Source organism: Pseudomonas sp. NPDC089407 (genome assembly GCF_044900445.1).
Classification (GTDB): domain Bacteria; phylum Pseudomonadota; class Gammaproteobacteria; order Pseudomonadales; family Pseudomonadaceae; genus Aquipseudomonas.
Genome location: NZ_JBJDNB010000004.1, coordinates 170,653 through 268,435, shown reverse-complemented (window position 1 = coordinate 268,435; position 97,783 = coordinate 170,653). Strand labels below are relative to the sequence as shown.

The following is a 97,783-nucleotide window of genomic DNA, read 5'->3' as shown; positions in this document are numbered from 1 at the left end:
GCGAGGTTACTGATCATCTCGCCCAGGGATGCGTTCTTGCCCCCCACATGCTCTACATCATGGACGCCGAGCTTATCGAGGGAAACTACGTACTCAACCACGTTTGAATCTCCAGTAGACATTGCAGACACGCTCATCGCTCAGACAGCGCAGCACGGTGTTCGTGATTCTGGGTGCCAGAGGCATGAGTCCTTCTCTGGTGGATCAGGCCAAGGCAGATGATCATCACGGCCAGGAGCCCGGTCGCTGTGATCTCCGAGCGATAGGCGGGAATGAAGAACATGCCGATCAGTGCCCCACTGATGAACAGAATCACTGCCCAGGTCAGCCACGGGAACAGCCACATGCGAAACGCCGGCGTCTTGCCCGCGGCAATCAGCTTCTTGCGCAGGCACAGCTGCGAGATGGCGATGACCAGGTAGACAAGCAGGGCAACAGCACCGGAGGTGGAAAGCAGGAACTTGAAGACGTTTTCGGGAGCGAAGTAATTGACAAAGGTTGCCGCAATGCCGATCACCGTCGAGCCTACCACCGCTGCAAGCGGCACATTCGCCTTAGTGGTGTACTTGTACAACCGTGGTGCATCACCGCGTTTGGCCAGCGAATAGAGCATGCGCGAGGCGGTATATACCTGCGAGTTCATGCAACTGGCGACCGCCAGCAGTACGACGATATCGATCAGCAGATTAGCGTTGGGGATATTCATGATCTCCAGCGCCCGCTGGAACGAGCCAACCTCTGGGAGGCGAGGGTCGTCCCAAGGCACCACGGACAAAATCATCAGAATCGACAGCAGGTAGAAGACGCAGATGCGCCATACCACCGAATTGGTGGCGCGGGTGATTTGGCGGGCCGGGTTCTTGGATTCCGCTGCCGCGATAGTGACCACTTCGGCGCCGATGAAGCTGAACATAGTCGTCAGCATGGCGCCGATGACTGCTGATAATCCGTTCGGTGCGAAGCCACCGTGCTCGGCCATCAGCTGTCCGATGCCGCTGACCTCACGATTGGGTAGCAACCCCATGAGTGCGGCTGCGCACAGGGCAATGAAGGAGATGATCGCGACAATCTTGATCAGGCCAAACCAGAACTCGAACTCACCGTAACGGGCAACACTGAAGAAGTTGGAGCACGTCAGCAACACGATCACGGCCATGGCAGTGATCCAGGTGTCGATGGCCGGCACCCACGTATGAACGATGTTCGCTGCAGCAATGGCTTCCAATGGAATGGCCAGTACCCAGAACCACCAATACAGCCAGCCGATGCTGAAGCCGGCCCAAGGGCCGATCGCCCGGTCGGCATAGGTTGAAAACGAACCGGTATCCGGGGACGCGACGGCCATCTCGCCCAGCATTCGCATGACCAGCACGACAAGCGCGCCAGTAAAGATGTAGGCCAGGATAACGGCCGGACCGGCCTTGGCAATGGCATGCCCTGAGAAGACGAACAGGCCTGCACCGATGACGCCGGCAATCGACAGCATGGTGACATGGCGCTGCTTAAGGCCGGGAGCGAGTGATGTATTTGACATGGATAGACTCATTATTTGTTCTTGGAGCGTTCTAATCCGTACAACAGGCAAGGCCCCAACGCACTGAGTGACGTCGTGCGGTGGGGGCAAGCGCTAGCGCACGCTTGCCTTCTGGAACGGGCACTGTGGTGTCAGTGCCAACGTGTCTGGGGCATGGCCGAGCAGCTCGCAGAGCGCGTCGACGATAATTTGGTGATCCTGCCGATCAGGCAGGCCGGAAACCGTTACCGAGCCGATGACACCTGTGCCGCGAACGATGATTGGGAAGCCGCCACCGACGCTTGCGTACTCGGCTGGTGAAAGGAAATAGCGCTCGCTAATGTCCAGGCCTTCCAGGGCCAGCTGGTAACGAATTCGATAAGAACTGCGCAGGAAGCGCTGGACGGTGTTGTTCTTGCGGGCCACCCAGGCGAGGTTGTCAGATGTGATGCCGGCCCTGGCGGCGAAGAACAGGGGCCGATCGAAGCGCCTCACATCAATCACTAGCGGCCACGACTCGGCAGTTGCCTGCTGGTACAGAAGGCTGCCCAGTTGCCAAGCCGTTTCCTCGTTGAAACGTGGGAATTGGAGGGTTTCTTCCTGGCGAATCAAAAGTGCCAGTTCATCGTTCAGGCTCATGGTCGACCTCCATTCAGCGGTCCGCTGCTCGCGCGGACCCTACAGATCACAAAAGCTTGGGGTGAAAGCATTGTTGAGTTAAATCCATTTATTCTCACGCAATGTTGCGAACTCGCTCACCAATAATCAGGCGAAGCGCTGAATGTTCCAGCATCCGCCATTTCTAGCCTTCATGCAGTATTTGCCGGTTACGTCGCCAGCGCTGGAGGTAGTTGACAGCTTCCAGCATAGTTTTTATTGTGAATGCAGTCATGCACACAAAATCGCATGCAGCAGCTGCCGTACCTTCCTGCCAAAAAACAATGAATATCAGTGAGGTGTGAAATGGTTCTTCCGGTCCCGTCGTATCTGAAAGGTCTCTTCGTTGGCGCAAGCCTGTGCGGCGCACTGCTGGCTCAGTCCACTGCCCACGCGGCGGAGCCGTCTGTTTGGCAAGATATTCAAAAGGCAGGTGAGTTGCGCTGTGGTGCGGCGGTGGCCGCGCCCTATGTAATGCGCGACGCCAAGACGGGTCAGTACAGCGGCTATTTTGTAGACCTGTGCCGCGATTTTGGCGAGAAGGTGCTGAAGGTGAAGGTGTCCTTCGTCGATACCAACTGGGACAACTTGGTGGCTGGGCTGCAGAGCAACAAGTGGGACCTGGCGATGGCACTGAATCAGACCCCCGAGCGGGCCTTGGCCGTTGCCTTCACGGTTCCTGCAACCGACTATCAGGTGTCGCTCCTGGTCAACAAGAGCAACCCCAAGGTCGCCGAGGTAAAAGAGGACATTTCTGCGCTCGACAAGCCCGAAGTGACCTTCGCTGTAATGTCCGGTACCGCACAGGACAAGGCCATTTCCTCGGTGATTCGCAACGGCAAGATCATGCGCCTGCCTGGCATGGACGAGGCTCGTCTGGCGGTGATGTCCAAGCGCGCCGATGTGCTGGTCGATGCCAGTGACACAAACCATCTTTTCGCGCTGGCGAACCCAGACTGGACACGCGAAATTTTGCCAAAGCCTGCGCTGGCCAAACAGGGTGTCTCCTTCGGCGTGCGTCGGGATATTTCAGCAGCTGACCTCGAAGTGCTGAATATCTACCTGCGCCAGCGTCGGGACACCGGTGAGATTCAACAGCTGGTAGATAAGGCCTCCGTTGAGGCGAATGCAACCAAGTAGTAGAAGCAAGATGGCCGCTCGCCGAAAGTGCGAGCGGCCCATATCGATTTTCAGCAAAGGAAGGTGAGCACCATGAGTGACCTGACACGCCCTCTGGCAGGGCAGACTGTTTTGGTAACCGGAGCATCGGGTGGCATCGGCGCTGCCATCGTCGAGCAGTTGGCTGCCGAAGGAGCTCGGCCGGTGATTCACTTCAGCCGTGATGCGCAGGGCGCTCAGAAGCTACTGGACCGTATCGGCGGCAAGGGCTGGATTGTTCAAGGTGACTTGAGTGATGAGTTCGGTCCCGAGCAACTGTGGCAAGCCGCGCTGGACGTGTGTGGCGGGCGGATTCATGGGTTGGTCAATAATGCAGGGATCCGTACCGAGATACCGCTGGAGGCGGCGTCTGCTGAATGGCGCAAAGCGTGGCGGCGCGAGTTCCAGGTGAATTTCTTCGCCGCAGCGGATCTTTGCCGTGAAGCAGTGGCCCACTACCGGTTGCATGGAGGTGGCCGAATCATCAACATGGCAAGCCGTGCGGCGCAACGTGGCTACGCAGCTGATGCACTGCCATACGGTACTAGCAAGGCGGCCCTGATCAACCTGACAAAATCGTTGGCCCGTAGCGTAGCGGGCGAGGGTGTGGTAGCTGTGGCCATTGCGCCAGGATGGGTGCGTACCGATATGGCGGAGCAGTACATCGCACAATATGGCGAGGCCGCAGCTGTTTCGGATATTCCGGTCGGGCGTATGGCCAGCCCGGTTGAAATTGCCGAGCTTGTCGCGTTTACGCTGCGACCGTCTCAAGCCTCGCTGAACGGCGCTACCCTTGACGTCAACGGTGGCAGCTATATCCGCTGAGCGAACCCGGTGCGTCCTGGGGGCGCACCTTCAAAGCCTCTCAGACGGACCTTTCGCCGGCACCGGGGCCTGAGTTGAGCAAGGTTGCTGATCCAATGCCTGAAGACAAATGCCCTTGCCTCTGTATGTCTTGATCTCGAAAACGGACCTCAGTCTGCACAGCACGCCTCTTAGATAGTGAACCTGCACTTCGATCAACTTGGTCCCCGGATCGAACTCATATCCCCATATCTCTCTGTAGATCGCTTTCCGGCTGACAATTTGGCCGCTGTTCTGAACCAGTAACTGCATCAGGCGATAGGGGGTCGGCTTGAGGGTATGCGATACCCCGTTGCAGTAAATTTCGAATCTTGACGAATCAAGCCGCAGCGCTTCATCCGTACCCGCCAGCGCTGAGCGCTCAAAAACCCGCCGTATGCCGTTCACCACCAAGCCGCCGATATCAATACTGAAAGCAAGAATTTTATAATGCATGCAGTGCTGAGTACAATTGTACGGTTTGGTTAATTTTCGAGCGGGCCGCCGTACAGATCTTCGACGGGTCTTGACGAACGCTCGCCTTCAGGTACCTAGCGGCCTTGCTCGCCACTACCACTTGCGGCGGACTGCCATTCACCGCCGAGTGTCTTGTACAGCGTCACCCGGTTGGTCTGTTCTGTCAGCTTCAGGCTGATCAGCGATTGCTGCGCTGAGTAGAGCGTGCGCTGAGCGTCAAGCACATCCAGGAAGCTGTCCGAGCCTTGCTTGTAGAGCGCCAGCGAAAGCTGGTAAGCGGTGTCGGTGGCTTCGGTAAGGCTGCGCTGGGCATCGAGCCGCTCATTGATGTGGGCGCGGACTGACAGCGCATCGGCCACTTCGCTGAACGCGGTCTGGATCGTCTTCTCGTAGGTCGCCACTTCGATTTCGCTGTTGACCTTGGCTGCATCCAGGCTGGCCCGATTGCTGCCTGCGTTGAAGATCGGCAGGTTGATCGAGGGGGCGAAGCTCCAAGCGCCGCTGCCACCTTTGAACAACCCGGACAGCTCGCTACTGGCGCTGCCGCCGCTGGCGGTAAGGGTAATGCTCGGGAAAAACGCAGCCCGGGCCGCGCCGATATCAGCATCGGCCGCCTTCAGGGTATGTTCAGCGGCCAATACGTCCGGGCGACGCTGCAGCAGGCTTGAGGGCAGGCCCTGCGGTACGCCCACCAGCAGTGTGGTATCGAATGGCTGGTCGCCTGGCAGTAGCGCGTCGCTCAGGCGTTGGCCCACCAGCAGTTCGAGCGCGTTTCGGTCCTGCTCGACCTGGCTGGCATAATTGGCCGCATCGGCCCGAGCGGACTCGACTGTACTGCGCGCTTGCGCCAGGCTCACCCCGGACTCGCCGCCCAGCCCATGGCTCTGCTGCACCAGCGTGTAGGTTTTCTGCTGGCTGGCATAGGTGTCATTGGCCAGCTTCAGCAGTTGCTGGTCGGCGGCCAAGGTCATCCAGGCCGTCGCGACTTCGGCTACCAGGCTGAGCTGCGTGCTGCGGCGCGTTTGCTCCAGCGAAAGGTACTGCTCCAGCGCAGCGTCCTTGAGGTTGCCCAGGCGGCCAAACAGGTCCAGCTCATAGCTGCTGACGCCAAGGCCGACGCTGTACTGGCTGCTGACCGCCGAGCTGCCGTTGGTCACGCTGCGCTGGCGGGTACCGTCGGCAGTTGCCGAAACTGCCGGAAACAGCTCGGCGCGCTGGATACGGTACTGCGCCCGCTGGTACTCGACATTCAAGGCAGCCACGCGCAGGTCGCGGTTGTTGGTCAACGCCAGCGCCACGGTGTCGCGTAGGCGGGCATCGGTGAACAGCGATTTCCAGCTGATATCAGCGCTTGCGGTGGTTGCGCCGGTGGCGGTTGGCCACTGCTCGGCTACCGGTGCTGCCGGGCGCCGATAGTCAGGAGCGAGGTTGACGCAGCCAGTGAGGGCCAGCGCCAGCAAAAGGGGGAACAGACGCATCAAGCTTCTCCTGCAACAGTATCGACAGTGCTGGCGCGTCGGCCGGCCAAGCGCTGTACCAGTACATAGAACAACGGGATGAAGAACAGGCCGAGCACGGTTGCGGCGAGCATGCCACCCAGCACGCCGGTACCGATCGCCTGTCGTCCACCGGCCCCGGCTCCGCTACTCAGCGCCAGCGGCAGCACACCCAGGATGAACGCAAGCGACGTCATCAGTACCGGCCTAAGGCGGATGCGCACCGCTTCCAGGGTGGCAGTGATGAGGTCTTGGCCACGCTCGTATCCTTCTTTGGCGAACTCGACGATCAGGATGGCGTTTTTCGCTGCCAGACCCACCGTGGTCAACAACCCGACCTGGAAGTAGACATCGTTGGCCAGGCCGCGCAGGCCCGTCAGCACCAGCGCGCCAAGGATACCCACCGGCACCACCAGCATCACCGCAAAGGGCACCGACCAGCTTTCGTACAGCGCCGCCAGGCACAAGAACACGAACAGGATCGAAATGGCGTAAAGCAAGGGGGCCTGGTTACCCGCCATGCGCTCCTGGTAAGACTGCCCGGTCCAGGCGTAACCGATACCGTCAGGCAATTGCGCCATGATCTGCTCGACCGCTGACATGGCGTCGCCGGAGCTCACGCCACTGGCCGGCTCACCTACCAGTTCGTAGGAACCAAAGCCATTGAAGCGCTCCAGCAGTGGCGAGGCGGTGCTCCATGAGGTGCTGGTGAATGCCGACAACGGCACCATGGCATCGCTGTCGTTGCGCACGTACCAGGCGCCGATATCCTCTGCCAGCATGCGCTTGTCCGCCTCACCCTGCAGGTAGACTTTTTTCACCCGCCCGGCGTCGACGAAGTCGTTGACGTAGCTGCCGCCCATCACGGTGCTCAGGGTGTCGTTGATATCGCTGGCGGAAACACCCATGGCACCAGCCTTGGGGTCGTCAATGTGAACATTGAGCTGGGGCGTGTCTTCCAGCCCCTGAGCACGCACGTTGGCCAGGCGCGCGTCCTTGGCTGCCAAGGTAATGAACTGATCGCGGGCCTTGAGCAGCTCGGCGTGACCGAGGCCAGCCAAGTCCTGCAACTGCACGTCGAAGCCGGAACTCTGGCCCAGGCCCTGAATGGCCGGCGGGGCGATGACGAAGACATTGGCATCGAGGATCTTCGACAGCGCCATGTTGGCCCGGCGCGCCACCGCTGTGGCGCTGTGCTCGTCGCCCTGGCGTTCGCTCCAGTCCTTGAGCTTGATGAAGCCGCGCCCCGAGTTCTGGGCGTTACCACCGTTACCCAGGCCACGCACCGTCAGGATCGACGCCACCTCCGGTTGTTGCAGCATGTAGTCCTGCACCTGGCGGCTGACGGCCTGCAGGCGTTCGTCGGTGCCGCCCACCGGCAGGGTCATCTGCATCATCAGCATGCCCTGATCTTCCTCGGGCAGGAACGCGGTGGGCAGCTTCTGGAACACCAGCGCCACGCCGCCGAGCAGCAGTACGTACACCAGCAGGCCGCGCAGGGGACGCGCGAGTACCTTGCCGACACCGCGCTGGTAGCGCTGCGAGGTGCGGTCGAAAGTGCGGTTGAACCAGCCGAAGAAGCCACGCTGCGGTGAACCGTGGGCCGTCACCGGCTTGAGCAGGGTGGCACACAGGGCCGGTGTCAGGGTCATCGCCACCAGGACAGACAAGGCCATGGCCGCTACCAGGGTTACCGAAAACTGACGGTAGATAATCCCGGTTGAGCCGCCGAAGAAGGCCATCGGGATGAAGACTGCCGAAAGCACCACGGCAATACCGATCAGCGCGCCGCTGATCTCGCCCATCGACTGGCGGGTCGCCTCACGCGGCGCCAGGCCTTTTTCCGCCATGATGCGCTCGACGTTCTCCACCACCACGATGGCGTCGTCCACCAGCAAGCCGATCGCCAGCACCATGCCGAACATGGTCAACGTGTTGATCGAGTAGCCGAGCATTGCCAACACGCCGAAGGTGCCGAGCAACACCACCGGTACGGCAATGGCGGGGATCAGCGTGGCGCGCAGGTTCTGCATGAACAGGTACATGATCAGCACCACCAGAGCGATGGCTTCGAACAGGGTCTTGACCACCTCCTCGATGGAAATCTTCACGAACGGCGCGGTGTTATAGGCCACCTCGCTGCGCAGTTGCAGCTTGCCAGGGAAGAACTGTTCCAGTTCGGCCAACTTGGCTTGCACCGCTTCAGAAACGTCCAATGCGTTGGCACCGGTGGCCAGGCTCACCGCAAGGCCGCCGGAAGGCCGGCCATTGTGCTCGGCGACCACGTCGTAGCTTTCGCTGCCCAGCTCTACCCGGGCCACGTCGGCCAGGGTAACCACGGCGCCGGCACTGTTGTGTTTGAGCACCAGGTCGCGGAACTGGGCGGCGGTCTGCAGCTTGCTGCGGGCGTTGATGGTGGCGTTGAGCTGCTGGCCGGCGCGGGCGGGCAGGGCGCCCAACTGGCCGGCCGAGGTGTCGACGTTCTGCGCTTCCAGCGCGCTGCTGACATCCGAGGGCATCAGCGCGAATTGCTTGAGTTTGTCCGGGTCGAGCCAGATGCGCATGGCGTAGCTCGAACCGAGTGTGGTCACGTCGCCGACACCGCTGACCCGGCTGATCTGGTCATACAGGGTACTGGAGATGAAGTCACTGATGTCGGTGGCGGTCACATCAGGATTGTCCGACACCAGCGATACGATGATCAGAAAGTCGCTGGCCGAATTGTTGATCTGGATACCCTGCTGCTGCACGGTATCGGGCAGGCGCGCCTTGGCCTGCTCCAGCTTGGTCTGCACCTGCATTTGCGCAGTGTTTACATCCGTGCCGGCCTCGAAGGTCAGGGTGATTTTTGCGCTGCCGGACGAGCTGCTGGTGGAGGACATGTAGGTGAGGCCGTCGAGGCCGGTCATCTGCTGTTCGATGACCTGGGTCACCGAGTCCTCCATGGTTTTGGCCGACGCGCCTGTGTAGGTGGCGTTGAGGCTGATCTGCGGCGGAGCGATGTTGGGGTATTGCGCCAGCGGCAGTTCGAAAATGGCCAGGCCCCCCCCGAGCATGATCAGGATGGCGATGACCCAGGCGAAGATTGGCCGATCGATGAAAAAGCGTGCCATGGACTGGGCCTCAGTTACTGTCGTTGTGGGCGGTCAGGGGGTTGTTCTGCACCTGCACCTGTTGGCCAGCACGCACCTTTTGCAGACCCTCTATGATGACCTTGTCGCCTGCTGCCAGGCCCTGACTGACCCACCAGCGGTTGTCCACCGCGCGGGCCAAGGTCAGCTCACGCTGCTCTACCTTGCCATCGACCACTACCAGGGCGGTGGCGCCACCGCGCTCGTCACGGCTGACCGCCTGCTGCGGTACCAAAATGGCGTCGTTCTGTACGCCTTCCTGCAGCGTTGCCTTGATGTACATGCCCGGCATCAGCAGGCCGTCTGGATTGGGCACCACTGCGCGGAACGTCACACTGCCGGTGCTTTCGTCAACGCTTACGCCATTGAAAGTGAGGGTGCCGGCATGGGCGTAGGTGCTGCCATCTTCGAGTTCCAGGGTCACACGTGCGGCATCCGCCTGCCCGCTGCGTGCCAGCTTGCCTTCGGCCAGTTCGCGCTTGAGGCGCAGCAAGGTGCTGCTCGGCTGGGTGAAATCGACGTAGATCGGATCGAGTTGCTGTACCGTGGTGAGGGCCGTGGTCTGCTCGGCAGTGACCAGTGCGCCAGGGGTGACCGTGGAGGTGGCGGTGCGGCCATCGATTGGCGCGTTGATGCGGGTGTAGTCGAGGTTGATCTGCGCAGTGCGCTGTTCTGCCAGGGCGGACTGCAGGCTGGCACGGGCCTCGAGAAGGGCCGACTGGGCGCTTTCGTTGTCTTCGGCACTGATGGCGTCGAGCTTCACCAGTTGCGCATCACGCTTGGCTTTGAGTTCAGCAGCCCGCAGGGTGGCTCTGGCCGAACTGACGGTGGCCTTGGCCTGGGCCAAGGTGGCCTGGTAGGACTGTGGGTCAATCTGGTACAGCGCCTGGCCGGCCTTGACCGTGTCGCCCTCGTTGAACAAGCGCTGTTGGATGATGCCACCGACCTGGGGGCGGATCTCGGCTACCAGGTGGGCGCTGGCGCGACCGGGCAGGGTGGTGGTCAGGACCTGGGCGGCGGTGGTCACTTCATGCACCGCCACCTCCTGTACGGGAGCAGGAGGCACAGCGGTCTCGGCCTCACCGCATCCCCCCAGGACAAGCAGGCCGGCGCCCAGCAGGAGCGCCCGGGACAAAGGTGAGCGTGTCAAGAACAGGGAGTGGAATAACATATGCATCGCAGGCTCCGAGCCAATTGATTTAGATGGCCCAAGCGTGCGCGGGAATTGTGCAGCAAATGTGCAGAAACGGTGGAGACTGGCCTGCGCGCCTTGCGGCACTGGCGTTGGCACGCTTCAATGGTGGCAATTTCAATTCACTGGCGGAGCCATGAAAGTCAGCCTTTCGCACAAGTTTTTCTTCGCGATGCTCGTGGTCTGCACTTTCGCCGTGTTGGGCATGGTGTTCGCCGCGTACCTGAGCTTGAAGTATGGCTTTCTCGGCTACCTCAACCAGCAAGCCGAGGAGCGCATGGATCGCATCGTGCCGCGGGTCGAGCAGGCTTATGCACGTAATGGCAGCTGGGATTTCATCCGTCGCGACAAGGACCAGTGGTTCGAACTGCTGCGCCCGGATGATACCCAGCCCGACAAGACGTTCGACCCCAGCTTGCTGACGGTCTCCGACCTGACCGGCGCATTCGTGCGCTTTGCCCTGCTCGATGCCCGGCGCCGGCCGATCATCGGCTACAGGGGGCCTAGCAGTGAAATGCTGCTGCGCCCGATCAGGTATCAGGAACAGGTGGTCGGCTGGATGGCCCTTGCGCCGCTGCAGTCGGTAACCAGCGTGGGAGACCGCCGCTTCCAGCTGAACCAGCTGCGCTCCAGCCTGCTGATAGGTCTGGCCTGCCTGTTGGCCACAGGTGTGATCGCCTGGTGGCTTAGCCGTGCCTTGCTGCGCCCGATCCGAGAAGTGGCCAGTGCTACCCATCGCCTTGCTGCAGGTGATTATGAAATCCAGCTGCCGGTGCGTTCGGCAGACGAAGCGGGGCAATTGGCCGGTGACTTCAACCGCATGGCCGCCACGCTGGCGAGCAACGAGCGGCTGCGCCGCGACTTCATGGCCGATATTTCCCACGAGCTGCGCACGCCGCTGGCGGTGATGCGTGCTGAACTTGAAGCCATGGAAGATGGCATTCGCCCGGTCGATGGTAACGGTCTGCGCTCGCTGCAAGGCGAGGTGGGGGCACTGAGCAAGCTGGTCGATGACCTGTTCGAGCTGTCACTGGCTGAAGTAGGTGGACCAACCTATCGACGTGAACGCATTGACTTGTGCGTGCTGTTACTGGTGGTGACCGAGGCCTTCGAGGCCAGTTTTTCGGAGCGCGGCCTGCAACTGCGGCTGGAGTTGCCTGGGCGGCCGCTGTGGGTAATGGGCGACGAAGGGCGCCTGGGCCAGTTGCTGTACAATCTGCTGGAAAATAGCCGTCGCTATACCGATGCAGGTGGCCATACCGTTTTGCGTGCATTCCAGGAAGGTGATCAGGTGCTGGTGCAATGTGAAGATACTGCGCCGGGCGTCGACAGCGCCTCGCTGGCGCGTCTGTTCGAGCGGTTCTATCGGGCCGAGCGCTCGCGCAACCGCGCGAGCGGCGGTACCGGCCTCGGCCTGGCGATCTGCCGCGGCATCGCCGAGGTCCACGGCGGCAAGCTTACGGCCAAAGCCTCGCCACTGGGCGGGCTGCTGCTCGAACTGGCCTTGCCGGTCGCAGGGGAGGATGCATGAGCCAGATTTTGCTGGTGGAAGACGAACCCAAGCTTGCCGCGCTGGTGGGCGACTACCTTCGCGTGGGGAGCTATACGGTGGACCACATAGCCGATGGCCTGCAAGTGATCCCGACGATCCGCCGGGGTCGGTACGACCTGATTCTGCTCGACCTGATGCTGCCCGGCCGCGATGGCTTGGACATCTGCCGCGAGCTGCGTGGCTTCAGCCAGATGCCGCTGATCATGATGACCGCCAGGGTCGACGAGATCGATCGCTTGCTCGGCCTGGAACTGGGCGCTGACGACTACATCTGCAAACCGTTCTCGCCGCGCGAGCTGGTGGCGCGGGTCAAGGCCTTGCTGCGCCGCAGCGGCGCGCAGCCGCCGAGCCTGGGGCTGGAACTCGACGCGCACGCATTCCAGGCGCGCTACAAGGGGGTCTTGCTGGAGCTGACCCCGGTCGAGTTCCGCATGCTCGCGGCCCTGGCGGCGCGTCCCGGGCAAGTGCTGTCGCGCGATCAACTGATGAACCACATTTACCAGGACCACCGGGTGGTCGCCGACCGTACCGTCGACAGCCATGTGAAGAACCTGCGGCGTAAGCTTACCGCCATCACTCCGACGCATGACCCGCTGCGTTCGGTGTACGGGGTTGGCTACAGCCTCGAATTCGAGTAGCTGTCGTTAGCGGCCTATGTTTGCGCCAGCGCCGGCGTTTCATTGCGCGCCGGGCAATGGCCCGGCGACCTGCCTGCCTATCAGAAGCCGTACAGCTTGACCGGGTTCTCGCGCAGTATCAGCTGCCGGGTAATGTCATCCGGCGCCCACTGCAGCAAGACGTCCAGCAGCGCCGCATCATCTGGTTTCTGGTTGGCCGCAAGCGTCGGGTGTGGCCAGTCGCTGCCCCACAGCATCTGTTGCGGATAGCGACCGATTAGCGTGGCGGCGACTACACCGACATCAGCGTAGCCCGGCGCTCCGGTTTTTGAGCGCAGGTAAGGTGCGGACAGCTTCACCCAGGTCCGCCCGGTCTCCATCAGGCGGCTGAGCGAAGCAAAAGCTGCGGACTTCAGGCCGTCGGGCTGGGGGACATGCCCCAGGGCTCGAGAATCATGGCTTCATCACGCGCATGGCGGACGGCCGCTATCAATTGGCGAGTGAGGTGATGCGCTTGAATGCGGTGTATCAGGAAGCACTCGATCTAGAACGACACGTTATGCCACGGTGTGCATCACCTGGCTGAACAGTCGGGCGAGACCGCCTCCTTCTACGTGCGCCACGGCGCCTACCGCATGTGCCAGTATCGGGTGAATTCTTCTCATCGGCTAAGGCTGATCATGCAGCCTGGCGATATGCGCCCGATGGACGAGGCTGCGGGTGCGCAAGCCCTGCGCGCGCCGTATGAGGTAGGCATTGCGCTGCAAGACCCTTTCTATTCCCAAGGGGCCACCGACCCCCACGCCGCCTCCATGGCTTTGCCGATCTATGGCGCTCAAGGCGAGATCATGGGGGCGCTGGTCATCTCCGGGCCCGCCAGTCGCTTGACCGAAGACAGTGCACAAAACCTGAAGCACATGTTCTTCGAAACAGCGCGGGACCTCATGCGCAGCCTTGGCTGCAAGGCGACGGGCTGATGGCGGGCTGGCTAATCGCGGTACCGGGGCATCGCCGGCGCCAGCCAATCGACGTTGGTCGGCGCGCGGTGGGTGCTCAGCATCAAAAGGTGTAACTGACCGACATCATGGCCGTTCGGTCATCACCCAGGGCAACTGCCTGCGCCAGGCCGCCGGCGTAATACTGTTTGTCGAACAGGTTGCGCACGTTCACCGCGGCGTGCCAGTGATCAGTCCCGTAACCCACACCCACGTTGACAACCGCGTAGCCCGGCAAGTAATAGCCGTTGGTATAGCGTTCGCTCACTGCGTTGATGCCGCCGTTTACTTCCCAGCCCCGTGACGTTCCGCTGAAACGGTAGCGGGCAAACGCGTTAGCCGTTTGCCGAGGTACGTTGGCCAGGCGGTCGCCTTCGGTCGATTGAGCCTGGCCCCCATCCTCGGTAATCACCGCCCAGGTGTAGGAGTAGCCTGCGATAAGGCTCAGGCGTTCGGTGAGATCTGCACTGAAGTCGATTTCCGCCCCTTGGGTCTGTTGTTCGCCGATGGCAATGCTGTAACCGTCATTGACTGGATCGCTTTCCAGCACGTTCTGCCTCTTCAAGTCGAACACTGCCACGTTGAGTAGCGCTCTGCCCGGCACAAGATCGAACTTGATTCCCGCCTCCCATTGCTCGCCGGACTCAGGCTCGAATGTATTGCCTTGGTAGTCGGTGCCGGTGTTGGGGTAGAACGAAGTCGAGTAACTGAGGTAGGGCCGCACATCCGGCACAATTTCATACATCAACGCTACCGCCCCGGTGGTCTTGTCGGCAGGGTTCGAGCTGCGGCTGTCGGTCAGGTGGTTCTGGCTGTGGGTATCGGTCAGGTCATGGCGCAGGCCCGCTGTGAGCAGCCAGCGGTCGGTGATCTGGTAGTTGTCACGCACATAGGCACCGAGCATGCGCACCGTGGTGTCGGTCCAGGCCCGTGGCGTATCAGGGCAGACGATGCTCGAACCATATACCGGTTCATAAGCATCGAGCGTCCCGACCTTGCAGGTATAGCTGCGGTTGCTTTCTCGCGAACGCATGTAGTCAACCCCGTAGGTGAGGTCATGCGAGCCGAACGCGCTGTCGAAAGTATGCTGCAGGTTGTTATCGAAGCTGAGGGTATCGCCATCGTAATGCTGCTGTTGCGCGGTACGGCTGAGCGTGCGGTTGTCGGCGGCCATCTTGGCGTTTGAAACCAGTTGGCCATCCAGCCGGAACGCCTGCCAGCGCAGGTTCTGGTTGAACGTCCAGCCGTTGGCGAAGCGGTGCGCCAGGCTGTAGCCGACGCGGTTCATCACCCCGTGATATGGGTCCTGCCCAGGTTCGCCAGTGAACCGGTGGCGGGGGATATCGCCATTGGGGTTGGCATTGATCGAGCCTGACAGCGGCAAGCCTTGCTGGCGAATGTATTGCCGGTCCTGGTGGCTGGCCAGAATCGTGAAGTCGGTGTCCGGGCCCAGATCCAGGCTCAGCGACGGGGCGATGTAGTTGTTCTTGAACCACACATGGTCGGTGGCGTCGTTGGAGTCCGAAAGCAGGCCATTAAGGCGCACCGCGGCCTTGCCACTGTCGTTCAGCAAAGTGCCAACGTCGAATGTGGTCTGACGAAAATCATGGCTGCCATACGACACACCCACGGTGGCGAAGGGTACGCCCTTTGGTTTCTTGCTCACCATGTTCACCACGCCGCCTGGCAACACCAGGCCATACTCCATCGACGCTGGTCCCTTGAGCACTTCGATCTGCTCGAAACCTGCCAACTGCTCGGCGACGCGGTTGGAGGCGCTGGTACGCAGTCCGTCGAGGAACAGCGAATCGGAGGCAACCTGGCCGCGGATGATCAGGTCGTCCCAACCGCGCCTGCCGTACTGCCCCGCAGTGACGCCTGGCATGTTGTTCAAGGCGTCGGCAAGGCTGGTCGCTTGCTGGCTATCGAGCAGCGCGCGGCTGACCACGCTGATGCTGCGCGGCGTTAGCGCCACAGCGCGCTCGGTCTTGCCGACCTGCGCCGGTGCACCGCTGAATGAGTCGCCAGCGGTGATGGCGGCACCTTCGATGGTGCTTGCGGGTAGATCGACGACAACTGGCTGTCGAGGGCTTGTGGTCGGCTCGACGCCCTCGGCATGGGTGAGTGCAGACACCCCGGATAACGCAACGAAGAAAACGGACGGCGCCATGCTGCCTTGGAACGGGGTGCGAGCTTTCATTGGAACCTTATATATCGCCGAGGGGTTGAACGTGCTGAGACGCTGAGCGCGCAGATGTTACTGGGAAAGTAATGCCGCTGCCAATGACATCTATTCGCATTAGATGGCGTGATGGACCGCGCCGTTATCAATCGTTCCGCTGAAGGCAGTTGCGAGGCAATCAAAGCCAGCGGCTGCTCGACTCGGATGGAACCTCTGCCGTCAGTGCACACCAAAAACAGATCGAAGCCTTAGGCGTAGGAGCTGTTACATGCACATTGGAGTGGTTACCTGGACGTTGGGCCTGACTGAGCCATTGGAAGTAATGGCCAAAGTCAGCGAGTTAGGGCTGGACGCCCTGCAGTATGCAGGTGATTTTCGCGATTGCAGCGGCGTAGAGCTCAGGCGGGCGGCCGCCGCCGCGGGCCTGAAGATCCTTGCCATCGACCCTTTCAACGCGGGCCCGGAGGACCCCGGCGCAGCCAGTGAACAGGCCGCAATAGCGTATTACCGCAAGCTGGTTGATTTCGCGGTCGATGCCGGTTGCGTGCCGCTGACGCTGCAAGGCCTGGCGCTGTGGACGCGTGATTGCCCGGATCAGCAAAGCGCATGGCAGCGGTTGCTGGCCTGTTGCAGGGCTGTCGATAGCTATGCGCGCGAAAGAGGCGTACGTACGCTGTATGAGGTTTGCAACCACTACGAACTGCCCCTGGTGAACACCAGCGAAGCATGCCGGGCGCTCATTGGTCAGGTGGGAGGCGATAACCTGCGGATGATCCTCGACAGCTTTCACATGAACATCAACGAGCGTGAACCGCTGGCAACGCTTGAGCGCCATGCGGCGGACACAGCCATTTATCACATCTCCGACTCCGGCCGAGGCGGCATCGGCAGTGGCCATATCGACTTCCGTGCGCAGTGCAATGCACTGCTCGCGGCAGGCTTTGCGGGTGACGTGGCCGTCGAGCTGGTGTTGCCGCAGCGAACCCCGAGCTCACCGCCTGAGACCGCACAAGACCAGCAACGGCTAACTTGCGAAATTATCCGCAGCGTGGTCGCCTGGCGCAGCTACCTGACCCAGGGCGGCAGGGTGTAGGTGGGTTCATTACTGGCCCGCACACGCGCCTGTATCTGCACGACTGAAACGGCCGCATAGTGCAATAGACGGTGCAGATCGTGGGTCAGCAGGTGAGCAGACGTCACAGCAGGGTACGCGAGGCCTGCGCCACTTTGATAAAGCGCTCGAGAACAGACGAGCAACGGTCCCTGCGCCATACCAGTTCCCACTCCTGTCGGATCGTCAAGTCTTCGAGGGGCATGAAGGCGACAGACGCTGGCGCCCGCGTTCGAGCGCCTTCCGGCAATACCGTGCAACCCATGCCTGCCGCAACCAAGGTCAACATAGAAGCAGCATCCACACCATGGACACTGGTCCTTGGAACGAAGCCGGCAGCAAAGAAGCAGTGGATCAGCCGGTCATGCCATGCTGGTGCAGCGCTGCGCTGCAGCCAGACAAAATCCAGCTCCTGCAGGTCCTTGAGGACCACGGGTGCCTTGCCTCTGGGCCATTGCCAATCGGCAGGATAGGCAAGCAGCAAGCGTTCGGAAAACAGCGGAACACCGTCCAGCGACGGGTCTTCCTGGGGGCGGAAGAGCATGAACCCCGCGTCCAGCCGGCCGTCTGCCAGCTGACGCAATTGCAAGTCGGACAGCAGGTGATGAAGCGTGATTCCCACTCCAGGAATCTCCGCGCGATAGGACCTCAGCACTTCTGCGATCATGGGGGCGAGATTTTGCATGACCGGCAGTGCGATCGACAAATGCCCGACCTCGCCACGGCCCGCTCTGCGTGCCCGCTCGCCCGCCGCTTCGACGTCCTCCAGCAACCTGCTTGCGTCGGCCAGCAGCTGTCGGCCCGCATCCGTCAGGCTGACCCCGCGAGTGCTGCGGGTAAACAGCTGCGTGCCCAGTTCCTGTTCCAGCCCTTGGATCTGGCGAGTCAGCGCTGGTTGCGCAATATGCACTTCCTGGGCGGCGATGCTGATGCTCGCATGCTTGGCTACCGCACTGAAATAACGTAGTTGACGTAGATCCACAGCTATACCTTCAGAGCATCGCAGAGATGAATTTTTAGTATTTTACGGCATGACACACGGCTAATTAACATCCTGACAGAGGTGTTGGCAACCTTCGGCCGCCAGCCTCGTGAACGTAATCAGCCGCGGACCTTATATGCATAACAACAATCACGCCCTGGATCTGGATCGCCTTCGTGCCTTCCGTCACGACCTCCATCGACATCCTGAACTCCGTTACCAGGAGCACCGCACTGCTGAAAAAATCGGTCAGTTCCTGACCTCGCTAGGCATAGTTCATGTCACTGGAATTGCCAGCACCGGCATCGTCGCCAGCGTGTATGGCAAAGGCCGCTCAGCGGCCAACCCTGGCCCGGCCATCGGCATACGCGCCGATATGGACGCCTTGCCCCTTCAAGAGTCGAACGCGTTCGACCATGCCAGTGCGGTGCCCGGCTGCATGCATGCCTGCGGCCACGACGGGCATACGACAATGCTGCTCGGCGCCGCAGCGCTGCTGGCGGCCAATCGCGATTTCGATGGCACCGTACATTTGATCTTCCAGCCCGCCGAAGAGGGCGGTGCGGGCGCTCGCGCCATGCTCGACGAACAACTGTTTGAACGCTTCCCTTGCCAGGCAGTATTCGCCCTGCACAACTGGCCTGCTTTGCCTCAAGGGCAGATGGCGGTGCGGGTCGGGCCGATCATGGCGGCAGCCCAGCAGTTCGGGATCATCGTCAAGGGCAAGGGCGGACATGCCGCGCTGCCGCATGAAACGGTCGATCCCTTGGTGGTCGCCTGTTTCATCGTGACCCAGTTACAGACCTTGGTTTCACGCAGGGTCGACCCCTTACAGGCGGCAGTGCTGACCATTGGCCGGGTATAGGCGGGGACCTCGGCCAATATCATTCCCGGCGAAGCGCGCATCCAGGGCACCTGCCGCAGCCTCGACAACCAGGTCCAGCGTACGTTGCTCGAGGGGATCGAGCGCCTGGCCTGCCTGGTGGCCCAGGCGCATGGCGCTACTGCAGAAGTGGTCATCAAGCCAGGCGGGTACCCCGTGACGGACAATCACGCGGACCAGGCCCGGCTGATGGGGCAGGTCATGGCAGAGATGGTCGGCGAGGACCAGGTCGATACCCAAGTGGCGCCGGCAATGACCTCCGAGGACTTCGCATTCATGTTGCAGGAAGTCCCGGGCGCTTACGGCTGGATCGGTAACGGCCACGCAGAGGCGGGCTTGCACCATCCCGAATACGACTTCAACGACGAGAACCTGTCCCTCGGCGCGCGGTTCTGGGACCGCCTTGCTCGCCGCTGGTTTGAGCGCGCCTGACCGAAACACCTGCAAACCCCGCACGCCCTTTTCCGGCCGATGTTCCTCAGGCCTTGGAGAGGTGCGCCCGGCATCTTGAATGCGTGGAGATAATAATGAACAAGAATATCCAGTTGACGTGCTCCGCAACCGCACACGCTGCGGTGGAAAAACCGACGAGGCAGCGCTTCGTTTTGTTGGCGATCCTCTTTCTGGGCATATCGATTGCCTACCTTGACCGGGTCAATGTGGCCGTCATCGCAGCGAACGAGCAGTTCCTGCAAGACCTGGGCATCGCGGGTGACCCGGTCAGTATCGGGTTGATGATGAGCGCGTTTCTTTTCGCCTACGGGCTGGCGAATGTGCTGCTGAGCCCGCTCGGGGATTACCTGGGGCCGCGCAAGGCGATGATCGCAGCCTATCTGATCATCTGTGCAGCGTTGCTGATGGGCGGTTTGGCAGCATCGTTCGGGGTGCTGCTGGCCTCCCGGGTTCTGTTGGGCGTCGGTGAGGGCTTGTACTACCCGATGCAGAACACCCTGGTGAAACACTGGTTCCCCCCGGCCGAGCGCGGCAGGGCGAACACGGTCTGGCTGCTTGGCCAGTCCATAGCCCCTGCACTGGCCATGCCGGTCTTTACCCTCTTTGTCAGCCTGTACGCGTGGCAGTCGACCTTTCATCTTTCCTTTGTGCTGAGCCTGGTGCCATTGGTATTGATCACCTGGCTGACCGCCGACAGGCCGGCGATGCACCGGCGCGTCAATGCCGCCGAACGGACCTACATCGAGCAGGCACTGGCCACTGCCGACCCCACGCTAGGCGAGAGGGGGCCAAGGCTTTCAGCGGGGAGCAGGGGCTTCCTGGTGGATTACCGTTTCTGGCTGCTCATGCTGATCCTGGCCAGTAACTCGATCCTCTCATGGGGGCTGTTGTCATGGTTCCCAACGTACCTCAAGCAAGCGCGCGGGTTTTCCTGGGACTCGATGGGGCTGCTCTCTGCGTTGCCCTTTGTATTCGGCCTTGTTGCAAAGATAGTCGCCGGCGTCTTGATCGATCGCTCAGGCCGAAGTGCAACGGTCATCATGGTCTCGGCGGCGCTTTGCGCCTTGGCGTTGTACCTGGGTGTGCATCTGGACAACCGCTACATGGCCAGTCTGTCCATTGCAATCGGGATAGGCATGTCGTCCATGCAGATCCCGGCGATCTTCACCTTGCTCCAAAGCTTGGTGCAGGCCCAGTCCATTTCATCCGCTGCTGGTGTACTCAATGGTGTTGCAGTCGGCTTCGGTGCCCTGTCGCCCGTATTGATTGGCCTGAGTAGCCATCTGAGTGGCGGGTTCGACGCGGCGTTCTACCTGATGATCGTCATCGTGCTCACGGGCGGTGGGCTGGCGGCGATCCTTGCCAGGCACCGACTTTGAATTCACATGCAGTTCGCTCGCCGACGTGGATGAGCACCTCTACAACAATAACAACAAGGAAAATCAATGATGCGCTTCGCTGTAGCGTCGACGCTGGCCCTGTCATTTGTATGCGCGTCAGTACCGGCAGACGAACCTGGCCCCGGCGGCTTCTTAGCAGACGCCAAGGCCAACCTGAACCTCAGAACATTCGGTTTCCGAAACGATAACCTCGACGGTACCGGTGCCCCTTCCCGGACAGAAGAGTGGGCACAAGGCTTTGTGGTGAAATTCCAGTCTGGTTTCACACCTGGCGGCATCGGATATGGGCTCGACGCTCTGGGTCTGGCAGGCGTGACGCTCGATAGCGGGCAGGGTCGGCATGTTGGCAGCTCGATGATACCGAGCGACGACGGTCGAGCCACGAAGACCTGGGCACGCCTTGCGCCCACGTTCAAGGCGCGCCTGGCCAGCACCGAACTGCGCTATGGTGCGCTTGTACCGCAACTTCCGGTACTGATGGCCAATGACGGTCGGGTGCTGCCGCAAACCTTCGAAGGGCTGCAAATCAGCTCTGAGGCCTTTGACCGACTGTTGCTGACCGGCGGGAGAATTACCCGCGCGGTGGGGCGCGGATCCACTGACCGGACCGGTTTATCTGTGGCAGGCGCTACCCGGCAATCTGACGCCTTCTATTATGGCGGTGCAGATTGGGCGGTGGACGATGCACTCAAGGCGCAGTACTACTTCGCCAGGCTCGATGACTACTATCTGCAGCATTTCTTTGGCGCAATTCATCATCTGCAACTGGGGGAGTCCAGCGAAATGATCACCGATGCCCGCATCTTCAGCACGCGCTCATCGGGTGCCAACAGCACTGCGGCAGGTCGGGCCGGCGGATATGTCGTCGGCGGTTATACCGAGGGCGATACTGGTGAAATCGACAACCGGACCTGGTCGATCAGCAGCGAGTATCGGCATGCGGGGCATGCACTGATGATCGGCTACCAGGTGGTATCCAGCGGCAGCAACTTCGTCCAGCCCAACCAGGGCAGCCTCGAAGGCAAAGGTGCTGGAGGCGCCAGTACCTACCTGCTGACCGACCGTTTCATTCAAGGCTTCAACCGCGCTGGGGAGCGAACGGCATTCGCCCAGTATGGGTTCGACTTTGCTGCAGTCGGGGTTGTTGGGTTGAAGGCCTCGGTGATGTACCTCAAGGGTACGGGTGCGGACACCTTGGGTGGGGGCTCGGCTGCGGAGTGGGAACGCGACCTGGGTGTGGACTATGTGATTCAGGGCGGGCCCTTGAAAGGTGTCGGCTTGGGTTGGCGCAACGCGATATCGCACAGCGAGCTGTCGCGTAATCAGGATCTCAATCGTGCCTTCTTGACCTATACCCTACCATTGCTGTGACCCCGCCGGACCGGCCGGGTGCAAGCTGATTCACAGCCCGGCGCGAATCTGACGTATCGGGGGAACGGCATTCAGGGCCTTTGCGCTCGCGCCTCCAATTGTGCTGCGGACTGAGCCGCGCGTTGCAGCAGGGCAGTGTCCATACCGCGTAACGTTCCGTTCTGTTTCAGGAGGTTGCCACCGACCATCACCGTGCGCACGTTTTCCGGTCGGGCTGAGTACACCAGCAGCGCCGCCGGATCCCCTCCGGCGAAACCTGCCAGGTTGACATCGTCGAGGGCTATGATCTGCAAGTCAGCACGCTTGCCTGGGGTGATCGAGCCGATTTCATCACTGAGGCCCAGTGACTCGGCGCCGCCGTGGGTCGCCAGCCGCAACAGGGCGCGAGGGTCCGGTGCCGCTTCACTGCGCAGTCCACCACTCCAGGTCAGGGCCGCCAGGCGAAGGCTGGCGAACATGTCGGCGCTGCCTGCCAGCGCATTGCCGTCGATGCCCAGCCCTTGCCGAGTCACGGCGCTGAAATGATCCAGGCGGGTCAGGCCATAGCCCACCCGTTGCTCGCTGACAGGGGTCAGGGCCAGGCTACCGTCAGCTCGTTCCAGCGCTTGCAGCTGTTCCGGCGTGGCATCGGTGGCGTGCACCAGGGTAAGGTCGCGATAAAGATAGCCACGTTGGATCAGCGCGTCGAACATGGGCTTTGCTTCACCACTGACATGCACCTGGATCGGCAGCTTCAGGCGTCGAGCGGTATCGTACTCGCGCTGACGCATCGCCCAGTTGTCGGCGTCGTCGCGATTGCGGGGCAGGCGCCACGCCAAGCCCAAATGCACGAGGGCATCGGCATCCTGCCGTTGCGCAAGCGCCTCGAGCTGTTTCAGGTCAATGGAGTGCCGCGTGGTCTTGTCGGGGCCGCCGTAGAACAGCGTGGCGCGGATGCCTGCGTCCTGCAGTGCGCGCAAGCCTGCCTCGCCGTGGGCAGCAGACAGCACGTTGTCGAAAAAATCACCGGTAGTCGTGATGCCGCCGGCGAGCAGCTCCAGCGCGCCCAGGTGCATGGCGGTGTAGGTATCGTCGGCAGTCATCTGCGCCGCCAGGCGCGAGCTGACGGCAAAGAACTGGCCTTGTTGATTCCTGAATTGTCCGCGCATGGTCGTGACGTACAGGTGGTTGTGCGCATCCACGAAACCTGGCAGCACGATCTGGCCTCGGGCATCCACACGGCGTGCATCAGCGGCCTGCAGATCGCGCCCGACCGCCACGATGCGGCCGTCCCTTACCAGCACGTCGCCTTGCTCGATATCGCCCAACGTCGGATCCATCGTCATGACTCGCCCCCCCTGTATCAATATGGCTGACGAGGGCTCTTTCGCGGCTGCCAGGTGCCAAGGTGAGCCGAGCAGCAGCACAAGTGCGACTATCGATGATTTCATGCGTGTCATCCTTTCGTTGAAGTGAACAGCGATCCTTAATACTCCGTGTGCAGTTGCATGGCTGCGCCGAGGGTGCTCCTGGCCCGCGCTACCTGATCCGCCTGAACGGCAGGTGCTGCGTTACCCCAGCTGTTGCGCACATAGGTGAGGACAGCGGCGATATCTTCGTCATTCAATTTCCAGTCGAATGAAGGCATCCCGGCACCGGTCAGGTTGTGCTCGGTCGCCACTGCCTTGCCGCCTTTGAGCACCGTGGCGATCAGGTTCGAACCGCTGGGCGTGCGCACGCCAGGGTTGTCGGCGAAGGCGGTCACCATGCCGTTGATGCCTTCGCCTTTCACGTTATGGCAGGCCATGCAGTTGTACTCGTAGACCCGCGAGCCGCGCTGCATGACCGGGTCGCTGGCGGCCAAGGGCTGCGGTGGCTCGGCACCGGAACCAGGCAGCGACTTGAGATACTCGGCGATGGCGGCCAAGTCCTGATCGGTGAGGTGCTGGGTCGAGAACTCGACCGCTTCCCCCATGGGCCCGGATGCGATCGCCTGGTGGTTCGCCCCCGTTTTCAGGTAAGCCTGGATCTGTTCACTGCTCCAGTTGCCCAGGCCCCGATAAGCATCGTTGGTGATCTCCGGGGCGTAGCTGCCGAGCAGCTCGGCACCCTGCAGGTACTGGCCGGTATCGCCGCCGAGGAGGTTCTTCGGGGTGTGGCAGGCGGCGCAGTGGCCTGCGCCATCGACCAGATAACGGCCACGGTTCCACTGCGCAGATTGTTCAGCCTGCGGTACGAACGGTTTGTTGTCGAAATGCAGCAGGTTCCAACCGAGCAGGCTCAGCCGAATATTGTAGGGGAAGCCGAGTGTGTTGGCTGGGGCTGTCTGCCTGACTGGCTGCAAGGTGCGCATGTACGCCCACAAGTCATGCATGTCGGCATCGCTGATATTGATGTAGGCATTGTAGGGCATGGCTGGGTAGAGCAGTTGCCCGTCCTTGTGCCGGCCATGGCGCACCGCACGGAAGAAGTCACGCTCTGTCCAGTTGCCGATACCGGTGCTGCGCTCGGGGGTGATGTTGGTCGAATAAAGGGTGCCAAATGGGGTTTCCAGGCCATAGCCGCCTGCGTAGGCTTGGCCGCCTGGCACCGTGTGGCAGGCGGCGCAGTCTGCCTGCCGCGCCACGTAGGCGCCTCGGGCTGCGGTAGCGGCGTCAACGGGCGTGGCATCGGCGGCTACCACCCGATCATCGGCGACATTGACCGCGGTCGTGTTGCCATTGACCAGTAAGGCTACGCCCAAGCCTGCCAGCGCCACCACCGACAGCGCTGTCAATATGTTCTTCTTTTTCATCGGGTCATCTCACGCCTGTACCAGCGGGCCGGGGTTTTTCATGTACTGCTCGATGATGGCTTTGGCCGTCCACAACGCCAGCGCGCCAATGGTCACCGTCGGGTTGTAACCACCGTTATTAGGGAACGACGAAGCGCCCAGGACAAACACGTTATGCGCGGCCCAGCATTGCTGGTAGCGGTTCAGGGCGCTGGTGTTAGGGTCGGTGCCCATGACCACGCCGCCGTTGGTGTGGGATGAATCGTTGGCGCGGAATGGGGTGTAATGGTCGGCGGCGAAGTTGTAGGACTCTATGCGCGTGCCACCCACCTCACGGGCGATCCGCTCGCATTGCGTGCGGATGAACTCGCCCGAGCGCTGATCGTTGAGGTTGTAGTCGAAGGTCATGCGCATCAATGGCCGGCCGTAATTGTCCTTGTAGGTCGGGTCAAGGTCGAAATAGCACGCCTCATGCGCATAGCTGGTGCCCTGGCCCTGGATCATCGCCCAGTTCTGGTAGCTATGGCGGAACGCCTGCTTCCAGCCTTTACCCCAGGCCGGGGCGCCCTTGGGCAGCACGCCCGCCATGCCGATGGGCAAGCCACTGTTGGACAACGACTGGATGCCGGCCCCACCGATGAAACCGAGGCCGCTGTGGTCGAAGTTGTCGGCATTGAAGTCGTCGATCTGGATGGCCAGGCACCCGGTGTTCATGAACGGGTTGAGGTGTTCGTTCTCGAACCACAGGTAGGCATAGGAGAGCGTCTGGAAACTGTAGTTGCGGCCAATCACGCCACGACCAGCGCGTGGATCATAAGGTTCGCCGATCCCCGACAGCAGCATCAGCCTGACGTTGTCCAGCTGGTAGGCGGCGACAATCACGATATCGGCCGGTTGTTCGCCGCGCTGGCCGTGCTTGTCGACGAAGCTGACGCCAGTGGCAGTCTTGCCATCTGCAGACTTGTTGATGTGCAGCACTTCGGTTTCGGTCAGCAGTTCGAACGTGGGGTGGCGCATCAGCGCCGGGACCACGCAGGCATTAGGGCTGCTCTTGGACCAGTTGCCACAGCCGAACAGTTGGCAGTAGCCGCAATAGGTGCACGGCCCCATGCGCACACCCAGGGGATTGACGTAGGCTTGGGAGATCGTGCCTGCGGGCACCGGGAAGGGGTGATAACCCATCTCGCGGGTCTTCTGGCTGAAGATGTCGTTCCAGTGGCTGGGCACCAGGGGCGGAGTCGGGAATTCGCGGCTGCGGGAACCCTCGAATGGGTTGCCGCCCGGCATTACCTCGCCCTGAATCACGCCTGCCTTGCCGCTAGTGCCGGCAATGCGCTCGAATCGATCATAGAACGGCTCGAGCTCTTCATAGGTCACGCCCCAGTCCTGAACCTGCAAGCCGGGCACCAACTGCTGCTTGCCATAACGCTCGATCGTCTTGCTGTAGGGTTGGAAGTCGAACGGATTGAAGCGCCACGATGCCGCCGCCCAGTGTGTTCCGGCGCCGCCGACGTTGTTGCCCAGGGTCAGGTTGCTCCATTCACGCACCGGCAGCGCCACCTGGCGGGCATTGTTACGAACGGTATAGGTCTCGAGGCTGGGCGGCTGGAGAATTTCCTTGCGCGTCGCCCAGCGCAGCTCATCGGTATCTACAGACGGTGGGAAATCGCTTGCGGTATCGCGCCAGGCGCCGCGCTCGATGGCGACGACCTTCAGGCCTGCCCTGGCCAGTTCTTCGGCAATGACCGAGCCGGACCAGCCGAGGCCGATGATGACTGCATCTGCTTTGGGTCTTGTTGTTGTCATGGTGCTTCCTTGCGCGCAGCCAGCTGCCGACCGGCATGCGGCTGGCGCGTTAGGGTTGAAAGGGAATTTCAGCTGGCCCGATCGAGCAGGCTTACCGGCTCCAGGTCCAGCGGCTGGCCTTTGCGGTGGATGTACGGGCGATAGTCGTAACGGGCTCCGGGGAAGCCGATCAGGCGCCAGCCAACCATGTCAAGATTGCCGCCGTACATCGGGTCTGCGAGGTAGCCTTCGCGAACGTTCTGCAGCAACAATGCAAAGAACTCGGCACTGATTGCGGCGGGCAAGCGTGAGTCAGCACTTTCCATTGCCTTCAGCAGGGCATCCTGCTGGTCTGCAGGGAGTTCGCTGAACGGTTGGCCGTGTTGCCGTTGGCAATACTGGCCCAAGTACTCCAGGCCCGTGCGGTAGCGCTGCGCTGGCGTCTGTGGGAATTGCGGCCCTTGTTCGGGCGTGCCCTGGCTGTATGGGCCAAGTCGATAAGTACTGGCTGCCTGGCCATAAGGGCCGGAAAGCTGGCGGTCGATGAAGATTACGCAGCCGGCCTGGCTTGCGCTCATGCCCAGCTCGTCTTCCGGGATCAATCGATCGAAAAGGGCTGCAACTTCCCTTGCTTCAGCATCGGTCAGGTAGGTCAGGCCACCGCCCTTGGCGGGCAGGGGCAAGGCATCGGCGCGGGTGCCGGTGGCAGTGTGGGGGGCAGTAGCCAATACACCGGCGCTGGCGCTAGCCATTGCGCCAAGGGCGCTCAGTTGAACGAGTGATATCAGCGCTTCACGTCTGTTCATGTCCATCATCCTCAGGACGCGCGTTCACCAAAGCCCGTGCAGGCACACCGCGCTTGGGTGAGGCATGAATTGTTGTTATGAGCACAGCGCAGAGGGACTCGACGCTGGCGGGCCGAGTCTATTGGCGGCTGCGCAAATCGCGCCACGGCCTTTTTGACGGGTTTCCCTCAAGATTTTCACGCGCTACTCTGGCGCCACTTCAACAATCGATCACGGGTGGGGTGGGGCAAGCATGGCTGCACAAGGCAAGGAACAAGCGCGTACGGCAGTCACCTTGAGTGATGTGGCGCGCCTGGCAGGTGTGGCGCCGATGACCGTTTCGCGCTACCTGAACCAGCCGGACGCCGTACGCGAAGCGACCCGCCTCAAGGTGCGACGGGCCATCGAGCAAACCGGTTATGTGCACAACCGCCTGGCGGGTTCGCTCAAGTCAAGTCGCACGCGCCTGGTCGCCTTGGTGGTGCCTATGGTGACCAACCCGCTGTTTTCCGACACCTTCCAGGCGATCAACGAGCGGTTGGCGAAGGCGGGTTACCAGGTGCTGCTTGGGGTGTCCGGGTACCAGAGCCAGCAAGAGCAGGATCTGCTCGAGGTGATCCTGAGCCGCCGTCCGGACGGCATCATCCTCACCGGTACCATGCATACCACCGCCAGCCGTAACCGCTTGCGTGCAACGGGCGTACCGGTGGTGGAAACCTGGGACCTGTCGGATGAACCCATCGACATGCTGGTCGGCTTCTCCCATGAGCGGGCCGGCCGCGAGGTCGCTCGCACGTTGGCCGGCCAAGGTTATCGGCGTTTTGCCCTGTTTGCGGTGGACGATCCACGCGGGCTGCGCCGGGCCGACAGCTTTGTCGCTACCCTGGCCGAACAGGACATTGGCGATGTGTATCGCCAGACCTGGCAGGGCTTGCCGGCGCTGGAGCAAGGCCGTGTCGGCCTCAGGCAATTGCTGCGTGAGAACCCTGGCGAGCAGGCTCCCTGGATGGTGGTGTGCACTTCCGACACGATTGCCCAAGGCGTCCTGACCGAGGCGGCAGCGCGCGGCCTGCGGGTGCCGGAGCAACTCGCGGTGATGGGTTTCGGAGATATGGCCTTTGCGGCACATACTTTCCCTGCATTGTCCACGGTGCGGATTGACGGCAAGCTGATGGGGGACACGGCTGCAGGTCTGCTGCTGGAGCGGCTGGCTGGCGTGGAGCAAGCGCAAACCACGGTCGATATCGGCTTCAGCCTGGTACACCGTGACAGCACTGCCAATACCGCTGGTGAACGTTAACATCCATCCATTTGGCAAATAATTTTCCCGAGGCTCTTGTCGTTCTTACAGCGATGCGATAGGTTTTTTAGCAGAAATGGTAACGATACCATTTGCTGAAAACGACTCAGGACAAGAACAATGTCGAAGATTACCTGCGTTAGAACCCTGCGCCTGCCCGAACGCCCCAAGCTGGTTTGGCTGGAAATTGAAACCGATGAAGGCCTGACAGGCTTGGGTGAAACCTTCCGTGGTGCCGCCACGGTCGAGGCTGCCGTGCACGAGTTGATCGCCCCCGGCCTGATCGGCCGCGACTCGCGGCAGATCGAAGCGATTTCCCTCGAGCTGACCACCCCTTACATCGGCTACCACAGTGCCAGCGCGGAAATCCGCGCGGCCAGCGCCGTTGACATCGCCCTGTGGGATCTCAAAGGCCAGCGCCATGGTGTACCCATTCATGAAGCGCTCGGCGGTGCCTGCCGCGAGCGCATCCGTGTGTACAACACCTGCGCCGGCTACGAATTCAATACCCAGCAAGGTGCACGACGAGAAATCACCACGGCCGACCGCGCCCAAGGTCCTTACGACGATCAGCTGGCTTTTCATCGTGATGCCGGTGCGTTGGCCATAAGCCTGGTCGAAGAGGGCTATACGGCCATGAAGATCTGGCCGTTCGACCAGTTCGCCCGCCAGGCCGGCGCTAACAGCATCGGCCTGGAGGAGGTGCGCAAAGGCTGCGAGGCGTTGCGCCAGATCCGCGATGCGGTGGGCGACCGCATCGAGATCATGGTCGAGCTGCACAGCTTGTGGGACAGCACAGCAGCCCTGCGTATCTGCCAGGCGCTGGAAGCCTTCGATGTGTACTGGGTCGAAGACCCTCTGTGCAAGATGGACGATGCCCGCGCGCTAGCCGACCTGCGCAACCGCACCCGTGTACCCGTTTGCGCCAGCGAAACGCTGGGAGGGAGTACGGCGTACCGTGATCTGCTCAATGCGGGGAGCCTCGACTATCTGATGCTTGACCTGGTGTGGTGCGGAGGCTTTACCGAAGCGCGCAAGATTGCCGCGCTGGCCCAGGCCTACAACAAGCCGCTAGCCCCCCACGACTGCACCGGGCCGGTTGCTTTGTTCGCGGGGTTGCATCTGGGGTTGCATGCCCCTACCGGGGTGCTGCAGGAAGTGGTCAGAGCGTCGCTGGCCACCTGGTACGGCGACCTGGTAACGCAGTTGCCGCGTATCGAGGCAGGCCATGCCCTGGCGCCGCAAGCGCCCGGCCTGGGTACCGCGCTGCGACCTGAAGTGCGCAAGCGCGCGGATGCCATCGTGCGTGAAACTACCGCCCATTGACCTACCGGCGGCGGCTGCCACTAGCCGCCACGCTGATGGGGTATCGAGAATACAATGAAAAAAATACATTCTCTGCGCCGTTACATCGCCGAGCATCGGCGCCATGAAGTCATCGCTTTACTGTTCGTGATGATGATCATCAACCAGGGCGACCGTGCCACGCTGTCCATCGCCGGCGCGAGCCTGGCTGACGAAATGGGCCTGGGCCACGCCCAAATGGGCTGGCTGTTCTCCGCTTTCGCGTGGGCCTACATGCTGCTGCAACTGCCGGGCGGCCTGGCCATCGATCGCTTTGGCAGCATACGCGTGCTGGGCCTGGCCATTGTTGCCTGGTCGGTGTTCACCGGCTTGATCGGGACGGTGGCCATGATGCCCGTGGGGCTGGCCTTCTTCGCCGTGTTCGCCTTGCGTTTTCTCGTAGGGGCGGCGGAGGCGCCTTGTTTCCCGGCCAACAGCAAGATCGTGTCGATGTGGTTCCCCACGGCGGAGCGGGGCACGGCCACGGCCATCTTCAACTCATCACAGTACTTTGCCGCCGTTGTGTTCACGCCTCTTCTGGCATGGATTTCGACACGGTGGGGGTGGCCGTGGGTGTTCTACGTGATGGGCGCCGCCGGGGTCGCCATGGGTGTGGTGTTCATCCGCCGTATCAAGGCGCCGGTCGAGCATCCGTCCCTTGCACCGGTGGAACTGCAGACGATGCAAGCCGGTGGCGCCAGCCTGCGTGAACATACTGGCAGCCGTGCGCCGCAACAGGGCTGGCGCGACACCTGGACGCGGGCCCGGAGCCTGCTGAGCCAGCGCATGTTCCTGGGTATTTACCTGGCGCAGTTCTGCATCAGCACGTTGACGTTCTTCTTTCTTACCTGGTTCCCGGTGTACTTGGTGCAGCAGCGCGGGCTCTCGCTACTGGATGCCGGCTTGCTGGCGGCAGTGCCAGCTATCTTCGGCTTCATCGGCGGCATCACCGGCGGCATGCTGTCCGACTGGATGCTGCGCAAAGGGCTGTCGCTGACCCTGGCGCGCAAGCTGCCGATCTTTATCGGCATGACCTTGTCGATGAGCATGATCCTTTGCAACTACGTATCAACCGACTTGCTGGTGGTGCTGTTCATGGCCCTGGCGTTCTTCGGCAAAGGCGTGGGGGCGTTGGGCTGGGCGATCATCGCCGACGTTTCGCCCAAGGGCAGCATCGGCATGAACGGGGCGATCTTCAACACCTTTGGCAGCCTGGCGGGCATCGTAACGCCCGTTGTGATCGGCTATATGGTGCAGTCAATGCAGTCGTTCAATGGTGCCTTGGTGTATGTCGCGTTGAATGCCGTTGGCGCGTTTGTCAGCTATCTGTTCGTCGTCGGCCCGCTGCGTCGGCCGGACGATGCCCCGCCCGCATCCGGTAACAGTCAGGACAAGCCTTCGTTGAACACTGTCGGCGCGCATTGATAGCCCGTCGGACCATGATGAAAAGGACAACAACAATGATTACTTCAAGGAGCTTCACCCGTACCCTTCGCACTGCTGGTCTTGCGCTCGGGCTGTCCTGCGTTTCGTTGGCGCAGGCATATGATATTCCTTCCAGCGGCCAACCGTTGATCGAAGTCGCCAAGCTGGACTGGCTCTGCAACGCCGTAGCCTTGACCTCCGATGGCCGCCTGTTCGTCGGTTTGCCGCGCTGGCCGGGCTTCGAGAAAACCCCTTCGATCGCCGAGGTGCTGCCCGACGGCAGCCTCAAACCGTTCCCGGGCGGGCAATGGAATGAGTGGGCACCCGGCAAACCCAGCGCCCAGGCGCTGGTCAAGATCAACACCATTCACATCTTTGACGACGATACGCTTTGGGCTATCGACCAGGGTGAGGATGCCGGGCCCAAGGGCATCAACCCGGGCCAGAAGATTCTCCAGTTCGACACCCGCAGCGGCAAGCTGCTGCGCTGCATCAGCCTGCCTGAAAAGGTGCTGCCGGCCGGCGCCAACCTCAATGACCTGCGCCTGGACCGCGAGCACGCCTACATCACCGACTCGGGGCTTGGCGCGATCATCGTCGTCAACTTGCGCACAGGTGATGCCGTGCGCCGCCTGGCTGGGCACCCTTCGACCCAGATGAACCCCGAGCGGCGGCCGTTTGGCGAGAACGGCCAGCCGCTGCTGCTGGCCGATGGCAGTGACCACCAGGTGCATTCCGACCCCATCGAGTTGAGCCCGGATGGCCAGTGGCTGTACTACCAGCCGCTGAGCGGGCCATTGTGGCGCGTGCCGACCGAGGCGCTGCGCAACACCCGGCTGAGCGAGGCGGCGCTGGCTGAAAAAGTCGAATTCGTCTACGACACCAGCCCGCTGACCGGCACCGCGATGGACAGCGCAGGGAACCTCTACTTCGGCGAGTACGACAAGCCAAGGGTGACAGTGCTGAGCCCGGACGGCAGCTTGCGTGTCGTTGCCCAGGATTCGCGCCTGTGGAACCCCGATGCGATGATCGTCAGCGATCAGCGCCAGCTGTACATTCCGGTGCCACAGAGCGCGCGCATGGCTTCCAACCGCGGCCCCGGTGGCCAGGATGCGCTGGTCAAGCCGTTCATGATCTACAAGGTCCAGTTGCCAGATGATCTCGGTGCCCGCGCGCACGTGCCGGCAGTAGCAGGCAAGCCGATGGCGACTGCCGAGCGCTGATCAACCGAGCCCTGGCGGTTCAACCGCAGGGCCCACCCCAAACCCTTCGCACAATACGCGATTGCCAAGGCGCGCGCAGGTTGCGCTCGCCTGCAGAAAAACCTTTTCGCCAGCCCTGTGCAGTGAGCACAGGTCGTAAACCCAAGGAGATGTCCCCATGAAAACAACAATGACCATGGCTGCTTTGTCCCTCGCTTTCAGTGTTGCTACCACCTCAGCGGTTCATGCCGCGGACGGCACCAGCCCGTCGGTAGTTGCCCAGCAGAACCTGTCAACCGCAGCCGCGTTGCAGTTGGCGCAGAAAGCCACCGACATCGCCCGCAGCCGTGACATGAAAATCTGCATCGCCGTGACCGACGCTGACGGCCACCTGCTGGCATTCACCCGGATGCAGGGTGCTTATGCGGGCTGCGTTGAAGCATCGATCGCCAAGGCCAAATCCGCCGCTCGCTTCGCCATCGATACCATTACTTTCTATGACCTGGCGCGCAAGGAAAACCTGGCCATCGGCACCATTCCCGGCATCCTGCCTGCCGTGGGCGGTGTGGTGATCAAGCACGCCGACAGCGTCGTCGGCAGTGTCGGCATCAGCGGTGCAACCGACCTTACTGAGCAGCAGCTTGCCGTGGATGTTGCCGCGAGCCTGCGCTGATCCACATGGCCTCTTGTTCCGAGCAGGCACCAGGAGGCCAACACCCATCTTCATAGAGGCATCAGTCATGAGCTTGAATTCAAAACTGAGGGCGGTGGCGCGCCTGCCATTGCTCTGTTGTGTCACGGTGCTAGCCATGCCTTGGGCTGCTGCGTCCGAAGGGGCGCTACGCGGTACGCAAACGCTGTCACTGCAAGGCGCCTCGGCGCTGCTCGACAAGGCAGTAGCGGCCGCACACCAGGAAGGTGTGCACCCCTGCATTGCGGTGACAGATGCCAGCGGCTACCTGCTCGCCTTCAAACGCATGGATGGCGCCGCCCCAGGCTGCGTTGAGGCGGCGATCAGAAAAGCCAATTCGGCAGCGATCAACGATGTGGACACCGTCGTGTTCTACGACCTCGCACGCAAGGAAAACCTGCAGCTGGGCAGCATTCCCGGGATCCTCCCCGCCGTGGCGGGCGTAGTGGTACGCCAGCACGGTCAAGCGGTTGCTGCACTGGGTGTTGCCGGCGGCGCCAGTGATGCCCAGGAACAACGCTTCGCCACCGACCTGGTGCGGGCCTTTGAAAAGACGCTGCCTACCGCCATTGCCGACCGAGGCCAGCCATGAACAACCCGTTGCTTACCCTGGATAATGTCGACGGCGCCTATGCGCGCGACTATAACGTCCTCAAACCCTCGCAGGTGCCGAACGCGCTCGGCGTGGCAGGCTTGGCGGCAACGCTGCTCGCTTCGATCTACTGCGGTTGGGTCGATCGTTCCTTGCCTGATTTCGCGGCCTGGTCCAGCACACTGTGGATGTGTGTGGCCTTGTTCAGCGCCGCGGTCATCACACCTCGGGTATTCGTCCCCGGGTTCCTGCTGTCGCTGCTGCCATTCCTGATCGCCTGGCGGGTCGCCGCCATGACCGATGCCCGGGTAATGGTGTGGGTAGCCAGCGTGGCAGCAGTACCCTTGTGTCTGCAGTTCGTGGACTGCGTGGTCAGTGACTTGCGCCGGGACCGCGGCAAAGCGACGGCTTGGCTTGGGACCTTTTTGTGGCAGGCGACGTTGGTGCGCCTGTATTTCGGCCTCAACGAGCTGTGCCACAGTTCAGAGAAAATTTTCGCCGGGCTTGACTGGTTTCATCGGCTGGAGGCCGGCTTCCAAGGCTTCGGCCTCGGTGAAACAGCGGCTGCTTTTGTTGTGCTCGGCGGCCTGATCGAGTTGGCATGCGCCATCAGTGTGGGGCTTGGGCTATTTGCCCGGCTCGGCGCTGCGCTCAGCCTGATTTACTTCCTGGTGGCCACGGTTGGATTCGGCGGCGAATGGAGCCGCGGATATGCCTGGGCCTCTCCTGGAGGAGGCGGCTGGGAGTATGTCATGCTGCTGATGGTCGTTTTCGCAGGCGTGTTGTTTACGGGGGCCGGTAAGTTCTCGCTCGACGGCTGGCTGATGCGTAGCGGATGGATGCCACGGCGCCTGCTGCCACTGGCAGTCAATAGCCAGGGCATCGATCGCTAGATGCTGAGGGAGATCGCCCAGCCCTTTGGCTGACGCGGTCCCTGTGGGAGCGGCCGTGGCCGCGAACACCGGCGCAGCCGGTGCCATGTACCGAGTTGGCTTCTTCGCGGGCACGCCCGCTCCCACAGTGTCCTTGCAAATTCAAACAGTTATATAGAGTCCTATGAGAGTAGGCGAAACACGACTGCCATGGCAGACTGCGCGGTTTTGGTAACGGGATGTTTCGCCATGGACAAGACTGATCGTCGTCAACGCATGGCCGATGTTGCTGAGCGGGCGGGCGTCAGCCTTAGCACCGTCGACCGTGTGCTCAACGAGCGCGGCAGTGTTTCCGATGCCAAGCGGCGCAAGGTCCTGCAAGCTGCTCAGGCGCTTGGGCTGAAACGGCTTCTACCCTCTGCCGTACACGGGCTGTTGCGCTTTGACCTGGTGCTGGTCGACAGCACGACCGATCATTTCAAACGTTTGGCTGCGGCATTTGCCCGACAGGCCCAAATGCACCGGTCCCGCCTGGTGCTGCAACGGCATACCTGGCAGGAGCGAGCTCCCCAGCAACTGCCAGAGCTCATCAATCATCCCAAAGTCCCGCGTCAGGGGCTGATCGTGGTTGCCCAAGACACTCCCCAAGTGCGCGAAGCCTTGCGCGCACAAGTGGCCGCCGGCGTGCCGGTCGTATTGCTGACCACCAGCCTGCCGGAACTTGCCGGCACCCGCTACGTAGGGATCGATAATCACGTCGCTGGCCGGGCTGCCGGCCGTCTCATGAGCCAATGGGTACGGGGTCGCGAGGGCAGGGTGGTGCTATTGACCAACTCGTTGCTTTATCACGCCCACCAGCAACGTGTACAAGGTTTTCTTGAGGTCATGGCCGAACAGGCGCAGCACGTTGAAGTGGTGGGGCCGATCGAATGCTTCGACAATGACGACCTCAATGCCACGAAGATGAACAAGCTTCTGCAGCAAGGTCAGCTCTGCGGGCTTTACAGCACTGGCAGCGGGTCGGCGGGGGTTGGCCGGGCCCTGGCAAGGCAAGCTCAGCGCCCTGTGTGGATTACCCATGAGGCTACCGCCGCGCATGCAGCCATGTTGCGTGAAGGGCTGCTGTCTCTGGTACTCGATCAGGACCCTGAGGGGCAGGCTGAAGCAGCGATTCAGCAGTTGCTTTACGCCAACGGCGACCTCAACGCTCCCCCCCAGGTGCGCCCGCAGTTGCGCATCGTGATCGATGAAACCCTCGAAGAGCCGCACTCGATGAGCGTTTTGACGTAAACACGTCAAAGCCTTGATGGCGTGGCGCATTGACGCACCCTAGAATTGCGCCGCCGTCGTCAGTAGGCCAACCGGAGCATCCGGTTAGCGCCGTGCTTTTTCGTTTCCCCGCCTGATTTTTCATGCCCTGGTGAGCACACGTGTGCCTGCCATGTGATGTCGTGCGCGCGAAAAAACGCAACCTGTCGCACGGTCCCCGTGATTGTCGATAAGGAGAACTCCATGAAACGTAGGGACGCCTTGCGTTCAATGGGCGCGTTGTTTGCCGCTGCCGGCCTTGCCAAAGTCGGTGCAGTGGAACTCAAGTCAGTGCCGCCAGAAACCGGCCTGACCCGCGAGATGCTGCCATCCCCGGTCATGAGCGGTGGCCAGGGCAATGTCTTCAAGGGCCAGGCGCGCGCCACCCTGACGGCCGTGTTCGACCGTCTGATCCCCCACGACGAGCTGGGCGCTTCCGCCAGCGAGGCCGGCTGCGTCGACTACCTCGATGCGCAGATGAACGGGCCTTATGGCGAGTCGAAAGACTTGTACCTGGACCAGCCGCTGCGCGCCGATGAATCACAACTGATGGGCCTGACCATCAGCCTGCGCACCCGCCGCGACTACACACTGGCCGGCCTCGACTTCATTGACCGGCACGCCCGCCAACTGCATGGCCGTGCCTTTGCCGAGCTCGACGGCGAGCAGATGGACGCAATCCTGCGCCAACTGGATGAAGGTCGCCTGGACTGGGAAGGCGCCGGTAGCGGCAGCCGTTTGTTCGAATTCCTGCTGCTCAGCGTGCGCGAAGGCTATTTCGCCGACCCGCTCTACGGCGGCAATCGCGGCATGGTCGGCTGGAAGCTGGTTGGTTTCCCCGGCGCCCGTTACGACTACCGCCAGTACATCGACCGTCGCGGTCAGAACCTGGGCCTGGAGCCCATCAGCCTGATCCCGGTGAGCTGAGGCCAGAGGAAAACAATATGGCAATTACACGTAAAAAAGCTGACGTGGTGATCGTCGGCCTGGGTTGGGCCGGCTCGTTGATGGCCGACGAACTGACCCGCGCCGGGCTGGAAGTGGTCGCCATCGACCGCGGCCCGTGGCTGGACACCTCCACCGACACGCCGCCAGCCGTTGACCCCGACGAACTGCGCTGGACCATCCGCCGCGAACTGCTGTTGCAACCAGGCGACTATACGCTGACGTTCCGTAACCATTCCGGCCAGACAGCCGTGCCAACCCGCGAACTGAAAGCCTTCCAGATGGGCAAGTCGGTGGGCGGCGCAGGCTTCCACTGGGCAGGCATGGCCTGGCGCTTCTCGGAGTGGGACTTCCGCGTGCGTTCGGCGACCATCGAGCGCTACGGCGCCAGCAAGCTCAAAGGCCTGGAGCACGTGCAGGACTGGGGCATTACCTACGCCGACCTCGAGCCGTTCTATGACCGCTTCGAGCGTATCGCCGGCATCTCCGGCGTCGCCGGCAACCTCAACGGCGAGATCCGCCCTGGCGGCAACCCGTTCGAAGCCCCGCGCAGCCGCGAGTTCCCGACCCCGGCGCTGAAAGATTCGCGTTTGATGCAGATGTACCGCGACAGCACCGCGCAGATGGGCCTGCACCCGTTCTATATTCCGGTAGCGCATGTGGGCTCCGCCTACGTGAACCCGCTGGGTGTGAGCATGGCACCGTGCACCTACTGCGGCTATTGCATGTTCCACGGTTGCGGCAACTATTCGAAATCTTCGCCTCAGGCTTGTGTTATCCCGGCGCTGATGCGGCGCAAGAACTTCACCCTGATCACTCAGGGCTATGTGACGAAAATTCACAAGTCCGAAGACGGCAAGACCGCCACCGGCGTCAGTTACTTTGACGAGCAGGGCCGTGAAGTGGTTCAGCCGGCCGATATCGTCTCGCTGTGCTCGTTCACCTACGACAATGCCCGTTTGATGCTGCTCAGCGGCATCGGCCAACAGTACGACCCGGTCAGCCAGACCGGCACCATCGGCCGTGCCTACAACTACCAGACCTGCGCCGGTGCGCACGTATGGTTCGAGGACGAAACCCTCAACCCGTTCATCGGTGCCGGTGGCCTGGGTATCCAGGTGGACGATTACAACGGCGACAACTTCGACCACAGCCAGCTCGATTTCATCGGCGGGGCAGGGTTGCTGACAGTCTCGCGCGAAGGTATGCCGATCGGTCGCGCCGGCCTGCTGCCGCCGGGCAGCCCGCGTTGGGGCAAGGGCTTCAAGCAGACCTACAAGGACAACTACCAGAATTACGGGATTATCTTCGGCCAAGGCACCTCAATGCCTGCCCGTGATGCCTACCTGTCGCTGGACCCGAACTACAAGGACCGTTGGGGCACGCCGTTGCTGCGCATGACCTTTGACTGGAACCAGAACGACCGCAACATGGCCCGCTTCATCGAGCAGCGTGCCGTGGACATTGGCAAGAAGATGGGCGCAAAGCATGTGCACACCTTCAACTCTGCGGCCAAATCCTGGAGCCCGTACGACGAGAACTCCAACCATACGCAGGGCGGCATGATCATGGGCGAAGACCCGCGCACCAGCGCGGTCAACACCTACCTGCAGAGCTGGGACGCGCACAATGTGTTCGTGGTCGGCGCTTCGGCGTTCCCCACCAACGCCGGCTACAACCCCACCAGCACCGTGGGCGCCCTGGCCATCCGCACGGCCCGGGCGATCCATGAGAAGTACCAGCACAACCCCGGTTCCCTGGTGTGAGGCCTGCGATGATCAACAAGAAAAACGCCCTGATCGGCGGCGGCGTGCTGGCCCTGGCCGGCGCCGTGATGCTCGGCCTGGTGATCCAGGCCAATTCTACCGCGCGTTCCGACATGGCCGATGATTCAGTACGCCTGAGCGATTTCCGTTCGCCTGACGCAGCCTTGATCAAGCGCGGCGAGTACGTGATGCGTTCGGCGGACTGCGCGGCCTGCCATACCGCCAAGCACGGTGATTTTGCCGGTGGCTACGTGATCGGTACACCGTTTGGTGACATCCAGTCGTCGAACGTCACGCCTGACCGTGAAACGGGCATCGGCAATTATACCGAGCGCGACTTTTTCAATGCCGTACGCCAGGGGCGGGGCCGGCACGGCATGTTGTTCCCGGCTATGCCGTACACCGACTACACGCGCATGAGCGATGAAGACCTGCATGCCCTGTGGGCATTCTTCAGCACACTTGAACCCAAGGCCCACAAGGTCGACGAGCTGGCGGGCATGAATTTCCCGTTCAACCAGCGCCTGTTGATGGCTGGCTGGAACTGGATGTTCTTCGAGAACAAGCCGTTCGTGCCGGACCCGGCGCAAAGCCCGGAATGGAACCGTGGCCGCTACCTGGTGGACGGTGCAGGCCATTGCGCTGCCTGTCATAGCCCGCGTAACGGGCTGGGCGGGCCCGTGGTCAGCGAAGCGTTGTACGGCGGGCTGGTGGGTACCTGGTTTGCGCCGAACATTACCAATGACCGGCACCTTGGGTTGGGCGACAGCTCGGTGGAGCAGATCGTCGACTACCTGAAAACCGGCAGCGATGGTGTGGCGGTGGCCAGTGGGCCGATGGCCGAAGCCATCGAGAACTCCACGCAGCATTTGACCGATGCTGACTTGCGTGCCATTGCCGTGTACCTGAAGTCGCTGCCTGGCAGCGGGCTGCCGGCACCTCAGGCAATGGCAACCAGTGATGCCCGCATGCAGCGTGGCGGGCAAGGGTACGAAGTGCACTGCTCCGCTTGCCACGGTACTGCGGGTGAGGGTGTGAGCCATATGATTACCGGGTTCGCCGGTAACAAGGCGATCCTGGCCGGCAATACCGATACGCTGACCAGTGTCGTGTTGGGTGGGGCGCGTGCTGTGCATACCCACACCTACGTCACCGGTGCAGGCATGCCGGCGTTCGACTGGAAGCTTAGCGATGGCGAGATTGCCGACATTCTTACCTTCATGCGCAACAGCTGGGGCAACAGTGCAGCGGCGGTGACCGCCGAGGAAGTGGCAAAAATGCGCAAGCAGCTGGATTTGCCCGAGCAGATGCGCGCCAGCGTTCAGTAAACAACCTGTTCCGGCCCATTCGCGGGCACAGCACTGGCCTCAAGGCTGTGGAGGTCTCTGTGGGAGCGGGCTTGCCCGCGAATGGGCCAGAACAGGCAGCACACCAATAACAAAGAGAACATCATGTTTGCTTTCAAATACCGCGCCCTGCTGGTCGCCATGACCTTTGCTCAAACGGCCCACGCAGCCGACCTTTTCGACAGCAATTCCCCTTGGGCCTTGGGCGATTGGAACGGCGTTCGCAGCGACCTGGCAGAGCAGGGCATTGATTTCGAATTCGCCTATGTGGGCGAGATCGGCACCAATCTAGGTGGCGGCTACAACAACGATCGCAGCGCCAGCTACGCCGACCAATACTCGCTTGGCGCGCGCTTCGACCTGCACAAGCTGCTCGGCTGGCACGACGCACGCTTCCAGTTGACCGTCGCCAATCGCAACGGCGACAACATCTCCAACGACCGCGTCGGCGATCCTCGGGTCGGGACTCTCAGTTCGTCCCAGGAGGTCTGGGGACGGGGCTCGCATTGGCGCATGACCCAGCTGTATTACCAGCAGGCCTTCTTCGACCGCCGTCTGGACATCAAGGCGGGCCGCTTCGGCGAGGGCGAGGACTTCAACAGCTTTGACTGCAACTTCCAGAACCTGACGTTCTGCGGCTCGCAGGTCGGTAACTGGGGAGGCATCTGGTACAACTGGCCGATCACCCAGTGGGCCTTGCGTGTCAAGTACCAGCTCGCGCCCGAGCTGTTCGCCCAGATCGGCGTGTACGAGCAGAATCCCTCGAACACCGAGAACGATAACGGCTTCAAGCTCAGCGGCAGCGGCACTGAAGGGGCCGTGGTGCCGGTAGAACTGGTATGGCAGCCGCGCATCGACGGCCTGCCGGGCGAGTACCGCGCCGGTTACTACTACAGCAGCGCCAACGCCAAAGATGTACTGAAGGACGGCAACGGCCAGCCGGCGGTGCTCAGCGGCGCTGCCTACCGCAGTGCATCGAGCAAGCACGGCCTGTGGCTGGGCGCGATGCAGCAGGTCACCCGCGAGGCAGCTGATTCGGCGCGCGGGTTGAGCCTGTTTGCCATGGCAACGATGCATGACAAGAAGACCAGCAAGGTCGACCACTATGTGTCTGTGGGCGCTGTGTACAAGGGGCTGTTCGCTGCGCGGCCCAAAGATGACATAGGTCTGGCGGTGTCCGAAGTGCATGTGAACCCGGCGTACCGGAAGAACGCGGCGCTGACCAACCAGGCCAACGGCGTAACGGATTACGATGACCCTGCTTACCTGCCGGTGCAGGAAACCGAATACAACGCCGAGTTGAATTATGGCGTGCATGTGACCGACTGGCTGACCGTGCGGCCTAACCTGCAGTATGTGCGCCATCCGGGCGGGGTACGGCAGGTCGATGATGCATGGGTAGGTGGGCTGAAGGTCCAGGCAACATTCTGACCGTCATGCTCCGGCTATGCCCTGTGCGTGCTGTCTAGGCGCCAGGGCGCTGTAACTCGACGAACAACCAGTCACGAAAATGTTTGACCGCCTCGGGTTGTCGCTGACGGCGTGGATGCACCAGATAATGCCCGACGATTCGGATCGAGTTGCTCAGCTCCCGCAAAGGGCTCACCAACTGGCCTGTCGCCAACTCGCGGGCAGCCAGCAAGTCGGATTCGATGATCACACCCAGCCCATCCACAGCGGCCGAGATGCTGATCGAGCTGCGGTCGAAAGCCAATGCATAGTTGCGGGGTATGGGCATACCGTTCGCGGTGAACCACTCCCGCCACTGACCCGCCGAGCCGTCGTTCTGGATCAACAGCTGTTTGTACAGGTCCTGGGGGTGGCGGATGTGCTCGGCCAGGGCAGGGCAGCACAAGGGCGTGAGCTGTTCGATATTCAGCGGCGCTATTTCGTGCTGCTGAGCGCCTGGATGGCCATAGACAATGTCGAGATCGAAGTCGTCGTTGTCGAATGTTGCGTAGTTCGTGCTCGCGGAAATATGCAGGTCTATATGCGGATGCTTGTGCATGAAGCCTGCAATCCGGGGTACCAGCCACTGGCTGGCGAATGTAGGCGCCGCATGCACGCGCAACGGCACCGATTTCTCGGCCGTGGCCAGAGTGAACCCGCGGCTCATTTCCTCGAAACCCCGCTGAATATGCTCCAGCAGTAATGCGCCCGCGGCTGTGAGCTCGGTGTGACGCGTATTGCGGATGAACAGCCCGACTCCTGCCGTCGCTTCGAGTTTGCGAATCGCGTGGCTGACCGCGCTCGCGGACAGGTCCAATTCGCGTGCCGCCTCTACAAACGAGCAATTTCTGCCAGCTGCCTCAAACACTCGAATGGCAGGTAACGGTACGCGCTTAAGCCACTTCATAGGTGAATCCTGTTCATTAACCGAGGAATTTAAACCTTTTGTCGCATGCGCATTTTTACACCAAGATCGCGCCACTGCTCAATTCGTTGCAATCAGGAGCATTCGTCCGCCTGACTCATCGATGATTGAAGGTCACCAATGGAGAACAATATGACCGAGTGTTTCAACGAACACCTGGCGCGAATGTCCCAGCATGCCTGGCGCATCCGCCGTTTCGCTTTGCGTATGGGCGAAGTACAGGGGCAAGGGTATGTCGGGCAGGCGCTGGGCTGGGCCGACGTCCTGGCAGTCGCCTACTGCCATGCCATGAACATCCGCCCCGACGAGCCGGAATGGGAAGGGCGTGACCGTTTCCTGCTTTCCCATGGGCATTACGCGATCGCCCTTTACGCAGCGTTACTTGAAGCCCGCATTCTGCCGGAGGAGGAGTTGGAGACCTACGGCTGCGACGACAGCCGCTTGCCGATGTCCGGCATGGCCACCTACACGCCAGGCATGGAAATCTCCGGCGGTTCACTTGGCCAAGGCCTGGCAATTGCCGTCGGCCAAGCGCTGGGTCTGCGGTTGAAGGGCAACCAGGCGTTCGTCTACAACTCGATGTCCGATGGGGAGCTGGACGAAGGTGCGGTGTGGGAAGCAGCGATGTCGGCTGCACACCACAAATTGGGCAACCTGATCAATCTGGTAGACATCAACCGCCAGCAGGCCGACGGTCCATCGCACGACATCCTGCAGTTCGAACCCCTGGTGGACAAGTGGGTAGCCTTCGGTTGGCATGTACAGCGCGTTGACGGCAACGACCTGGCTGCGGTCATTGAGGCCTTCGACATTGCCCGCGCTGTGGCCGATGACAAGCCCCGGGTAATCCTCTTCGATACGTTGATGGGTAAAGGCGTGCCGTTCCTCGAGCAGCGCGACAAGAACCATTTCATTCGCGTCGAACCGCAAGAGTGGCAACAAGCCCTCGCCGACCTGGATCAGATCTACGCGCCAAGGAGCTCCCTGTGACTGCTGCCACGCCCGCCAAACCGAAACTCACGACCTCTTCGATGATGGCTTCCATCGCAGCTGAAGGGCAGCGCACCACCGCGGCGCCGTTCGGTCATGCACTGGTCCGCGAAGCGCAGAAAAACCCGCGCATCGTCGGCTTGACGGCTGACCTCGCCAAGTACACTGACCTGCACATCTTCGCCCAGCGCTATCCGGAGCGCTTCTTCCAGATGGGTATGGCCGAGCAATTGCTGATGGCCGCGGCTGGAGGCATGGCCAAGGAAGGTTTCGTACCGTTCGCCACCACCTATGCGGTATTCGCTACTCGCCGTGCCTACGATTTCATCCACCAGGTGATCGCCGAAGAGCATCTCAACGTCAAGATCTGCGCTGCGCTGCCCGGCCTGACCACCGGCTACGGTCCGAGCCACCAGGCCGCCGAAGACTTGGCAATGATGCGCGCCATCCCGCAGATGATGGTCATCGACCCGTGCGACGCACTGGAGACCGAGCAATGCGTGGCGGCGATCGCCCAGCACCAGGGCCCGGTGTACATGCGGCTGCCGCGCGGCCGCGTGCCGCTGGTGCTCGACGAGTACGACTACCAGTTCGAACTGGGCAAGGCCAAGCTGCTACGCGATGGCAAGGATGTACTGATCATCGGTTCCGGCCTGATGACCATGCGCGCCCTCGAAGTGGCCGAGGCACTGGACAAGCACCGCATCGAAACCGCGGTGCTGCATGTGCCCACCATCAAGCCGCTGGATGTGACGACCATCCTCGAGCAGTGCCGACGCGACGGCCGCCTGGTAGTGATCGCCGAGAATCATAGCCAGATCGGCGGGCTGGGGGAGGCTATCGCCTTGGCGCTGCTGCAGGCTCGGGTGTTCCCTGAAGTGCGTCATGTGGCGCTGCCCGACCAGTTCCTTGATGCCGGTGCATTGCCGACCCTGCATGACCGCTACGGCATTTCCACAGAAGTGATGGTGGCCAATATCCAACGCTGGTTGGGCTGATAGCCCGTCGCGAATCTGGCCGTCCTGACTTGAGCGCCCGCTGCCCGGGCCTGCATGGCGGCCTCAGTTTGGCTCCACCCTGAATCGTCCGAATAATTACAAAGGTACCGACGATGCAAAAAGACCCAGGTCTGTTGCGCCGCAAACGTGTCTGGATTTACGCGTTTCTTTTCACGCTGACCCTGATCAACTATGTTGACCGCGTGTCGCTCTCTGTGGCCTCGAAAGTGCTCAAGGAGGAGTTCGACATTTCTCCGGTAGCCATGGGCTACTTGTTTTCTTCTTTCGTGTGGCTCTACTTCCTCGCCTTGATTCCCATGGGCTACCTGGTTGGGCGCTTCGGTCCCAAGAAGGTCAACGGCTACGGTATCGGCGTATGGTCGGTGGCCACTGCATGTACGGCGCTCTCCACCGGCTTCATCTCACTGCTGAGCTGCCGGCTGATCATGGGCATGGGCGAGGCCACGACCTATCCCGCTGGCGCGCGGGTCATCCGTGAATGGATGCCTCTCAAGGAGCGGGGCCTGGCTACGGCAGTGTTCCACAGCGGGAGCCTGGTCGGCCCGGCCATAGGCGCGGTCGGCTTTGGTTGGCTGATCAGCGCGTTTGGCTGGCGTATCGCTTTCGTGGTGGCCGGCGCGCTTGGCTTCGTCTGGCTGGCGGCATGGTTGAAGTGGTACAGCCATCCGTCCAAGGCGCCGTGGCTCGATGACGCCGAGCGTGAAGAAATTGCCTGTGGCGGCGTGGGGCCGAACCCTGCTGCCGGGCAGCCGATGGCGCTGGGCCTGAAAGGCTTGGCGCGGTCCAGCAGCATGTGGGCGATCGCCCTGTCCCATGGTTGCGCCGTTTACGCCACGTATTTCTTCCTGACCTGGCTGCCGAGCTATCTGCAGGCTGAAAAGGGCCTGACCGTTATGTCCAGCGGCCTGTATACGGCGATCCCGTACCTGGGCGCGGCCATTCTCGCCATCGTGATCGGCCGGTTGAGCGACAAGGCCATGCGTCCTGGCGCGGCCGAGACGGGCCAACGGCGCATGGTCGTCGCGAGCGTGCTGTTGGCCTCTTCGGTGATTTTCCTGGTGCCTGCCATCGAAAGTACCTGGGCCATTCTGTTTGTCATCACCTTGTCGCTGGCCACCTGTGCGTCCGCCATCTCGCTGAACCTGTCGCTGGTGAATGACCTGGTGCGTTCTGAAGACGACGTTGGCACCGCTGCCGGTTTCATCACTGCGGTCGGCAATCTGTTCGGGTTGCTGGCGCCGATTGTCACCGGTTATGTGGTGGCAGGCTCCGGTAGCTTCGCCTTGGCCTTCGTGGTGGTAGGCGCGCTGCTGGTGGTGGGTGCGATCCTGGCGATGTTCTGCACTCGCCGGCCTATCGGGGTGATGTCGGTTTCCCCCGCCGCAGCTGTTTGATCGTTTAGTGAATGGAAGGAAGCAGTAGCGTGATGTCTGAAGCTAGAAGTATGTCTCGCAGCGATGCCCGTGGCTCACGCGGTTCGAGTCGCGGTTGGCAGGTCGCGACATGGGCGGTTGCCCTGGCGCTTGGCGTGTTCGGGCTGGCAATGTTCGGCGGTGGTGTATACCTGATGACCCTTGGCGGCAGCTGGTATTACGGGCTGGCAGGCGCCGGCTCGGTGCTGTCAGCGGTGCTGTTGATGATGCAGCGGCGTAGCGCGCTGTACCTGTTCGCAGTGATCTGGAGCCTGACGGTGGTCTGGGCGTTGTGGGAGGTCGGCCTGGACTGGTGGGGCCTGGTGCCCAGGCTGGTCGCCATGACCGTGATCCTGCTGCTGATACTGACCCTGTCTCCGGCCCTGCGTCGTCCTGCTTGAAGAGGTATTCCATGTATTTCCCTCGCAACCCCGGCGGCACGCTTGCCCTCGCGATCTCCACTGCGCTGCTCATGCCGCTGGCCAATGCCGAACAAGCCGCCGTTCAACCCCAGGTCGGCGCTGACTGGCCGTATTACGGTGGGGATCATAATGCGCAGCGCTTCAGCCCGCTCAAGCAGATCACACCGCAGAACGTAGGGCGCCTCGAGCGAGCCTTCGTCTATCACACCCGCGACTTGCCCAACCCCGGCGCGCGATACTCTCCCGAAACCACGCCGCTGAAGATCGGCAACGACCTGCTGATGTGTTCAGCCAAGAACATCCTCATCTCGATCGATGCTGCCAGCGGCAAGGAGAACTGGCGTCACGACCCTGGTGTCCCCGACCAGGCAATCCCGCACGCTGCCGCTTGCCGGGGCGTAGCCGTGTACACCGCGCCGCAACTCCCAGAGAACGCCCAATGCCACAGTCGTGTGATTGAGGCGACCCTGGATGCCCGTCTGATCGCGGTTGACTTGCGCACCGGTGAAGTGTGTCAGGACTTCGGCCAGAATGGTGCCGTGGATCTGTGGCAAGGTCTGGGCAAGAAGGTGCCCGGCTGGTACGCGGTCACCGCGCCACCGACTATCGTCAATGGCATAGTGGTGACTGGCGCACAGATTCGCGATGGCCAGGACGAAGACGCGCCTTCCGGCGTCATCCGTGGTTTCGATGCATACACCGGTGAGCTCGCCTGGGCGTGGGATCTGGCCAACCCGGATAACGTCCATGGCCCCGCCGAAGGCGTCACCTATACCCGCGGCACGCCGAACATGTGGACGGCGGCAGTGGGCGACGAACAGTTGGGCTACGTGTACCTGCCGATCAGCAATTCTTCCATCGATTACTACGGCTCGAACCGCAGCGAAGCCGAGAACAAGTACTCGACCTCGCTGGTGGCGGTAGACGTGAGGACCGGCAAGGACGTCTGGCACTTCCAGACCATCCGGCATGATGTGTGGGACTACGACCTGGGCAGTCAGCCGACCTTGCTCGACTACCCGGGCAATGATGGCAAGCCGGTGCCAGCGGTGCTGTTGCCGACCAAGCAGGGCGATATCTATATCCTTGACCGCGCCACCGGCGAGCCGCTGGTTCCCATTAGAGAAGTCAAGGCGCCGAAGGGCGGTTCGGTCGAGCCGGAGTTTCTGGCCGACACCCAGCCGACCTCCGAATGGCACACCTTGCGTAAGGCGCCCAAGACCGAAGCCGACATGTGGGGCTTTTCGCCGCTCGACCAATTGATGTGTCGTATCCAGTTCCGCCAGGCCAACTACGAAGGCTACCTGACGCCGCCCTCGGTGGACCGCCCGTGGATCCAGTACCCCGGCTACAACGGCGGCTCGGACTGGGGTTCGGTGGCCATCGACCCCGTGCGGCGCCTGCTGATCGCCAACTACAACGATATCCCCAACCTCAACCAGCTCGTCCCGCGGGACAAGGCCAATGCCTTGGGGCTCAAGCCGATCTATGCGCCCAAGGCTGACGAAACCTCACAGAGCAAAGCCGGCAGCAAGGCAGGCAAGGGGGAGGGTGGCGCATCGATGTATCCGCAGGTCAATGCCCCTTACGCCATCAGCGTGAATGCTGGTTGGCGTAACTGGCGTACCGGGGTGCCGTGTTCGGCGCCACCTTACGGCGGCATCCGTGCCATCAGCCTGGACACGGGCAAGACCGTGTGGGATGAGCCTTTGGGCACTGCTCGGCGCAACGGCCCGTTCGGTATACCTTCGCATCTGCCGGTCAACATCGGGTTGCCGAACAACGGCGGCAGCGTGCTGACAGCCGGCGGCTTGACCTTCATCGGCGCGGCCACTGACAACCTGTTCCGCGCCATCGACACTCAGACTGGTGAAGTGCTGTGGGAGGACGTGCTACCTGTCGGTGCGCAGGCCAACCCGATTTCCTATGAAGTCGACGGTCAGCAGTACATCCTGGTGTCCGCTTCCGGCCATGCGTTCATGGAGACCGGCACCGGTGATGCAATCATCGCCTACAAATTGCGCAAGTGAAAAAAGGCCGGGGTGCCAGGCGCGCCCCGGCCAGGCGGTAGACTGGAAAAGGAGGTAAGTATGGACCTGGGCTTGAACAACAAGCGGGTATTGGTCAGCGGGGCTTCGCGCGGTATTGGCCGGGCAATCGTCGAACTGATGCTGGAGGAGGGTGCGCGGGTCGAGTTCTGTGCGCGTGGCGAGGCCGGTGTCGCAGCAGCGAGCGTTCACTTTGGTGAGCGTGCGTTTGGTTCTGTGGTGGATGTCACCCGGGCTGAGTCAGTGTCCGGTTGGGTAACGGCAGCTGCGCAGCGCATGGGTGGGCTGGACATCGTCATTCCCAACGTCAGTGCACTGGCCGGTGGCGAAGACCTCGACATCTGGCGGCAGGCCTTTGATACCGACCTGCTGGGTAGTGCGGCGATGGTTAAGGCGGCACTGCCTGCTCTGCGCGCTTCGCAGGCACCGTCGATCGTGTTTATTTCCAGCGTATCAGGGCGCGAGGTGGACATGTTCGCCGAGCCCTACGGGATTCTCAAGGCCGCGTTGCTGCATTACGCCAAGACCCTTTCAGCCCGCCACGCCAGCGAAGGCATCCGGGTAAATTCGGTATCCCCTGGCAACGTCTATTTTGCTGACGGGGTCTGGGGCAGCATCGAGCGCGATCAGCCTGATACCTTTGCTCGCTGCCTGGCGCAAAACCCGCTGGGGCGGATGGCGTCGCCTCAGGAGGTGGCCAATGCGGTGGTATTCCTTGCTAGCCCGGCAGCCAGCTTCACCACGGGTACCAACCTGTTGGTCGACGGTGGGCTCACTCGAGCGGTGCAGTTCTGAGCGCTGGCATCAACTCAAGGATCGCCTTGAAACGGGCCTGCGTCTTGAATTGGCCCCATGAAGGCCCGATTCAGGGCGCCTGCCAGACGATCGAACACAGTACCGGTTTGCGCAAGTTTCGCAGCTCTAAGCCCGCCATGCAGCATACCGGTTGCAATGTGAAATTCGACCGCCACGCCGGCTTTGTCCAATTCGGTTGCATAGGCCCGGGCATGGTCGGCGAGCGGATCGTATTGCGCGGCCACGATGAAAGCAGGGGCGAGCGCGGACCGGATCGCGCCATCCAGCGGCAGTGCCCGGGAATCCAGGTACTGTTCTGGCGTCGGGGCGTAGAGCGCCAGCGCAGCGTGTACGTCGGCGCTACTCAACAATGGTGCAGCCGCGTGCGCTTGCATGGAAGGTAGATCGGTTCGGCGCGTGAGCAGCGGATAGAGCAACCCTTGCAGCCGGGGTTGCGGCCGGCCGCGGTCGTGCAGGTCGATGCACAGCCCAGCTGCCAGCGTCGCACCGGCGCTGTCACCGACCACCGCCATGGCTTGTGTATCGACGTTATCCCAATGGCCTTGGCTTAGCGCCGCCCACACGGTGAGCGCGTCATCCAACGGCGCAGGAAACCGATGCTCCGGGGCAAGCCGATAACCCACTGCGATCACCCTTGCTTCCATGCGCAACAGCAGAGCGTGCGCAAACCAGTCATGGGTGGTGTGATCGCCCAGGCACCAGCCACCTCCGTGCAGGTACAAAATCGTCGGCAAGCCGCGCACGGGCGCTGCTTTGGCAGGCTGATAAATGCGAACGGGCACCTGCTGACACCGCTCGTCCGTCACAGCGATACCGGCCATGTCGGGGGAAAAATAGCGGCCGGACTTGGCAAAGCAGGCGCGCCGTACCTGCCAATCATCGGTGCTCGCTTTGAACTGGGCACATTCCTGCAAGTAACGTTCAAGCAGCGGGTCGAGTGTGTATGTAGACATTCAAACCTCGGTGTTGATCCTCGCCTGGGTAACCATCAGAAAACGAACTGGTGCCCCAGTTCCTTCTCTACCCAATGCAGGAAACACCGCACCCTGGGAAACGCCGCATGGGCTTTGGGGAACACCAGATGGTGCGCAGCCACCGGCGCGCCCAATGCGTCGGGCGCGACTTTTACCAAGGTACCGGCTTCAAGGTATTTTTGCGCGAGCAAACCGCTCTCCAAAGCGAAGCCCAAGCCGTGGCTGGCCGCCTCCAGGCTCATGTAGGAGCGGTCGAAACTCAGGGCGTAGGGCTTTTCCGGGCGTGCCAGCCCATGCTGGGCAAACCATGCCGGCCATTTCAACAATGTCGCCTCGGAAAGGATCAGGTCGCAATCGAGCAGGTCGCTGGCGCTATACACCGGTTGGCGAGCCAGAAGTTTAGGCGCGGCGAGCACTTCGAAGGTCTCGTTAGCCACCGTGCGCACTTCGTAACTGGGCCAGTTCGGATCACCATGGCGAATATCCACGTCAATCTTGTCACGGCTGAAATGCAGCGCCTCGTAGGAGCATGACAGGTTGATCTGAATGGAAGGATATTCCTCGCGAAACGCCTCCAGACGCGGCATTAGCCAGAGCAGGCCAAAGCTCGGCGAAGAATGCAGGCGCAGGCAGTCCAGGCTGATATCACTGCTGGCACGCTCGGTCGCGATGGCGAGGCTGTGCAGGATGCCTGACACTTCTTTCAGGTATTGCTGGCCCACCGGGGTGAGGGCGACTCCGCGAGCACCGCGTACGAACAGCTGTCGGCCTATCATCGCCTCCAGCTTGGCCAGCTGATGGCTCACGGCGGACGGCGTCAAGTCCAGCACTTCGGCTGCGCGCGCAACGTTGCCGAAGCGGGCGGCCTGTTCGAACGCCTGTATGGTCTTGAGCGGGGGCAGGGGCGCTGCCGCCTCGTTGTTTGAACGCATCGGGCTGGCTCCACATCATTATTTTTATTATCGCTGGGAAGGAGGATAGCCCAGTCGTACTGAAATTTTTTCAGCACCCGATGATTTTCACGTTATTGCTCGTCAAGGCAGCCACGGCCAAGCTGGACCCACGATTCCCGGATCGACCCATAACAACAAACAGAGGGTTCAACCATGCTTCTCCAAGGTAAAGTCGCGATCATCACAGGTGCCGCTTCGGCGCGCGGTATTGGCCGCGCCACTGCCATGACATTTGCACAACACGGCGCCCGTGTCGTGATCCTCGACCTGGACGAGTCCGCTGCCCGCGATGCCGCTGCGGCATTGGGCGAGGGTCATCTGGGTCTGGCGGCCAACGTTGCCGATGAGTCCCAGGTGCAGCGTGCCGTGGCCACCATCATCGACCAGTTCGGTCGCATTGACGTACTGATCAACAACGCAGGCATCACCCAACCGCTGAAGACCCTGGATATCCGCGGCGCCGATTACGACAAAGTACTGGACGTCAGCCTGCGTGGCACCCTGCTGATGTCGCAAGCGGTAATTCCTGCAATGCGCCAGCAGTCGAGCGGCAGCATCGTCTGTATGTCCTCGGTGTCGGCCCAGCGCGGCGGGGGCATTTTTGGCGGTCCGCACTACAGTGCCGCGAAAGCAGGCGTGCTCGGCCTGGCCAAGGCCATGGCTCGGGAGCTGGGCCCGGAGAACGTGCGGGTCAATTCCATCGCTCCAGGTTTGATCCACACCGACATCACCGGCGGGCTGATGCAAGACGACCGCCGCCACGCCATCATCGAAGGTATTCCTCTTGGGCGTCTTGGCCACGCCCAGGATGTCGCCAACGCTGCGCTGTTCCTCGCCAGCGACCTGTCCACCTACCTGACCGGCATAACCCTGGATGTCAACGGCGGGATGCTGATTCACTGAGTATACGAGGGCGGGCCCGCCTGTGGCTCGCGCGGTTCTGGATCAATGGCAGCCCGGCTTGAGGCTTGGCTGCCAATAACAACAAGAGATCGGACCAGCATGACTACCTTATCGTTAGAAGCGGTTTCGACCGTGCGTACCTCCGCTTACCGCAAGACCGCCTGGCGCCTGATGCCGTTCCTGATGCTGTGCTACCTCTGCGCTTATCTGGACCGCGTCAATGTCGGCTTCGCCAAATTGCAGATGATGAATGATCTGGCCCTGAGCGAAACCGTTTATGGACTCGGCGCGGGCATGTTCTTCATCGGTTACTTCCTCTGCGAAGTACCCAGCAACATTATCCTTCACAAGGTGGGCGCGCGCGTGTGGATTGCGCGCATCATGATCACCTGGGGCATCATTTCGGCGCTGTTCGCGTTTGTCGAGACAGCCTGGCAGTTCTACGCGCTGCGGTTCCTCCTCGGCGTGGCTGAAGCGGGCCTGGCCCCTGGGCTTCTGCTGTACCTCACCTATTGGTTCCCATCCTATCGACGCGCTCGCATGACAGTGCTCTGGTTCATCGCCATCCCGCTGTCGGGCATGGTCGGCGGCCCGCTCTCCGGCTGGATCATGAACGCGTTCGCCGGCGTGCAGGGCTGGGCTGGATGGCAATGGATGTTTGTGCTCGAAGCCGTGCCAACGGTGGTCGTCGGCCTGCTGGTGTTGGCTTACCTCAAGGACGGGGTCCATCAGGCTACCTGGCTGAACGACGAAGAAAAGGCCCTCGTCACCCGGGAGCTGGCCGAGGACAACCAGCAGAAGGTCACCCATGGGTCGGTGGGCGAGTTCGTACGCGACCGCCGCTTGTGGTTGCTGGCCGGCATCTACTTCTGCGTGGTGATGGGCCAGTACGCCATTACCTTCTGGCTGCCGACGCTGGTGCGAAATGCCGGGGTTTCAGATCCGCTGCACATTGGGATTCTGTCCAGCCTGCCGTACCTGTGCGCCATTGCAGCCATGTTGCTGGTCGGCCGTAGCGGCGACAAGCACCGCGAGCGCCGCTGGCATCTGATCGTGCCAATGATCGCTGGCGCCATCGGGCTTAGCCTGGCCGCCCTGGTGGGGGGCAACGTGACCCTGTCGATTCTCAGCCTGTGCCTGGCGGCTTCGGGGATTCTGTCGGCCACCTCGCTGTTCTGGATGCTCCCTACCACGCTTCTGGGCGGGGTCTCCGCCGCGGCGGGCATCGCTGCCGTCAACAGTTTCGCCAATCTGGCCGGCTTCTGCTCGCCTTACCTGATTGGTTGGGTCACTACACAGACCGGGTCCAGCGCTATCGGCATGTACCTGATTACAGCTGTCCTGCTGGGGGGAGCCTCGCTGGTCCTGCGCATTCCCGCTGCAGCGGTCAATCGTTGAGTTAACGGAGCCACGTCATGAATACGAACAACACGCTGAAGGCCGGCCTGAGCCTGGCCGAGCGCGCCCACAATATCCGTCGACATGCGTTGCGCATGGGTCAGGTACAGGGCCAGGGTTATGTGGGCCAGGCGCTGGGTGCTGCAGACCTGCTGGCAGTGTCTTACTTCCATGCGCTGAACTATCTGCCCGATGACCCTGACTGGGAACCACGCGACCGCTTCTATCTGTCCATTGGCCACTACGCCATTGCGCTGTACGCCGCGTTGATCGAGGCCGGAATAGTACCGCTGGATGAGTTGGAAACCTACGGTTCGGATGACAGCCGCCTGCCCATGTCCGGCATGGCCGCCTATACGCCGGGTATGGAAATCACCGGCGGTTCGTTGGGGCAGGGGCTGGGTATCGCGGTTGGGGCTTGCCTGGGCCTCAAACGCAAGCAGTCGACTTCATTCGTTTACAACCTGTTGTCGGACGGCGAGCTCAATGAAGGCTCCACTTGGGAGGCCGTCATGTCAGCCTCTCACTGGAAGCTCGACAACCTCATCGCCATCGTCGATGTGAACAACCAGCAGGCCGATGGTTATTCCAGCGAAATTCTTTCTTTTGAACCGATCGTCGATCGTTGGCAAGCGTTTGGGTGGTTCACCCAGCGAGTCGATGGCAATGACATCGATGCCCTGGTCGCAGCGTTCGATGCGGCGCGCAATTTTTCGGGCGCGCAACCGCGCGTGATCATTTGCGATACGAAGATGGGCAAGGGGGTACCGTTCCTCGAAGCGCGGGAAAAGACTCACTTCATACGTGTGGAAGAACATGAATGGGCGTTGGCGCTCAACAATCTCGAAGAAGGAAAACAGTGATGAGCAAGTCAAATATTTCTACTTCGACTGGCGAGCCAACCAAAAAGCGCCTGACCACCTCGGCCATGATCGCCTCGATCGCCGCTGAGGGCCAAGCTACCCGCTCGGCCCCCTTTGGCCATGCGCTGGCTGCGCTGGCTGAGCAGCGCCCCGAAATCGTGGGGCTTTCCGCGGACTTGTCGAAATACACCGACCTGCATATTTTTGCCAAAGCGCACCCGGACCGCTTCTACCAGATGGGCATGGCCGAGCAGCTGTTGATGAGCGCGGCTGCGGGCATGGCACGGGAGGGTTTCGTACCCTTCGCCACGACCTACGCCGTGTTCGCCTCGCGGCGCGCCTACGATTTCATCTGTATGGCAATCGCCGAGGAGAACTTGAACGTAAAGATCGTCTGTGGGCTGCCCGGGCTCACTACCGGTTATGGGCCAAGCCACCAGGCGACTGACGATCTCGCCATCTTCCGAGCGATGCCAAACCTGATGATCGTCGATCCTTGCGACGCCGTGGAGATCGAACAGGCAGTGCCGGCGATCGCTGCTCATAAAGGGCCAGTCTACATGCGCCTGCTGCGCGGCAACGTACCGGTGGTGCTTGACGAATACGGGTACAAATTCGAAATCGGCAAGGCAAAGAGCCTGCGCACCGGCAGAGACGTACTCATCATCTCCACCGGGCTGATGACCATGCGCTCGCTCGAAGCGGCCAACAAGCTCCAGGCCGATGGTGTCGACGTTGCTGTGTTGCACGTGCCGACCATCAAGCCTCTGGATGAGCACACCATCCTGGCCGAAGCGAAGCAATCCGGACGGCTGGTGGTGACCGCTGAGAACAGCAGCATCATAGGCGGTCTGGGCGAGGCGGTTGCCGGACTATTGATGCGCAACGGTGTCACGCCGACGTTCCGCCAGATCGCGCTGCCCGATGCGTTTCTCGATGCCGGTGCCTTGCCAACGCTGCATGACCGCTACGGCATATCGACCGACGCTGTATGTGCTCAGATTAAAGCATGGCTCTAATTTGAGCCAGGTGCGGGCAGGGATGCCCAGGCACCGGCATTGATCGACTACGGTACAGCAACTGTTCATAACCTAGCTGCTCTCCCACGCGAATCTGCATACCTTCTGATACCGTGGCGATCCAGTCGACCGCTTCAGCCCCGAACAATACAGTCACGGTCGAGCCAAGATTGAACCGCCCAAGTTCGGCGCCACGGGGCAACTCGACGGTGACAGAATTGTCTGCATCGTAGCGAAGGGTTGTGACCGCTTTGCGCGCTGGGTTGACCTGGCCGCCCAGACGGTAGCGATCGAGCCCACGATCATTGCACCGATCAGTACCACGGCCATGGGACCCACACGCGTTTCGAATACACAAACGACTCGCTCATTGCGCGCGAACAGGTTCGGAACTTTCGATACCGTAAGAGGGTTCACCGAGAACAGCGTTCCCGGTACGTAAATCATGGTTCGCAAGGTTCCTGTGAGCGGCATGTGAACGCGGTGGTAGTCTCGCGGTGACAGATAGATCGTGGCGAACCGCCCGTCCTGAAAAAGGCCTGCCAGGGCGGTGTTTCCCCCCAGAAGCTGGCCAAGGGTGTAGGTATGTCCTTTAGCCTGGTACAGACGGTCCTCGTCGATCACGCCAATCTGGCTGACCACTCCATCGGCCGGGCTAATCACGCTGCCGTCTCCTCCTTGCAACGGCCTTGCTCCGGGTTTCAGCGGCCGGGTGAAGAACGCGTCGAAGTGTTCATAATCGTCGGGGCCGTCGCCAATAGCGGCACGCATGTCTACGTCAAACCGCTTGATGAACCAACGAATGAGCTGATTCTTGAACCATGGCACCCGGCATTTCGCGAAATGACCGGTCAACCTCGACAGGGCATGATGAGGCAGCAGGTATTGCCCAAGCAGGAACAGCCGGTTTTTCATGACAGGCCACCCTGCATTGGCTGACCTGGCTGTTCTCGCCGAGTCTCGGCTATGAGGCAGTCCGCAACATGAGCAGCCCATGCCGCAATGGTCAGGCTCGGCGGACGGCCCGGCGACGCTGGCAGCGCGGCGGCGTCAGCCACATACACACCTGGATTGTCGAATACCTCGCCGTTGGCCCCAACCACCCCATCATCGGCAGTGGCGCCCAGGCACGCACCTCCCAGGGGCTGCACGGTGATCGGGGCACGGGGTGCGTAGATGCGGGTACCTGTGGTGTGCTCGATCGTGCGCCGCTCGTAATCGATTTCCTGGTAAACGGGGCTGTGCGTCTTGTCATATCGAATGACGAGTCTGCCATTCTTCAAGTCGATGCTTCCGTTGTTGTGGTCCTTGCCAAGTGCCACGATGAAAGCGTTCTTACCAAGCCAGCGCTTGAGCCTACCCGGCATCGGTATTGCGTCGATGCCCTGAATGGCCGCCCGTAGCACCTGAACCTGCTTGCTGGGGGATTGCTTGCTGCGAAACGGGCCGCTCAATGGCAAACCGCAGCTCAAGTCTGCTGGGGCGTTTTCTCGCCAGAACCCGAAGAAGCCTCCATTGGTACCGAATTTCTGCCCGAGCATGGGCATACCCTGCAGACCTTTGGCTTCGTCCCGGCTTCTGAATAGCAGCGAAACGGTATTCAAACAGCCGGCGGCCAGCACCACGCGCCTGGCCCTGATACTTTGCAGCTTGCCGTCGCGGTGGTTGTGATAGCGAACCTCATAGCCCTCGGTGCCCGGCACGGCATTTTTCAAAGCGACGATGGAGGTTGCTTCGCAAAGATCGTGGACCACCAGGCCCAGCTTCACCGCTGGCCACACTACCGCGAAATCGAGCGTGGTTTTTGCGCCAGAGAAGGATCCAAGCACACTGTTGTTCAAATAGTCGCATTCCCAGCGTTCGACGCCATTTGCATCCGTCACTTTTACCGGGGCACCGGGCGATTGCGGCAGCAGGAACCCCAGCAGCGGGTTGGGGAGGCCTTCGCAGGACAGCTTACCGTCGTGATCGGTGAGGCTGATGCGGTTGGGAACCTGGTCGCTTTCCGTTGCGGCCCTTGCACCCAGCTGCTCGATGATTTCGCTGTAGTAACGGTCCATGCCGGCCTGGCTGACTTGCGGGTGGTGGCCATCCCAGTACGACGGATCTGACGGTCTGGCCAACATGCCGGCGTAAATATGACTGCCGCCGCCTACATTGGATGAACAAATCACATGGATGCCAGCGCCGTGGTACGCCTCGACAAAACCCCTGCGGTTCAGCAGCAGTTGCCGTTTCGACCGGTGTGATCGCACCGAGCGCAGTCCATGGGTGAATGCCTTTGCGCCTTGCGGCAGCGGCGCCAGGTCCGCCATGCCGATAGATCGGTTGGGGACCGTATCACGCCATGGGCCGCGCTCCAGCACCACCACTTTGCAGCCAGCCTCGACCAAGCGCTTGGCTGCGATCGCGCCACCGAATCCGCTACCGATGACCACTACATCAACTGTATCGCCCATGGCTCAGGCCTCTTGGCCGGTTGGCGCTGTCGAGGCATTGAGCGACACATCGGCCTGGTCGTCGCGTTCGCGCAAGGCGGCGATCAGGCGGTCTGCCACGTTCGCCGACCAGGCAGCGATCGTCAGGCTGGGTGCGCCACCCGGAGAAGCGGGGAGTGCAGCGGCATCGGCCACATACAAGCCCGGGTTGTCGAATACTTCGCCATTGGCGCCGACAACCCCATCGGCGACCGAGGCGCCCAGGCAGGCCCCGCCAACCGGGTGAACGGTAACCGGGTTGCGAGGTGCGTATATCTTGGTGTCGGTCGCACGCTCGATGCCGGCTATCTCATCATCGATCTGCTGGTAGATCGGATTTTCGCTTGTCTTGTAGGCAATCTTGAATCGCCCGTTCTGCATGGTCATCTTGCCGGTATTGTTGTCGCCACCGAAGGCGATGATCACCGACTGTCGGCGCAGCCATCCCTTGAGCAAAGGGGGCATGGGTATGGCAGCAATGCCCTGGATGCTGGCGCGCAGAACCAGAACTGACGGGTTGCGGGAGTCCTTGAGGCGGAAAGGTGAGCCGATGGGCATGCCTTTGGACAGGTCCTTGCGGCTGTTTTCCTTCCACAAGCCGAAATAGTCACCGTTGCCGCCAAATTGCATGCCTAGCCTTGGCATGCCGTGGAGACCGCGATCGACATCACGGCTTTTGAGCAGCAAGCGTACGCTGCCAAGGCCACCAGCAGCGACGATAACATGCTCGGCCAGGACGGTTTCCGTTCGTTTGGCAGTGTGGTCCTGGTACGCGACTTCATAGCGCATGCGATCGGTGGTGGGTTGGGCCAGGCGCCGGATGCCAGTGACTTCGCACAGCGCATTGACCATCAGGCCTTTCTGCATCGCTGGCCACAGGGTCGAAAAATCAAGCGTGGTCTTGGCGCCGGAAGGGGAGCCGAGGAAGCTGTTGTTCTGCATGTCGCATTCCCAGCGCTCGATTCCGTTGGCGTCGACGCGCTTGGCGGGCTGGCCAGGACGTTCAGCCATGAGGAATGCGACGGCCGGATGGCCCAGGCACTTCAGCGTCCCTTCGTAATCAGTCGTCTCGATGCTGTTGGGTACCTGGTCTTGGGCGGTCAGCGGTCGCGCTTGGTAAGTTTCCAGCAGCTCAGCGTAGTAACGCTCCATGTCCGCGTCGCACAACGCTGGATGGCGGCCGTCCCAGTAGCCAGGCACCAGCGGGCGGTCCATGAAGCCGGCATAGATGTGGCTGCCACCGCCCACGCCCGAGGAACAGATGATGTTGATACCCTCACCGTGGTAAGCCTCGACGAAGCCCTTCGTGTTCAACACGATATCGCGTTTCAGGCGGTGTGAACCCAAGCTGCGCAGGCCATGGGTGTACGCCTTGGCGCCTTGGGGGAGGGGCGCCAGGTTCTTGATACCGAGCGAGCGGTTGGGCACCGTGTCGCGCCAGGGGCCACGCTCGAGCACCAGCACTTCCCGTCCGGCTTCGGCCAGGCGGCGAGCAGCGATAGCCCCACCAAAGCCACTTCCAATTATCAAGACTTCCACTTTTCTTTGCATCGTCAACCCGCGAATGGCGTTTCTGGTAAGCAATCCGGGAAGCCCGCCTCCCGATCAACGCTATTTGGCGCGCTGCCATCTCCAGGTACCAAGCAAAGATAAATGTGGTGCAGCGAAGAAATTCTTTGCCCTTCGCTGTAAAGCTTTCCGCCTTGGGAACGTGCTGGCGGGTAAATACTCATCGCCTGTTCAGCACGTCCGGATGAAACTAAAGATTTGCTTCCTCCGGACAATAGCTTTACTCGTTTGGCCTACCGCCTTTTCTCCACCGAGAATCGATGCTGGTCCGGGCTTGGCCTGGGTTCACGAGTACGTCGGGAGGATGCGGCAAATGGCAGGCAAGACCTATAAAGCGATGCAGGTTACCCAGCCGGGGAAGCTACAGTTGGCCGACTTGGAGATTCCAGCGCCAGGCGCTGGTGAAGTGCTCATTCGCGTCGAGGCGTGCGGTATTTGTGGCGCCGATGCGGGGGCCATCGAAGGCACCGAAGCTGGGCTGACGCTGCCGCGCACGCCCGGCCATGAAGTGGTCGGCCGAATAGCGGCCGTCGGCATCCAGGTCCCTACGATCTGGCGTATCGGACAGCGCGTAGGGGTTGGACGGCTCGGTGGGCATTGCGGCCTCTGTGAACAGTGCCGGCAGGGCCGCTTCAATCTATGCCTCGATCAGCCTGTGGTGGGCAGTTCGCAAGACGGTGGATACGCGCAGATGATGCTCGCCCGTGCCACTGGCCTGGTCGCTATCCCGGACGAGCTGGGCGCGGTAGAGGCGGCCCCGCTGCTGTGCGCTGGAATAGCCACCTTCAATGCGTTGCGCAAATCGGGTGCGCTTGCCGGTGATCGTGTGGTGATACACGGCATCGGCGGGCTCGGCCACCTGGCATTGCAATATGCTCGGCGGATGGGGTTCAGGGTCATCGCTGTCGGGCGCGGCGCGGATATCGAGCAACAGGCGCTGGCACTGGGCGCCCACACTTATATTGATTCGCGGGCGCAAGACCCGGTGGCATGCCTGAAAAGCATGGGCGGAGCGCAGGTCATTCTTACCACCATTACCGACAGTACTGCAGTGTCGCCGTTGATGGGGGCGCTGGCGCCGCAGGGTACGCTGCTGGTCGTGGGCGTTGGCCGGGAACCGCTCAGCATCATGCCTGGGGTACTGGTTGGCGGCGAGCGCAGTGTCCGCGGCAACATCACCGGTACACCCTACGAGGTAGCAAGAACGCTGGACTTCAGCGTCATGACAGACGTGCGTGCGCGTATCGAGACCATGCCGCTGGAAAGGGCGTGGGAGGCCTATCAGCGAGTGCGCTCCGGTGAGGTCGAGTTCCGCATGGTCCTGACCCTGAACGACGCCTGATCAAAGCGTCGTCACTATCCAAGGAGGCGTTTCAAGATGATATCCAAGCTGTTTGCTTATGGTCTATGCACGGCACTGCTGGCTCTGCCGCTCGCTGGCGTGGCAGTCGAAGCGCGCACGCCGCAGGCGGTGACCTTCCAGGAGATACGCAACGCCACCATCAAGCTCGGGTACGGCGATGTCACTTTCCTGATCGACCCGATGCTCGGCGCCAAGGGGGCTTACGCCGCGGCACCCGGCGCGTTCAACGAGCAGGTGCGAAACCCGGTGGTGGACCTACCGATGCCAGCTGACGACGTGGCCAGGGCAGATGCCGTGATTGTGACCCACCTGCATGTCGATCACTGGGATGAGGCTGCACAGAAGTTGCTGCCCAAGCACATGCCGATCTTTGCCCAGAATGCAGAAGATGCCCAGCGAATCCGGGGCACAGGCTTTACTGACGTGCGCATACTCACGTCTGAAAGCGAGTTCAAGGGCGTAAAACTATCACGTACGGACGGCCAGCACGGCAGTGACGCAACCATGGCGGTGCGTGGCAAACAGCTGGGCAGCGTGTCTGGCGTGGTGTTGCAGAGGGCAGGATACAAGACTGTTTACGTGGCAGGCGACACTGTCTGGAACACCCACGTCGAGCAGGCAATCGCCCGCTACCGCCCCGAAGTGATCGTGCTCAACGCCGGTTATGTCCGCTTCAAGGATATCGAGGGCTCGGTAATCATGGGGAAAGAAGACCTCTATCGCGCAGCTCAGGCCGCTCCGGGTGCCTACATTGTGGCAAGCCATCTCGAAGCGCTCGGCCATGCCACACAGTCACGCAAGGAGCTGACCGACTACATCACCGCCAAGCAGCTCGATGCCACTCATGTACTGATCCCTGACGACGGGCAGGCGTATCAGTTCTGAACCTGCCTGACCCTTCGACCTATCCGTAAAAGGCTATTCCATGTTTATCGGATTCATCCCTGTGCTATTCGCATTCGCCGCCACTTTGGCGTCATTCAAACACCTGGCGCTGGCTCGCGCCTTATGGATCGTGTGCGCCATCCTGGTGGTGATCTGGACCACCTGGCACGGCGCCCACCATCTGTCCGACCTCAAGCAACTGGGATCCTGGTAATGAATGCGCAACTGACTGAAAACCGCCTGGGCCAACTCGAACTGGCTGCGATCGCTGGCATCTGCTTCCTGCTGCTGGATGCCTTCTTCTACCAATTGGTGCTCGGTGAGTTGCCGTGCGCATTCTGCAACCTCATCCGCGTGTGCTTCATGCTGCTCGGGTCGGGGCTGTTGCTCAATCGGGTGTTCGGCATCAACCCCTGGAATTACGTGCTCAGCGCTTTCGGCGCCTTGATCGGTAGTCTGCTGAGCCTGCTGTTCATGTTCGCCAAGGCACCTGCCTGGACCAAACCGACAGGGTCAGCCATTCTGGGCCTGCACATGTACACCTGGACATTCATGGTGTTCACCGCGGCCATCATGTTCTGCCTGATCATGGCCGTGCTCTATGCGCAGCGCGATGTGCGGCCCGCCAGAACAGCGGAATCCAGGTCGACGTTGCAAAAGTCCATCATCGGTCTTTTCGTAGCACTGGTAGCGGCTAATCTGCTGTCGGCCTTCCTGCAGAACGGCTTCGACCATTTTCTCGCCGGCGGGCAGCAGCATTACCGCATGCTTTACGACGGTGACGTGATGAAACCCTGACCTGCCATCAGCGCCTGTGCCTGGGCGGCACAGGCGCTGATTCAGGTCGGCTGGCGATTGCGTGCAATTTCCAGAAAACCGGCAAGGTAATCGACGTGTTCATCTGCCTTGCGCACGCCCAGGTGAATGCTCTTGTGCAAACCATGTGGCCCAATCCGAACGGCCCGTAATGGCAAATGTTCACCTTCCTCATGCAGCAGCCATTCCGGCAACACACTGATGCCGCGCCCTGCGGCACTCAATTGCAGCATCAACTCGGTGGTTTCGGCCGTGATGCGGTGATGGGGGCGGCAGTTGGCCGGCACCAGGAAGCGGCTGTAGACGTCCAGGCGTTCCAGGCTGACCGGCACTGTGATGAGGGTCTCAGGCACCAGGTCGCGCGGGTCCGCCCAAGGCTTGCCTGCCAGGGCATGGTCCTCGTGCAGGATGAGCACCAGTTCATAGTCGAATACGGGTGTAAAGAGCAGCTCTGGCTGGTCGATGGGATCAGGCGTGATCAGCAGATCGATCTCATGGCCGAGGAGGGCGGCGACGCCGTCAAAGCGAAACGCCGTGCACACTTCGAAATCGACATCCGGCCAGCGCCGCAAGTAAGGGCCGGTTACGCCCATGAGCCACTTCTGGCAAGGATGGCATTCCATCCCCGCGCGTAGGGCACCACGGCGCCCATCGGCGAAGTCCGACAGCACCCGCTGCGCATGGTCCAGCTGCGGCAGCAACCGCTCGGCAAGGCCCAGCAGGTAGTTGCCCGCTTGCGTGAAGCGCAGGCTGCGGCCGTCTTTCATCCAGACCTTTATGCCACTGCGTTCCTCGAACTTCGCCATCGCGTGCGACAACGCCGACTGGCTCACGTTGAGGCGCTCCGCAGCCGCGGTGACGCTGCCTGTGCGGGAAACCTCGCGCAAAATCGATAAATGCTGGACCTCGATCATTGATGTATTCCGCTCATGGTTTGATGAAGTAATACCATTTCTGTTCATGATGGGATGTTGCTACAAATACCGCAAGGCGCTCGAGCCACCACTGCAATGAACAGGCTGGATACCAAGAATAATGACTACCCAAGCACTTTCCCCGAATTCCGTTGAGCAGCAAGCATGCCTGTTTGATGAAGTCATCGACCGGCGGCACACCAATTCAATGAAGTGGGACTACGCACACAATTTTCTCACCCCGGAGGAACGTGCAGCCGATCCATTGCCGATGTGGGTCGCCGATATGGACTTCCGCTCGCCACAGGCGGTCATCGATGCGCTGAGCGAGGCAGTTCGGTTCGGGGTGTTTGGTTACGCGGGTGGTGCGCGAAAATCGTACGTCGACGCCGTGATCGGCTGGCAGGGCAAGCGCTTCGGCTGGGACGTTTCACGCGACTGGCTGATGCAGGCGCCTGGCATCATCACTGTCATGAAGCTGGCGATCCAGGCGTTTACCTCGCCGGGCGATTCGGTACTGATTCAGCCGCCGGTGTACGTGCACTTTCATGACGATGCCCGTATCAACGGGCGCCACCTGGCGCTGGCGCCGCTGGATTTCGATGGTGAGCGTTACCATTTCGACGAGCGCAAGTTCGAGGCTGCTATCCAGCCCAATACCCGGTTATTCATCTTGAGCCACCCGCATAACCCGACCGGCAATGTGTGGTCGGAAGCGGAGCTGCGTGCCATGGGCGAAATCTGCGCGCGGCATGACGTGCTGGTGCTTTCCGATGAAATCCACCAGGACTTCATTCTCAACCCGCGCAAGAAACACATTCCCTTCGCGTCCCTGGGTGAAGCCTTCGCCCAGAACAGCATCACGTGCACCGCGCCGAGCAAAACCTTCAACATGGCGGGCTTGCAGACTGCCAACATTTTCATTCCGAACAAGCGTATCCGCGAAGAACTGGGGCGCCAATACGATCGCAACCTGTATCGCTACGTAAATGCCCTTGGCATGGTGGCCGCCGAGGCGGCCTATACCCACGGCGAGCCCTGGCTGGAGCAGATGCTGAGTTATGTGCGTGGCAACCAGGCCCACTTCGCAGAGGCCATCCACTCGGCGGCACCGCAGATCAAGGTGGTTCCCACCGACTCGCTATACCTCACCTGGATGGATTGTCGAGGGCTGGGGATGGACGCCCAGGCGCTCGATCGCTTCATGCTGACCAAGGCGCGCGTGTGGCTCGATAAAGGCCAGAAGTTCGGCCTGGAAGGCCACGGCTTCATGCGGGCCAACCTCGGCTGCAGCCGGGTTACGGTCAACGAAGCCATCCAGCGAATCACTCGCGCCGTACAGAACCGCTGAATTCACAAAAGCTTGCCCGAGGTCGATCGCCTCGGGCACGACACCTAGTGCTTGTGCGATGCACGCAAGCCTTTCGCTGCACTTTGCCTGAACTGCCGCCTTAATAAACATCACAACAACAAGGTGAATACGATGAGAAAGTCTGTTCTGGTTCCGCTGGTATGCCTCGCTGCATCACTGGCTACCGGTTTCACATATGCTGGCACGCTCAAGGATGTGCAAACCCGTGGCAAGCTCAACTGCGGGGTCTCTACCGGTAACACCGGCTTGTCTGCGCCGGATGCCAAAGGTGCCTGGCAAGGGCTGGACGTATCCATGTGTCGGGCGGTCGCCGCTGCAGTGCTCGGTGATGCGAACAAGGTCAACTTCGTGCCCACCACCGGCCAGACGCGCTTCACCGCCCTGGCGTCGGGTGAGGTCGACTTGTTGGTGCGTAACAGCTCGTGGACATTCACGCGCGACGTCGATCTCAAGCTCACATTCGCCGGCATCAACTACTACGATGGCCAAGGCTTTCTCGTTCACAAGAATCTAGGTGCCAGTTCGGTCAAGGACCTCGACGGTGCATCGATCTGCGTGCAGACCGGCTCAACCCATGAGCTTAACCTGGCCGAATACGCACGCAACCATGGCATCAAGTACCAACCCGTGCCTATCGACTCCACCGCCGAGGGCGAGCAGAAATACCTCGCTGGTGCCTGCGATGTGTTCACCAACGACGTTTCCGGCCTGGCGGCCTCGAAGGCAAGCTTCGCAGCCCCTGATGAGCACATGGTGTTGAAGGAACTGATCTCCAAGGAACCGCTCGGCCCGATGGTACGCCAAGGGGACGATCAATGGGCTGATGTGGTGCGCTGGACACTCAATGCGTTGGTGGCGGCTGAAGAGTTGGGCGTGGATTCGAGCAACGTGGCGAAGATGACGGCGGGCTCCAACAACCCGGAAATCAACCGACTGCTCGGTAGCGAGGGCAATTATGGCGGGCAGCTGGGGCTGGATGCCAAATGGGCCAGTCGTGCCATTGCCGCCGGTGGCAACTACGGGGAAATCTTCGATAACTCCCTGGGCAAGAACACGCCTATCGGCCTCGAACGAGGCCTGAACGCCCAATGGAACCAGGGCGGCCTGCTGTACGCCGAGCCGTTTCGCTGATCCGGCGCGCCTGTCGGCGCGTCGTTCGACTTTTGTTGTTGCGAAGAACTGACCGAAGTGTAGAAGCCGCTTTGGTCGGTCACCCTGTCCGGGAGTGATTCACCATGTCCACCCTCCTATTGACTGACAAGAAAACGGTTCAGCCGGCTTTCTCGTTGGGCATGCTGCTGCACGACAAGCGCTACCGCGGCTACACCATCCAGATCATTGCCTTGATGTGTCTGATGCTGACCGCCGCCTGGCTACTCGACAATACCGTGCGAAACCTTGCCGCACTGGGCAAGGACTTTTCCTTCAGCTTTCTAGGGTCTGCCGCAGGCTATGACATCAACCAGCGGCCCATCAGCTACGACAGCCAGATGAGCCACGGGCGGGCAGCGCTGGTCGGCTTGCTCAATACCGTGATCCTCGCTGTTCTGGCCTGTGCCACTGCAACGGCAATCGGCGTGGTGGCCGGGGTGTTGCGGCTGTCAAACAACTGGATCGTGTCCCGCATGATGGGCGCTTATATCGAGGTGTTCCGCAATATCCCGGCGCTGCTGTGCATTCTGATAATCGGCGCGGTCATGGCGCAATCAATGCCGGCGCCGAGTAGCTACAGAGGCGCGGAGCAGACTGCAATCGCAGTGACCAATCGCGGCATCTATATCCCGGAACCCCTGTTCGAGCGCGATCTGGGTACGCTTGATCTCGGCGTGGTCGCGTTAAGCCTCAACGTGCTGCTAGTCCTAGCCGTGTTCGGCGCAAGCCTTTGGGCTGACCGAGCCCTGCGCAGTCACGCAGACCGTTTGCAGAGCGTCACGGGAAAGCGCCCGACACTGTGGTGGAAGCGTCTGCTGATCCTCCTGCTACCCACGGTCGCGCTACTGTACGCACTGGGTGTGCATCTGGGCTATCCGCAACTGCAGGGGTTCAACTTCCAGGGTGGCGTGCAGTTGGGCAATGCCTTGATTGCGATGTGGATCGGCCTGAGCGTATACACCGGCGCGTTTATCGCCGAGATCGTGCGCAGTGGCATTCAGTCCATCGCTCGCGGACAGACCGAGGCTGCCAACGCGCTTGGATTGCGCCCGGGCCGGACCATGCGATTGGTGATTCTGCCTCAAGCCTTGCGAGTCATCGTGCCACCGCTGACGTCGCAGTACCTGGACATCACCAAGCACACCTCGCTTGGACTGGCAGTGGGTTACATGGACCTGCGTTCGACACTCGGCGGCATCACCATCAACCAGACCGGCAGAGAGCTGGAGGGGATCCTGCTGATGATGCTCATCTACCTCGGCATGAGCCTGCTGATCTCTGGCGCAATGAACCTCTACAACAACCGCGTCAAACTGCAGGGGCGCTGACATGAGCCAATCTTCCATTGCCTGGTTCCGTGACACCTTGCTGCAGCCGTCCGAGCCGCCGCGCGGGCAGACGGGCGTCAGCCACTGGCTGCGTGCCAGGCTGTTCAACGGTTGGCTCAGCAGCGTGCTGACGATCATTGCTTTGCTGGTCATCGCCGCTGCGGTGAATGCGGTTCTGCCTTGGCTGGCCAATTCGGTGTGGCAGGCTGACTCACTGGGTGAGTGCCGACGCCTGATGAATGGCGAGCCCGGGGCCTGCTGGGGCGTTATTCGCGAGCGTTGGCCACAGCTGCTGTTCGGTTTCTACCCACAGGAGGCTTATTGGCGGCCTCTCGCTTCGTTCGCGCTGCTGTTTGCAGCTCTGGGACCGATCCTGTTCAAGTGGGTGCCGCGTCGGGTGTTGTGGTTCAGTGCGGTTTATCCGGGCCTCGCGTTCTGGCTGATCTGGGGCGGATCGCTCTGGCAGCCGGTTTCGGCCTATGGCGGTCTGGCCATCGCCTGGTTGTTGTTCAGGATGTTGCGACGTCTGGGCGGCGGTGTCGCCGTGGCTTGCGCATTGCTCGCAGCGGCAGCCTGGTGGCTGCAAGGCATGCAGTACCTGGTCCTTGCGGCCAGCAAGCTTTCGCCGTTGGCCCTGACAGCGGTCAGCTCACGTGACCTGGGAGGCTTCTTGCTGTCGTTCGTGGTGGGTGTCAGCGGTATTGCCATGTCGCTGCCACTGGGCGTCCTGCTGGCACTGGGGCGGCGCTCGTCGATGCCGTTGATCCGGGTGATGAGCGTCACCTTCATCGAATTCGTGCGCGGCGTACCGCTGATCACACTGCTGTTTACAGCTTCGCTGCTGCTCAATTACTTCCTGCCACCCGGCACCTCGTTCGACTTGATCCTGCGGGTGATCATCATGGTGACCATCTTCTCGACCGCCTATATGGCCGAAGTGATCAGAGGGGGGCTGGCTGCACTGCCGCAGGGGCAGACCGAGGCCGCGCAGGCACTGGGCCTGGACTACTGGAAGGCGCAACGGCTGGTGATCATGCCGCAGGCCTTGAAGATCTCCATTCCGATGATCGTCAGTACCTTCATCGGTCTGTTCAAGGACACCACGCTGGTCGTGTTCATCGGCCTGCTCGATCCCATTGCATTGTCAACAGCCATTCGTGCCAGTACCCAGTGGCAGGGCGTGTACTGGGAGCTGTTCCTGTTCATCGGCGGCGTGTTCTTCGTCTTCTGCTTCGGCATGTCGCGTTACTCGATTCACCTTGAGCGTCGGCTCAAGACCGATCACCGTTGAGGAACCACAACAATGAAGAACGCGCCACTCGACGCCTTGCAGGCGTCCACTCAGGAAATTGCGATCCAGATCACCGGCATGAACAAGTGGTATGGCAACTACCATGCACTGCGTGACATCAATCTCACGGTGACCCGCGGCGAGCGCATCGTGATCTGCGGGCCATCAGGATCAGGCAAATCGACCATGATCCGCTGCATAAACCGGCTGGAGGAGTTTCAGCAGGGCCGCATCGTGGTAGACGGTACAGAGCTTACCAGCGACCTGCGCAAGATCGATGAAGTGCGCCAGGAAGTCGGCATGGTGTTCCAGCATTTCAACCTGTTCCCGCACCTGACCATCCTGGAGAACTGCACGTTGGCGCCGATCTGGGTGCGTCAGGTACCGCGCAAGCAGGCTGAGGAACAGGCCATGCACTACCTGAGCAAAGTCCGCATTCCAGAGCATGCCCACAAGTTTCCCGGGCAGTTGTCCGGTGGCCAGCAGCAGCGCGTTGCGATTGCCAGGGCGCTGTGCATGAACCCTAGGGTGATGCTGTTCGACGAGCCGACCTCGGCACTGGACCCGGAAATGATCAAGGAAGTACTCGACACCATGATTCAGCTGGCGGAGGAGGGCATGACCATGCTGTGTGTCACCCACGAAATGGGCTTCGCCCAGGCGGTGGCCAACCGGGTGATATTCATGGACCAGGGGCAGATCGTCGAGCAGAACGAGCCCAAGGCGTTCTTCAGCAATCCGCAATCCGAGCGCACCAGGGCGTTCCTGAGCCAGATCTTGCGGCACTGATCCCGGATATCTCTGGCGTCATCACTTTCGAGGAGGTGGGTTCGACCCTCTCCTCGCTTTTTTTTTCATTGAAAGGAGCCGCCCATGGGTGCATTTCTATTCATCATCAACGATGCGAGCTACGGTTCAGAACGGGCCTACAATGCGTTGCGTCTTGCCGGGTCATTGTCGGCTCGCAAACAGGCGCAGGTGCGCGTATACCTGCAGTCCGATGCGGTCAGCTGCGCCCGCGCAGGCCAGTTGGTACCCACTGGCCACTACAACCTGGAGCTGGTGTTGGCCAAGATCTTGCGCAAGGGCGAGGTTGCTCTGTGTGGCGACGGGATGGATGCCCGGGGCATGCGCGAGGTCGAACTGGTCGCCGGGGCGCGACGTGCAGCACCTGGGGAGTTGGCAGACTGGGCCATGGAAGCGGAGAAGGTGCTGATTTTCTAAGGTGCCGGGTCGCCCTGGCGCTGAGCGCAAAGGCGGCCTGGCGGCATTGCGTCAGGCCTCACGCGCTGCTTGTGCATGGCGCCGAGTGCGCTGCAGCAAAGCCAGGCCGGCCATGGCAATCAATACAGGCGGCAGGATCAGGCCTGAAACCACAGTCCATCCGAACGCATCGAGCAAGCCGCCGGACAAGAATGAACCCACCACCATCGTGCCGAAAATCACGAAATCATTGACCGCCTGAACCCTCGGGCCATCCTCGGGGGCGTGGCATGTCAGCACCAGTGCCGAAGCACCAAGGAAGCCGAAATTCCAGCCGATACCCAGGAGTATCAGCGCGAGCCAGAAGTGGCCGATGCTCATGCCGGAGACACCCACCAGTGCCGCCAGGCCAATCAACAGCAGGCCACACTGGATGATCGACGGTGCTCCAAAGCGGCTGATTAACCGCCCGGTAAAGAAGCTCGGTGCATACATCGCAATCACATGCATTTCAATGCCGGTATTCGAATGGGTCCTGGCAATGCCACACAAATCCATGGCCAAGGGGGCAGAGGTCATCATGAAGTTCATCATCATGTAGCTGACCACGCCACACAGCATCGCGATGATGAAGCGGGGCTGACGGACTATTGCAAACACATTACCCGCAGGCAGAGCGGTGGGACGGGACGGAGGGCGGTTGAACCTCACACCGATGAGCACCAGGGCAGACAAAATCGCGACGATGGCAGCGGCGATATAGGTGACGACATATGCCTGGCCCGACATGCTCATTGTGCCGTTGACCAATTGCGGGCCCAATACGCCCGCCACCACCCCGCCAGCCAACACGGTAGACAGGGCTTTGGGGCGCTGCGCCTGGTCGACGCATTCAGCGGCAGCAAAGCGGAAAGTAAGCACCACCGCTGCGTATGCCCCCCCGAACAGCATGGCTGCGCAGAACAGTACAAACGAACCCACCGTCAGTGCGTACGCGGAAAGCAGGCCCATCACGGTGCCGCACGCATTGCCAATCATGAACGCTGCAGTGCGCCCCCAGCGACGGCCCACCATGCCGATGGGAAGCGTAGCCAGTGCCATACCAATGACGAATACCGTAATCGGCAGCGTCGCCAGGGACGCCGAAGGCGCCAACATGTTGCCGATGATGGCGCCCGTGGCATACACCACCACGGAATTGGCACCAGAAAGCGCCTGGGCTATGGTCAGGCGCCAGACGTTAGGGTTTGAGAGGGATAGGAACATTGCAGTTTTCCAAGCACTACAGAGTTGATGCGCACTGCGCATTCTCATCAGGCCAGTGGACCGCAAGCAACGCAAAAATTGTTTAGGGCTGGCAATGAAACCTTGGTTCAGTGCCTTGCATTCCCCGCCTCACCCTTCATGTAGGCCTGCGGACTGCTACCCAGCTCCTGGCGAAACGCATAGATGAATGCAGAAGTGGAACCATAACCGAGCTCCAGGGCGGTACGGGTAACGTCCAGCCCGCTACCCAGCATTTCAATGGCCCGGAACAAGCGTAAGCGCCTGCGCCAGGTCCGCAGGCTCATGCCGGTTTCAGCCTGGAAGCGCCGAGCCAATGTGCGCTCTGACATGCCGAGCACACTTGACCACGCCGCCATCTCGGTAGGATCGGCAGGATCGGCGTACAAGGTTTCGCACAAACCCACCAGCGAGGGACTTGAGGGCCAAGGTAACGCGGTGGACATAGGTGTCGCGCGCCGAAGCTGATCAAGGATCAGTTGCGTGATACGCGCCGCGTAGTCGTCCTCATCCTGTTCATGTTCGATGCGTGCAGCTTCGACGATCAACGCTTTGAGCAAGGGCGAGACGGCAAACAGCGTCGGCTGATCCGAAGGCAGGCCGGAAGCGATCCGTTCATCGATCCACAAGCTGCGAAACTCGGCGCCAAACATCGAGCCAACCTTGTGATCGAGCCCGGTCGGCAGCCAGGCCGCCTGTTCAGGCGATATGACGAACGAACCTGCCCGGGTCGTTACGGTCAGCACGCCGGAGATGGCATACACCATCTGATGCCAGGCATGCGAATGCTCGGGGAAGGTATGCCTGGCAGGTATCGATTGAGCGCGCACCTTGAGCGGATCGGGTGGCGGCAGGTCCTGAGGGGCTTCGATAATGTCCCAATGCATTGTGGGTTCGTCCGGAACGTGTGTGCTCGCAGGATAGCGAATCATGCGCATGGCCAACTGGAGCACATTTCATGTGCAATGCAAGTTTACTCATGATCAGCAGCGACCTGTCTTCTGTTCTACATCGTCTGGCAGTTAGTCGAAAGCCCGCCAACTCCGAATGGGTTTTAATGCTGCAACGAGATGGCCCGCCCGCCGCGCACAGGGTATTTCCGTAAAGCGGCCATCTCGTACCCTTTAGCTTCAACCCATAATAGGAGTTGCAAACACCATGGCCTGTGTTGACCGTTACAACATGCCCCTTTCGACCGCATCGGAGATCGCGGCAGAGCGCTACCGTACAGGCGTGGACCTCTTGCTCTCCCTTTGGACCGGTATCGCCGAAACGCTCGACGAGGCGATTGCCGCAGACCCTGATTTCGCCATGGCTTATGCGGCCCGTGCACGCTTTCATGCCATCCGCACCGAGATTGCAGATGCCAAGGCCAAGATCGCTAAGGCCCAGGCGTTGGTGCAGGCCCGGGGGACCGAGCGCGAGCGCAGCCATATCCAGACGCTGTCTTATGTCATCAATGGTGAACCTGCGAAGGCCTTGGCCAACGCGTTGCAACACCTTGATCAGTGGCCGCTGGACATTGTGATCATGTCCCTGCCGCTGGGCGCGTTCGGCCTGTTTGCCTTCTCTGGCATGGCAGACCACGACCAGGCGCGCGTCGAACTCTGCGAGCGTCATGCGCGGCATTTCCCTGAAGACGACTGGTGGTTCCTCAACTACCGCGGCTGGGCGCACGGTGAGAATGGCGATGTATCGCTTGGGCGTGCATTGACCCAGCGCTCACTGGAGCTGCGCCGTAACAACGTCAACGGTGTCCACGCGGTCGCCCATGTGCTGTACGAAGCGGGCGCCAATGAGGAAGCGGGCGAAGTGATCAAAGGCTGGCTGCCGGGCTATGACCGCAGCGGCACCTTGCACAATCATATTGCCTGGCATGGGGCACTGATTGCGCTCGAGCGTGATGACCTCGAAGGGGCACTGGGCATGTATGCCGAGCACGTCGCCCCGGCCGTCGCCACCGGCCTACCAATCAACGTGATCAGTGATACCTCTTCGTTCCTGTGGCGCATGCAGGCCTACGGGCATACGGTACCTGCGGGCCTGTGGGAGGAGGCGGCGCAGTACGCAGCGAACTACTTCCAGCAACCTGGCTTCCCGTTCGCCGATTTTCATATGGCGCTGCTGGCTGCAGCCACTGGCAATCAGGCTGCGCTGGAACAGCGTGCGGCAGCACTGAATACGCTGGTCAACGATGGCAAGCTCAAGGCGGGCCCTGTGGTGCCAGCGCTGTGCCACGCGGTTATGGCCTTCGCGCAGGGGCACTACACCGATTGCGCACGCATTCTGGAGCCGCTGGCCCAAGACGTGGTGCGCATCGGTGGCAGTGGTGCGCAGCGGGAAATCGTTGAAGACACCCTGCTGGTAGCGTTGATGCGCGCCGGTGAAGCCGAGAAGGCGAGGGCCTTGCTGGACCAGCGCCTGCACCGTCGACCATCCCCACGAGATAGCCGCTGGCTGACAAGTCTGGCAGCGCACTGATCCACTGATGTTACGTCGATGCAATAGAGACTGGCTGATCTGTTCACGGATCAGCCGGCTTTTGCTCACCCTCAAAACGGGATTTGCGCAATGAGCATTACCGTCACCGCCGCCCCGCACGGGCTGCGCGGGCTGTTGTTGAAGTGGTTGAGTCCGGTGGGCGTCATTGCCATCGCGCAATTGTTCGGCACTTCGCTGTGGTTCAGCGCCAATGGCGCCGCTGACTCGTTGATGACGGCTTGGCAGGCGTCTGCTGCCGATATCGGTTGGCTGACCAACGCCGTACAACTCGGCTTCATTGTCGGCACCTTGAGTCTGTCCCTGAGCGGCGCGGCTGACCGCTTTCGTGCCAGTTCGCTGTTCTTCTGCTGTGCTATCGCAGGGGCGCTGTTCAACCTGGCATTCGCCTTTGCGGCGGACGGTCTTGCCACAGGTGCTGTCTTGCGCTTCTGTGTAGGGGTGACCTTGGCCGGCATCTACCCCATGGGGATGAAGCTGATCGTTGGCTGGGCACCGGAGCGTACCGGGCTTGCGCTGGCTCAGCTGGTAGCCATGCTGACGCTGGGTACGGCATTGCCGCATGCCTTGCGCCTGGTGGGGGCCGACTGGTCGTGGCAGGCCATTATTACCGCGTCGTCGGTACTGGCGCTGACAGGTGCGGTGCTCATCGGCCTGCTGGGTGATGGGCCGCACGCGCGCAGCGGGCGGCGCGCCGGTAATGGCCCCCATAAGCGTGCTGGCGCCATCCTGGGAGCGTTCAGAATCAGCCGGTTTCGTGCGGCGACCCTCGGCTACTTCGGCCACATGTGGGAGCTGTACGCGTTCTGGACCGTTGTGCCTTTGATTGTCGATCGTTCCGGGCTGGCTCAGGCTTATCCCACCCTGGGTGTAGCGGGTCTTTCGTTCTTCATCATGGCCGTGGGCGCGTTGGGCTCGCTGATCGGAGGTGTGCTCTCTCAGCGAATCGGCAGTGACCGGGTCGCATTGACGGCACTTGGCACTTCGGGCCTCTGCGGGCTTTTTTTCGTGCTAATACAGGCACAGATGCAGCCGTGGTTGTTGCTGTTGTTGCTTGCGCTATGGGGCGCCAGCGTAGTGGCGGATTCCCCTCAATTTTCGGCACTCGCCGCTAAAGCGTGCCCACAGGATGCTGTTGGCAGCGCACTGGCCATTCAGAACAGCATCGGCTTTGCCATCACCGTTGTGTCGATCGCCTGCACAAGCTGGCTGTTCGAACGGGTGGGTATCGATGCCTTGTGGATCCTCATACCCGGTCCGCTGTTGGGCTTGCTGGGTTATATCGGGTCGCTCAGGCAGGCGGACGCTTGACGTAGCGCTTGCGCAGTTCCTTTGCAAATAAGAACAAAATGTGAGGTCTTTGCGATGCATGAAGTAGGCGTATGGGGGCTTCTCTCCCCAGCGGTAACCATTTGCCTGGCCATTTTTACGCGTCAGGTAATCCTGTCACTGATGCTGGGTTGTTTTGCCGGCTTTCTGGTGCTGTCGAATTTCCATATTGGCCAAGGGCTGGAAAGCTCGGTACAGGGCGCCATCGATGTTTTCAAATCTGACGGTGTAGTCAGGACGCTGATTTTTACCGTGATGATCAGCGGCGTGATTCACCTGGCCAGGATCACCGGTGGCATGCAAGGGTTGGTTAATCTGATCTCCGAGCGCCTGAGGATCGTGCGCGGCCCCGTCAGCACGCAATTGCTGGCAGGATTGCTGGCCATGCTGATCTTCATCGACAGCTACCTGGCCATGCTCACTTCGGGCGCCGCGACCGCCGAGCTCGCCCGCAAGCACCGCCTCGCCCGCGAGCAAGTGGCCTATGTGATCAAGAACGCGGGCATCAGTGCCTGGTCTTCGGTCATGTTCAATGGCTGGGGTGCCATGATGCTCGGCATCGTCGCCGTACAGGTGGATAATGGCAGCATTGCTGGCAACCCGTTCAACATCCTGGCGCATTCGATTGCTTATAACCTGTTCGCCTGGGCGAGTATCGCCCTCGTCCTGTTAAGCATTTTCACACCGTTTGCCTTCCCCGCGATGCGCCGTGCCAAGCAACGCGCCGCCGAAGGGATCGAGCTACGACCAGGGGCCACACCTCTGGCAGTGGTGAGCGAGCAGCAGGTCTCGCAAAAGGGTGGCGTTTCGAACCTGCTGGTACCGTTGCTGGCGCTGTTCCTGTTCGTTCCGGTTGGGCTCGTGATAACCGGCAAGGGCGTCATCGGCAATGGTTCGGCTTCGACGGCGATTCTGTGGGCGGTCATCTTCGGACAGGTGGTGGGGTGCATCCACTACGTGTGGGTTCGGCGGGTCATGCGCATTGGGGAGTACATCAATCATCTGGTCGAAGGTTATCAGGCGATGGTGCCGCTGGTCGTTGTACTGACGCTGGCATTCCTGATCGGTGACCTGTCCAGCCAGCTCAAGATCGGGCAGTTCCTCTCATCCCACTTCAGCATGCTCATGCCGGTGGGGCTCGTGGCGGCCTTCGTGTTCGTCGTTGCGGCGGTGATTTCTCTGTCCACGGGGACGTCCTGGGGTACGTTCTCGATCATGATACCGATCGGTATCCAGCTCGCCGTGTCGTCGGGGGCGGACCCTTACCTGGTGATTGGCGCTGCGATTTCGGGCGCCATCTTCGGTGACACTTCGTCGCCTATCAGCGATACCGGGATTGTCACCGCCACCGCCACCGGCAATGACATGATGGATCACATCAAGACTCAGCTTCCGTACTGCCTGACGGCTGCAGCCATTGCGCTCACAGGCTTTGTCGTACTCGGCATGAGCGGGCATTGACGCTCCATGAATTCCTGGCCGTTGAGCTGAACGCCAGCGGCTTGGCTTATCGATTGAGGAAAATGGATTACTGACATGGCAACTCCGGCCTACCTGAATGCGTTGCGAGCATTCGAAGCTTCTGCCCGACATGGAACCTTCACAGCTGCTGCGGCCGAGTTGAACGTCACCCCAGCAGCGGTGGGCCAGCAGGTCAGAAACCTCGAGGCATGGTTGGGCACCTCATTATTCATCCGGGCAGGCCGCGGCACCGGCCAACTCGAACTGACACCCAATGCGCAGCTTGCACTGCCCGATATCCGGGCGGCATTCGATCGGCTGGCGATCGGTGTAGCGCGCTTGAGGGAGGGGAGTGCACATAGTGGCTTGACGGTCACGGTCAGCCCGGCTTTCGCCTCCAAATGGCTGGTACCTCGGCTTGAACGGTTTCAAAGCGCTTATCCAACGCTCGATGTGCAGTTGGACACCGACGCTCGTTCACTGGATTTCACGGTCGAGCGGGTGGACATCGGTGTTCGCTACGGCAGTGGTCAATGGACAGGCTTGACGTCTGAACGGCTCATGGAAGAGTCGTTGTTTCCGGTTTGTGCGCCGGACTACCCGCTGCTGCGCAACGGCCAGTTGGAGCCTGGTACGCTGCACAAATGTACGCTCATTCACGACCTGTCCATGCCCAATGATGCCGCATTCCCGGGCTGGAGAAGCTGGCTTGATCGCGCGGGCTACCCCGAGGTGGACGCAGACCATGGCTTGCGAATCAACAACTCGGCTGCCGTGCTGCAGGCTGCCGTCGAGCGTCAGGGCCTTGCGCTGGCACGCAGCGTCATGGTGCAGGATGACCTGAACGCCGGACGCCTGATTCGCCCGCTGTTGGCAGGTGCTGGTGAATGGCCTTTGCAGCAGGCTTACTACATCGTCTACAAGACAGACCACGGTGAACTGACCAACGTGCGGCTTTTCCGTGAATGGTTGATGGCCGAGGCCGAGAACTGTCGCGCCTGAACTGCCGGCCGCACCATCAGCGCGACTGACGCAACTTCTCGATAGGGCGGCGCCTAGGACATGTGGAGCGGCGGGGCCTTCAGTGCGGTAAAGTTTTTCTACTCCGTGCAAACATTAAATATCGTTTGTCGCGGCACAGTCTGGTGCGAATAATCGATTCCAATGCAGTCGTGTAGGGCGCCAACTGTATGACCTGGCCTGAAGCACTCCAGCCCAGGCGGCCTGCGCCCTCGGCCTGATGCCACCCTTTCGGATATCGCCCATGCTTGTTAACGCTGACTTTTCCCGACCTGCCACGGTAATGGCTGATGATTACCATTGGGTAACCTCACCGCAGCCAGGCGTGGAGCGTGTGATGCTCGATCGAGTCGGCGGCGAAAAGGCGCGGGCGACAAGTATCGTGCGCTATGCACCGCGATCTGATTTTCCTGAGCATTTCCATCCTGGCGGGGAGGAGGTCTTTGTTCTGTCAGGCGTCTTTTCTGAAAATGACAAGCACTATCCTGCTGGATATTACCTGCGCAACCCTCCGGGATCATCCCATCAGCCCTCCAGCCTAGAAGGGGCAGTGATCTTCGTTAAGCTGTGGCAAATGCAGCCAGAGGAAAGGGTGGCGACGCGTATCGATACCAGAGACCCCGCCTTTTGGGTCCGCTCGGCGGGGCGAGATATTTGCCTGCTCTTCGCCAGTGCCCACGAACATGTCAGCCTCCAACGACTGCCACCTGGGGAGCTTGTATTCCAGGGATGTTCCGGGGGCGCTGAGTTGCTTGTCATCGAAGGCCAGGTAGAGGCTCAAGGGCAGACCCTGGACCAGGGAAGCTGGATGCGTTTACCACCTGGGTTCGATCCGGCGCTGGTAAGCGGAGCTGAAGGGGCGACCCTGTTCATCAAAACAGGCCATCTGTGTATTCCAATCGAGCAAACGTCATGACCGGATCAGCACGAATAGCAATCATAGGTGCCGGGCTGAGCGGTCTCTATGCGGCTTTCAGGCTCCAACAGTTGGGTATCGATTATGTCCTGCTTGAAGCCCGGTCGACACCGGGTGGACGGATTGTCACCCTGTCTTCAGCACAAATGCGCGGTTCAACGCATGACGCCAATGAACCTTCCGACTATTACGACTTGGGCCCGTCATGGTTTTGGCCAAGCTTTCAACCCCAGCTGGCTCGCCTCGTTGCCGAGTTGGGACTGGAGCAATTTGCGCAGCACGAAAAAGGTGACATGCTTATCGAACGCTCACACCATTCTCCGCCCCTAAGGATGGCTAGCTTCACCAATTCTCCATCGGCCATGCGAATTGTAGGCGGTATGTGGGCGTTGGCTGACGCCTTGCGAAATGGGATTGATACCGAGCGTCTTCATACTGGCCAGACCGTTTCTTGTATCAGGCGCGTGGAGGGTGGCGTTGAGGTCGAAAGTCGACACGATAGTCTTGGCCTTGCTACTTGGAGAGTGGCCCATGCGCTGCTTGCGCTGCCGCCCCGTCTGGCGCAAGCAACGATCGACTTCTCTCCCGCGTTGCCGAGCGCTTTGTCGCATGGCTGGGCAGAAACCGCTACATGGATGGCTCCTCACGCCAAATACTGCGCGGTGTATGAACGCGCATTCTGGCGAGACCAGGGACTGTCCGGAGCAGGGCGCAGCAGCCTTGGCCCGATGGTAGAGATTCATGATGCATCGACGGCAGAGGGTCGGGCTGCGCTGTTTGGCTTCATAGGCATTCCGGCCACTTTAAGACAGACGCTTGATCAAGCGGCGCTTCGCAACCTTTGTCTCGAGCAGTTCACGCGAATGTTCGGTGCACAGGCCGCGCATCCTCTGGCTCATGACATCAAGGACTGGTCAATGGAACGGCATACTGCGGTCCAGGCTGACTGCCTGAGCGTAGGTCAGCATACTGCAGCACCGCCTAGTGCTCCGACCTCGGGCAAGTGGGTCGATTACTTAACTGGCGTAGCCAGTGAGTGGTCGCCGATATTTCCCGGCTACCTCGCGGGTGCGATCGATGCGGTCGACCGTGCGATCACTTCATTGTCGCTTTAAGTAATAAGCCATATACCTCGATTACGTCTTGCCTCGCAGCATGAAATATCGGCGATAGAACAAATTAAAGAGGCATGAAATTACAGGGAGCGTAAACGGGTTTGCTTCGCATCTCCAGCGGGCCGGGGCGCCAACTCGAGGTGCTTGGGGCCAAGCGTGAGGCTCGTACGGTAACGAAGTGTTTGAACCTAAAGTCGTGGATGAGCTACTATGCAGCTCCGTGTCAGGCTACGACAGATTAGTCGTGGGCTCTCATGTTTTATAGGTGACTGCATGTATGGGGCTGGTATGTCTTCATGTAATGCGCTGGGCATTCGTTTGAAGGAGGAGCGTAAGCGCTTGGGATATAGTCAGCAATCTTTTTCAGATAAGCTGGACGTGTCGCGCCGCACTCAAACGATGTATGAGACTGGCTCTCGTGATCCTGGGGGTTGCTATCTGCGCAAGGCGCTAAGTGAAGGTGTTGACATAGCCTATGTGATGACTGGCGTCAGGTCATTCAGGCAGCTAGTTAATATAGGGCAATCGGAGGAGAAGCTTCTCCAGTTGTTCATGCATTTAACGCCTGAGCAGAAAGACACTGTGTTTCGTATTATTTATAATATTGCACAGGAATAAGGTGTGGGCTTCACTGTATTTCCGGGCGTGCGTCAGGGGAGGTGTTGGATTTAAGTTGTTTAAGCCATTTATAAACCGTGGCTCTACCAAGACCAAGCACTTTCGATATGTAATCAGCAGCGCTTTTTCCGTCAAAAGCTCTCTCGTTATACAGCGCATTGATGAGTTGGCGCTTGTCGCGCATTTTGAGCGTTGCGAATGACAAGTTTCGATCGCGCATCCAACCTTGAAGGAACGTATTTATTTTTTCCTGCCAGTCGTCCCGGAATAACGCTTCTGGTTGTGGGATAATCCTGGATGCTTTGAATAAGTTGTTGAGGGCGTCCCTGGCCTGCTCAAATACGGACAAGTTCAAGTTGATGCACATGATATAAGCTGGCTTGTCGGCGGAGTCTCGTAGCACTACCGATATTGAGCGCGTATTTTGACCGTTCCAGTTTAGCTTCTCATATGGGCCTATTGTAGTAGCGCTTTCGAAGGCTCCCGGCAGTTCATCAAGCGCTGAATCGTCGCCCAGTTCGCGTTGAGAGAAGTTGTTAGCGATATAGGTCACTTGCTGGGTCTTCAGCTCGTGCAAAATAATTTCGGCATGAGGGAAGAATAGTGTGGCAATCGCGTCTGCAATCGCTTCGTAATTGGCTGGCGTTGGCATATTTTTCTGACTTCGCTTCACAAAATATGAGCTATAGGGTGGTGGATCTGCGCAGGGTCGGTGCGATGATAGCATTTACTATGGTGCGGGTCACTACCCCCGCTCACCCTGCGTAGAACAGGGCTGCTATCAATTCCACTGAGTGATTGGCATATAATCGATGGGGTTGAAACACAGGCGGAGTGAGGGGAGGTTAGCACCACGTTCAGTTGTCACACGGTTATTTAGCCGATTTTCTGGTGAGCGGGCTTTGGCAACTTAAGGCAGAGCGGCGAGGAGTGTTTCAAGCTGTCCAGGCCTAAGCCTGGACATTGTTTCAGTGCGGGGTCAGACCTCGCGGAGGAATTCGGAAACTTTCTGTAAACCGGTTTTAAGCGCTTCAGTGTTATTGGTATACCCAATGCGTACATAACCCTCGACATCGAGGGCGCTGCCGGGAGTGAAGATAACCCCTTTGGATTCAAGAAGCTTCAGGCAAAAATCGCGCGATGACATTTCCGTGTCGATTTTAAGCAGGGCCGTAGTGCCGGATTTGGGTTTGATATAGGACACTTTCGGCTCTTGTTCAACCCAAGCATCCAAAATCTCTAGATTGCCTCTGGTAATGGCGTGGTTGCGCTCTAAAATCTTGTGACGGTTTTCAAGAGCGATGCAGGCAAAATGATCGTCCAGCATCCCCACACTGATGGTGTTGTAGTCGCGGTGAATGGAAACTGCTCTCAGCAACGCCTCGGGGCCGGCAATCCAGCCAAGGCGAAGACCGGCGAGAGAGTAGGTCTTCGACATGCTAGCGGTGCTGATGCCTTTTTCATACAAGTCCGCAACAGAGACGGTGTAGCCATCACCTACCTGATCGGTGCCCCGGTAGACCTCATCGCACAAGAGCCAGGCATTAACAGAGCGGGCGATTTCAACCACTTTCTCCAAGAAGGCCTGATCCATCAGGGAGCCCGTCGGATTGTTGGGATTGTTGATCGCAATCACTCGGGTATTAGGGCGAACGAGGTCGCGGAGCTCATTCAGGTCTGGGAGGAACAAGTTCTCCTCACGCAGCCGCAGAATGTCAACCTCGGCACCGTAACTTTCAGGAATCGAATAATGCTGCTGGTAGGTGGGGGAAACAGAGATAACGTGATCGCCAGGCTCAACAAGCGTCTCGTAAACCAGTGCATTCGCTCCAATCGCACCGTGGGTGGTCATGATATTGCTGGGTTTCTGCTTTTGATACAGCGAAGCGACGACGGTACGAAGACGCTCCGATCCTTCGATTGCGCCGTACGTCATTTTCATCGGCAGAATTTCCGAAAGGATGGTGTCTTTTTTATCTGCGAAATCCAGAAGCTGTTCAATCGTTATGGACTCAACACAGGTCTCTGCCAGGTTGTAGGTGCACTGGTTTTCGTACTCGTTCATCCAGATTTCGACGCCAAAATTTTTAATCTTCATTTTTGTTTCTCTTTTCGTGGTTGTCTGAATAGAGGTGGGGGTTTGTCAGTTCGTTTCGCTGAGGCCAAGCGGTTCTTTTGATCGCTTGGTTTTCATCTGTAGATTTTTGATCGTGTTGCCAAGGTAATAAGCTACATAGCAAATGGCTATGAATGGAAGGCTGAAGTAAATGGCGATTCGCTGTTCAGGATCGAAGGCGATGGCGATAATTGCAGCGAGGCAACCGGATATGGTAATGATCGGTGCCAAAGGATACCAGCGTACCTGGTAGGAAAGTGTACGGATATCCCCACCTTCTTTGATAAATTTCTTTCGGAAAATAACCTGGCAGCAGCCAATACTTAGCCAAACCGCTACGACTGCAAAGCCTGCGACAGAGACTAGCGCAAGGTAAATTGTTTCAGGCGCCCAGACGCTGCTTAAAAGTGCTGCGACCCCTCCAATCATAGTGAACAATATCGCGTTGAGGGGTGTACCTTTTTTCGTAAGTTTTGCGAAAGCGCGTGGCAGTTGGCCTTGATCTCCAAGCGACCAAAGCATTCGAGCGGCAGCGTACAAGCCTGAATTCGCTGCAGACAGCAAGGCTGTAATGATGACCAAGTTTATGATGTCGGCGGCGTACGGAATACCGATACGACTAAACACAACCACGAACGGGCTTTCGCTTAGACCCGCATCCTCTCGCGGTAGTAATAGCGCAATGACGATAATCGTCCCCACAAAGAAAACCACAAGTCTCAATACGGTCGCTCTGAGGGCTTGTGGAATAGCCTTTTCTGGATCCCGCGTTTCGCCTGCTGCTACGCCGATCAACTCTGTCCCACCAAATGCAAATACGACCGCTAATAAAGCCAGTGCTATTGCGCTCACGCCTGTCGGGAAAAGCCCTTCCCTCGTGAAGTTCTTGAAGCCGGTTGTTTCTGGATCAACCTGGCCTATGACGCCGAACACTGCCAGGCCACCAAGCACGATAAAGACAACAACAGTCAAAACCTTGACCAGAGAGAGCCAAAATTCGATTTCTGCAAAAACACGTACAGATAATAAGTTGTTGACTGTGATCAGCGTGCCGAACAGCGCAGCCCATGTCCATACGGGGACGCCTGGGAACCAGCGCTCTAAAAGCACACCCACGCCAAGCAGTTCAGAGCCGATAGTGACGGCCCAGCTGAGCCAGTAAATCCAAGCCACCGTATAGCCGGTGGCGGGGCCAATCAGATGAGTGGCGTAATGGCTGAAGGAGCCGGTTACCGGCATCTGGACAGCAAGCTCTCCCAGGCACGACATGACACAGTAGGTCATGAGCGCGCCTAAAGCGTAAGCGATTACCGCAGCTAAGGGGCCGGCCTGGTTCACCGTAAATCCTGACGCCAGGAACAGGCCTGTTCCGATTGTACCGCCAATGGCCAACATGACCAGGTGCCGTTGCTCAATATCCTTGCGAAATTCACGTGCCTTTCTTGGGGGTTTGGTGGACGTCACCATTATTGTTTTTCTCCGGGTACCACGTGAGACGTGTAGTGCTCCCGTCCTGCTTGCGAGAACACTGCCTACCAGCGACGGAGCTCGCCCTACGCTAGGGTGAGCGATCAAAATGTCTACCGTAGACAAAATGTATCTGTTCGTGGAGAATCGTGCAAGCCCGATCTCGTCGATTCGCGTCCACTGATCGCAACGGCGAGGTCAGGCGCGTCCACTGACTGATATCTGGAGGTTTGCAATGCCCATTCAACGTCTCAAAACCGACGCCCGCATGAGCGCGGCGGTCATTCACAATGGAACTGTCATGCTGTCTGGAGAGATTGCGAACGATCTGACCGGTGGTGTGTTTCGACAGACGCAAGAAACACTCAGCAATATTGATCAGCTCCTTGAAGTTGCGGGTACTACAAAAGATCACCTGCTATCGGCAACGATTTATTTAAAAAATATCCAAAGCGACTTCAATGCCATGAATGAGGCCTGGGAGCAATGGATACCGGAGGGCAGGGCGCCTGCTCGCGCAACCGTTGAAGCGCAGATGTTTTCTCCGGATGTCTTGGTCGAAATTTCGATTGTGGCGGCATTGCCAAGCTAAACCTGAAACACTTTAGCTCGGGCGCGAAGCGCTAGGCAGTTAACCGTTAACCCAATATCGCTGCAGGCACCCGCCGATACGGACACACCTGTGATATTCGTCAAACAGGGCTAAGTCGTCGGCGCTGGCGCCCTCTTGAGGAGGCTGGGGAATACGTCCAATCACTCAGCGATATTGCAGTTGTTTGAGGCGCGTGCGCCACACGCCCCTCACGCCATGCGCGTCAAATCATACTCGCATGCTGAGCACCCGATGCATCGTGTTCCAGTCCATGTCTGGCGCATTCGCAACGGGTTCCAACCCACACCAGTCAGCGATAAATATAGCGATGGATTTTACCTGCCGCAGTGATTCAATGTTTTCGATGGTGGTACCAAAGAATGCGGCTGCAGCCGCCCGCACAGGCTGTTTCTTGTTTTTGTGTTTGGCATCCATCTATGCCTACTCCTCATTTGGTAGGTTGTGTGCGTCTGATTCGTCAAGCTCGTTGCCCGAGCCCTCGTTTCGAACGACTTGAAGGTAGCCATCGATGGACATAGGCTGTATATCCATATTTGAATTTTTCCTATGGCCACTCCATGCACTCAGTCCTGCTGACCGATCTACTTTCCCGAAGCCTGAGCAAAGATTCGGCTGTGACCCTGCAGCGACAGATCTACGAGGTCATCCGTCGCGCTGTCCTTGATCACACCTTGGTGTCGGGCCAGAAGCTGCCATCTTCGCGGGCCCTGGCTGCTGAGTTGGGGATTTCGCGAATCACGATCTCGCTTGCGTACGATCGTCTGCTGTCAGAGGACTACCTCATCACAAGCACTGGGAACGGAACGTTCGTGGCCGAAACGTTGAGCCAACCGCTGGGTGCTGCAGCCGACGCCGTCCATACCCGATGTTCGATGCAGCTGTCTCATCGAGGAGCTCTTCTGGAAAGTTTACCGGGGGGCGCGGGCGTCTCCTCCGGTGCATTTGTCCCGGGAGTGGCTGATGCGGAAGCTTTCCCCTTTCACATCTGGAGGCGCTTGGTTTCTCGTCACCTTGGCAAAGGTGACCTCAAGCTGGCGGGCTACACCAATAACGGCGGGCTACTCGGTTTGCGGGAAGCCGTGGCAAGCTACTTGAAGATTTCACGCTCAGTCACCTGCGACCCTGGTCAAGTCATTATTACTTCCGGTACACATCAGTCAGTCGACCTCTGCGCGCGGCTGTTAGCGGACGTGGGTGACGCGGCGCTGGTAGAAAACCCCTGCCACTGGGCTTTTCCAACAGTTCTCACTGCCTCGGGAATGCAAGTCGTTGCGGGTGATGTCGACATGCAAGGCCTATCCGTTGAGTCGAGCTTCTTACCCGTCAATACGAAGCTTGTGGTAGTAAGCCCGTCCCACCATTATCCAACCGGGGTCGTAATGCCTCTGAGCCGGAGACTGGAGCTTCTGCAGAGCGCGCGGGCCGGGAAACTCTGGATTTTAGAAGATGATTATGACAGCGAATTTCGTTATGACGGGGCTCCCTTGCCGTCATTGCAAGGGCTCGATACGGACGGGCGGGTGATCTACATTGGCACGTTCAGCAAGGCGATGTTCGCCGGGATCCGTTTGGGCTATATGGTTGTTCCACCGCATCTAGCGGATGCGTTTGCAAACGCGAGTACCAAGCTTTATCGCTCAGGTTCTCTGCACATCCAGGCTGCCGTTGCGGATTTCATCCATGGCGGACACTTTCATCAGCACATCCGCAAAATGCGCACTGAATACGCAGCTCGGCAGGAAACGCTTCGGGGGGAAGTAAAACGCCGTATGGGCGATCTGGTGACCCTTTCGGAAGCCCGAGCGGGGCTGCATCTATTTGCAAGATTCGCCAACGGAGTAGATTACCAGTCAGTTTTGTATGAGTCGCGTAAGCAGGGTCTCAGCCTAGGGTTACCATGCTTCGTAAACAGTATGCCTTCCCTGGAAAACCGATGCGTGGTGCTAGGCTTCGGAAGCGTGCCATTACCGGATATTCACGCAGGTGTAGAGCGATTAACGATCGCGGTCGAAAAAAGCATGATGCGCTCTTAACCGTGCCCCCCGCAGGAACGCGAGACAGACATCGAGTGGCTCTATCAATTTTACAATTTTGGCTATACCAGCTATAGCCATCTTTCACCTATCGTCATGTACAGGCGGCTGCTACCCGGCAGCCATTGTTCCCGATCTAGCCAAGAGTGACGATCAGTGACGATACAAACAAAACCCATGCCAGATCAGGTCCTCGCAGCAGCTCCGGCCCAGGCTACCGATAGCCAAGCTGAAGCTTTGGCAAGCCAGTTTTTTGGATTGAATGGTAGAGCGAAGCTCCTGACCGGGGAGCGCGACCTTAATTTTCATTTTGCCTGTAGCGATGGCCGTCAGTTCCTACTAAAAATCTCTAACCCCGCAGAAGATCCTCACGTGGTGGATTTTCAGAACAAAGCGATGCTGCATATCGAGCGCACCGACCCTACCCTTGAGGTTCAGCGGGTTTTCCCAAACCTGGAAGGTGGGTATCAGATCGCGGTAAGTGTCAATGGTGACACAACCTTTCTTCGGTTGTTCTCCTTCGTGGAAGGCATTCCTCTAGCCAAGGTGAGGCAGCCGACGCTGGCGATTCGCTCAGCATTAGGCGTGAGCTTGGCTCGCTTGGGTATCGCGCTGCGGGGATTCTTCCATCCTGCAGCAGGACACGAATTACTTTGGGACATCAAACACTCTTTGCGAGCAGCCGCGCTGATCGATGCCATAGAGGATCCCGAGGATCGGGCCCTTGCTGTCCGCTTTCTTGAAAACTTTGAGAAAAATGCGTACCCAAGCCTGCCAGGCCTCAGAGCGCAGGTGATACATAATGACCTCAATTTTCACAATGTGATCGTCGACACGAACCATCATGACCACGTCAGAAATATCCTCGATTTCGGGGACATGGTGCATGCACCGCTTGTGAATGATCTCGCTGTCGCTTCTGCGTACCATCTCGGGAGCGAATCGAACGCCCTATCGCAGGCGCTTCCTTTTATAGCAGCCTACAACTCGGTGCTTCCTTTGGAGCGCATTGAGCAGGAAATTCTGTACGATTTGATTGCTGCCAGGCTTGTGCTTACGGTGGCGATTACCAATTGGCGAGCCTCCCTATACCCTGAGAATCGAACTTACATTATGCGCAACGCCCCTGTGGCATGGCAGGGGCTGCGTGGGTTTTCTAAAATATCCCGTGCTCAAGCCCAAGATCACATTGCGCGTATTTGCTCCAAGGAGTTGTAAGAATGACAATGAATAACGGATTTACTTCGAATGATGCTGAGCGACTGTGTGAAGAGGAACGCAAGCTGATTGCCCGCCGCGACGCTGCTCTCGGCCCGGCATACCGGTTGTTTTATGAGCGGCCTATTCATTTGGTCAGGGGTGAGGGTGTATGGCTCTATGACGCTGCTGGCAATCGTTACCTGGATGCCTATAACAATGTCGCGTCTGTCGGCCACTGCAATCCTAGTGTCGTAAAAGCAATCCATGAGCAGTCTCAAGTTCTAAACACCCACACCCGTTACCTGAATTCAGGCATCCTGAATTTTGCTGAAAAGCTCCTGGCCACGTTTCCGACGCACGATCAACTTGACCATGTCATGTTCACCTGCACCGGAAGTGAAGCAAACGATCTTGCCATTCGGATCGCTCGCCAGTACACAGGCGGGGAGGGCGTTATCGTGACGAAGCTTGCTTACCATGGCGTAACCGATCAGATAGCCAAGCTCTCTCCTTCACTCGGAGCAGGTGTGCCTCTCGGCGACTATGTACGCACCGTTCGCGCGCCCGACGCTTACCGCTTGGGGGCCGAGAATGTAGCACGGCTGTTTGCCGAGGATGTGCGGCAGGCCATTGATGAGATGCGGCAGGCCGGGATCAAGCCCGCCGCGTTGCTCATGGACGCGGTCTTTGCCAGTGATGGGGTGATGGTTGATCCACCAGGGTTCATGCGTGAAGCCGTTGAGCTAGCTCAGCGCGAGGGGCTGCTCTATATCGCGGACGAGGTTCAATCTGGATTTGGCCGCACCGGGACGCACATGTGGGGTTACCAACGCCACGGGCTTAAGCCTGACATCGTCACAATGGGCAAGCCAATGGGAAATGGATATCCGGTAGCTGCGGCGGTAATGCGCTCGAGCGTCATTGACGAGTTCGGACGTACTGCGCGTTACTTCAACACCTTTGGCGGAAATCCAGTGGCCTGCGCTGCGGGTAACGCCGTGCTGGATTTCATTCATTCCGAAGGCCTGCTGGAAAACTGCAACGAAGTGGGAGGCTACCTAAAGGCGGGCATTCAAGAGCTTGCGCAGCGCTACGCTATCATCGGTGACGTTCGTGGGGCGGGTTTGTTTCTCGGTGTAGAGCTTGTCAGCGACCGGGTAGACAAGGCGCCTAACCAGTCTGCTACCCGAGCGATTGTGAATGGAATGCGTGAGCGCGGAGTGCTGATTAGCTCAGCAGGCCCGTTTGAAAACATTCTCAAGATCAGGCCCCTCCTCGTGTTTACCCGCGAGCATGCTGACATTTTCATTGAGACCCTGGAAAGTGTCCTGCGTGATCTCACCTGACATTACCACAGCTTAAGCACACCCGCGGTTGCTGCAACTGCATTCAGGCGCTATCGCAACATCTCCTTACCGCTACCGTGTCTGTTGGCTAGCCACCTTTCAAGATCTACGCGTGGGAACCCGGAAGCGATAACGACTGGCATACCAGTGTGTTTTCAATAAAATTACCAAGGTCGCTTGGACAGGCGGGACTACTTAGCGAAATGCCCGGCCCTTGAGAAATGCTCCGCATCGAAAGATACGGAGCATTTTTCACCATGGCCTATATTCACGCCCACTGCCGCACTGACCAGCCTGGTCCAGGTGTCGACGCAAGAGTTCATCTTTCAGAAACATAACGACGTGTCATCGTCGAACGGCAGCGTCTGGCGCAGCTAGGCTCACCAGGGCGATCAGTGTCGGTGATGTCAGGAAAATGATAAGCCGTTTGGGCTGAAGACCCTTTTGGAGCAGATGAAAGAACGCCCCGAGAAACCCGGGGCGTCTGGTGTGGGGCTTATGAGCGTGTTCTCACGGGGTCTGTGAACGCGCCCTTTGTTTCAGTTGTGTGAGGGTGTCATTTGGCAGCCCAGCTGATGAAGCGTTGCTCCAGGGATTCACCATGATCAGTCCAGAACGCAACATCGATTTTCAACGCATGCTTGACGTTTGCGGCTGAGGAGGGAAGCTCTGCTAGTTTTTGAGGGGATAGGCGCTCCAATGCTCCATGTGTGGTGGGCCCATAGGTAATAAGGTTGGAAAAAGCAACCTGATTGTTGGGGTCGGAAGCGAACTTGATGAATTTGTATGCCGCGTCGACGTTATCGCTGCCTTTTGGAATCATCCAGAGATCCATCTGCAACAAGTTTTGATTCCACGTGTTATCCAACGTGGCGCCCGAAGCTTTCGCTGCGGCGATCCGACCACTGTAGGCGGAGCTCATGACAACATCACCTGACACCAGGTATTGAGGTGGCTGTGCCCCGGATTCCCACCACTGGAGGTTAGGCTTTATCTGGTCAAGTTTCTTGAATGCCCGATCAACTCCCTCAGGTGTATTTAAAACGTTGTACACCTCATTCACGGGCACGCCATCGGCCATCAATGCAAATTCCAAGGATCCCCGAGCGGTTTTTCTGAGGCTGCGTTTCCCAGGAAATTTCTTGAGATCCCAAAAGTCAGCCCAGCTCTTGGGCGCTTCTTTTATTTTGCTACTGTTGTATGCCAAAACGGTCGACCACGCATGCGTCCCGACTGCGCAAGGCAAAGCCGCACCTTCGATGAAATTCGCTTCGTTTCCGATTTTCGAGTAGTCGAGCTCTTCAAATAGTCCTAAGTCGCACGCCATGACTGCATCGGTGTCTTCAACTTCTACAACGTCCCAATTTACAGAGCGTGTATCCACCATTGCCTTAACTTTCGAAAGCTCGCCATTGTACTCTGTGAGGATCACATTTGTGTTGAAGCTCTCCATGTATGGCTTAACAAACGCTGCTGCCTGCGCGTCTTTCAACGCGCCTCCAAAGGAGACCACGGTAAGATCCCTTGCTTCTGCAGACTGAACTGCTAGCAGCACAAGGCTGACACAGAGTGCACTGTTGATTTTTACCATTTTCTTTCCCTTCTTGGGTGTGGGGTTTTTATAAATGATAAAGCGTAGGCAGTTCAAATTTGAGTCAAGCGCGTTTCGTCTTAGAATTCTTGTCGTGGTGGTGGCTGTTACGGAGAAGCCGAGGGTCTGGACTCAAGGCCCGCCTGGCTTCTTCGCGGGGTGACAGCCCTTTTGCTTACTTATTGGCAAAATGCCCGTTCAATCTCACGGAAATCAGGCTTAAAATCTCAAACAGGATTTGTGCTCCCACATGTGCAGTATTCGTGGTGGCATCATACGCTGGGGACACTTCGACCACGTCACCGCCAACAATGTTGATGCCGGCTAATCCTCGCAGCAGCTCCTGTGCTTCGCGAACGGTCAGCCCGCCGACTTCGGGTGTGCCGGTGCCAGGGGCGAACGCTGGATCGATGCTGTCAATGTCGAAAGATACGTACACTGGAGTATCACCCACCAGCTCCAGTGCTCTTTGAACGATGGCAGGTACACCCAAGCCTGTGACTTCTTCAGCATGCACCACCGTCATGCCGGACTCGTAAGAGAACTCCCAGAGGTACTCTGCGGAACCACGTATACCAATTTGGATGGTCTTGGTCGGGTCAACCAGGCCTTCCAAAACAGCCTGACGGAAGGGGCCTCCATGATGGAAGCGACTGCCGTCAAACGGGCCGCTTGTATCGCAATGAGCATCGATGTGAATGAGTGCGATTGGGCCGTCTTTGGCAACGGCCTTAAGGATTGGCAGGGTCATGGAGTGGTCGCCGCCAGCGGAGAGGGGGATCACGCCAGCCGCAGTGATTTTTTTGTAGGTTTCCTCGATATCCTGATGGCATTGCTCCAAATGGAATCGGCTGCGAAACGGCACATCGCCTATGTCGGCGACTTTCAAATCGCGCGTGGGTACAGCTTTCAAAACGTGGTTGTAAGGACCAATCCGCTCGATGGTTCGCAACGCGCGTGGGCCGAAGCGAGTGCCATTGCGGTTAGTGATGCCGAGATCCATAGGTACGCCGATGAGGGCGACTTGAAGGTCGCCGAAATCTGGTGCCCCCCACGCGATACGCTCGGCTGGTGCGTCAAGGAGGGTGGGGATACCAGCGTAAGGGGCGTCCCGGGTTCCTGAAGAATCGATCACCGTATTGGCAACAGATTGAAAATGCTCGTCGTAGATCAATTGCTCGTTAGCACCACCGAAGCGCTCTTGCAGGTACTTCAGTTTTTCGGGTGTAAAGGACATGGTCTCGCCTCATCGCTCAGTAAGGGGCCTTGCAGCGATCAGCCTCAGAAGCTGACTGGTGCTTCCGAGGGCCCGCGCTGTGCCTGCTTGTTTTTGGTGAATATAGCACCCGGTGGTACTAAGATTTATAGCCAATTCCGACTAAATTATAGGGCCACAGCCGCCACGCCTGACTATTTGAGATGCCGCTTTCCGCTTGACGTCGGGTGCGAGAATTTTCCAAGGGGGTCGCCGTGACGGTCGCTTTGAAGCCATCGGTCAGGGTTGAGGTTTTGGCATCGCGGTCCTCATCCACCGGGCTACGACGCCGCTGTTCAGCAAGTGCAGGGCTTGAATAAGATGACTCCGATAGCAAATGGGCGATTCGCGACATGCCCAACCTGTCAGGGAATTCCGTTTGGCTAAAGCCATTTGGACTCATCAGCACGTCATCGTCTCGTCACTGCGCAAGGGTGAGTGAGAAGGCGTCCGGACACTGGCCGCCACCTTCGACTCAGCGGTCAGGTGAGACTGCATTCGAGCCGCGCGCGGTTCTGGCGGCCGTTCATCGCTGGCTCGCTACTGCTTGCCATCCCAATCATCGAAACCTCCGCACTTTACGCAGATCGTTCCGAGCGTTTGACAGCAATCACAAACGGCCCTATAAAGAACACGTTCATAAATGATCAACAACAAAAAAGGCTATGATCATATGCGACGCATTGACTTGCACTGCTACCCGAACACTCAGCGTTGGATCGACTGTCAGGGTCCCTATGTAGAGGCTTTGGCCAAGTATTGGCATCGGGAGTGGAAGGCCAAGACAGAAGAAGAAGTGGTGCGCGAGTTTCAAAGCGCTGGCATCGAGGCGGTGTTGGTAGCACTGGATCTTCGCACCACGATCAACACCGTGCCATGTGACAACGACTATGTCGCTGGGATGCGCGACCGTCATGACTGCATCATCCAGGCGTGGGGCGCTGTCGAGCCGGCTCTGGGGCAGGTTGCGATCGAAGAAGCGAAACATGCGATCCGAGACTTGGACATGCTCGGCTTCCACTTCCATCCCATCATGCAGCACTTCAGCGTCGACGATCAGCGTTACTACCCTCTGTGGGAGGAGATCAATGCGCTCAAAGTCCCTGTGATGATCGATGTTGGCATGACTGGCATGGGGGCCGGCATGCCTGGTGGCATGGGAGCCAAGACGCGCCATGCACATCCTTCTTCTATCGATAACCTAGCGGCAGATTTTCCTGATCTGACAATCATCATGGCCCACCCTGGTTATCCATGGATTGATGAGACCACCGTCTGCGCGCTGCACAAGGGCAATGTGTTCTGGGAGATGTCCGGCTGGGCACCCAAATACCTGCCAGAAGCATTGAAGCGTGATATCCGAGGTCGCCTCAAGCACAAGGTGATGTTCGGCAGTGACTACCCCAGCATCCCTCATGAGCGGCTGTTCAAAGAGTGGAACGAGTTGGGCTATTCCGAAGAAGTCCTCGAACTGTTCTTCCACAAAAACGCCGAACGTGTACTGGGGCTCTGACGTGGGCGGCGAGCAGAAGCATGTGCTGACCGAGCGGCGCGGGCGTGTACTCCACATACGAATCAACCGCCCCGAGGTACGTAACGCGCTCGATCCGCTGGCTTACCATCAGTTGAGCCTGGCTTGCGATGAGCTCGAAGCCGACCCAGAGCTCTGGCTCGGGGTTTTAACAGGTGAGGGCGAGCATACGTTCAGCGCCGGTCGCGATCTTAAGCAACTTGCTGCAACCAGCACGGCATTACAGGAAGAGCTGGATGCCGAGGCCGCATTATGGCAGCGCACCACGCGCCTGACTGACCGTTTCAACTTCACCAAGCCGCTGATTGCGCGTCTCAACGGCTCCGCTCACGGAGGAGGGCTGGAGCTTGCCTTGGCGTGCGACATCATCGTTGCCGCCGAGCATGCGCAATTGAGTCTGCCAGAACCCCGTCGCGGCCTGATAGCGACTGCGGGCGGCGTACATCGTCTGCCTCGGCAGATCGGTCTGAAGGCTGCAATGGGCTATCTGCTGACCGGGCGAACGATGACTGCACAGCGCGGCTACGAGTTGGGGCTGATCAATGAAGTAGTGCCTGCAAACCTGCTTGATGAGGCCGTGGAGCAGTGGGTGGCAGATATCCTAGCCTGCGCACCGCTAGCGGTGCGCGCCACCAAGGCCTGTGCCATGCAAGGCCTGGACTTGCCACTTGCCCAGGCGGTCAGCCAACGCTACGAGGCTGAAGAACGTCGCAAGCTCAGCGCGGACAGCCTTGAAGGGCCCCGAGCCTTCGCTGAAAAACGGCGGCCTCACTGGCGAGGATGTTGAACTGCTGCACCGGCTTTCACCCGATACGGTACCCTCACAACGGGTACCGGTACCTGAATAAAAATAATCACAGGTAACAGGCAATGAATACGTCGCGCATGTTTTACGGCTGGTGGGTCGTGTTGGCTTCGATCGTTGGAATGATCGTCAGCCAGGGCCCTGTCCTGGTATTCACATTCGGCATCTTCATGAAGCCGCTGACTGCCGAGTTTGGCTGGAGCCGTTCTCAGGTCTCGCTCGGACTGACCGTTGCAATCCTGTCTGCGGCGCTATGCACGCCCTGGATAGGTCGACTCATTGATCGCAAAGGGGCGCGGCAAGTGGCAATCCCGGCGCTTCTCCTTTTTGGTGTGGGGGTCATGGCGTTAGGGCTGCTACCTGCCAACCTCGTGTTGTTCTACCTGGCGTTTTGCGTAATCGGGTTACTGTCGACCGGCGGCACCCCTACGGCTTACGCAATGGCAGTGAGTTGTTGGTTTGTACGCCGTCGTGGATTGGCGTTGGGTTTGAGCATGGCAGGAATCGGTGTTGGTGCAGCCCTGATGCCCATGCTTGCGCAGCATGCCGTAGCATCCTTGGGTTGGCGTTGGGCGTATGTGGTAATGGGCCTGGTAATTGTACTTGGCGCGTCCATCGTGGCGATGCGACTCACGAACAAGCCGGCAGATCTCGGACTTTTTCCCGATAACCAACCTACTGCAGACGGTCTGTCACACGCGCCAGACAAAGTCGGGATGAGCGTTGGGCAGGCCATACGGAGCCGGTCGTTCTGGTTGATAGGCAGCGCGTTCTTCCTGGCAGCCCTGGCCATCAACGGCTGTTCGGTGCATTTTGTGCCATTACTTACCGACCGGGGTGTCCCGGTTGCTGAAGCGGCGAGAATTGCCTCGATCATCGGCATCGCGTTGATAGTAGGGCGAGTGGGGGCAGGCTACCTGCTTGACTATCTCTTCGCGCCGTTCGTGACGATCTTCTTCTTTACAGGTCCAGTGATTGGAATCCTGCTGCTCTACAGCGGCGCCACCGGTGCCACAGCGATGTTCTGTGCGGCGCTGATCGGACTTGGTGTCGGTGCTGAAGTGGATCTGATCGCCTACCTGATTGCACGTTACTTCGGCTTGCGAGCATTTGGTGAAATCTATGGCTACCTGTTCGGGCTGTTCTGTTTGGGTACGGCCTTTGGCCCACTGCTCATGGGGGTGGGCCAGACCTTCCAGGGCAGCTACGACAGCGTGCTGCTGTTTTTCGCCGGGTGCATGGTGCTGGCATGCGTGCTGATGCTGGGGGTCGGGCGCTATCCAAACCTGATTGCACAGGGGAAGGCGCCTGAGGTTAACCCGCCTGCAGACCATGCATTATCAGGTTCAGGCGCATCATCAACTCATTGACGCCGTCTTCAGGTGATTCAGAGTCACTCGCCAACCACATCCGGATCTCCGCTGCCAGCAGGTAGAACATGGTCTTTGCGATCATGGCATCGTCCTCCTGGCAGCGCACCTCTCCTTGGACGCGTGCGTAAGCGAGGAGGGTAGCGATTGAGCCGATGGTACGTGCTCGGGTCGCCTGGAAGCGTTCGCTCTGCATCCCCGTCGTATAGAACGTGATCTCGCGAGTCAGGTCGCGGGCGAGCACTTTGTCCTGCCCGTAAAACAGGAAGAAATGCCGTAGGGCCTGGCGCAGGTTGTCCAGAAGTGGGGCCTCGGCCCGGCAATCAGCGAAAGCGCGGGTAGTCAGGTCGTCCAGGTCGTCGTTGAACACCAGAAACAGCAGGTCGCGCTTGTCGGTTGCATAGAGGAACAGGGTTGAGAGGCCCACGTCTGCTTCCTGAGCAATTTGCCGCGTCGTCGTGGGTTCAAAACCATTTTCGGTGAAGAGTTTTTTTGAGGCGGCACGGATCCGCAAAAACTTGTCGAGCTTGTTGCGTTCACGCAAACCTAACGGCGCAGGCGGTTTCTCGTTCATATCAGACCTTTGATTGTTCTGTTTTTTTTTGCGCTTTGTAGGTCTCATCTTAAGTGATGGCCCCCATGTTGACAAACATTCTGATCACGTCTAAAAATGAACATGTTCTTTTAAAAACAAAAACGAGGTAGAACATGTCAACAGCTCACAAAGTCGCACTGGTCACCGGCTCCGCCTCTGGCATAGGGGCGACGGTTGCCGTGGCGCTGGCCAACGCCGGCTACGACGTGATCATCAATTACAGCCGCAGCGAAGCCTCGGCCAAGGCCACAGTCGAGGCCTGCGAAGCAGCTGGGGCGCAGACCATGCTCCTGCAGTGCGATGTGTCGGACGAAGCCAGTGTCAAGGCTATGGTGGCGGCAATCCGTGAACGCTATAGCCACCTGGATGTGGTGTGCAGCAATGCCGGCGTATCGATCGACACGCCGCCTAAGAATTTCGACCTGATCGATGTTGAAGATTGGGATCGCGTGTTCGCTGTGAACGTGCGTGGGCTGTTCCTCATTGCCAAGCACACCAAAGCCCTGTTGTTCGAGGCGCCACGCCCTTGCATGGTCAATACCGCCTCGATTGTTGGCATGCGCCCCGGTGCTCAACCGCTGCCGTACTCTGCTTCAAAAGCGGCGGTAATCAGCATGACTCAGACCCTCGCCAATGCCATGGGGCCGAAGGTGCGGGTCAATGCGATCGCGCCAGGCTGGATGGAAGGGGCGTGGATGGAATGGATGCTTGGTGACAACTACGACAAGCTGATGACCCGCCGTGCCCGTGCCACCCCGTTGCAACGCTGCGTAACCATGCCTGACGTCGCCGAAGTGGTGCTGACGCTGATCGAGCACATGCACTTCGTGACAGGTGAAACCATCGTCATCGATGGCGGCTTCGCCAAGACCACCTGACCTCTGCCTTCAAGGCCGTCGATACGCGCCGGCCTCGCGTGATCCTTCAAACAATAACGACAACATCGAGGATTTCTCCATGATGGGATTCGTGCCGTTTCCAGAAAGCTTCGCTGCACACTACCGCGCAAAGGGTTACTGGCAAGACCAGACCCTGGCCAACCTGTTCAGCGAAGTGTGCCGTCAGTATGCCGACCGTATTGCTGTATGTGATGCAAGTCGGGAAGTCAGTTACGCCGAGCTGGACCGGATCGCTACGCGCCTGGGCCTGAATCTCTTGGATGTCGGCCTGGTACCAGGCGACATCGTGGTGCTTCAACTAGGGAACGTGCTGGAGTTTGTTTTCGTGTACCTCGCGCTGCAGAAGATTGGCGTGCGGCCCATTCTCGCGTTACACACACATCGTTATCGTGAGCTGCGCCAGTTCGTCGAGCTGTCCGGTGCCACTGCAACCATTACTGCTGATCGCTCCAAGGACTGCGACTTCATCGACATCGTTAATCGCGTCCAAGCCGACACTGGCAGCATCCGCAGTAAGTTCGTGCTCGGTGACGTTGCCCCAGGATTTGTCTCGCTGAGTGAGCTGCTGGCGCGTGTACCTGAGCGTGATGCCGCTGAAATCGATGCCATTCAGGCGGCGATTGACCCTTGCAGCCCTGCGCTGTTCCTTCTTTCGGGAGGCACAACAGGTATCCCGAAGATGATCCCTCGTTCGCACAATGACTACGCCTGCAACTCGCGATTGGCTTCGCGCTACACCGGCATCACCGAGAACTCCGTACTGCTCGACGTATTGCCTATCGCCCACAACCTGCCGCTGGCCTGCCCGGGTCTGCAGGGCTTCATGCTCTGCGGCGCCAAGGTCGTGTTGCATGGCAGTACACGCGCCGGCGAAGTGTTCGCACTGATCGAGCGATTCAACGTGACGCACATCCATGTCGTGCCAGCGCTATTGATCATGTGGATGAACGACCCACAGGTAAATGAATTCGACCTGGCCAGCGTGCGGGTGATCCAGTCCGGTGGCCAGCGACTGCAACCAGAAACGCGCGCG

At 59.9% G+C, this 97,783-nt stretch carries 86 protein-coding genes and 4 pseudogenes (1 of these 90 cut by a window edge); 59 read left to right on the top strand and 31 right to left on the bottom strand.

The genetic code is table 11. The features are described 5' to 3' along the window. The 3 genes from ACI2KG_RS05575 to ACI2KG_RS05565 all read right to left on the bottom strand — a co-directional run. The coding region (locus ACI2KG_RS05575) for a hypothetical protein (RefSeq protein WP_404661149.1) at window positions 1–101 on the bottom strand (101 nt) is incomplete at its 3' end. Between the two features lie 32 nt (window positions 102–133). Beyond that, the gene (gene gabP / locus ACI2KG_RS05570; RefSeq protein WP_404661143.1) at window positions 134–1,546 is read right to left on the bottom strand and encodes a GABA permease; all 1,413 of its coding nucleotides are present in this window, start codon (window positions 1,544–1,546) and stop codon (window positions 134–136) included. A gap of 81 nt (window positions 1,547–1,627) precedes the next feature. After that, window positions 1,628–2,152: a heme-degrading domain-containing protein gene (locus ACI2KG_RS05565; RefSeq protein WP_404661142.1), complete on the bottom strand. Its 525-nt coding sequence runs from the start codon at window positions 2,150–2,152 to the stop codon at window positions 1,628–1,630. Between the two features lie 324 nt (window positions 2,153–2,476). On the opposite strand from ACI2KG_RS05565, the gene ACI2KG_RS05560 reads away from it, so the two are divergent. Both ACI2KG_RS05560 and ACI2KG_RS05555 read left to right on the top strand, forming a co-directional pair. Further along, window positions 2,477–3,310, top strand: coding sequence for a transporter substrate-binding domain-containing protein (locus tag ACI2KG_RS05560; RefSeq protein ID WP_404661141.1), 834 nt, complete (start codon window positions 2,477–2,479; stop codon window positions 3,308–3,310). Window positions 3,311–3,382: 72 nt separating this feature from the next. Beyond that, window positions 3,383–4,153, top strand: coding sequence for an SDR family NAD(P)-dependent oxidoreductase (locus tag ACI2KG_RS05555; RefSeq protein WP_404661140.1), 771 nt, complete (start codon window positions 3,383–3,385; stop codon window positions 4,151–4,153). Between the two features lie 30 nt (window positions 4,154–4,183). Here the strand turns inward: ACI2KG_RS05555 and ACI2KG_RS05550 are convergent, their stop codons facing one another. The 4 genes from ACI2KG_RS05550 to ACI2KG_RS05535 all read right to left on the bottom strand — a co-directional run bounded on the left by ACI2KG_RS05550 (window position 4,184) and on the right by ACI2KG_RS05535 (window position 10,452). Then, window positions 4,184–4,627 (bottom strand): winged helix-turn-helix domain-containing protein, encoded by a 444-nt coding sequence (locus tag ACI2KG_RS05550; protein ID WP_404661139.1) that lies wholly within the window; start codon window positions 4,625–4,627, stop codon window positions 4,184–4,186. 95 nt (window positions 4,628–4,722) lie between these two features. Beyond that, window positions 4,723–6,126, bottom strand: a complete 1,404-nt coding sequence (locus tag ACI2KG_RS05545; protein WP_404661138.1) for an efflux transporter outer membrane subunit — start codon at window positions 6,124–6,126, stop codon at window positions 4,723–4,725. Continuing rightward, window positions 6,126–9,257, bottom strand: coding sequence for an efflux RND transporter permease subunit (locus tag ACI2KG_RS05540; protein WP_404661137.1), 3,132 nt, complete (start codon window positions 9,255–9,257; stop codon window positions 6,126–6,128). The genes ACI2KG_RS05545 and ACI2KG_RS05540 overlap by 1 nt, the downstream gene beginning before the upstream one ends. 10 nt (window positions 9,258–9,267) lie before the next feature. Next, on the bottom strand, window positions 9,268–10,452 hold the full coding sequence (locus ACI2KG_RS05535) for an efflux RND transporter periplasmic adaptor subunit (protein ID WP_404661136.1): 1,185 nt from the start codon (window positions 10,450–10,452) through the stop codon (window positions 9,268–9,270). 151 nt (window positions 10,453–10,603) lie between these two features. Between ACI2KG_RS05535 and ACI2KG_RS05530 the strand changes: the two genes are divergently transcribed. Next, window positions 10,604–11,998: an ATP-binding protein gene (locus ACI2KG_RS05530; protein ID WP_404661135.1), complete on the top strand. Its 1,395-nt coding sequence runs from the start codon at window positions 10,604–10,606 to the stop codon at window positions 11,996–11,998. Next, a complete protein-coding gene (locus ACI2KG_RS05525; protein WP_404661134.1) occupies window positions 11,995–12,657 on the top strand; it encodes a response regulator in 663 nt (220 codons plus the stop codon). Before ACI2KG_RS05530 ends, ACI2KG_RS05525 begins: the two co-directional genes overlap by 4 nt. Window positions 12,658–12,737: 80 nt before the next feature. Here ACI2KG_RS05525 and ACI2KG_RS05520 read toward each other — a convergent pair whose 3' ends face one another. Continuing rightward, window positions 12,738–13,079: an amidohydrolase family protein gene (locus ACI2KG_RS05520; RefSeq protein ID WP_404661148.1), complete on the bottom strand. Its 342-nt coding sequence runs from the start codon at window positions 13,077–13,079 to the stop codon at window positions 12,738–12,740. Window positions 13,080–13,081: 2 nt separating this feature from the next. On the opposite strand from ACI2KG_RS05520, the pseudogene ACI2KG_RS05515 reads away from it, so the two are divergent. Continuing rightward, window positions 13,082–13,613 (top strand): annotated as a pseudogene (locus ACI2KG_RS05515) (IclR family transcriptional regulator C-terminal domain-containing protein); the annotation flags it as partial. A gap of 82 nt (window positions 13,614–13,695) precedes the next feature. On the opposite strand, the gene ACI2KG_RS05510 reads toward ACI2KG_RS05515, so the two are convergent. Next, window positions 13,696–15,831, bottom strand: coding sequence for a TonB-dependent siderophore receptor (locus ACI2KG_RS05510; RefSeq protein WP_404661133.1), 2,136 nt, complete (start codon window positions 15,829–15,831; stop codon window positions 13,696–13,698). Between the two features lie 250 nt (window positions 15,832–16,081). On the opposite strand from ACI2KG_RS05510, the gene ACI2KG_RS05505 reads away from it, so the two are divergent. Next, on the top strand, window positions 16,082–16,906 hold the full coding sequence (locus ACI2KG_RS05505) for a sugar phosphate isomerase/epimerase family protein (protein WP_404661132.1): 825 nt from the start codon (window positions 16,082–16,084) through the stop codon (window positions 16,904–16,906). Between the two features lie 103 nt (window positions 16,907–17,009). On the opposite strand, the gene ACI2KG_RS05500 is transcribed toward ACI2KG_RS05505, so the two are convergent. Next, on the bottom strand, window positions 17,010–17,906 hold the full coding sequence (locus tag ACI2KG_RS05500) for a LysR family transcriptional regulator (RefSeq protein ID WP_404661131.1): 897 nt from the start codon (window positions 17,904–17,906) through the stop codon (window positions 17,010–17,012). 109 nt (window positions 17,907–18,015) lie between these two features. Between ACI2KG_RS05500 and ACI2KG_RS05495 the strand changes: the two genes are divergently transcribed. From ACI2KG_RS05495 to ACI2KG_RS05480, 4 genes are all read left to right on the top strand, one after another. Further along, window positions 18,016–18,771, top strand: a complete 756-nt coding sequence (locus tag ACI2KG_RS05495; RefSeq protein WP_404661130.1) for an amidohydrolase — start codon at window positions 18,016–18,018, stop codon at window positions 18,769–18,771. Between the two features lie 84 nt (window positions 18,772–18,855). Beyond that, window positions 18,856–19,221, top strand: coding sequence for a M20/M25/M40 family metallo-hydrolase (locus tag ACI2KG_RS05490; RefSeq protein WP_404661128.1), 366 nt, complete (start codon window positions 18,856–18,858; stop codon window positions 19,219–19,221). 95 nt (window positions 19,222–19,316) lie between these two features. Continuing rightward, on the top strand, window positions 19,317–20,621 hold the full coding sequence (locus ACI2KG_RS05485) for an MFS transporter (RefSeq protein WP_404661127.1): 1,305 nt from the start codon (window positions 19,317–19,319) through the stop codon (window positions 20,619–20,621). 66 nt (window positions 20,622–20,687) lie between these two features. Continuing rightward, a complete protein-coding gene (locus tag ACI2KG_RS05480) occupies window positions 20,688–22,013 on the top strand; it encodes an OprD family outer membrane porin (RefSeq protein WP_404661126.1) in 1,326 nt (441 codons plus the stop codon). A gap of 71 nt (window positions 22,014–22,084) precedes the next feature. On the opposite strand, the gene ACI2KG_RS05475 is transcribed toward ACI2KG_RS05480, so the two are convergent. From ACI2KG_RS05475 to ACI2KG_RS05460, 4 genes are all read right to left on the bottom strand, one after another. Further along, on the bottom strand, window positions 22,085–23,338 hold the full coding sequence (locus ACI2KG_RS05475) for an amidohydrolase family protein (RefSeq protein ID WP_404661125.1): 1,254 nt from the start codon (window positions 23,336–23,338) through the stop codon (window positions 22,085–22,087). A 140-nt stretch (window positions 23,339–23,478) separates the two neighbouring features. Then, a complete protein-coding gene (locus tag ACI2KG_RS05470) occupies window positions 23,479–24,786 on the bottom strand; it encodes a c-type cytochrome (RefSeq protein ID WP_404661123.1) in 1,308 nt (435 codons plus the stop codon). Between the two features lie 9 nt (window positions 24,787–24,795). Then, the gene (locus tag ACI2KG_RS05465; protein WP_404661122.1) at window positions 24,796–26,571 is read right to left on the bottom strand and encodes a GMC family oxidoreductase; all 1,776 of its coding nucleotides are present in this window, start codon (window positions 26,569–26,571) and stop codon (window positions 24,796–24,798) included. 68 nt (window positions 26,572–26,639) lie between these two features. Continuing rightward, window positions 26,640–27,356 (bottom strand): gluconate 2-dehydrogenase subunit 3 family protein, encoded by a 717-nt coding sequence (locus ACI2KG_RS05460; RefSeq protein WP_404661121.1) that lies wholly within the window; start codon window positions 27,354–27,356, stop codon window positions 26,640–26,642. A gap of 232 nt (window positions 27,357–27,588) precedes the next feature. On the opposite strand from ACI2KG_RS05460, the gene ACI2KG_RS05455 reads away from it, so the two are divergent. The 12 genes from ACI2KG_RS05455 to ACI2KG_RS05400 all read left to right on the top strand — a co-directional run bounded on the left by ACI2KG_RS05455 (window position 27,589) and on the right by ACI2KG_RS05400 (window position 41,557). Continuing rightward, window positions 27,589–28,635 carry a LacI family DNA-binding transcriptional regulator gene (locus ACI2KG_RS05455; RefSeq protein ID WP_404661119.1) on the top strand — a complete coding sequence of 349 codons (1,047 nt, stop codon included), beginning with the start codon at window positions 27,589–27,591 and terminating at the stop codon, window positions 28,633–28,635. 120 nt (window positions 28,636–28,755) lie between these two features. Next, complete coding sequence (locus ACI2KG_RS05450) at window positions 28,756–29,961, top strand: mandelate racemase/muconate lactonizing enzyme family protein (RefSeq protein ID WP_404661118.1); 1,206 nt, start codon at window positions 28,756–28,758, stop codon at window positions 29,959–29,961. 54 nt (window positions 29,962–30,015) lie between these two features. Further along, window positions 30,016–31,404, top strand: coding sequence for an MFS transporter (locus ACI2KG_RS05445; protein ID WP_404661117.1), 1,389 nt, complete (start codon window positions 30,016–30,018; stop codon window positions 31,402–31,404). Between the two features lie 35 nt (window positions 31,405–31,439). Next, window positions 31,440–32,627 carry an L-dopachrome tautomerase-related protein gene (locus ACI2KG_RS05440; protein WP_404661116.1) on the top strand — a complete coding sequence of 396 codons (1,188 nt, stop codon included), beginning with the start codon at window positions 31,440–31,442 and terminating at the stop codon, window positions 32,625–32,627. 157 nt (window positions 32,628–32,784) lie between these two features. Continuing rightward, window positions 32,785–33,279 (top strand): heme-binding protein, encoded by a 495-nt coding sequence (locus ACI2KG_RS05435; protein WP_404661115.1) that lies wholly within the window; start codon window positions 32,785–32,787, stop codon window positions 33,277–33,279. Between the two features lie 67 nt (window positions 33,280–33,346). Continuing rightward, a complete protein-coding gene (locus ACI2KG_RS05430; RefSeq protein ID WP_404661114.1) occupies window positions 33,347–33,889 on the top strand; it encodes a heme-binding protein in 543 nt (180 codons plus the stop codon). Then, window positions 33,886–34,782: a DoxX family protein gene (locus ACI2KG_RS05425; protein ID WP_404661113.1), complete on the top strand. Its 897-nt coding sequence runs from the start codon at window positions 33,886–33,888 to the stop codon at window positions 34,780–34,782. The genes ACI2KG_RS05430 and ACI2KG_RS05425 overlap by 4 nt, the downstream gene beginning before the upstream one ends. A gap of 228 nt (window positions 34,783–35,010) precedes the next feature. Next, window positions 35,011–36,051: a LacI family DNA-binding transcriptional regulator gene (locus ACI2KG_RS05420; RefSeq protein WP_404661112.1), complete on the top strand. Its 1,041-nt coding sequence runs from the start codon at window positions 35,011–35,013 to the stop codon at window positions 36,049–36,051. Between the two features lie 222 nt (window positions 36,052–36,273). Then, the gene (locus ACI2KG_RS05415; RefSeq protein ID WP_404661111.1) at window positions 36,274–36,996 is read left to right on the top strand and encodes a gluconate 2-dehydrogenase subunit 3 family protein; all 723 of its coding nucleotides are present in this window, start codon (window positions 36,274–36,276) and stop codon (window positions 36,994–36,996) included. A gap of 17 nt (window positions 36,997–37,013) precedes the next feature. Beyond that, complete coding sequence (locus tag ACI2KG_RS05410) at window positions 37,014–38,780, top strand: GMC family oxidoreductase (protein WP_404661110.1); 1,767 nt, start codon at window positions 37,014–37,016, stop codon at window positions 38,778–38,780. 8 nt (window positions 38,781–38,788) lie between these two features. Then, on the top strand, window positions 38,789–40,108 hold the full coding sequence (locus tag ACI2KG_RS05405) for a c-type cytochrome (RefSeq protein ID WP_404661109.1): 1,320 nt from the start codon (window positions 38,789–38,791) through the stop codon (window positions 40,106–40,108). A gap of 123 nt (window positions 40,109–40,231) precedes the next feature. After that, on the top strand, window positions 40,232–41,557 hold the full coding sequence (locus ACI2KG_RS05400) for a carbohydrate porin (protein WP_404661108.1): 1,326 nt from the start codon (window positions 40,232–40,234) through the stop codon (window positions 41,555–41,557). Between the two features lie 34 nt (window positions 41,558–41,591). Here ACI2KG_RS05400 and ACI2KG_RS05395 read toward each other — a convergent pair whose 3' ends face one another. Continuing rightward, window positions 41,592–42,482, bottom strand: a complete 891-nt coding sequence (locus ACI2KG_RS05395; protein WP_404661107.1) for a LysR substrate-binding domain-containing protein — start codon at window positions 42,480–42,482, stop codon at window positions 41,592–41,594. A gap of 150 nt (window positions 42,483–42,632) precedes the next feature. Here ACI2KG_RS05395 and ACI2KG_RS05390 point away from each other — a divergent pair, with 150 nt between their 5' ends. From ACI2KG_RS05390 to ACI2KG_RS05365, 6 genes are all read left to right on the top strand, one after another. Further along, entirely contained in the window at window positions 42,633–43,490 is an 858-nt protein-coding gene (locus ACI2KG_RS05390; RefSeq protein WP_404661106.1) for a transketolase, read from the top strand. A 41-nt stretch (window positions 43,491–43,531) separates the two neighbouring features. Then, window positions 43,532–44,488 (top strand): transketolase family protein, encoded by a 957-nt coding sequence (locus ACI2KG_RS05385; RefSeq protein ID WP_404661147.1) that lies wholly within the window; start codon window positions 43,532–43,534, stop codon window positions 44,486–44,488. Between the two features lie 113 nt (window positions 44,489–44,601). Then, a complete protein-coding gene (locus tag ACI2KG_RS05380) occupies window positions 44,602–45,903 on the top strand; it encodes an MFS transporter (protein WP_404661105.1) in 1,302 nt (433 codons plus the stop codon). 50 nt (window positions 45,904–45,953) lie between these two features. Beyond that, window positions 45,954–46,322, top strand: coding sequence for a glucose dehydrogenase (locus ACI2KG_RS05375; protein WP_404661104.1), 369 nt, complete (start codon window positions 45,954–45,956; stop codon window positions 46,320–46,322). 11 nt (window positions 46,323–46,333) lie between these two features. Continuing rightward, the gene (locus tag ACI2KG_RS05370) at window positions 46,334–48,373 is read left to right on the top strand and encodes a pyrroloquinoline quinone-dependent dehydrogenase (RefSeq protein WP_404661103.1); all 2,040 of its coding nucleotides are present in this window, start codon (window positions 46,334–46,336) and stop codon (window positions 48,371–48,373) included. Window positions 48,374–48,433: 60 nt separating this feature from the next. Continuing rightward, complete coding sequence (locus ACI2KG_RS05365) at window positions 48,434–49,186, top strand: SDR family NAD(P)-dependent oxidoreductase (RefSeq protein ID WP_404661102.1); 753 nt, start codon at window positions 48,434–48,436, stop codon at window positions 49,184–49,186. 14 nt (window positions 49,187–49,200) lie between these two features. Here ACI2KG_RS05365 and ACI2KG_RS05360 read toward each other — a convergent pair whose 3' ends face one another. Continuing rightward, the gene (locus tag ACI2KG_RS05360) at window positions 49,201–50,160 is read right to left on the bottom strand and encodes an alpha/beta hydrolase (RefSeq protein ID WP_404661101.1); all 960 of its coding nucleotides are present in this window, start codon (window positions 50,158–50,160) and stop codon (window positions 49,201–49,203) included. Window positions 50,161–50,195: 35 nt separating this feature from the next. Beyond that, the gene (locus tag ACI2KG_RS05355; RefSeq protein ID WP_404661100.1) at window positions 50,196–51,113 is read right to left on the bottom strand and encodes a LysR substrate-binding domain-containing protein; all 918 of its coding nucleotides are present in this window, start codon (window positions 51,111–51,113) and stop codon (window positions 50,196–50,198) included. Between the two features lie 174 nt (window positions 51,114–51,287). Here ACI2KG_RS05355 and ACI2KG_RS05350 point away from each other — a divergent pair, with 174 nt between their 5' ends. From ACI2KG_RS05350 to ACI2KG_RS05335, 4 genes are all read left to right on the top strand, one after another. Beyond that, entirely contained in the window at window positions 51,288–52,037 is a 750-nt protein-coding gene (locus ACI2KG_RS05350; protein ID WP_404661099.1) for an SDR family NAD(P)-dependent oxidoreductase, read from the top strand. Between the two features lie 99 nt (window positions 52,038–52,136). Next, entirely contained in the window at window positions 52,137–53,435 is a 1,299-nt protein-coding gene (locus ACI2KG_RS05345) for an MFS transporter (protein ID WP_404661098.1), read from the top strand. 17 nt (window positions 53,436–53,452) lie between these two features. After that, window positions 53,453–54,298: a transketolase gene (locus ACI2KG_RS05340; protein ID WP_404661097.1), complete on the top strand. Its 846-nt coding sequence runs from the start codon at window positions 53,453–53,455 to the stop codon at window positions 54,296–54,298. After that, window positions 54,298–55,317: a transketolase family protein gene (locus ACI2KG_RS05335; protein ID WP_404661096.1), complete on the top strand. Its 1,020-nt coding sequence runs from the start codon at window positions 54,298–54,300 to the stop codon at window positions 55,315–55,317. Before ACI2KG_RS05340 ends, ACI2KG_RS05335 begins: the two co-directional genes overlap by 1 nt. Here ACI2KG_RS05335 and asd read toward each other — a convergent pair. The 4 genes and pseudogenes from asd to ACI2KG_RS05315 all read right to left on the bottom strand — a co-directional run bounded on the left by asd (window position 55,301) and on the right by ACI2KG_RS05315 (window position 59,324). Further along, window positions 55,301–56,232 (bottom strand): annotated as a pseudogene (gene asd, locus ACI2KG_RS05330) (archaetidylserine decarboxylase). The gene ACI2KG_RS05335 and the pseudogene asd sit on opposite strands and share 17 nt — an antisense overlap. Next, complete coding sequence (locus tag ACI2KG_RS05325; protein ID WP_404661146.1) at window positions 56,229–57,377, bottom strand: GMC oxidoreductase; 1,149 nt, start codon at window positions 57,375–57,377, stop codon at window positions 56,229–56,231. Before ACI2KG_RS05325 ends, asd begins: the two are co-directional and overlap by 4 nt. Window positions 57,378–57,658: 281 nt before the next feature. Beyond that, window positions 57,659–57,776, bottom strand: a pseudogene (locus ACI2KG_RS05320) (NAD(P)-binding protein); the annotation flags it as partial. Window positions 57,777–57,779: 3 nt separating this feature from the next. Continuing rightward, a complete protein-coding gene (locus ACI2KG_RS05315; RefSeq protein ID WP_404661095.1) occupies window positions 57,780–59,324 on the bottom strand; it encodes a GMC oxidoreductase in 1,545 nt (514 codons plus the stop codon). A 34-nt stretch (window positions 59,325–59,358) separates the two neighbouring features. Between ACI2KG_RS05315 and ACI2KG_RS05310 the strand changes: the two are divergent. The 5 genes and pseudogenes from ACI2KG_RS05310 to ACI2KG_RS05290 form a co-directional block, all read left to right on the top strand. Further along, window positions 59,359–60,036: pseudogene (locus ACI2KG_RS05310) on the top strand (alcohol dehydrogenase catalytic domain-containing protein); the annotation flags it as partial. An 18-nt stretch (window positions 60,037–60,054) separates the two neighbouring features. After that, a complete protein-coding gene (locus ACI2KG_RS05305; RefSeq protein WP_404661145.1) occupies window positions 60,055–60,705 on the top strand; it encodes a zinc-binding dehydrogenase in 651 nt (216 codons plus the stop codon). 36 nt (window positions 60,706–60,741) lie between these two features. Beyond that, a complete protein-coding gene (locus tag ACI2KG_RS05300; protein WP_404661094.1) occupies window positions 60,742–61,611 on the top strand; it encodes an MBL fold metallo-hydrolase in 870 nt (289 codons plus the stop codon). Between the two features lie 40 nt (window positions 61,612–61,651). Beyond that, complete coding sequence (locus ACI2KG_RS05295) at window positions 61,652–61,825, top strand: hypothetical protein (protein ID WP_404661093.1); 174 nt, start codon at window positions 61,652–61,654, stop codon at window positions 61,823–61,825. After that, window positions 61,825–62,409 (top strand): disulfide bond formation protein B, encoded by a 585-nt coding sequence (locus tag ACI2KG_RS05290; protein ID WP_404661092.1) that lies wholly within the window; start codon window positions 61,825–61,827, stop codon window positions 62,407–62,409. Before ACI2KG_RS05295 ends, ACI2KG_RS05290 begins: the two co-directional genes overlap by 1 nt. A 41-nt stretch (window positions 62,410–62,450) precedes the next feature. On the opposite strand, the gene ACI2KG_RS05285 is transcribed toward ACI2KG_RS05290, so the two are convergent. Next, window positions 62,451–63,341: a LysR family transcriptional regulator gene (locus ACI2KG_RS05285; RefSeq protein ID WP_404661091.1), complete on the bottom strand. Its 891-nt coding sequence runs from the start codon at window positions 63,339–63,341 to the stop codon at window positions 62,451–62,453. 121 nt (window positions 63,342–63,462) lie between these two features. On the opposite strand from ACI2KG_RS05285, the gene ACI2KG_RS05280 reads away from it, so the two are divergent. From ACI2KG_RS05280 to ACI2KG_RS05255, 6 genes are all read left to right on the top strand, one after another. Beyond that, window positions 63,463–64,692, top strand: coding sequence for a MalY/PatB family protein (locus tag ACI2KG_RS05280; protein WP_404661090.1), 1,230 nt, complete (start codon window positions 63,463–63,465; stop codon window positions 64,690–64,692). A 132-nt stretch (window positions 64,693–64,824) separates the two neighbouring features. Then, window positions 64,825–65,844 carry an amino acid ABC transporter substrate-binding protein gene (locus ACI2KG_RS05275; RefSeq protein ID WP_404661088.1) on the top strand — a complete coding sequence of 340 codons (1,020 nt, stop codon included), beginning with the start codon at window positions 64,825–64,827 and terminating at the stop codon, window positions 65,842–65,844. Between the two features lie 161 nt (window positions 65,845–66,005). After that, window positions 66,006–67,193, top strand: coding sequence for an amino acid ABC transporter permease (locus tag ACI2KG_RS05270; protein WP_404661087.1), 1,188 nt, complete (start codon window positions 66,006–66,008; stop codon window positions 67,191–67,193). 1 nt (window position 67,194) lies between these two features. Beyond that, a complete protein-coding gene (locus ACI2KG_RS05265; protein WP_404661086.1) occupies window positions 67,195–68,484 on the top strand; it encodes an amino acid ABC transporter permease in 1,290 nt (429 codons plus the stop codon). A 12-nt stretch (window positions 68,485–68,496) separates the two neighbouring features. Beyond that, complete coding sequence (locus tag ACI2KG_RS05260) at window positions 68,497–69,273, top strand: amino acid ABC transporter ATP-binding protein (protein ID WP_404661085.1); 777 nt, start codon at window positions 68,497–68,499, stop codon at window positions 69,271–69,273. Between the two features lie 84 nt (window positions 69,274–69,357). Further along, complete coding sequence (locus ACI2KG_RS05255; protein WP_404661084.1) at window positions 69,358–69,708, top strand: DsrE/DsrF/TusD sulfur relay family protein; 351 nt, start codon at window positions 69,358–69,360, stop codon at window positions 69,706–69,708. A gap of 51 nt (window positions 69,709–69,759) precedes the next feature. On the opposite strand, the gene ACI2KG_RS05250 is transcribed toward ACI2KG_RS05255, so the two are convergent. Further along, entirely contained in the window at window positions 69,760–70,953 is a 1,194-nt protein-coding gene (locus tag ACI2KG_RS05250; RefSeq protein WP_404661083.1) for an MFS transporter, read from the bottom strand. 107 nt (window positions 70,954–71,060) lie between these two features. Next, the gene (locus ACI2KG_RS05245) at window positions 71,061–71,858 is read right to left on the bottom strand and encodes an AraC family transcriptional regulator (protein WP_404661082.1); all 798 of its coding nucleotides are present in this window, start codon (window positions 71,856–71,858) and stop codon (window positions 71,061–71,063) included. 295 nt (window positions 71,859–72,153) lie between these two features. Between ACI2KG_RS05245 and ACI2KG_RS05240 the strand changes: the two genes are divergently transcribed. From ACI2KG_RS05240 to ACI2KG_RS05210, 7 genes are all read left to right on the top strand, one after another. Then, complete coding sequence (locus tag ACI2KG_RS05240) at window positions 72,154–73,452, top strand: tetratricopeptide repeat protein (protein ID WP_404661081.1); 1,299 nt, start codon at window positions 72,154–72,156, stop codon at window positions 73,450–73,452. A 90-nt stretch (window positions 73,453–73,542) separates the two neighbouring features. After that, window positions 73,543–74,781, top strand: a complete 1,239-nt coding sequence (locus tag ACI2KG_RS05235; RefSeq protein ID WP_404661080.1) for an MFS transporter — start codon at window positions 73,543–73,545, stop codon at window positions 74,779–74,781. Between the two features lie 54 nt (window positions 74,782–74,835). After that, complete coding sequence (locus ACI2KG_RS05230) at window positions 74,836–76,260, top strand: Na+/H+ antiporter NhaC family protein (RefSeq protein ID WP_404661079.1); 1,425 nt, start codon at window positions 74,836–74,838, stop codon at window positions 76,258–76,260. Between the two features lie 75 nt (window positions 76,261–76,335). After that, entirely contained in the window at window positions 76,336–77,262 is a 927-nt protein-coding gene (gene gcvA / locus ACI2KG_RS05225; protein WP_404661078.1) for a transcriptional regulator GcvA, read from the top strand. A 238-nt stretch (window positions 77,263–77,500) separates the two neighbouring features. Beyond that, entirely contained in the window at window positions 77,501–78,196 is a 696-nt protein-coding gene (locus ACI2KG_RS05220; protein ID WP_404661077.1) for a cupin domain-containing protein, read from the top strand. Continuing rightward, a complete protein-coding gene (locus tag ACI2KG_RS05215; RefSeq protein ID WP_404661076.1) occupies window positions 78,193–79,311 on the top strand; it encodes a flavin monoamine oxidase family protein in 1,119 nt (372 codons plus the stop codon). Before ACI2KG_RS05220 ends, ACI2KG_RS05215 begins: the two co-directional genes overlap by 4 nt. Before the next feature lie 273 nt (window positions 79,312–79,584). Beyond that, window positions 79,585–79,929, top strand: a complete 345-nt coding sequence (locus tag ACI2KG_RS05210) for a helix-turn-helix domain-containing protein (protein WP_404661075.1) — start codon at window positions 79,585–79,587, stop codon at window positions 79,927–79,929. A 10-nt stretch (window positions 79,930–79,939) separates the two neighbouring features. Here ACI2KG_RS05210 and ACI2KG_RS05205 read toward each other — a convergent pair whose 3' ends face one another. The 3 genes from ACI2KG_RS05205 to ACI2KG_RS05195 all read right to left on the bottom strand — a co-directional run bounded on the left by ACI2KG_RS05205 (window position 79,940) and on the right by ACI2KG_RS05195 (window position 83,512). Beyond that, window positions 79,940–80,581 (bottom strand): transcriptional regulator, encoded by a 642-nt coding sequence (locus ACI2KG_RS05205; RefSeq protein WP_404661074.1) that lies wholly within the window; start codon window positions 80,579–80,581, stop codon window positions 79,940–79,942. A 327-nt stretch (window positions 80,582–80,908) separates the two neighbouring features. Continuing rightward, a complete protein-coding gene (locus ACI2KG_RS05200) occupies window positions 80,909–82,027 on the bottom strand; it encodes an aminotransferase (protein WP_404661073.1) in 1,119 nt (372 codons plus the stop codon). A gap of 45 nt (window positions 82,028–82,072) precedes the next feature. Then, window positions 82,073–83,512: an amino acid permease gene (locus ACI2KG_RS05195; RefSeq protein WP_404661072.1), complete on the bottom strand. Its 1,440-nt coding sequence runs from the start codon at window positions 83,510–83,512 to the stop codon at window positions 82,073–82,075. A gap of 235 nt (window positions 83,513–83,747) precedes the next feature. Between ACI2KG_RS05195 and ACI2KG_RS05190 the strand changes: the two genes are divergently transcribed. After that, window positions 83,748–84,104 carry a RidA family protein gene (locus tag ACI2KG_RS05190; protein ID WP_404661071.1) on the top strand — a complete coding sequence of 119 codons (357 nt, stop codon included), beginning with the start codon at window positions 83,748–83,750 and terminating at the stop codon, window positions 84,102–84,104. Between the two features lie 228 nt (window positions 84,105–84,332). Here the strand turns inward: ACI2KG_RS05190 and ACI2KG_RS05185 are convergent, their stop codons facing one another. Beyond that, the gene (locus tag ACI2KG_RS05185) at window positions 84,333–84,539 is read right to left on the bottom strand and encodes a hypothetical protein (RefSeq protein ID WP_404661070.1); all 207 of its coding nucleotides are present in this window, start codon (window positions 84,537–84,539) and stop codon (window positions 84,333–84,335) included. Window positions 84,540–84,682: 143 nt separating this feature from the next. Here ACI2KG_RS05185 and ACI2KG_RS05180 point away from each other — a divergent pair, with 143 nt between their 5' ends. From ACI2KG_RS05180 to ACI2KG_RS05170, 3 genes are all read left to right on the top strand, one after another. Next, on the top strand, window positions 84,683–86,158 hold the full coding sequence (locus tag ACI2KG_RS05180; protein WP_404661069.1) for a PLP-dependent aminotransferase family protein: 1,476 nt from the start codon (window positions 84,683–84,685) through the stop codon (window positions 86,156–86,158). A gap of 177 nt (window positions 86,159–86,335) precedes the next feature. Continuing rightward, window positions 86,336–87,376 (top strand): phosphotransferase, encoded by a 1,041-nt coding sequence (locus ACI2KG_RS05175; protein ID WP_404661068.1) that lies wholly within the window; start codon window positions 86,336–86,338, stop codon window positions 87,374–87,376. Between the two features lie 2 nt (window positions 87,377–87,378). Beyond that, window positions 87,379–88,704, top strand: coding sequence for an aspartate aminotransferase family protein (locus tag ACI2KG_RS05170; RefSeq protein ID WP_404661067.1), 1,326 nt, complete (start codon window positions 87,379–87,381; stop codon window positions 88,702–88,704). A gap of 556 nt (window positions 88,705–89,260) precedes the next feature. On the opposite strand, the gene ACI2KG_RS05165 is transcribed toward ACI2KG_RS05170, so the two are convergent. Both ACI2KG_RS05165 and speB read right to left on the bottom strand, forming a co-directional pair. Next, the gene (locus ACI2KG_RS05165; RefSeq protein WP_404661066.1) at window positions 89,261–90,295 is read right to left on the bottom strand and encodes an ABC transporter substrate-binding protein; all 1,035 of its coding nucleotides are present in this window, start codon (window positions 90,293–90,295) and stop codon (window positions 89,261–89,263) included. Window positions 90,296–90,470: 175 nt separating this feature from the next. Further along, window positions 90,471–91,532: an agmatinase gene (gene speB / locus ACI2KG_RS05160; protein WP_404661065.1), complete on the bottom strand. Its 1,062-nt coding sequence runs from the start codon at window positions 91,530–91,532 to the stop codon at window positions 90,471–90,473. A gap of 661 nt (window positions 91,533–92,193) precedes the next feature. On the opposite strand from speB, the gene ACI2KG_RS05155 reads away from it, so the two are divergent. The 3 genes from ACI2KG_RS05155 to ACI2KG_RS05145 all read left to right on the top strand — a co-directional run bounded on the left by ACI2KG_RS05155 (window position 92,194) and on the right by ACI2KG_RS05145 (window position 95,256). After that, window positions 92,194–93,063 carry an amidohydrolase family protein gene (locus tag ACI2KG_RS05155; protein WP_404661064.1) on the top strand — a complete coding sequence of 290 codons (870 nt, stop codon included), beginning with the start codon at window positions 92,194–92,196 and terminating at the stop codon, window positions 93,061–93,063. Window position 93,064: 1 nt separating this feature from the next. Beyond that, window positions 93,065–93,868: an enoyl-CoA hydratase-related protein gene (locus ACI2KG_RS05150; protein WP_404661063.1), complete on the top strand. Its 804-nt coding sequence runs from the start codon at window positions 93,065–93,067 to the stop codon at window positions 93,866–93,868. An 83-nt stretch (window positions 93,869–93,951) separates the two neighbouring features. After that, the gene (locus ACI2KG_RS05145) at window positions 93,952–95,256 is read left to right on the top strand and encodes an MFS transporter (protein WP_404661062.1); all 1,305 of its coding nucleotides are present in this window, start codon (window positions 93,952–93,954) and stop codon (window positions 95,254–95,256) included. Here the strand turns inward: ACI2KG_RS05145 and ACI2KG_RS05140 are convergent. Beyond that, a complete protein-coding gene (locus tag ACI2KG_RS05140) occupies window positions 95,201–95,830 on the bottom strand; it encodes a TetR/AcrR family transcriptional regulator (RefSeq protein WP_404661061.1) in 630 nt (209 codons plus the stop codon). The two genes, ACI2KG_RS05145 and ACI2KG_RS05140, sit on opposite strands and share 56 nt — an antisense overlap. A 134-nt stretch (window positions 95,831–95,964) precedes the next feature. Here ACI2KG_RS05140 and ACI2KG_RS05135 point away from each other — a divergent pair, with 134 nt between their 5' ends. Then, on the top strand, window positions 95,965–96,729 hold the full coding sequence (locus ACI2KG_RS05135) for an SDR family NAD(P)-dependent oxidoreductase (protein ID WP_404661060.1): 765 nt from the start codon (window positions 95,965–95,967) through the stop codon (window positions 96,727–96,729). A gap of 79 nt (window positions 96,730–96,808) precedes the next feature. Beyond that, window positions 96,809–97,783, top strand: partial view of a (2,3-dihydroxybenzoyl)adenylate synthase gene (locus tag ACI2KG_RS05130; protein WP_404661059.1) — the 5' portion only. Its footprint extends 675 nt past the window's final position; the window shows 975 of its 1,650 coding nt (coding positions 1–975); it begins with the start codon at window positions 96,809–96,811; the stop codon falls past the right edge of the window.

Excerpts from the sequence above, each read along its gene's own strand:
- ACI2KG_RS05195 (WP_404661072.1), bottom strand. The coding sequence starts at position 83,512 with ATGGTGACGTCCACCAAACCCCCAAGAAAGGCACGTGAATTTCGCAAG.
- ACI2KG_RS05555 (WP_404661140.1), top strand. The coding sequence starts at position 3,383 with ATGAGTGACCTGACACGCCCTCTGGCAGGGCAGACTGTTTTGGTAACC.
- ACI2KG_RS05470 (WP_404661123.1), bottom strand. The coding sequence starts at position 24,786 with ATGAAAAAGAAGAACATATTGACAGCGCTGTCGGTGGTGGCGCTGGCA.
- ACI2KG_RS05190 (WP_404661071.1), top strand. The coding sequence starts at position 83,748 with ATGCCCATTCAACGTCTCAAAACCGACGCCCGCATGAGCGCGGCGGTC.
- ACI2KG_RS05375 (WP_404661104.1), top strand. The coding sequence starts at position 45,954 with ATGTCTCGCAGCGATGCCCGTGGCTCACGCGGTTCGAGTCGCGGTTGG.
- ACI2KG_RS05140 (WP_404661061.1), bottom strand. The coding sequence starts at position 95,830 with ATGAACGAGAAACCGCCTGCGCCGTTAGGTTTGCGTGAACGCAACAAG.
- ACI2KG_RS05135 (WP_404661060.1), top strand. The coding sequence starts at position 95,965 with ATGTCAACAGCTCACAAAGTCGCACTGGTCACCGGCTCCGCCTCTGGC.
- ACI2KG_RS05245 (WP_404661082.1), bottom strand. The coding sequence starts at position 71,858 with ATGCATTGGGACATTATCGAAGCCCCTCAGGACCTGCCGCCACCCGAT.
- ACI2KG_RS05345 (WP_404661098.1), top strand. The coding sequence starts at position 52,137 with ATGACTACCTTATCGTTAGAAGCGGTTTCGACCGTGCGTACCTCCGCT.
- ACI2KG_RS05395 (WP_404661107.1), bottom strand. The coding sequence starts at position 42,482 with ATGAAGTGGCTTAAGCGCGTACCGTTACCTGCCATTCGAGTGTTTGAG.
- ACI2KG_RS05355 (WP_404661100.1), bottom strand. The coding sequence starts at position 51,113 with ATGCGTTCAAACAACGAGGCGGCAGCGCCCCTGCCCCCGCTCAAGACC.
- ACI2KG_RS05360 (WP_404661101.1), bottom strand. The coding sequence starts at position 50,160 with ATGTCTACATACACACTCGACCCGCTGCTTGAACGTTACTTGCAGGAA.
- ACI2KG_RS05365 (WP_404661102.1), top strand. The coding sequence starts at position 48,434 with ATGGACCTGGGCTTGAACAACAAGCGGGTATTGGTCAGCGGGGCTTCG.
- ACI2KG_RS05545 (WP_404661138.1), bottom strand. The coding sequence starts at position 6,126 with ATGCGTCTGTTCCCCCTTTTGCTGGCGCTGGCCCTCACTGGCTGCGTC.
- ACI2KG_RS05335 (WP_404661096.1), top strand. The coding sequence starts at position 54,298 with ATGAGCAAGTCAAATATTTCTACTTCGACTGGCGAGCCAACCAAAAAG.
- ACI2KG_RS05535 (WP_404661136.1), bottom strand. The coding sequence starts at position 10,452 with ATGCATATGTTATTCCACTCCCTGTTCTTGACACGCTCACCTTTGTCC.
- ACI2KG_RS05145 (WP_404661062.1), top strand. The coding sequence starts at position 93,952 with ATGAATACGTCGCGCATGTTTTACGGCTGGTGGGTCGTGTTGGCTTCG.
- ACI2KG_RS05400 (WP_404661108.1), top strand. The coding sequence starts at position 40,232 with ATGTTTGCTTTCAAATACCGCGCCCTGCTGGTCGCCATGACCTTTGCT.
- ACI2KG_RS05430 (WP_404661114.1), top strand. The coding sequence starts at position 33,347 with ATGAGCTTGAATTCAAAACTGAGGGCGGTGGCGCGCCTGCCATTGCTC.
- ACI2KG_RS05175 (WP_404661068.1), top strand. The coding sequence starts at position 86,336 with ATGCCAGATCAGGTCCTCGCAGCAGCTCCGGCCCAGGCTACCGATAGC.
- ACI2KG_RS05180 (WP_404661069.1), top strand. The coding sequence starts at position 84,683 with ATGCACTCAGTCCTGCTGACCGATCTACTTTCCCGAAGCCTGAGCAAA.
- ACI2KG_RS05285 (WP_404661091.1), bottom strand. The coding sequence starts at position 63,341 with ATGATCGAGGTCCAGCATTTATCGATTTTGCGCGAGGTTTCCCGCACA.
- ACI2KG_RS05275 (WP_404661088.1), top strand. The coding sequence starts at position 64,825 with ATGAGAAAGTCTGTTCTGGTTCCGCTGGTATGCCTCGCTGCATCACTG.
- ACI2KG_RS05250 (WP_404661083.1), bottom strand. The coding sequence starts at position 70,953 with ATGTTCCTATCCCTCTCAAACCCTAACGTCTGGCGCCTGACCATAGCC.
- ACI2KG_RS05415 (WP_404661111.1), top strand. The coding sequence starts at position 36,274 with ATGAAACGTAGGGACGCCTTGCGTTCAATGGGCGCGTTGTTTGCCGCT.
- ACI2KG_RS05390 (WP_404661106.1), top strand. The coding sequence starts at position 42,633 with ATGACCGAGTGTTTCAACGAACACCTGGCGCGAATGTCCCAGCATGCC.
- ACI2KG_RS05255 (WP_404661084.1), top strand. The coding sequence starts at position 69,358 with ATGGGTGCATTTCTATTCATCATCAACGATGCGAGCTACGGTTCAGAA.
- ACI2KG_RS05385 (WP_404661147.1), top strand. The coding sequence starts at position 43,532 with ATGATGGCTTCCATCGCAGCTGAAGGGCAGCGCACCACCGCGGCGCCG.
- ACI2KG_RS05460 (WP_404661121.1), bottom strand. The coding sequence starts at position 27,356 with ATGAACAGACGTGAAGCGCTGATATCACTCGTTCAACTGAGCGCCCTT.
- ACI2KG_RS05370 (WP_404661103.1), top strand. The coding sequence starts at position 46,334 with ATGTATTTCCCTCGCAACCCCGGCGGCACGCTTGCCCTCGCGATCTCC.
- ACI2KG_RS05475 (WP_404661125.1), bottom strand. The coding sequence starts at position 23,338 with ATGACGATGGATCCGACGTTGGGCGATATCGAGCAAGGCGACGTGCTG.
- ACI2KG_RS05305 (WP_404661145.1), top strand. The coding sequence starts at position 60,055 with ATGATGCTCGCCCGTGCCACTGGCCTGGTCGCTATCCCGGACGAGCTG.
- ACI2KG_RS05340 (WP_404661097.1), top strand. The coding sequence starts at position 53,453 with ATGAATACGAACAACACGCTGAAGGCCGGCCTGAGCCTGGCCGAGCGC.
- ACI2KG_RS05200 (WP_404661073.1), bottom strand. The coding sequence starts at position 82,027 with ATGAAGATTAAAAATTTTGGCGTCGAAATCTGGATGAACGAGTACGAA.
- ACI2KG_RS05425 (WP_404661113.1), top strand. The coding sequence starts at position 33,886 with ATGAACAACCCGTTGCTTACCCTGGATAATGTCGACGGCGCCTATGCG.
- ACI2KG_RS05215 (WP_404661076.1), top strand. The coding sequence starts at position 78,193 with ATGACCGGATCAGCACGAATAGCAATCATAGGTGCCGGGCTGAGCGGT.
- ACI2KG_RS05510 (WP_404661133.1), bottom strand. The coding sequence starts at position 15,831 with ATGAAAGCTCGCACCCCGTTCCAAGGCAGCATGGCGCCGTCCGTTTTC.
- ACI2KG_RS05325 (WP_404661146.1), bottom strand. The coding sequence starts at position 57,377 with ATGGACCGTTACTACAGCGAAATCATCGAGCAGCTGGGTGCAAGGGCC.
- ACI2KG_RS05240 (WP_404661081.1), top strand. The coding sequence starts at position 72,154 with ATGCCCCTTTCGACCGCATCGGAGATCGCGGCAGAGCGCTACCGTACA.
- ACI2KG_RS05565 (WP_404661142.1), bottom strand. The coding sequence starts at position 2,152 with ATGAGCCTGAACGATGAACTGGCACTTTTGATTCGCCAGGAAGAAACC.
- ACI2KG_RS05205 (WP_404661074.1), bottom strand. The coding sequence starts at position 80,581 with ATGCCAACGCCAGCCAATTACGAAGCGATTGCAGACGCGATTGCCACA.
- ACI2KG_RS05295 (WP_404661093.1), top strand. The coding sequence starts at position 61,652 with ATGTTTATCGGATTCATCCCTGTGCTATTCGCATTCGCCGCCACTTTG.
- ACI2KG_RS05560 (WP_404661141.1), top strand. The coding sequence starts at position 2,477 with ATGGTTCTTCCGGTCCCGTCGTATCTGAAAGGTCTCTTCGTTGGCGCA.
- ACI2KG_RS05300 (WP_404661094.1), top strand. The coding sequence starts at position 60,742 with ATGATATCCAAGCTGTTTGCTTATGGTCTATGCACGGCACTGCTGGCT.
- ACI2KG_RS05525 (WP_404661134.1), top strand. The coding sequence starts at position 11,995 with ATGAGCCAGATTTTGCTGGTGGAAGACGAACCCAAGCTTGCCGCGCTG.
- ACI2KG_RS05290 (WP_404661092.1), top strand. The coding sequence starts at position 61,825 with ATGAATGCGCAACTGACTGAAAACCGCCTGGGCCAACTCGAACTGGCT.
- ACI2KG_RS05465 (WP_404661122.1), bottom strand. The coding sequence starts at position 26,571 with ATGACAACAACAAGACCCAAAGCAGATGCAGTCATCATCGGCCTCGGC.
- ACI2KG_RS05435 (WP_404661115.1), top strand. The coding sequence starts at position 32,785 with ATGAAAACAACAATGACCATGGCTGCTTTGTCCCTCGCTTTCAGTGTT.
- ACI2KG_RS05210 (WP_404661075.1), top strand. The coding sequence starts at position 79,585 with ATGTATGGGGCTGGTATGTCTTCATGTAATGCGCTGGGCATTCGTTTG.
- ACI2KG_RS05445 (WP_404661117.1), top strand. The coding sequence starts at position 30,016 with ATGAAAAAAATACATTCTCTGCGCCGTTACATCGCCGAGCATCGGCGC.
- ACI2KG_RS05505 (WP_404661132.1), top strand. The coding sequence starts at position 16,082 with ATGCACATTGGAGTGGTTACCTGGACGTTGGGCCTGACTGAGCCATTG.
- ACI2KG_RS05550 (WP_404661139.1), bottom strand. The coding sequence starts at position 4,627 with ATGCATTATAAAATTCTTGCTTTCAGTATTGATATCGGCGGCTTGGTG.
- ACI2KG_RS05280 (WP_404661090.1), top strand. The coding sequence starts at position 63,463 with ATGACTACCCAAGCACTTTCCCCGAATTCCGTTGAGCAGCAAGCATGC.
- ACI2KG_RS05265 (WP_404661086.1), top strand. The coding sequence starts at position 67,195 with ATGAGCCAATCTTCCATTGCCTGGTTCCGTGACACCTTGCTGCAGCCG.
- ACI2KG_RS05480 (WP_404661126.1), top strand. The coding sequence starts at position 20,688 with ATGATGCGCTTCGCTGTAGCGTCGACGCTGGCCCTGTCATTTGTATGC.
- gabP (WP_404661143.1), bottom strand. The coding sequence starts at position 1,546 with ATGAGTCTATCCATGTCAAATACATCACTCGCTCCCGGCCTTAAGCAG.
- ACI2KG_RS05270 (WP_404661087.1), top strand. The coding sequence starts at position 66,006 with ATGCTGCTGCACGACAAGCGCTACCGCGGCTACACCATCCAGATCATT.
- ACI2KG_RS05485 (WP_404661127.1), top strand. The coding sequence starts at position 19,317 with ATGAACAAGAATATCCAGTTGACGTGCTCCGCAACCGCACACGCTGCG.
- ACI2KG_RS05380 (WP_404661105.1), top strand. The coding sequence starts at position 44,602 with ATGCAAAAAGACCCAGGTCTGTTGCGCCGCAAACGTGTCTGGATTTAC.
- ACI2KG_RS05235 (WP_404661080.1), top strand. The coding sequence starts at position 73,543 with ATGAGCATTACCGTCACCGCCGCCCCGCACGGGCTGCGCGGGCTGTTG.
- ACI2KG_RS05410 (WP_404661110.1), top strand. The coding sequence starts at position 37,014 with ATGGCAATTACACGTAAAAAAGCTGACGTGGTGATCGTCGGCCTGGGT.
- ACI2KG_RS05260 (WP_404661085.1), top strand. The coding sequence starts at position 68,497 with ATGAAGAACGCGCCACTCGACGCCTTGCAGGCGTCCACTCAGGAAATT.
- ACI2KG_RS05155 (WP_404661064.1), top strand. The coding sequence starts at position 92,194 with ATGATCAACAACAAAAAAGGCTATGATCATATGCGACGCATTGACTTG.
- speB (WP_404661065.1), bottom strand. The coding sequence starts at position 91,532 with ATGTCCTTTACACCCGAAAAACTGAAGTACCTGCAAGAGCGCTTCGGT.
- ACI2KG_RS05230 (WP_404661079.1), top strand. The coding sequence starts at position 74,836 with ATGCATGAAGTAGGCGTATGGGGGCTTCTCTCCCCAGCGGTAACCATT.
- ACI2KG_RS05405 (WP_404661109.1), top strand. The coding sequence starts at position 38,789 with ATGATCAACAAGAAAAACGCCCTGATCGGCGGCGGCGTGCTGGCCCTG.
- ACI2KG_RS05170 (WP_404661067.1), top strand. The coding sequence starts at position 87,379 with ATGACAATGAATAACGGATTTACTTCGAATGATGCTGAGCGACTGTGT.
- ACI2KG_RS05165 (WP_404661066.1), bottom strand. The coding sequence starts at position 90,295 with ATGGTAAAAATCAACAGTGCACTCTGTGTCAGCCTTGTGCTGCTAGCA.
- ACI2KG_RS05450 (WP_404661118.1), top strand. The coding sequence starts at position 28,756 with ATGTCGAAGATTACCTGCGTTAGAACCCTGCGCCTGCCCGAACGCCCC.
- gcvA (WP_404661078.1), top strand. The coding sequence starts at position 76,336 with ATGGCAACTCCGGCCTACCTGAATGCGTTGCGAGCATTCGAAGCTTCT.
- ACI2KG_RS05530 (WP_404661135.1), top strand. The coding sequence starts at position 10,604 with ATGAAAGTCAGCCTTTCGCACAAGTTTTTCTTCGCGATGCTCGTGGTC.
- ACI2KG_RS05185 (WP_404661070.1), bottom strand. The coding sequence starts at position 84,539 with ATGGATGCCAAACACAAAAACAAGAAACAGCCTGTGCGGGCGGCTGCA.
- ACI2KG_RS05420 (WP_404661112.1), top strand. The coding sequence starts at position 35,011 with ATGGACAAGACTGATCGTCGTCAACGCATGGCCGATGTTGCTGAGCGG.
- ACI2KG_RS05440 (WP_404661116.1), top strand. The coding sequence starts at position 31,440 with ATGATTACTTCAAGGAGCTTCACCCGTACCCTTCGCACTGCTGGTCTT.
- ACI2KG_RS05220 (WP_404661077.1), top strand. The coding sequence starts at position 77,501 with ATGCCACCCTTTCGGATATCGCCCATGCTTGTTAACGCTGACTTTTCC.
- ACI2KG_RS05540 (WP_404661137.1), bottom strand. The coding sequence starts at position 9,257 with ATGGCACGCTTTTTCATCGATCGGCCAATCTTCGCCTGGGTCATCGCC.
- ACI2KG_RS05455 (WP_404661119.1), top strand. The coding sequence starts at position 27,589 with ATGGCTGCACAAGGCAAGGAACAAGCGCGTACGGCAGTCACCTTGAGT.
- ACI2KG_RS05350 (WP_404661099.1), top strand. The coding sequence starts at position 51,288 with ATGCTTCTCCAAGGTAAAGTCGCGATCATCACAGGTGCCGCTTCGGCG.